The organism is Flavobacterium branchiicola (assembly GCF_018383905.1).
Classification (GTDB): Bacteria; Bacteroidota; Bacteroidia; order Flavobacteriales; family Flavobacteriaceae; genus Flavobacterium; species Flavobacterium branchiicola.
In genome coordinates this window covers 704,856-820,198 of the sequence record NZ_JAGYWA010000002.1, presented here as the reverse complement: position 1 = coordinate 820,198, position 115,343 = coordinate 704,856, and the positions used below count along the sequence as shown (strand labels likewise).

General features: G+C 33.2%; 98 protein-coding genes and 2 pseudogenes (1 of these 100 only partly in view). 51 read left to right on the top strand and 49 right to left on the bottom strand.

The window, feature by feature from the left end:
• Window positions 1-454, top strand: partial view of a hypothetical protein gene (locus KHA98_RS07000; protein ID WP_213256649.1) — the 3' portion only. Its footprint begins 53 nt before the window's first position; 454 of the gene's 507 nt are visible here — the last part of the coding sequence; the start codon falls outside the window, past its left edge; its stop codon occupies window positions 452-454.
• Between the two features lie 10 nt (window positions 455-464).
• On the opposite strand, the gene KHA98_RS06995 is transcribed toward KHA98_RS07000, so the two are convergent.
• A complete protein-coding gene (locus KHA98_RS06995) occupies window positions 465-1,889 on the bottom strand; it encodes an amino acid permease (protein ID WP_213256647.1) in 1,425 nt (474 codons plus the stop codon).
• A 509-nt stretch (window positions 1,890-2,398) separates the two neighbouring features.
• On the opposite strand from KHA98_RS06995, the gene tssD (KHA98_RS06990) reads away from it, so the two are divergent.
• From tssD (KHA98_RS06990) to KHA98_RS06965, 6 genes are all read left to right on the top strand, one after another.
• Entirely contained in the window at window positions 2,399-2,794 is a 396-nt protein-coding gene (tssD, locus tag KHA98_RS06990) for a type VI secretion system tube protein TssD (RefSeq protein ID WP_213256645.1), read from the top strand.
• 194 nt (window positions 2,795-2,988) lie between these two features.
• Window positions 2,989-4,830, top strand: a complete 1,842-nt coding sequence (locus KHA98_RS06985) for a type VI secretion system Vgr family protein (RefSeq protein WP_213256643.1) — start codon at window positions 2,989-2,991, stop codon at window positions 4,828-4,830.
• A gap of 1 nt (window position 4,831) precedes the next feature.
• A complete protein-coding gene (locus tag KHA98_RS06980; RefSeq protein ID WP_213256640.1) occupies window positions 4,832-6,148 on the top strand; it encodes an N-acetylmuramidase domain-containing protein in 1,317 nt (438 codons plus the stop codon).
• On the top strand, window positions 6,148-6,729 hold the full coding sequence (locus tag KHA98_RS06975) for a hypothetical protein (protein ID WP_213256638.1): 582 nt from the start codon (window positions 6,148-6,150) through the stop codon (window positions 6,727-6,729). The genes KHA98_RS06980 and KHA98_RS06975 overlap by 1 nt, the downstream gene beginning before the upstream one ends.
• A 396-nt stretch (window positions 6,730-7,125) precedes the next feature.
• Window positions 7,126-7,530, top strand: coding sequence for a helix-turn-helix domain-containing protein (locus KHA98_RS06970; RefSeq protein ID WP_213256636.1), 405 nt, complete (start codon window positions 7,126-7,128; stop codon window positions 7,528-7,530).
• Between the two features lie 709 nt (window positions 7,531-8,239).
• A complete protein-coding gene (locus KHA98_RS06965; protein WP_213256634.1) occupies window positions 8,240-9,145 on the top strand; it encodes a hypothetical protein in 906 nt (301 codons plus the stop codon).
• Between the two features lie 133 nt (window positions 9,146-9,278).
• Here the strand turns inward: KHA98_RS06965 and KHA98_RS06960 are convergent, their stop codons facing one another.
• The 4 genes from KHA98_RS06960 to KHA98_RS06945 form a co-directional block, all read right to left on the bottom strand.
• Window positions 9,279-9,710 carry a hypothetical protein gene (locus KHA98_RS06960; RefSeq protein ID WP_213256632.1) on the bottom strand — a complete coding sequence of 144 codons (432 nt, stop codon included), beginning with the start codon at window positions 9,708-9,710 and terminating at the stop codon, window positions 9,279-9,281.
• 56 nt (window positions 9,711-9,766) lie between these two features.
• Complete coding sequence (locus KHA98_RS06955) at window positions 9,767-10,036, bottom strand: hypothetical protein (protein WP_213256630.1); 270 nt, start codon at window positions 10,034-10,036, stop codon at window positions 9,767-9,769.
• 512 nt (window positions 10,037-10,548) lie between these two features.
• Window positions 10,549-12,039 (bottom strand): DUF1254 domain-containing protein, encoded by a 1,491-nt coding sequence (locus tag KHA98_RS06950; protein ID WP_213256628.1) that lies wholly within the window; start codon window positions 12,037-12,039, stop codon window positions 10,549-10,551.
• 358 nt (window positions 12,040-12,397) lie between these two features.
• Window positions 12,398-13,510 (bottom strand): Fe(II)-2OG oxygenase family protein, encoded by a 1,113-nt coding sequence (locus KHA98_RS06945; RefSeq protein WP_213256626.1) that lies wholly within the window; start codon window positions 13,508-13,510, stop codon window positions 12,398-12,400.
• A gap of 269 nt (window positions 13,511-13,779) precedes the next feature.
• On the opposite strand from KHA98_RS06945, the gene KHA98_RS06940 reads away from it, so the two are divergent.
• From KHA98_RS06940 to KHA98_RS06890, 11 genes are all read left to right on the top strand, one after another.
• Entirely contained in the window at window positions 13,780-14,415 is a 636-nt protein-coding gene (locus KHA98_RS06940) for a nitroreductase family protein (RefSeq protein ID WP_213256624.1), read from the top strand.
• A 23-nt stretch (window positions 14,416-14,438) separates the two neighbouring features.
• Window positions 14,439-15,956 carry a pyridoxal phosphate-dependent decarboxylase family protein gene (locus KHA98_RS06935; RefSeq protein WP_213256621.1) on the top strand — a complete coding sequence of 506 codons (1,518 nt, stop codon included), beginning with the start codon at window positions 14,439-14,441 and terminating at the stop codon, window positions 15,954-15,956.
• Window positions 15,937-18,393: a GNAT family N-acetyltransferase gene (locus tag KHA98_RS06930; RefSeq protein ID WP_213256619.1), complete on the top strand. Its 2,457-nt coding sequence runs from the start codon at window positions 15,937-15,939 to the stop codon at window positions 18,391-18,393. The genes KHA98_RS06935 and KHA98_RS06930 overlap by 20 nt, the downstream gene beginning before the upstream one ends.
• Window position 18,394: 1 nt before the next feature.
• Complete coding sequence (locus tag KHA98_RS06925) at window positions 18,395-19,717, top strand: lysine N(6)-hydroxylase/L-ornithine N(5)-oxygenase family protein (protein WP_213256618.1); 1,323 nt, start codon at window positions 18,395-18,397, stop codon at window positions 19,715-19,717.
• A gap of 12 nt (window positions 19,718-19,729) precedes the next feature.
• A complete protein-coding gene (locus KHA98_RS06920) occupies window positions 19,730-21,577 on the top strand; it encodes an IucA/IucC family protein (RefSeq protein WP_213256617.1) in 1,848 nt (615 codons plus the stop codon).
• On the top strand, window positions 21,574-22,980 hold the full coding sequence (locus tag KHA98_RS06915) for an MATE family efflux transporter (protein WP_213256616.1): 1,407 nt from the start codon (window positions 21,574-21,576) through the stop codon (window positions 22,978-22,980). The genes KHA98_RS06920 and KHA98_RS06915 overlap by 4 nt, the downstream gene beginning before the upstream one ends.
• A 35-nt stretch (window positions 22,981-23,015) precedes the next feature.
• Complete coding sequence (locus KHA98_RS06910) at window positions 23,016-23,258, top strand: acyl carrier protein (protein ID WP_213256615.1); 243 nt, start codon at window positions 23,016-23,018, stop codon at window positions 23,256-23,258.
• A 17-nt stretch (window positions 23,259-23,275) separates the two neighbouring features.
• Window positions 23,276-24,691 (top strand): AMP-binding protein, encoded by a 1,416-nt coding sequence (locus KHA98_RS06905; RefSeq protein ID WP_213256614.1) that lies wholly within the window; start codon window positions 23,276-23,278, stop codon window positions 24,689-24,691.
• A gap of 33 nt (window positions 24,692-24,724) precedes the next feature.
• Window positions 24,725-25,816, top strand: coding sequence for a heparan-alpha-glucosaminide N-acetyltransferase domain-containing protein (locus KHA98_RS06900; RefSeq protein WP_213256613.1), 1,092 nt, complete (start codon window positions 24,725-24,727; stop codon window positions 25,814-25,816).
• Window positions 25,817-25,924: 108 nt separating this feature from the next.
• A complete protein-coding gene (locus KHA98_RS06895) occupies window positions 25,925-28,294 on the top strand; it encodes a TonB-dependent receptor (protein WP_213256611.1) in 2,370 nt (789 codons plus the stop codon).
• A gap of 22 nt (window positions 28,295-28,316) precedes the next feature.
• Window positions 28,317-29,531, top strand: coding sequence for a hypothetical protein (locus KHA98_RS06890; protein WP_213256609.1), 1,215 nt, complete (start codon window positions 28,317-28,319; stop codon window positions 29,529-29,531).
• Window positions 29,532-29,706: 175 nt separating this feature from the next.
• Here the strand turns inward: KHA98_RS06890 and KHA98_RS06885 are convergent, their stop codons facing one another.
• The 38 genes and pseudogenes from KHA98_RS06885 to KHA98_RS06700 all read right to left on the bottom strand — a co-directional run bounded on the left by KHA98_RS06885 (window position 29,707) and on the right by KHA98_RS06700 (window position 73,573).
• Complete coding sequence (locus KHA98_RS06885) at window positions 29,707-30,057, bottom strand: immunity 51 family protein (protein ID WP_213256607.1); 351 nt, start codon at window positions 30,055-30,057, stop codon at window positions 29,707-29,709.
• 40 nt (window positions 30,058-30,097) lie between these two features.
• Window positions 30,098-30,832, bottom strand: coding sequence for a DUF1266 domain-containing protein (locus KHA98_RS06880; protein ID WP_213256605.1), 735 nt, complete (start codon window positions 30,830-30,832; stop codon window positions 30,098-30,100).
• Between the two features lie 544 nt (window positions 30,833-31,376).
• Entirely contained in the window at window positions 31,377-32,330 is a 954-nt protein-coding gene (locus KHA98_RS06875) for a hypothetical protein (protein ID WP_213256603.1), read from the bottom strand.
• A gap of 121 nt (window positions 32,331-32,451) precedes the next feature.
• The gene (locus KHA98_RS06870) at window positions 32,452-32,886 is read right to left on the bottom strand and encodes an SMI1/KNR4 family protein (RefSeq protein WP_213256601.1); all 435 of its coding nucleotides are present in this window, start codon (window positions 32,884-32,886) and stop codon (window positions 32,452-32,454) included.
• 262 nt (window positions 32,887-33,148) lie between these two features.
• Window positions 33,149-33,700 (bottom strand): imm11 family protein, encoded by a 552-nt coding sequence (locus tag KHA98_RS06865; RefSeq protein WP_213256599.1) that lies wholly within the window; start codon window positions 33,698-33,700, stop codon window positions 33,149-33,151.
• Between the two features lie 243 nt (window positions 33,701-33,943).
• Window positions 33,944-34,294, bottom strand: a pseudogene (locus KHA98_RS23070) (immunity 51 family protein).
• Window positions 34,295-34,298: 4 nt separating this feature from the next.
• A complete protein-coding gene (locus tag KHA98_RS06855) occupies window positions 34,299-34,640 on the bottom strand; it encodes a hypothetical protein (protein ID WP_213256597.1) in 342 nt (113 codons plus the stop codon).
• Between the two features lie 13 nt (window positions 34,641-34,653).
• On the bottom strand, window positions 34,654-35,451 hold the full coding sequence (locus KHA98_RS23045) for an RHS repeat domain-containing protein (RefSeq protein ID WP_317192569.1): 798 nt from the start codon (window positions 35,449-35,451) through the stop codon (window positions 34,654-34,656).
• Window positions 35,452-35,695: 244 nt separating this feature from the next.
• Window positions 35,696-36,286: a hypothetical protein gene (locus KHA98_RS06845; protein ID WP_213256595.1), complete on the bottom strand. Its 591-nt coding sequence runs from the start codon at window positions 36,284-36,286 to the stop codon at window positions 35,696-35,698.
• A 16-nt stretch (window positions 36,287-36,302) separates the two neighbouring features.
• Complete coding sequence (locus tag KHA98_RS06840) at window positions 36,303-40,481, bottom strand: DUF6531 domain-containing protein (protein ID WP_213256593.1); 4,179 nt, start codon at window positions 40,479-40,481, stop codon at window positions 36,303-36,305.
• Window positions 40,482-40,483: 2 nt separating this feature from the next.
• On the bottom strand, window positions 40,484-41,833 hold the full coding sequence (locus KHA98_RS06835; RefSeq protein WP_213256591.1) for a hypothetical protein: 1,350 nt from the start codon (window positions 41,831-41,833) through the stop codon (window positions 40,484-40,486).
• 8 nt (window positions 41,834-41,841) lie between these two features.
• Window positions 41,842-43,611, bottom strand: coding sequence for a type VI secretion system Vgr family protein (locus KHA98_RS06830; protein ID WP_213256588.1), 1,770 nt, complete (start codon window positions 43,609-43,611; stop codon window positions 41,842-41,844).
• A gap of 372 nt (window positions 43,612-43,983) precedes the next feature.
• Window positions 43,984-44,874 (bottom strand): esterase/lipase family protein, encoded by an 891-nt coding sequence (locus tag KHA98_RS06825; RefSeq protein WP_213256586.1) that lies wholly within the window; start codon window positions 44,872-44,874, stop codon window positions 43,984-43,986.
• A 422-nt stretch (window positions 44,875-45,296) separates the two neighbouring features.
• Window positions 45,297-45,965 carry a hypothetical protein gene (locus KHA98_RS06820; protein WP_213256584.1) on the bottom strand — a complete coding sequence of 223 codons (669 nt, stop codon included), beginning with the start codon at window positions 45,963-45,965 and terminating at the stop codon, window positions 45,297-45,299.
• A 69-nt stretch (window positions 45,966-46,034) separates the two neighbouring features.
• Entirely contained in the window at window positions 46,035-46,622 is a 588-nt protein-coding gene (locus tag KHA98_RS06815) for a hypothetical protein (protein ID WP_213256582.1), read from the bottom strand.
• A 147-nt stretch (window positions 46,623-46,769) separates the two neighbouring features.
• Entirely contained in the window at window positions 46,770-47,165 is a 396-nt protein-coding gene (gene tssD / locus KHA98_RS06810) for a type VI secretion system tube protein TssD (protein ID WP_213256580.1), read from the bottom strand.
• 451 nt (window positions 47,166-47,616) lie between these two features.
• The gene (locus KHA98_RS06805; RefSeq protein ID WP_213256578.1) at window positions 47,617-48,543 is read right to left on the bottom strand and encodes a hypothetical protein; all 927 of its coding nucleotides are present in this window, start codon (window positions 48,541-48,543) and stop codon (window positions 47,617-47,619) included.
• Between the two features lie 2 nt (window positions 48,544-48,545).
• Entirely contained in the window at window positions 48,546-49,943 is a 1,398-nt protein-coding gene (locus tag KHA98_RS06800) for a PAAR-like protein (RefSeq protein ID WP_213256576.1), read from the bottom strand.
• Window positions 49,943-50,680, bottom strand: coding sequence for a hypothetical protein (locus KHA98_RS06795; RefSeq protein WP_213256575.1), 738 nt, complete (start codon window positions 50,678-50,680; stop codon window positions 49,943-49,945). The genes KHA98_RS06800 and KHA98_RS06795 overlap by 1 nt, the downstream gene beginning before the upstream one ends.
• Window positions 50,681-50,683: 3 nt before the next feature.
• The gene (locus KHA98_RS06790; RefSeq protein ID WP_213256573.1) at window positions 50,684-52,762 is read right to left on the bottom strand and encodes a phospholipase effector Tle1 domain-containing protein; all 2,079 of its coding nucleotides are present in this window, start codon (window positions 52,760-52,762) and stop codon (window positions 50,684-50,686) included.
• 5 nt (window positions 52,763-52,767) lie between these two features.
• The gene (locus KHA98_RS06785; protein WP_213256571.1) at window positions 52,768-53,937 is read right to left on the bottom strand and encodes a DUF2931 family protein; all 1,170 of its coding nucleotides are present in this window, start codon (window positions 53,935-53,937) and stop codon (window positions 52,768-52,770) included.
• 109 nt (window positions 53,938-54,046) lie between these two features.
• Window positions 54,047-54,823: a hypothetical protein gene (locus tag KHA98_RS06780; RefSeq protein ID WP_213256569.1), complete on the bottom strand. Its 777-nt coding sequence runs from the start codon at window positions 54,821-54,823 to the stop codon at window positions 54,047-54,049.
• A 69-nt stretch (window positions 54,824-54,892) separates the two neighbouring features.
• Complete coding sequence (locus KHA98_RS06775) at window positions 54,893-55,303, bottom strand: hypothetical protein (RefSeq protein ID WP_213256567.1); 411 nt, start codon at window positions 55,301-55,303, stop codon at window positions 54,893-54,895.
• 17 nt (window positions 55,304-55,320) lie between these two features.
• Complete coding sequence (locus KHA98_RS06770; protein WP_213256565.1) at window positions 55,321-57,198, bottom strand: type VI secretion system Vgr family protein; 1,878 nt, start codon at window positions 57,196-57,198, stop codon at window positions 55,321-55,323.
• A gap of 225 nt (window positions 57,199-57,423) precedes the next feature.
• Window positions 57,424-57,819, bottom strand: a complete 396-nt coding sequence (gene tssD, locus KHA98_RS06765) for a type VI secretion system tube protein TssD (protein WP_068841293.1) — start codon at window positions 57,817-57,819, stop codon at window positions 57,424-57,426.
• Window positions 57,820-58,032: 213 nt separating this feature from the next.
• A complete protein-coding gene (locus KHA98_RS06760) occupies window positions 58,033-58,809 on the bottom strand; it encodes a DUF5457 domain-containing protein (RefSeq protein ID WP_213256563.1) in 777 nt (258 codons plus the stop codon).
• A 10-nt stretch (window positions 58,810-58,819) separates the two neighbouring features.
• Entirely contained in the window at window positions 58,820-61,144 is a 2,325-nt protein-coding gene (gene tssR / locus KHA98_RS06755) for a type VI secretion system protein TssR domain-containing protein (RefSeq protein WP_213256561.1), read from the bottom strand.
• On the bottom strand, window positions 61,145-62,083 hold the full coding sequence (locus KHA98_RS06750) for a PKD domain-containing protein (RefSeq protein ID WP_213256559.1): 939 nt from the start codon (window positions 62,081-62,083) through the stop codon (window positions 61,145-61,147).
• Window positions 62,073-62,543 (bottom strand): type VI secretion system TssO, encoded by a 471-nt coding sequence (gene tssO, locus KHA98_RS06745; protein WP_213256557.1) that lies wholly within the window; start codon window positions 62,541-62,543, stop codon window positions 62,073-62,075. The genes KHA98_RS06750 and tssO overlap by 11 nt, the downstream gene beginning before the upstream one ends.
• A gap of 13 nt (window positions 62,544-62,556) precedes the next feature.
• Window positions 62,557-63,045 carry a hypothetical protein gene (locus KHA98_RS06740; RefSeq protein WP_213256555.1) on the bottom strand — a complete coding sequence of 163 codons (489 nt, stop codon included), beginning with the start codon at window positions 63,043-63,045 and terminating at the stop codon, window positions 62,557-62,559.
• Between the two features lie 10 nt (window positions 63,046-63,055).
• A complete protein-coding gene (locus tag KHA98_RS06735; RefSeq protein WP_213256552.1) occupies window positions 63,056-64,192 on the bottom strand; it encodes a hypothetical protein in 1,137 nt (378 codons plus the stop codon).
• A gap of 66 nt (window positions 64,193-64,258) precedes the next feature.
• On the bottom strand, window positions 64,259-65,143 hold the full coding sequence (locus tag KHA98_RS06730; RefSeq protein WP_213256550.1) for a TssN family type VI secretion system protein: 885 nt from the start codon (window positions 65,141-65,143) through the stop codon (window positions 64,259-64,261).
• 37 nt (window positions 65,144-65,180) lie between these two features.
• Window positions 65,181-66,086 (bottom strand): hypothetical protein, encoded by a 906-nt coding sequence (locus KHA98_RS06725; protein WP_213256548.1) that lies wholly within the window; start codon window positions 66,084-66,086, stop codon window positions 65,181-65,183.
• A 233-nt stretch (window positions 66,087-66,319) separates the two neighbouring features.
• Complete coding sequence (locus tag KHA98_RS06720) at window positions 66,320-66,880, bottom strand: hypothetical protein (RefSeq protein ID WP_213256546.1); 561 nt, start codon at window positions 66,878-66,880, stop codon at window positions 66,320-66,322.
• The gene (locus KHA98_RS06715) at window positions 66,877-68,760 is read right to left on the bottom strand and encodes a PAAR-like protein (RefSeq protein WP_213256544.1); all 1,884 of its coding nucleotides are present in this window, start codon (window positions 68,758-68,760) and stop codon (window positions 66,877-66,879) included. The genes KHA98_RS06720 and KHA98_RS06715 overlap by 4 nt, the downstream gene beginning before the upstream one ends.
• A gap of 130 nt (window positions 68,761-68,890) precedes the next feature.
• A complete protein-coding gene (locus KHA98_RS06710) occupies window positions 68,891-71,323 on the bottom strand; it encodes an AAA family ATPase (RefSeq protein WP_213256542.1) in 2,433 nt (810 codons plus the stop codon).
• A 4-nt stretch (window positions 71,324-71,327) separates the two neighbouring features.
• A complete protein-coding gene (locus KHA98_RS06705; RefSeq protein WP_213256540.1) occupies window positions 71,328-73,085 on the bottom strand; it encodes a hypothetical protein in 1,758 nt (585 codons plus the stop codon).
• A gap of 8 nt (window positions 73,086-73,093) precedes the next feature.
• On the bottom strand, window positions 73,094-73,573 hold the full coding sequence (locus KHA98_RS06700) for a GPW/gp25 family protein (RefSeq protein ID WP_246522186.1): 480 nt from the start codon (window positions 73,571-73,573) through the stop codon (window positions 73,094-73,096).
• 100 nt (window positions 73,574-73,673) lie between these two features.
• Between KHA98_RS06700 and KHA98_RS06695 the strand changes: the two genes are divergently transcribed.
• From KHA98_RS06695 to KHA98_RS06685, 3 genes are all read left to right on the top strand, one after another.
• Window positions 73,674-74,132 carry a hypothetical protein gene (locus tag KHA98_RS06695; protein WP_317192568.1) on the top strand — a complete coding sequence of 153 codons (459 nt, stop codon included), beginning with the start codon at window positions 73,674-73,676 and terminating at the stop codon, window positions 74,130-74,132.
• 2 nt (window positions 74,133-74,134) lie between these two features.
• Window positions 74,135-75,499, top strand: coding sequence for a DUF5458 family protein (locus tag KHA98_RS06690; protein WP_213256538.1), 1,365 nt, complete (start codon window positions 74,135-74,137; stop codon window positions 75,497-75,499).
• Between the two features lie 197 nt (window positions 75,500-75,696).
• Window positions 75,697-77,316 (top strand): serine hydrolase domain-containing protein, encoded by a 1,620-nt coding sequence (locus KHA98_RS06685; RefSeq protein ID WP_213256536.1) that lies wholly within the window; start codon window positions 75,697-75,699, stop codon window positions 77,314-77,316.
• A gap of 31 nt (window positions 77,317-77,347) precedes the next feature.
• Here KHA98_RS06685 and KHA98_RS06680 read toward each other — a convergent pair whose 3' ends face one another.
• Window positions 77,348-78,304 carry a YheT family hydrolase gene (locus KHA98_RS06680; protein WP_213256534.1) on the bottom strand — a complete coding sequence of 319 codons (957 nt, stop codon included), beginning with the start codon at window positions 78,302-78,304 and terminating at the stop codon, window positions 77,348-77,350.
• 472 nt (window positions 78,305-78,776) lie between these two features.
• On the opposite strand from KHA98_RS06680, the gene KHA98_RS06675 reads away from it, so the two are divergent.
• The 15 genes from KHA98_RS06675 (at window position 78,777) to KHA98_RS06605 (ending at window position 93,313) form a co-directional block, all read left to right on the top strand.
• Entirely contained in the window at window positions 78,777-79,592 is an 816-nt protein-coding gene (locus tag KHA98_RS06675) for an alpha/beta fold hydrolase (RefSeq protein ID WP_213256532.1), read from the top strand.
• A 72-nt stretch (window positions 79,593-79,664) separates the two neighbouring features.
• Window positions 79,665-79,982, top strand: a complete 318-nt coding sequence (locus KHA98_RS06670) for a phosphoribosylpyrophosphate synthetase (RefSeq protein ID WP_213256529.1) — start codon at window positions 79,665-79,667, stop codon at window positions 79,980-79,982.
• Window positions 79,983-80,120: 138 nt separating this feature from the next.
• Window positions 80,121-80,753 carry a hydrolase gene (locus KHA98_RS06665; RefSeq protein WP_213256527.1) on the top strand — a complete coding sequence of 211 codons (633 nt, stop codon included), beginning with the start codon at window positions 80,121-80,123 and terminating at the stop codon, window positions 80,751-80,753.
• Between the two features lie 46 nt (window positions 80,754-80,799).
• Complete coding sequence (locus KHA98_RS06660) at window positions 80,800-82,185, top strand: alginate export family protein (protein ID WP_213256525.1); 1,386 nt, start codon at window positions 80,800-80,802, stop codon at window positions 82,183-82,185.
• Window positions 82,186-82,384: 199 nt separating this feature from the next.
• Window positions 82,385-83,119 (top strand): M17 family peptidase N-terminal domain-containing protein, encoded by a 735-nt coding sequence (locus tag KHA98_RS06655; RefSeq protein WP_213256523.1) that lies wholly within the window; start codon window positions 82,385-82,387, stop codon window positions 83,117-83,119.
• A 7-nt stretch (window positions 83,120-83,126) separates the two neighbouring features.
• Window positions 83,127-85,013: an amidohydrolase gene (locus KHA98_RS06650; protein ID WP_213256521.1), complete on the top strand. Its 1,887-nt coding sequence runs from the start codon at window positions 83,127-83,129 to the stop codon at window positions 85,011-85,013.
• Between the two features lie 11 nt (window positions 85,014-85,024).
• Window positions 85,025-85,459, top strand: a complete 435-nt coding sequence (locus tag KHA98_RS06645; RefSeq protein ID WP_213256519.1) for a DoxX family protein — start codon at window positions 85,025-85,027, stop codon at window positions 85,457-85,459.
• A gap of 192 nt (window positions 85,460-85,651) precedes the next feature.
• Complete coding sequence (locus KHA98_RS06640; RefSeq protein WP_213256516.1) at window positions 85,652-86,125, top strand: Dps family protein; 474 nt, start codon at window positions 85,652-85,654, stop codon at window positions 86,123-86,125.
• A 4-nt stretch (window positions 86,126-86,129) separates the two neighbouring features.
• Window positions 86,130-86,798 (top strand): YoaK family protein, encoded by a 669-nt coding sequence (locus tag KHA98_RS06635; RefSeq protein ID WP_246522184.1) that lies wholly within the window; start codon window positions 86,130-86,132, stop codon window positions 86,796-86,798.
• 52 nt (window positions 86,799-86,850) lie between these two features.
• Complete coding sequence (locus tag KHA98_RS06630) at window positions 86,851-89,121, top strand: histidine kinase dimerization/phosphoacceptor domain -containing protein (RefSeq protein WP_213256514.1); 2,271 nt, start codon at window positions 86,851-86,853, stop codon at window positions 89,119-89,121.
• A 16-nt stretch (window positions 89,122-89,137) separates the two neighbouring features.
• Window positions 89,138-90,499 carry a sigma-54-dependent transcriptional regulator gene (locus KHA98_RS06625; protein WP_213256512.1) on the top strand — a complete coding sequence of 454 codons (1,362 nt, stop codon included), beginning with the start codon at window positions 89,138-89,140 and terminating at the stop codon, window positions 90,497-90,499.
• A gap of 132 nt (window positions 90,500-90,631) precedes the next feature.
• Window positions 90,632-90,922 (top strand): GNAT family N-acetyltransferase, encoded by a 291-nt coding sequence (locus KHA98_RS06620; RefSeq protein ID WP_213256509.1) that lies wholly within the window; start codon window positions 90,632-90,634, stop codon window positions 90,920-90,922.
• 530 nt (window positions 90,923-91,452) lie between these two features.
• Window positions 91,453-92,073, top strand: a complete 621-nt coding sequence (locus KHA98_RS06615; protein WP_213256507.1) for an alpha/beta hydrolase — start codon at window positions 91,453-91,455, stop codon at window positions 92,071-92,073.
• Window positions 92,073-92,423, top strand: a complete 351-nt coding sequence (locus KHA98_RS06610; protein ID WP_213256505.1) for a cupin domain-containing protein — start codon at window positions 92,073-92,075, stop codon at window positions 92,421-92,423. The genes KHA98_RS06615 and KHA98_RS06610 overlap by 1 nt, the downstream gene beginning before the upstream one ends.
• A 272-nt stretch (window positions 92,424-92,695) precedes the next feature.
• A complete protein-coding gene (locus KHA98_RS06605) occupies window positions 92,696-93,313 on the top strand; it encodes a TMEM175 family protein (RefSeq protein WP_213256503.1) in 618 nt (205 codons plus the stop codon).
• Window positions 93,314-93,319: 6 nt separating this feature from the next.
• Here KHA98_RS06605 and KHA98_RS06600 read toward each other — a convergent pair whose 3' ends face one another.
• Window positions 93,320-94,894, bottom strand: a complete 1,575-nt coding sequence (locus tag KHA98_RS06600) for a sigma-54-dependent Fis family transcriptional regulator (RefSeq protein ID WP_213256501.1) — start codon at window positions 94,892-94,894, stop codon at window positions 93,320-93,322.
• Between the two features lie 318 nt (window positions 94,895-95,212).
• On the opposite strand from KHA98_RS06600, the gene KHA98_RS06595 reads away from it, so the two are divergent.
• From KHA98_RS06595 to KHA98_RS06570, 6 genes are all read left to right on the top strand, one after another.
• Window positions 95,213-96,151, top strand: a complete 939-nt coding sequence (locus KHA98_RS06595) for a ring-cleaving dioxygenase (RefSeq protein ID WP_213256499.1) — start codon at window positions 95,213-95,215, stop codon at window positions 96,149-96,151.
• A 406-nt stretch (window positions 96,152-96,557) separates the two neighbouring features.
• Window positions 96,558-98,969, top strand: a complete 2,412-nt coding sequence (locus tag KHA98_RS06590) for a sensor histidine kinase (RefSeq protein ID WP_213256497.1) — start codon at window positions 96,558-96,560, stop codon at window positions 98,967-98,969.
• A 362-nt stretch (window positions 98,970-99,331) separates the two neighbouring features.
• Window positions 99,332-100,213, top strand: coding sequence for a formate dehydrogenase accessory sulfurtransferase FdhD (gene fdhD, locus KHA98_RS06585; protein ID WP_213256495.1), 882 nt, complete (start codon window positions 99,332-99,334; stop codon window positions 100,211-100,213).
• 6 nt (window positions 100,214-100,219) lie between these two features.
• Entirely contained in the window at window positions 100,220-102,586 is a 2,367-nt protein-coding gene (locus KHA98_RS06580) for an FdhF/YdeP family oxidoreductase (protein WP_213256493.1), read from the top strand.
• A gap of 497 nt (window positions 102,587-103,083) precedes the next feature.
• Entirely contained in the window at window positions 103,084-103,470 is a 387-nt protein-coding gene (locus KHA98_RS06575; protein WP_213256491.1) for a secretion protein, read from the top strand.
• Between the two features lie 108 nt (window positions 103,471-103,578).
• Window positions 103,579-104,088, top strand: coding sequence for a hypothetical protein (locus KHA98_RS06570; protein ID WP_213256489.1), 510 nt, complete (start codon window positions 103,579-103,581; stop codon window positions 104,086-104,088).
• Between the two features lie 68 nt (window positions 104,089-104,156).
• Here the strand turns inward: KHA98_RS06570 and KHA98_RS06565 are convergent, their stop codons facing one another.
• Entirely contained in the window at window positions 104,157-105,179 is a 1,023-nt protein-coding gene (locus tag KHA98_RS06565) for an META domain-containing protein (protein WP_213256487.1), read from the bottom strand.
• Between the two features lie 226 nt (window positions 105,180-105,405).
• Here KHA98_RS06565 and KHA98_RS06560 point away from each other — a divergent pair, with 226 nt between their 5' ends.
• The 9 genes from KHA98_RS06560 to KHA98_RS06520 all read left to right on the top strand — a co-directional run bounded on the left by KHA98_RS06560 (window position 105,406) and on the right by KHA98_RS06520 (window position 112,219).
• Window positions 105,406-105,885: a hypothetical protein gene (locus KHA98_RS06560; protein WP_213256485.1), complete on the top strand. Its 480-nt coding sequence runs from the start codon at window positions 105,406-105,408 to the stop codon at window positions 105,883-105,885.
• Window positions 105,886-106,036: 151 nt separating this feature from the next.
• A complete protein-coding gene (locus KHA98_RS06555) occupies window positions 106,037-107,164 on the top strand; it encodes an NAD(P)/FAD-dependent oxidoreductase (protein ID WP_213256483.1) in 1,128 nt (375 codons plus the stop codon).
• Window positions 107,165-107,878, top strand: coding sequence for a methyltransferase domain-containing protein (locus KHA98_RS06550; protein WP_213256481.1), 714 nt, complete (start codon window positions 107,165-107,167; stop codon window positions 107,876-107,878).
• Window positions 107,875-108,927, top strand: coding sequence for a type III polyketide synthase (locus tag KHA98_RS06545; protein ID WP_213256479.1), 1,053 nt, complete (start codon window positions 107,875-107,877; stop codon window positions 108,925-108,927). The genes KHA98_RS06550 and KHA98_RS06545 overlap by 4 nt, the downstream gene beginning before the upstream one ends.
• Before the next feature lie 15 nt (window positions 108,928-108,942).
• Window positions 108,943-109,380, top strand: coding sequence for a 3-hydroxyacyl-ACP dehydratase FabZ family protein (locus KHA98_RS06540; RefSeq protein WP_213256477.1), 438 nt, complete (start codon window positions 108,943-108,945; stop codon window positions 109,378-109,380).
• Window positions 109,377-110,645: a beta-ketoacyl-[acyl-carrier-protein] synthase family protein gene (locus KHA98_RS06535; protein ID WP_213256475.1), complete on the top strand. Its 1,269-nt coding sequence runs from the start codon at window positions 109,377-109,379 to the stop codon at window positions 110,643-110,645. Before KHA98_RS06540 ends, KHA98_RS06535 begins: the two co-directional genes overlap by 4 nt.
• A gap of 1 nt (window position 110,646) precedes the next feature.
• Window positions 110,647-110,901, top strand: a complete 255-nt coding sequence (locus KHA98_RS06530) for an acyl carrier protein (RefSeq protein ID WP_213256473.1) — start codon at window positions 110,647-110,649, stop codon at window positions 110,899-110,901.
• Window positions 110,898-111,398: a 4'-phosphopantetheinyl transferase family protein gene (locus KHA98_RS06525; protein ID WP_213256471.1), complete on the top strand. Its 501-nt coding sequence runs from the start codon at window positions 110,898-110,900 to the stop codon at window positions 111,396-111,398. The genes KHA98_RS06530 and KHA98_RS06525 overlap by 4 nt, the downstream gene beginning before the upstream one ends.
• Before the next feature lie 23 nt (window positions 111,399-111,421).
• Entirely contained in the window at window positions 111,422-112,219 is a 798-nt protein-coding gene (locus KHA98_RS06520) for a polysaccharide deacetylase family protein (RefSeq protein ID WP_213256469.1), read from the top strand.
• A gap of 126 nt (window positions 112,220-112,345) precedes the next feature.
• On the opposite strand, the gene KHA98_RS06515 is transcribed toward KHA98_RS06520, so the two are convergent.
• The 3 genes and pseudogenes from KHA98_RS06515 to KHA98_RS06505 all read right to left on the bottom strand — a co-directional run.
• Entirely contained in the window at window positions 112,346-113,104 is a 759-nt protein-coding gene (locus KHA98_RS06515) for a hypothetical protein (protein WP_213256466.1), read from the bottom strand.
• A gap of 36 nt (window positions 113,105-113,140) precedes the next feature.
• Window positions 113,141-113,938, bottom strand: a complete 798-nt coding sequence (locus tag KHA98_RS06510; RefSeq protein WP_213256464.1) for a hypothetical protein — start codon at window positions 113,936-113,938, stop codon at window positions 113,141-113,143.
• 29 nt (window positions 113,939-113,967) lie between these two features.
• Window positions 113,968-115,343 (bottom strand): annotated as a pseudogene (locus tag KHA98_RS06505) (hypothetical protein); the annotation flags it as partial.

The window sequence follows — 115,343 nt, the reverse complement described above, 5'->3', positions numbered from 1 at the left end:
GGAAAATCAGGCAAAGAGATTCTATACTACTTTATTTTCATCTGAAACCATTGGTGAAAAATACGTTGCCAAAACACTTTCGATTCAGGCACTTTTTAAAGTTCAAAACGATTTTAATATTGAAGTTTTAATGGTTCATGAGAATGAAACGCCATCGTCTTTTCTTCAATTGAATTCTTCCCGAATTTTAAATGAAAAAATAGAAGCAAAAAAACCAATTTGTATCGAACATATTGTTTATTCTGATGTCGAAGAAATTCAAGTACTTTTTGATCGTGCCGAAGTAATTGCCAAACAAAGAAAACATGATTTTGTTTGGGTAAAACTTTTTGCTTCTGATTTTACTTTGAAACAAACGCTTCTTTCTATGAACTATAGTTTATTTGATTTTCAAGAAGATTCAAATGAAATTCTTCCTGAAAATCAACTTTTTCTAAAAAAAGAAATTATCTAACTAAATCTACCTATTCTTTCTTTTTAAAAATCTTATAAAACACAAAAAGAATCCCCAGCCAAAGCGGAATTAATTCTACAGATAATTTCATATCTGTGATCCACATGATAGATAAAATACCCAATAAAAATACAAAACAGATGTAATTGCTTACCGGATAAAATATAGAGGCAAACTTAGTTTTTGTGTTTTCTTTGTCTTTTGCACGTCTAAATTGAAGGTGTGTATACGAAATCATAACCCAGTTAATAACGAGGCAAGACACTACTAAAGACATTAAAATACTAAAAGCTTCTTCTGGCATTACTTTATTTATTATAATACAAATAGCGGCAAAGCATGAAGAAATTAAAATAGCGTTTACTGGTACAGAGTGTTTGTTTAGCTTTTTTAGAAATTGAGGCGCGCTGCCCTGATCTGCTAAACCAAATAACATACGTGAGTTACTGTAAACACTACTATTGTAAACTGATAAAGCGGCAGTTAATACAATTAAATTAAGGACATTGGCAATAAGACTTGTAAAGAATATTTTTTTACCAAAAAGCTCAAATTCCATTCCGTTTAAATTCTGAAAAACCATTACAAACGGACTACTGTCTGTTGTAATTTGCTGCCATGGTGACAAAGCAAATAAAATGACCAATGCGCCTACATAAAATATAAGGATTCTGTAAATAACCTGATTGGTTGCTTTTGGAATGTTTTTTTCCGGGTTTTCTGCTTCGGCTGCAGTAATTCCGATCAGTTCCAAACCTCCAAAAGAAAACATAATTAAAGCCATTGCAGATAATAGTCCCTGATAACTGCCATTGGTAGTTTTTTCGAAGAAGCCTCTCGGAAAAAAGCCTCCATCATTGTATAAATTATGAATTGTAGCATGCTCTCCTCCTGTTCCACTTACCAGTAAATAAGTACCAAAAAGTATCATGGCAATAATAGCGACCACTTTTATAATTGAAAACCAAAATTCGGTTTCTCCGTACACTTTTACAGAGGCAAAATTTAAAGCATTAATAACGAGAAAGAAAAACAAACTGGATGCCCAAAGCGGAATTTCTGGCCACCAAAACTGTACATAAACCCCAATGGCTGTAAGTTCGGCCATACTAACCAGAATATACAAAATCCAATAATTCCAACCCGATGCAAAACCGGCAAAAGAACCACAATATTTATAGGCAAAATAGCTAAAACTTCCTGATACAGGTTCTTCGACAACCATTTCACCAAGTTGTCTCATTATAAAAAAAGCGATAATTCCGGCAATAGCATATCCTAAAATCACAGATGGTCCTGCAAGTACGGCTGCCGGGCCAATGCCCAGGAAAAGACCTGTTCCTATAGATCCGCCTAAGGCAATTAACTGAATGTGACGGTTAGTTAGTCCACGTTTAAGCTGATTCTCTTCTACAGCATCATGATTATTTTTCACAAATTAGGTTTTAAAGGAGTTAAATGTTTTCAGAAATGTATAATCAGCGAAGATAACTTAAAAAAGGAATCCTATTCCCTACAACTCAAATTTTTTAAAACCTAATATAATAAAGATCCTTGATCAGGAAATATCACTTCTGCCGCAAGGGGCAAAAACTTTAATTCTTCATTTTAAATGTAGCGACTTATTAAACACGAAAAAATCCTGCAATTTGTCACGATATTTATAAATATCATATTCTTGTATATTTAGCGTTTTTTCTATTTTCAAAATAATTATTTTTTTTACGAAAAATAGTACATAAATAAATTGTAAGTTAAAATTTCAGTTGTATATTCGTACAAATATTGATTACGGAATCTTCCTCTCCTTCCTACAAGAAGTAATTTTAACGAAACAGGTATTCTACAATCATTATAGAATACCTCTTTTTTTTTGTTAATACTAGTCATACAAAATAGAGAGGATTCTGAAAAACATTTTTTAACAACTTAATTATTTTTATTATGGCATTTAAAGCAATTTTAGAATTTGAAGGAAACGAGTACCAAGTATTATTCTCAAAAGTAGATATGATAAGACATACTGATGGTAAAGGAGCTGTTTCATCTGAAATTAAAGGGGGTAGATTAAACTTAAAAGTAAAATCTACAGACAATACAACAGTTATTGAGCAAGCGGTAAACAGCCAGCACAAACCGGTAAGCGGAAAAGTAAAATTTTTTAAAGCAGATTCTGAGCAAGTAATGAAAGAACTTACTTTTGAAAATGCTTTTATCGTATTCTTCAGCGAGCAGTTAGACGCTTTGGCAGAAACTCCAATGACTACTGAGATCACTTTCTCTGCAGAAAAAATCACATTAGGCAATGCAACATTAAATAACAACTGGGCTAGAGTATAATCTTTCCCATCCTAATAAACCAAGAAGCGGTATTTTACTACTTCTTGGTTTTTTATTATACCATTTATTAAACGAACCATTGATTAGCAGTACCTCTATTTTCAAAACATGACATTTTTAGCTTAAAATCGATTTTGGTACAAGGACTTTAAAACTATAATCTATTTCAGTTAAAATTTATAACCAAACACATTATGATTATACCTAAAATTATATTTGGTATTGATAGAAAAGAAATATCCCACTTCACCTCTATCGAGCTACACCAAACCATTAATAACCATCATCATTTTAAAATCAGTGTTCCGCATTCTGTGATCGAAAACCCCAGAGCGTACACTATGCAGAGCGCCCAAAAATGGCTGGGCGGAGTTTTGCACATTGCTTTTGACAACAATAATAGTTTTTTAGGAATAGTAACCAATATTCAATATGCCCAGGAATTGGGACATGTGGGAAGCCAGATTATTATTTCGGGTTATTCTAAAACCATACTTCTTGAAGCGGGGCCAAAATTAAGTTCCTGGGAAGATACCAATTTGCAGGATATTATTAAAGAAGTCATCCAAACCGCAGCAGGTGAAAAATTACAAAATAACATTCAACCTGAGCTCACGAACAATTTAAATTATCAAACCCAATACCTTGAAACCGATTTTCAATTTATACAACGCTTAGCTAAACAATACAACGAATGGTTGTATTATGATGGAGAAAAACTTTTTTTTGGTAAACCAAATCCCACTACACAGTATACAAAACTGATTTATAACAAGGATCTTTATAACCTGAACATTTCTGTTCAGGTAATTCCTAACCAGTTTGCAGCTTTTAGTTATAATGAAGATATAAATAAATTGTACCAGGCCAAGACCAGAGACGAAATAGAAGGATTTCCTAAATTGGGTACAGATGCTATAGCAGCATCTCAAAAATTATATACTACATCATCATTAGAATATGGCAAAATTGCGACCGGCGACGATATGTATTTGCAAACTATTCTGCAAAGCAAACAGCAAAGCGCCGCAGCCGAATCTAATTTTATAACCGCAACCAGTCGAAACACAAGCTTACGAATTGGTATGAGTATTAGTATAGATGCCATGCAAGTAAAAGATAAATTAGCTGCATATATGAGCGGACAAGACATTAATAAAATAAACTACGAAACCAACGAAGTAGGAATCTATATTATTACCGAAATAACACATAAAGCCAGTAACATAGGCGAATACGAAAACACTTTTAAAGCCCTGCCTGCCAAAATACGCAAGTTGCCGGAACCTAATATCGCGTTTCCTTTAGCCCAAATGCAGCAAGCGGAAGTAGTCGCCAACGACGACCCAAGAGGACAAGGCAGAATACGTGTAAAAATGTTATGGCAAGCCAATAAACAGCAGCGTACACCATGGTTGCGTGTAATGACTCCAGATGCGGGAACCAGTGGCGAGGTTAATACCAACCGTGGAATGGTTTTTATTCCCGAAGTGGGCGATCAGGTTATGCTGGGGTTTCGTTACAACGACCCTAACCGACCATTTGTAATTGGGAGTTTATTTAATGGTAAAACAGGTGCTGGCGGACAAGTACAAAACAACATAAAAAGTATTTATACCCGAACAGGAAGCACCATTACTTTTGACGAAGGAGCTTCTAGTATTCTCGTAAAAGACCCATCTGGCAATACCTGGTTTATGGATGGAAATGGAAATATTGAAGTTACAGCCCCAAAAAACATTAATATGAATGCAGGAGAAAATATAACCATGTCTGCAGGGCAAAATATTGTGGCTACGGCACAAAAAAATGTAAATGTTGTTGCCGGAGAAAGCATTACCGAAATTGCAAATCATGATTATAATTTAACAGCGAGTAATATTATAGAGACTGCGCTACTGGGCAAGAAATCTCAAGCTAAAAAAATTACAGAAACCATGAAAATGGGTAATTACGTTGGCAATAAAGAAAATGTAAATGTAAGAAGTGGAACAGAAGTATATGTTGATAGTGGTAAACAGGTAAAAATGCAATAATATGAATGAAAGTGGAAATATAATACGTAACATATTTGGAGAATCTTATAAAGAAGCCGAATCTATCACAATAGATGCTTCTGAATCATTAACTTTTTCCTCTCCAAAAGAAGTGACTTTTCACGGAGAAAGAGGAGGAAAAATTTTTAGAGATTATGTAAACAAATACGATTTTGTCCCTTTTGCAGAACTACAAAAAAGCGATGACTTAAAAGTTGTTGCTACAAGTGAGTCAACTCTTGTCTATTCATTGACAGAAGACATCTACAAAGTAAAATCTGATCTTAAAATTGAATTTAACGCTGAAGCCCTCAAAAAAGAAAAAACAATATTAAAGTTTAAACTTCGCAAAGCAAATAAGGAAGCAAACGATCCAGACGGTTACTTAAAATACAAACTAACAGCCATAAACGGGCAGGAATTTGTTGTTAACCATAAAAAAGAAGTAGAACATGATTTAGGAATAAAAAACTATAATGACATTATTGAGATTACATTTAGTAAAAACTTAATGGAAACCGTACAGTTTATTGATTTTTATTTTAAAGACAACTCAAATGATTGGTTTGACATGAAAGGTGATCTACCGGACCAATGGGAACATTGTGGACGTGTGACTATTGGAAAGGAACCTATTTGTTATTGTTTAAATAAAGGGTTAGTCGATAGATCCTGTTTGGGTAAAGGAGCAAAGGTTTCTGATGAAGATTATAAAAAACTAGCTAACGAATTGGATACAGAAGAAGCAGCTATTTATGCAGTTTCAAAACGTGAATCATCAGGAAAGAGTTTTACAATACAAAATGGAAAGGAAATCTCCAAAATTTTATATGAGCGCCATTATATGTTCCGATTACTTTCATCAAAATATGGAGAGTCATTTGCAAAGGCAAAAATGGAGACAAATCCATATTTAGTAAATAGCACCTCAGGGAAATATGTATATGATTCTGAAGGAATAAAACAGCAAAATGAGGAAATTGCTTCTCACGAGAAATTTAATAAAGCAAGAAAAATCGATGAAGATATTGCTATACAATCTTGTTCTTGGGGAGCTTTTCAGGTAATGGGAGAATACTATAATCATGATTATGAAAGTCCCCAAGAATTTGAAAAAGCAATGAATATGTGTGAAAAACAACAACTTTCTTACTTTAAGACTTTTTTGCTAAAAGTTAAAACAAAGGCACATAAGGCTCTCAAAGATAAAAATTGGGAAAAATTCACCTATTGGTATAACGGTGCTAATTGGAAAACAAATAATGAAACATATCCTACCGATATGGAGAAATATTACAAAGAATATAAATCCAAATAATGAATTTAAAAAGTAAATTAAACTTAATACTGTTATTCTTGATAATATTGCATTTATATGCTTGCAATAAAAAAAACAATACAGTCAAAAATATTAGTATTCCACGTGAGAATACTATTAACAAAAAAAAGATTTTCTTACAAGATAGTACTCTGTACAACAGAAACCCTTATCTATTAAATTTTATCACATCCGATTACGATAGAAATGGAATTAAAGATACGGTATATCTATTAGCCAAAGACTCTATTGTTGAATTTTCTATTCTTTTAAATGGAAAAATTAAAATAAAAAATTTGAAACTTTTGATACCGATGTCTGATTATGATAGCGAAAGAATGCATAATTTTTTCTTATTTGGAAATGATAGTGACACAATATCGCTTAGACAAGAATATGGTGCAACTAGAGATGGTATGTCTTATATAATTTATTATGATAGACATAATAAAAAATTCATAGCACGATACATTATATATAATTTCCAAAATAATAAAAGTGATGAAATGATTGAAGATACAATTTTCAAAAATAAAAGCATTGAACAAGTAGATATGTATAAATATTTTAAGCTAGATTAATTGATTTAAAAAATCATTATGAATGAGAAAAAGAAATAAAATTATATTTCAGTTAATGTTTACTATTTTGATTTTATCATCATGCCAAAATAAACCCGATAGCGCGGATTTGCTATCCGTGCCTGTCACAACAAGACACAAAGCAAATCATCAAATACAAAGCCACATAAAAGCATGTAACATTTTTTAAATTTAAAGAAACCAAACCAATCTTTATGGTAACGGATTACAAATCCGGACTATCGGATTTGCCAGAAAGTAAAAGGATTAAACTTTAAATATAAAAAAGATTACGTTTGTTACATGTAAAAAAATACCCTAAACTGTATCTTATCAAATCAATGATGTTTTTTACGGATCATTAAATTTATTAAAATTTTTAAATACCTTTGAATTATGAGCACAGAAACTAGACCCAGAAATATTGGCCGAAATATCAGCCGAATAAGAGAGCTTCGCGGTATGAAACAAGGAGCACTTGCTGATGCTATTGGAACAAGCCAGCAGACAATTTCCAGCATTGAAACCAGCGAAACTGTTGATTTTGAAAAATTGGTACAAATTGCAAAAGCTCTTGGCGTGACGGTAGAAGCTATTGAAAATTTTACAGAAGAATCTGTTTTTAATTTCTTTAATAACTTTTATGATAATAGCGCTAATAATGGTCAAGGAAATGGAAACACTAACCATAATGCTTGTACTTTTAATCCTCTTGATAAAGTTGTTGAGCTTTACGAACGTTTGGTTCAGGCTGAAAAAGATAAAGTTGAATATTTAGAAAAATTAATGAAAGGGAAATAACATTCCCGCTCACAGAATTTCTTATAAAAAAATGCGCAAATTACTTTGCGCATTTTTTTTACCCAATTGCGCAGATTTGTAATCCGTTCATTAAATTTAATGATACTAGATTTGAAGGGTTTGATCTTTCGGATTATAGAAATTTGATTCCTAATTATTATCCGTATTCCGGAAAAAAATAATTATCAAGTTTTGATTATTGAACTTTATAATTTTCACATACAACTGTTGGAAATATTTATCTCAATATGTGTTTTAAAATTGAGAAGAATGGGAAGCTTATTGATAAAAAAATCATAGAACGACAAAGACAAACGAAATTAAATAGAAAGAGCAAAATTCTTAATTAAAAAGACCCGTTTGGTGAGATGACAGAAAAATTGTAATGGCAAGTGAGAGAAGGATTTTTTTTTGAAACTTTCAATATATTCTATTAAAGAATAAAATATTAAAAAAGAAAAAAAAAAGCAGTTGTCCTGATGGTCAGCTGCTTTTTTTATTTCTGAAGTTCTCGAATTATAAATAGAGAAAGGAACAAGAGGGATCTTAATATTAGGGAATATTCTTTATACGTTTTTCGAAGTTATCTCAATAATATGTGCGAAAATTAACACAAATATATTTGAAAATATAATTAATGACTGTATATTGTACACCTATTTTTAGTGCCATTAAAAATAGTAAAAAGCGGTAATCAACAACAGCAACTATGAAAAAGATTTTTATCGGGTTAATTATTTTTAACTGCAATTGGTTTTATGCTCAAGGAGTTTTGCCTTACACTGATTATTATAAAACAACTCAAGAAAAATACCCCAAAACAATGACTTTTGAAATAACACAGCAACTAAACGCAATGGTTAATGATAAGACAAGTAAAATTCAAACCTCTTTTGAAGTTGAATTTCTTGTATTAGAAAAAAAACCAAATTTTAATGTATATCAAGTTAGCAAGACTAAAGTAGTCAATCACCCAAGTCAAGAAAATACTTTTTTAGCCTTTTTAGAAAGTTTAGAAGAACTAACCTATCCTATTAAAATCCAGACAACATCTCAGGGAGAATTCGTCAAGATGGTAGAATACAAAGAATGGCTTGAAAAGTGGGAAGAAAATACAGCCTTATTAATGCAGGAATACGAGGGTGATGGAAATGCTAAAGATATTTTAGAAAAATTTAATCTGAATATCTACAACGAAAAAAACTTTACCCAAAACAAATTTAAAGAGCCCTTTTGGAACTTAATATTTTTTAATCCAAAGGTAGATCAGGATGATGTGCAGGCCAATCAGACAATAAACTGGAATATAAAAACTATTGGAAAATTAGAATGTACAGGAAAAACAAAATTTACAAAATCGGATCAAAATGAAACGTTGCTCTGCTTCGAATCACAGCAGATAGTAAATACCGACTGTATGGATATGATAAATTTTAAAACAAGCAATGAGACCAATCCAGATCCTTATGTGGCAGATGTAAAAATAATTACAGCTTTTGACGGATCCTTAGGGAAAATAAAGTGCAAAAGTTCAGTTTTTGAAATTCAGTCAGAAAATTTCCAATATAAAGAAGAAACAATTTTAAAAATAAAATCAGAACCAAAGTCCAAATAAAAATGGCAAAAGGAGAAATTATAGTTGAAGGAGCTAAATGCTTTCGCTCCAATTCTGTTGCTAATAATAGTAAAGCTACAGCAGTACGATTAGCAGTCAAACAATAAATTATTTCTTCTTATTTCTTCTAAAACTAATCTTCTATTCCTATAATTTTCATTTCTATATTTCGTATCACTTCATTGCATTGGGCGCAGGCAAGACCTTTCTTTTGTTCATACCATCTGCATTTAGATCTGATTCCGCAATATTGTAATTCTGATGATTCATCATTGCCAATAATATCTATCACATTATTTATAAGCCCACACTCATGTTCTGCTTTGTCCCATTGCTTACATCCGGATTTGGCACATGCACCAGAAAATCGAAATCGCTTTTCAGGTTCTCTTCCCTTCAAAGCTATACTCATAAAAGTTTCATCAACCTCTATTGGTTCTTTTAAGTAGTCAATAAGTCCATCGGCATTGACAATTCCGTATAGTTTTGCTCCCGGTTTACAGACGTAACTAGGACAAGTTAAATTTTGCTTTTCATCAGTCGAAAAAGTATTTATTGGTTCCATATCTTGTTTTTTTTAACTCTTATCAGAACTGAGATTCTGATAAGAGTAATTAATTATTAAAACCCATCTATTAGTCTTTTTCTGAAAATATCAAAAGATTCTATCCAAATACCCCAAAGTATAGGAACTCTGAACCCTTTAAATCGCGGATTTAATTCTAATTTTTTATTAACGATTAGATCGCCTCCATGATCGATTTGGGCTATTTCGCTCATCACAACACGTTTAATGCCTTTGTCAATGTTTTTGATTTGTTCTTCTGTAAGGCTTATACCATCAAGTGAGACAGTAAATAAAGCATCATTTTTTAATTCATTTGTTTTCATGTCTAAATAATTTAAGTTATTGATTAATAATTCATTTTAAATACCACCATCGTTATTTTGCTTTCTCATTTAAATCAAGCCATAAAATAGGCTTCATTAGAAAAAGAAAATACCGAATCATACAATATCCAAATAATGAATAAACTTCTTTATTTATAGAGTAAAAAGAAATGAAGGGTAATTAAATCACCCAGCCTGGTCGGGTAGCGATACTTAAATTCAATTAGGAAGCAGTCAGATAATTTAAATCTTAATTGAACTTAAAAAGATTTTATCAGTTATTTAGTATTGATGTTTATTCGCAAATGTAGTACTTTTGAGAAAATACGTACAGAGTACAAATACCTGTTTTACAACAACTTAAATACAAAACTAATTATACATCTGTATATGCTATTTATATGTAAACTCATATTCGCCCCAAAATAAAAAGAGATGCCAAATAAATTTTGACATCTCTTCTATAATTAATTCAGCCTAATTGCTTTTTGAAAATTATCTTTTAATACCAATTACATCACTTTAACAACAGCAGGCGGATTCCAGCTATCATTTAATACTGCTTCTTCTGGCCAATAACATCTTACGTACAAGGAAAAAACGTCTTTAGGTGATGGCAGCCAATTGCTGATTTTATCATCAGAAGGAGGTCTGTTTTGTACATAAATGGTAAGCGAGCCATCTGCATTTTTTTTCAGATTTTTATTTTTTGTTCCCAAAGAATATCGTCTAAGATCATTAGGCGCAAAAAAATGTTCGGAATTGTACAAAGTAAGCGACCAAAAACCTTTTACAGGAGGAACTTGTCCGCTGGCAAATGTTACCGTGTACTTATTTGATCCATTTAATCTTGTACCGGCTTCATCACGATCCTGATAAAAATATCGGGTTTCATTTGGTTTGTTTACAAAAATATTTGCTTTGGCACACGAAAGTCTGGTCAGATAATCGTAACCAAACTGCGCTCCATTTCGTTGTGTTGTCCAATTGTATTTAATAGGATATCCCACATTTACAAATTGAAACAAAGGGTCTAAATAATTCTTTTCAGCATCAATTGCAGCATTTATTGCAATTTGTTTTAGTTTCGGATTTTTATTTAAAGCATCTAAAAGTGAGTGAGCTTGCGCATACAGTGCCTCCTCTCCCGGCATTGGCGGTACTTCTTTTAAAATATCTGTTAACTGATCAAAAAATGTTTCAGGTTTAACCCATTTTGTTTCCACTTTGCCACCGGCAGGATCTGGGGGTGTCACTTTTGTTTTTTTCCAATCGGTAATTTTCATTTTCCCGTCAAAATCTTCCAAAGGATATAATCCAATTTGATTAACAAGTGGCTGAACTGCTTTTTTATCAGCCGGGTCATCAGTTTGGAATACACGAGGAATAACGATTCCGTATCTTGTAGTAGATCTAAAAACTTCCGTAATTCCATCAGGAACTTTTCCATTCCAATCTTTATGAGCAAGAAGATAAAATCCAGGTTTTGTTCCATACATTTTACCTAAACTCGCAAATCCGTCGGTTCTTTGGTTGCAAACCTGATAGACCCAAAAACGATCTCCAAAATCGGGAACCTGAACCACTACTGGCCCATTTGAAAGATCCAGTGGTGCTAAACCATACACCACATCCTGATTCGGGCAGGCAACAGCTCTTTCTTCTGGCTGAACGTAATCATTTAGCATACATAAATGGTTTGGCGGCGCTAAAGGAAGCACACCTCCACCATAAATTGGTCCAGGCAAAGCTCTAAATGTTTCTACACGATTGTGTATATTGGTCAGTGGCCAGCCCCATGCATAAAGACTTGTCGCTATATTTTTTACATAAGCGTCTGTCATTATAGTGTTTGGAACTGGAGCTGTCGGCAACTTTTGCTGTTCTGCCAAAGTTGCAACTGAAGTTGAATCTGCCGAATTAGAATTTAATGTGCCATCTTGTTTTTTACAAGCTGCCAGAAAAAACATTACACAAATAATAAAAAAAGCTTTTTTTTTCATAATTATAATTATTAATTTTTTAGGAAATTGCTATAGAATCCGTCAATAACATCGAATGATTATTTCTTACTTTCGTACTTAGCTGCACTAACAGAAATAAGATTTTATGATTAATAAGGACATTTTTTCTATCCTTACTAAATTATGGTAATATTTAACTGAAAAAATTTAAAACCTGTTTCAAATTATAATCTGAAACAAAGTTTTTACTTCTAGATACGAAAACAGGCAAGACCTTTCTTCTGTTTATACCTTCTTCATTTAGACGTGATTCCACAATATTGTAATTCATATTATTCCAAAATAAAAAGAGATGACAAACATAATTTGACATCTCTCTTTAATTCAGCCTTAATGATTAATCCTGATCGAAAACTTTTCCCAAATGTTCTTCCATCACAAAGTACGGATCATCGGTATGTGTCATTGATCGTATATGAATTAAACTCGTTTTACTCATCATTCTGAGCATTTGGCGTCTTTCGCACTTCACAATTTCACCATTTTCCTCCCTCTGCCCTGCTGTAAAAGCACTTCTTCCGTGGGCACATAAATGATTATTAACAAATATTACATCTCCGGAATCCGGGATATAATCACTATTAATCAACTCTTTGGCCTCGTTCCAGAATTCGGTTAAATTATAAAGCGCTTCCGGTGTTTGTCCTGCATTTTCGTTAAATATCTGCTCTGCGGCATCAAATCTAATAAAAGGGAGTTTTTTATTTCCGTATAAAACAGAAGCCAACGGACCTTCGTTAATTTCATCCTGATAATTGGCATCCTTAGGACACTGATAAATAGGATCGAAAAGTTTTTCCATTATTCTATTCACCTTTCCGTGTGATCTTACTGAATATAGTGTCGACGGAACTCTTTCTTCATTTCGTAGATAAAGAAAGCTTAAAAAATCAGCCTGATGTAACAAAAACGCATCTTCGGTATGAACATACAGATTTGTTTTTGATCCCGAACCTGTCTGTGTAACTGCCATATTTTCATCCGGAATTACAGCATGAAGAATCCCTCCGCCTTTTCGCTGTGCATAATATTGAACAGGTTTAGAAGGAACGGCACCATGAAGCAGTGAACAGATAAAGCCGTATTTATTGAGTTTGGAGTAATCAGCACTTTGCCAATTAGCCGGAGTTGGTCCTAAATGATCCTGATCTACCTCGAGAAGACCTCTAAAAATAATGGCTCCGTATTGATCTGCTGAAAAGTCTGTTCCAAAACGGCTTAAGATTCTGGCGATTCTTTCCGGAAGAAGCTGGAATGAATAAAGATGAAGCGCCTCTATATAGTCGGGATTTTCATAACTCTTAAATGCCTTCTCCAACAGAGCGCCAACATTAGATAAAATATTTCTTTCCTGAGGTGTAATCTCCACTATCAGTGGGCTTGTAGGAATTTGATAACCATAATTTTCTTTTACTGGTATTTCATCTTCAATTAATAACTGTGATCTCATTTTATTAGTTTATTTAATAGTTAAAAAAATCAGACAAGCAAAAACATAAACCCTTAAAAACAAACTATATACAAATAAAACATCCTTCAAATACATTTCAAAAATGTAAAGAATTTCGTGTATTTATTTTTCTGTTTTATTTTTTTTATAAAGATTAATTTCTACATTTGTCGCCACTGTTTTTATTCATTCTAAATAAAATCTACTTACAAATGTATTTGTTTTATCAATTAAAAAAAGAATTTTCTTAAATAATTTTTTAAAAAAATATGAATATTAGTACCAAACCCAATGAAACCAAGATGTCGCAATCTACAGACCGGCAAAATAAAATTTCAAAAATCATACGGACAAGACGAAGTGTTTATGCCGATGAATTTGTAAAGCAAAATATACCGGATGAATTATTAAATGAAATTTTAATAAACGCGACCTACGCCCCTACTCACAAAATGACGGAACCCTGGCGGTTTATTGTTTTGAAGAACCATTATTTAAACCAACTAGGCTCTTATCTGGCGGACTATTACAAAGACTTTTATTTTGAAAAGTTTGCTGCCGAAGAAGCTTTTGAAAAGTACAATGTGCTTAAAGAATATCCTCTTAATTCGGCCTGTGTTATTGGCGTTGTTATGGTTCGTAATACCAAAATTAACCTGCCGGAATGGGAAGAAGTTGCAGCCGTTTCATCTGCCGTTCAAAATATGGCACTCACCTGCACTGCCCATAATATCGGGAGTTACTGGAGTACATCTGCGGGCGCAATTGATTATGTAAAGCAATTTGATCTGGCCGAAAATGAACAATCTCTCGGTTTAATGTATGTCGGCTATTATCCTGAAGACCTTGAACCATCAAGAAAAAAAAGAACCCCGATTGCTAACAAAGTAACTTATTTCCAATAAACTCAATTCTAAAATTTATCATTATGCAAAACCTATTAGACAATGACCAGGATGTCTTAGTTAAAAGCTCCGTCGACAATTTTTATCAGGATATTTTCCATGAAAATTCAGAGGCGGAATATACAAACGCAATAGCACTAGTACAAAAACGTGTGTCTGGTTTTCTTGAAAACACCAAAATTCCATTTAGCGGTATTAAACCTGAGGAAATAAAAAATAAAGTAGAAGCTGTAAACTTAGATCAGCCGCTTAAAGATTATGAAAGCCTTTGGGATGAAATAGATGAGATTTATGTCAACCATGCAACTGCCTATCATTTACCGGAATATATTGCCCATTTGAACTGTCCTGTTGTGATTCCGGCTTTAGCTGCCGATGTGCTGATAAGCGCTATTAATTCGTCTCAGGATACGTATGATCAAAGCGCCGGAGGAACATTTATAGAAAGAAAATTGATTGCCTGGACGGGTGAACAAATTGGATATAACACCGATTGTGACGGTATTTTTACAGGCGGAGGCTCACAGAGTAACCTGATGGGGCTGCTTCTGGCAAGAGATTATTTTGCTTTAAAATATCTGAATTGGAATATCAAACTAAATGGCTGTCCTCCGGATTCTAGTAAGTTCCGAATTTTTGTTTCGGAGAAATCTCATTTCAGTAATCAAAAAAATGCTTCTATTCTCGGGCTTGGCGAGCAATCTATTGTTCAGGTTGTTACCGACAGCCGTTACCGAATGGATGCTGAAAAACTAAAACAAGCCATTATTGAAGAAAAGGAAAAAGGCAATATTCCGATTGCTATTGTGGCTACGGCAGGAACGACCGATTTCGGTAATATCGACCCATTATCAGAAATTGCAGTTCTTGCAAAAAAACATGAATTATGGATGCATGTGGATGCTGCTTATGGCTGTGGATTATTGCTGACAGATAAATACAAGCATCTGCTAAACGGCATCGAACAAGCTGATTCTGTTACAATTGATTATCATAAATCTTTCTTTCAGCCTATTTGCAGCAGTGCTTTTATGGTGAGAAACAAACAGCATCTTCATATTATAAAACATCACGCTGATTATTTAAATCCTAAAGAGCAGGATTATGATGAACTTCCGGCGCAAATTAATAAATCCCTTGTACAAAGTACACGTCGTTTTGATGCTTTAAAACTATGGTGTACACTGCGTTATATGGGCAGAACTAAATTGGGGCAATACACAGATACCATTATTGAAACTACCAAACAAACGGCTGAAATATTAGAAAACGACAACGATTTTGAACTCTTAACCGATTCTGATTTAAGTGTTTTGGTTTTTAGATATAAACTAGACGGCTGGCCTGGAGACACTTGCAAAATGAACTTACACATCAAAAAGAAAATGTTTTTTAATGGTGAAGTTTTAGTGGCAAGTACAAAAGTAAACGGCATTTTTTACCTGAAGTTCACCATTTTGAATCCACTAACGACTACAGCACACATCAATAATATCCTTTCAATTATAAAAAAACACGGAAATGAATACATCTTCTCGTAAAGAGATTGCTCAGGAAGCAGTCGATATAACATTTACAATTTTACTCAATTGCTGCGTGCGTGAGCTAGGCAACAGTAGTTTTTATGAAGGGGTTCCTAAATATGATCCTGTACTAAAATCGTATATGTCAAAGTACAATCATAAACTTCATCTAAAACTGGATTTTCAGGTTGATCAGGTTGAAGTCTATGCACCCATACGTTACAGATCTGAAACCTTCAGACATTTGTATGACTTTCCGATGATGGAACGTGATCTTACTACTGATACTATAAAAGAAATAGATGCTGACCGTCTTTTAGAATTAATTACAACTCATGTAAGACAGCAATATCCGCTGGCAGATTCTAAAAATGTAAAGAAAAGAATGCAGCTGAGTACTGAGAAAATAGCGCAGTTTTTAGAGCATTTTCAAACTTCAGGTCAGCAGTTTAATAAACCTGAAATGACTTTTATTGAAGCCGAACAATTATTTCCGGCAGGTCATTTACTGCATCCGCTTACCAAAGGACGCGAAGGATTTACGGAATCTGAAGTTTTAAAATATGCACCTGAAACTGGCGGTCAATTTCAGTTGTATTATTTTTTAGTGCACCCTGATTTGGTTACAGAAAAATCTGTAGATGCTATTTTACCTTCTGATTTTGCAAAAGCAACAGTATTAGAAGAAAGTAACGGAGATAAAAAAGTACACGATTTACTGGAGAAATATCCTAATTGGAAAGTGATTCCGGTTCATCCGTGGGAAGCTGCTCATTTTAGATCCCAAACCATATTTGATACGCTGGTAAAAGAAAACCTGCTGATCGATTTAGGCGAATTTGGAAAAGAATTTACAGCAACCTCATCGGTAAGAACGGTATACAATAAGGAAAATGATTATATGTATAAGTTTTCGCTTCATGTAAAAATTACAGGAGCAGAACGCATTAATCATTATCATGAACTTTACAGAGGTTATGAAGTATCGCGCTTAATGCAAACTGCCTGGGGAGAAAATGTTAGGAAAACGTATCCTGATATTGAATTGATCTGCGATCCGGGTTTTATATCGGTATCGTATAACGGAAGTGTATTGGACAGTTTTTCTACAAGTGTGCGTTACAATCCGTTTAAAATTGCTTCAGGCGAAAAGGAAAATAATGTCTGTTTATTGGCTTCTCTATGTCAGGACAGTATATTGGGAGAAGCTTCGAGAATGCAGAACATCATTCAAAAAGCTTCTGAACAAACGGGATTATCTCTGGAAAAAACCAGTGAACTTTGGTTTAAAAAATATATCGACATTATCGTTGATGGTGTAGTTAAAATGTTCAATGAGCAGGGAATGTTCTGCGAGTGGCATCAACAAAATACACTTGTTCAGTTGGATGCGGCGTTTATGCCAGAAAAACTATTTTTTCGTGATAATCAAAGTTTTTTATTTAGAAAATCTTTTGAAGAACAGCTAAATGAGATCGTTCCAGGTTTAGCTGAAAATGGAAAAATGTTTATCCCGGATGATCGTTTGTATAATTTATTGCTTCATTATTTCTGGGTGGGTAATATACTGGCAGTGGTAAATACTTTTGGCACGAGCCAGCTTGCAGATGAAAAAAATCTCCTAAACATTTTATATGACACTTTAGAAGATTTACAAAAAGAAGACGAAAGCGGTCTGATTACGTTTATTCTGGAAAGCAGACATTGGAAAGTTAAAGGCAACTTACTTACGGCACTTAATGATATTGACTGCGGTGGTAATCCTGCCGGTGTTACGCGTATCAACTTCCCAAATGTTTTACACAAACGCTTCTTTTCAGAGCAATTGATAAATCCAAAAGGAAAAGAATTGGTCTACAACCGTTATTTCCCAAAAGAAGATGTAACAATTAGTCTGCGTCCTGTTGATATAGAAAATGATCTTGAAATGCTGCATGAATGGTTTCATCGTGATCATGCCAAAGCGAATTGGAAAATGGACTGGCCTTTGCGCGAATTGGAAACGTATTACAGAACCCTGCTTCCGAGTGACGGTTTGTACAGCTACATAGGAATGGCAAACGGAGAACCGACTTTTAATATCGAAGTATACTGGCCAACCCGTGATGTATTGGGTGATTATTATGATGTTCTGCCTACTGATTATGGAACGCATCAATTTATTGCACCGACAGATCCGAAGCAGAAATTTGTCTCTCCATCAACACAATGTATGATCGATTATGTATTTGCTCAGTCTGAAGTGGGAAGAATGGTTGGTGAAGGTTCTGTTAATTCCAGAGCTTCGATGATGAACAAAGCTTTTCATGGCTTTAAAATCGATAAAGTCATCGAAATGCCGCATAAAACCTCTAATCTTAATTTCTGCTATCGCGAATGGTATTGGGAAAAATTCCCTCAGAATAAAGACATTAACATAAACGCAGAAGCAGAACATAATCTTATAAACCAATAATATGGAAGATCGTAAAGTATATTCATTAATAGGCATCGGTATTGGACCTTTTAATTTAGGTTTAGCCGCTTTGTTAGAACCGGTTGAAGACGTTTCGTCACTTTTCTTTGATCAAAAAGAGCAGTTTAACTGGCATCCGGGTTTGCTTTTTGACCATGTTACATTGCAGACTCCTTTTTTATGTGATTGTGTTTCAATGGCTGATCCTACAAGCAAGTTTAGTTTTTTAAATTTCCTTAAAAAGACAGATCGCTTGTATAAATTTTTTATCCGCGAAAATTTCTTTGTACTCCGCAAAGAGTACAATTTATACTGCCAATGGGTTATTAAACAGCTGCAAAACTGCCGTTTTTCATCCAGCGTAAGAGAAATTTATTATAAAGATGGTCTTTATGAATTACATGTATTTCATAAAGATGAAGATCAGACTAAAATTTACTATTGCGAAAAATTAGTATTAGGAACGGGTACTGTGCCTATACTTCCTGACTTTGTTGATTTAAAAGAAATGGAAAAAGTTTGTCATACGTCAAGCTATCTTTTTAGAAAAGAAGAAATATTAGAGCAGAATACTGTTACCGTAATTGGTTCCGGACAAAGTGCTGCCGAAGTATTCTTTGATCTGCTTCAAAACAGACCTAAAAACCTAAAACTGAATTGGTATTCGCGCCCCGATCGCTTTTTTGCGATGGAATATTCTAAACTTATTCTAGAGCATACATCGCCGGATTATATCGATTATTTTCATCAAATGCCATCTTCGACCCGAAAAGTCATGCTGGATCGTCAGAAATCACAATTTAAAGGAGTCAACTTTGATTTGCTGAATGAGATTTATGATCATCTATATGCACTCAGCGTAGATAACGAAGATGTTGGTGTAAAAATCAGACCGAACATTCAATTGGATGATATTACTTCTGGAATTCACAACAACTATGAACTACATCTGGAGCAAATCGAACAGCAGAAAAAGTTTACTGACCAAGCTGATTATGTGATCTTAGGAACCGGATATCATTATCAGGAACCTCAATTTCTTAAAGATATTCAGCACCGCATTAGCAGAACCTCAACAGGCAGTTACGATGTAAAAAGAAACTACAGCATCGATACTAACGGCAGTGAAATTTTTGTGCAAAACGCAGAAATTCATACACACAGCTACATTTCATCAGATTTAGGCATGGGCGCTTATCGTAATTCCTATATCATTAACGAAGTGGCGAAACGCGAAGTATACAAATTAGAAAAGAGAATTGCTTTTCAGGATTTTGACCTGTCGGGGATTGTTGCAGAAAAAGCGGAAGAAATTAGTATTTAACACACCTCTAAAATGAATATAGAAACAATACCACACTTAGAAGTTTTTACCGTTCAGGTCTGGGAAAAAGTAAACCTTAATTTGTTAGCTAAGAGTTTAGCCGAATTAATGCATGAAGATGTTGCCAAACCTACCATTACGGGCAGTAAAGATGGTCTTACACATTTTAAACTAACAACTGATCTTACGGAGGTATATTATACGTTTTCAGCTTCTCCTAGACTTTTAGAGTATTGGCATATCGAAAAGGAAAGTATCCAAAGATGGGAAAACGGTGTTGCCGCTTCCGCTAAAGATGTTCTTTGCTTTTTTATGGAATTACAAAAAACCTTTGGCATAGATTCTTTTACACTCGCAAAATATACTGAAGAACTTCTGAATACCTTATATGCCGATGCACATTTGTACACCCGCGAAAAGTTAAGTGCTGCTGAGTTAACAAAAGCTGATTATCAGACTATCGAGCATCAAATGGAAGGTCATCCGTGGGTTATTGCCAATAAAGGACGTGTTGGTTTCAACAACAGCGAGTATCACAATTACGCTCCCGAAGCCAACAAGAATACCGATTTATACTGGCTTGCTGCGCATAAAAAAAGAGCGGCATTTAATGCTTTGGAAACGATTCATTTTAATGATTTTTATGCCGAAGAATTAGGCGTTGAAGTTTATAAAAGATTTCAGGAAAAGCTTCGTGATTTGAATCTTGTGGTTGAAGATTACGTTTTTATTCCCGTGCATCCATGGCAGTTAAACAATAAAATCTTATTACAGTTTCATCAGGATCTTGCGAACCAATATTTAGTGATTTTGGGCAAAAGCGACGATGTATATTCGCCTCAACAAAGCATTAGAACTTTTTTCAATTTAAGTCATCCTTCCAAACATTATGTAAAAACGGCCATCTCTATTTTGAGTACAGGAAATATCCGCGGACTTTCCCCAAAACAAATGGACATTGCGCCAAGAGTGACAAAATGGGTAAAAGAAATGCTGGATAAAGATTCATATTTTGAGGAAAAAGAAGTGGTGCTTTTAGGCGAAGTTGCAACGGTTTCGTATCGTCATCCGCAATACAATGCAATAACCGACAGTCCGTATCATTATCGCGAAATGTTGGGTGCATTATGGAGAGAAAGCGCAGAGAAATATCGCAAACCTGAAGAAAACCTAATGACGATGGCCTCTTTATTATATATTGATGACAATGGCTGTCCTTTTCTGCAGGAATTGATAAACGTCTCTGGATTAAGCACTCAAAAGTGGCTTGAGCAATATTTAGAAGCCTATTTAAAACCTCTGCTTCACATCTATTATCAGCATTCTTTATGCGTAACTCCTCATGGCGAGAACATTATTTTGGTCATGAAAAACGGAATACCACAGCGTATTATCATAAAAGATTTTGTTGATGATATTGTTTTGACAGAAGAAGCCAAATCAAAATTACCGGATGATCTTAAAGACGGACTTATTCAATCTTCTAATAAAGAGAATACGCCTTTATTTATTTTGATTGGTGTTTTTGATGCCTTTTTTAGATATCTATCCGATATTCTGCATACGCACATGGATTATGATGAACATCTTTTTTGGAAAACCGTAATAGGATCGATTGAGGAATATCAACAAGCTAATCCGCATTTGACAGACCGTTTTGAAAAGTACAATCTTTTTGAGCCTGAGTTTAAACGATTTTATATCAACAGCTTAAAACTGCTTAATAATGGATATGCTGAACAAACTGGTTTTGCCGTACCGAAAAAAGGAAGTAAACTTCCTAATCCGCTCTATGTAATCAGACAATATGAAATGAACGAGTTTACAGAGATTAGCGAAACAATACAGCACCAATCATGAAAGTAGTTGTATTACGGCTTCAATCCTATACTGATTTGTTTATAACCGCGGTATTAGGCCGAGAGAAAAAATTCACTTCAGGCAGTATTAACAGAGCAATTGTATTGCTTGCCGTTCCTATGGTTTTAGAACTCGTAATGGAATCTGTTTTTGTTTGTGCCAGTTTGTTTTTTGTGAGTAAACTTGGTGCCGCGGCAGTTTCTATTGTGGGTTCTACAGAATCTGTTATCAGCTTTTCGTATTCGGTTTCAATTGGTTTAAGCATTGCTGCTTCGACTTTAATTGCACGGCGCGTTGGTGAGCAGAACTTTAAGGATGCAAGCATCACAGCCGGACAGGTAATAAACATAAGCGTAATCTGTGGTATACTAATAAGCATCATTTGTTTTATATGGAGTGATGAAATACTGGAACTTGTGGGGCTTTCTCCAGCCAGTATAAAACAAGGCAGTTTGTATGCCAAAGTCATGTTTGCCAGCTGCGGGTTTATTATTATCCGCATTGCGTTAAACGGTATTCTTCGTGGTGCCGGTTATGCCTCTATGGCGATGCGTACATTATGGCTATCTAATGCCTTAAATATAATCTTGTGTCCTCTTCTTATTTTTGGATGGGGACCAATACCTGCCTACGGATTATTAGGAGTTGGTACCGCTACAGCTGTTGCCCGTTTTATAGGAGTCTGCTATCAGGCTTTTCATTTGATTAAAGGAACAACCATTATTCAAATAGGAAAAGAACAACTGGCACTTCACCGTGAAACTTTTCAAAAAGTAATGAGACTTACTTTTGGAGGTATGTTACAGTATCTGATTCCCGCATCGAGCTGGCTGTTTATGATCAAAATTGTTTCTCATTTTGGAGGCAATGCCCTCGCAGGTTACATAATAGCACAACGCGTTGCATCGATAGTGACTACACCAGCTTGGGGAATAGGAAACGCTGCCGGAATTTTAACCGGACAAAATCTAGGTGCTCAACAGCCCGAAAGAGCCGAAAAATCAGTCTGGAGAGCAGGCATGATTAATATGTGCTTTTTGATTTCAGTTTCAATTGGATGGATTTTTATGGCCGATCCTGTTGTCAGAATCTTTTCTGATGTACCCGAAGTGATCGATAACAGCACAACTTACATTCACATTATTTCAATCGCCTATGTATTACTGGGCTACACAATGGTTATTTCCAGAGCACTTAATGCTGCCGGAAAAGTCATGATCGTAACCCTGCTTTATATTCTCATGTTTTATGTGATACAAATACCGCTTTCTTATGTCTTTGGAGTAGCCTTGGGTTTTGGTCCAAAAGGCATTTTTGCCGCGATATTACTTTCAGAGCTTGTATTGGCTTTTGGCTGTATCACAATATTCAGAACAGGAAAATGGAAGCTGGCTAAAGTTTAAAATAAATAATATAAACCAATTTAAATAAAATTATTATGAGTACAACACAAGAATTACATCAAGTATTTGCAACTGCATTCGAAATACCAGTAGAATCAATTACACCGGATTTAGAATATCAGGGTATTGTAGAATGGGATTCTATGAGCCATTTGCTTTTGGTTGAGGAACTAGAGCGTTTTTATGATGTTGCCATTCCTATGGAAGATATTCTGGAAATGGGAAACATCGATAAAATAAAGGCGATACTGAAGAAAAACGGTGTAGAAATCCAATAATTCCAAAAGAAAAAAGTATGGGACTTTATGATTTAATTCAAAAAAATAAAAAATTAAATTTTATAGATGCAAAAACCAAGGTTGTTAAAACGTTTAACGATATACATGAATCTTTAGCTATTGAAGATTTGCGCGCCGTCGTTTTTATTTATAATGACAATCAGCTGCCGGCAATTGAAACGTTTTTGAATTTTTATCAAAAAAAGTACACAGTGGCTTTGCTTAATGCAGGTTTACATCCTGATTTTAAACAAAACCTGGAAAACGAATACAAACCTGCCTATATCTTCGATCCGTCAAGAACTGAAGTTGAAGACTATGATTTAAAACAGGTGTCTAAAGATATTTCTGTATTTAAAAGAAGTAAAATTCAGCTCTACCCTATTCATGGTGATGTTAAGCTTTTAATGAGTACATCGGGAACCACCGGCTCACCTAAATTTGTTAAGATTTCAGATGATAATCTGGTTCAGAATGCTTTATCTATAATGGAGTACATGCCAATAACGGAACACGATGTTGTTCCGTTAAATGTACCTATTAATTTTGTGTATGGTTTTTCGATTTTTACAACAAACTGCATAAAAGCAAAAACCATTGTATGTACTGACAGAGATGTACTTCAAAAAGAATTCTGGTCAGATCTGACTGAATATGGTTTTTCGACACTAAGCGGCGTTCCTTATTTTTATGAGTTGCTGCATCGTTTTGGTTTCTTTAAAAAAGACACGCCTTCTGTACGTTATTTCACCCATACAGGAGGAATGCTGAATCAGGAACTGGCAAACGTCATTTCAAATTACACCCATAGTTACAACAAACAGTTTTTCGCACAATATGGGCAAACGGAAGCCAGCGGCAGAATGGCTTTTTTACCGCCAAACGATTTTCAGACCAAAGGAACCTCAATAGGATTTCCCGTGAAAAATGGAAGATTTGAAATTGATGAAACCACAGGAGAACTTATTTATTACGGTCCTAATGTTTCCGGAGGTTATGCCAATAACATTTTTGATTTACAGGATTACAATCATACTGATAAACTTTATACAGGAGATTTGGCAGAACAGGATGAATTGGGTTATTATCATATAAAAGGACGTATTAAACGTATTATGAAATTATTCGGAGTCCGTTTAAACCTTGATGAAGTCGAAGTTTTACTAAAAAATGAATTGGGCGGACAAACCTTTATCTGTATCAGTATTCAGGACAAATATCTCGGAGTCATTCATCAGGATAAATCTTTATTGCGCGAAACAATAACCAAGGTAATTAAGGAAAAACTGGGATTGCATGCCAGTTCAATAAAAAACTATTATTTCGACCACGTGCCTCTGACTGTTAATGGTAAAGTAGATTATCCAACCATAATTAGAAACATCAACGAAAACGAAAATTCGGTCGTAGCTGTAAAAACGGTTATAGCTTAATTTCAAATATTTAATAAATAGATTTTAAAAACTATGGAACAGCAAAGTAAAAGAATTGAAGCACTGGATCTGATAAAAGGAATGAGTGTTATTGGAATGATCATCATACATACACTGCTAACGTTTGCAGATGTAAAATCACAGTCGGAAAGCGCTATTGGCCTTTTTATTGTTTTTTTAGGCAGAGGAACTTCAATTTTTCTAATCTGCATGGGATTAACCTTTATGACTTCTCGTCATCAAAGTCTTAAAAGTTCACTAACACGTGGTTTGCTACTCTTAGTAGCTGCACTTTCAATGAATTTTTTAAAGTTCATTTTTCCGGTAATTTTTGGTTTTGCACCTCATAATTTCATACAAAGATATGGCTGGCACGGACCAATCGAGCAGCAGTATATGTATTTGATGTTATTGGGCGATATACTTCAGTTAGCAGGAATGTCTTTGCTGTTCATTGGTTTTATTAGAAAATATGTCACAAATAAATACGGAATTTTAGCCATCGGATTGTCAATAGCAGCAGTTTCCAGAGAAGTCAGCGGAATCAATCTGGATTTTCCGGTAGTTAATTATGTCTTAGATCTTCTTTTCAGCAATGATTATCCGGCATACGTTTATTTCCCTGTTTTTCCATGGATGTCATTTATTATCATTGGAATGTTTTTTGGCAAATGGTATCAGGAACTTAATTATAACAGACCGCAATTGTTTAAAAACATGCTGTATATCGGCTTTTTGTTTGTTGCTCTGGGCGCACCTTTAGTTTTTATTTACGGAGCTTATAATTACAATGGTTTTTACCACATGGGGCCGGGCGGTGTTGTTTATTTCGCAGGCTGGACATTAATTTTCCTATGGATCCTTTTTAAAATATCCATAAATATCAAAGAAAATAAATTTACAAAACTTCTAAAATATTGCAGTAAGAACCTAACGTCGATGTATATGACACAATGGATATTAATTTCTTGGGGTAAAGGCATTTTCGGTTTTAGAGAAAACGGAATAACAACTGTACTGGCACTTATAGCAATGTATATTATATTAACCTTTTCGGTTCAGATACTCATCGATTTCTTCAGAAAAAAGAGCAAAAAATCAAAAGTTATTGAAGCTCTAAATTAAATTTTAATATATTTTTTTTGCGATTAGGATATTATTAATAGATAATTTCATACTTTTGAGCTTTTATTTAGAACAAATAAAAATAATATATAATTCTAAGTATATTTCATGAAGCTGAAAATAATATTGCTCTTTATGTTCTCGTCGACATTTTTAATGGCACAAAACACAATCTCTGGTAAAGTAAATGATGAACAGGGAAATCCGCTGGCAGGAGTTAACATTCTGCTTTTAAACACAGAAATAAACGTCAAAACAAATTCTGGTGGATTTTATCAAATAGAAAATCTTGAAAATGGCCGTTATACACTTGAAGTTAGTTCAGAGGGTTATATTTCAAAGAAGCACACAATAGTTTTAAAAAACACTGCAACTACTTCGGTTACCATAACTTTAGAAAAAGTGGATAAAACATCGGATGATGCAGAGAAATTAAATGACGTAGTTGTAAAAGGTGTATCTGAAAAACGAAAAAAAGAGGAAACAGCGCAAGCCGTTTCTGTAATAGAAATGCGCGAAGCTAAATTTCAAACTGCCGATTTGGGTGAAGTACTTGCTCAAACGCAGGGTATAAATGTAAGACGTAGTGGCGGTTTGGGTTCCCGAACCAATTTTTCAATGAATGGACTGACAGGAAATCAAATTCGTTTTTTCTTAGAGGGAATTCCTTTAGAATATCACGGTTACACTTTTGGAGTTTCAACAGTTCCGGTTAATTTAATTGATCGTGTTGAGTTTTATAAAGGCGTGGTTCCTATAGAATTTGGAGCCGATGCACTTGGAGGTGCTGTCAACTTAATCACTCCGAAAATAAAACCGGGCTTCAGCGGATCATTTTCTGGTCAGGCAGGATCTTTTGGAACCTACAGAACATCACTTATACTTACGGATTATAATGAAAAGACCGGATTTTTTATAAAAGGAAGCGGATTTTACGACAGCTCTCAAAACAACTATAAAGTAGATGTTGATGTAGCAGATGATGCCGGCAAGATAAAAGAAGTAACAGTACCAAGATTTCATGATGCGTACCAAGGTTACGGAGCGCAGTTAATAACAGGATTTAAAGACAGAATTTGGGCTAAGGAATTAAGCATCGAAGGATTTTATACCGATTATACAAAAGAAATTCAGCATAATCAATTAATGGTTGGTGTTCCTTACGGAGAAGTTATGACGTATCGAAAATCAGCCGGAACTGTACTTACCTATCGCAATACCTTTGGTGAAAACTTTATGTTAGATGTTATTTCTGGATACAATTACCGCGAACGTCAATTTAGAGATGTATCTGATTATGTTTACAATTGGTATGGCGAACGTATTGAGGGTTCTGCAGGAAATGTTAGCGGAGAAATTTCAGAATCTACCGGACCAAGTGATACGTATACCTGGAATAATGATGTTTTTTCGCGTCTGAAAGCTTCATGGAAAATCAATGATCAATATGCTGTAAGTTTTACCTCAGCACCTACTTACTCCAAACAAACCGGAGACGACAGACTTATCACTGGTTATGATCCGGCCAGCGCCGTAAGAGAATTGTTTACATGGGTTAATGGTGCCGACTTTAAAATTAATGCACTCGATGAAAAATTAGAAGATGTATTTTTTGTTAAAAACTATTTGCAAAAAATCAGTTCAGAAGAGAAAATACCTTCTAACAATACAGTCGTAAAAGAAAGCAGAAGTGTGAACTATTTTGGTTTAGGAAATGGGTTTCGTTATAAATTTAATGAACAATTTTCGACAAGGTTAACCTATGAATATGCTACCCGTTTACCGCAAACTGACGAATTATTCGGAGATGGCCAATTTGTACAAGGTAATCTGAATTTAAAACCAGAACGCAGTCATAATGTTAATTTGGAGCTTTTTTTCAAGTCTAAAGCTAATTATGAAACGAGCAGTTGGCAGATTCAGTCGAATGTTTTCTTAAGAAAAATAGACAATCAAATTTTATTTGTTCCAAGTGTAGATCGCAATAACATGTATCAGAATGTATTTGCTGCCACTTCAAAAGGAGTTGAACTTTCCGGTAGCTGGACTTCAAAAAATGGTAATCTTTCCTTTACCGCAAACAGTACTTATCAGCACTTTTACAATGACTCAGACGAAGGAATATTTGCAGCCTATAAAGGAGACAGAGTACCAAATCAGCCTTATTTTTTTGCTAACGGAGGCGCTAATTATTCTTTCCACAACATAATTGGCAAGTCAGACAAATTATCCCTTTTTCTTGATGCCAGATATGTACATGAATTTTTTAGAAGTTGGGAAAGCGCTTCTGTAAATCCATTTGTTATTCCAAGTCAGCAAATTTTTGATTTCGGAACAACGTATCACAATAGCATAAATGGACTTAGATATGCCATAACAGGAGAAATACAAAACTTAAGTGACGAAAAAAACTATGACTTTTTTGGTGTACAAAAACCAGGAAGATCATTTAATATCAAATTAGTAACTCAATTTTAATTATAATTATATAACCAATAGTATGAAAACAAATCGATTTTTTATCAAACATGCGGCATTAGCAATAATGTGTTCGGTATTTGCATTAACATCATGTAGTTCTGATGATTCTAAAACAGATGAAGGTCAGGGGAAAAATCCAACAGTTATAGCTTCAGTACGTGTAAATACACCTGGAGGCCGAGTTTTTTATTTAGGAGCTTATGATAAATTTCCTTCCACTCTTGATTACAAAAGTATGACAGAGATTGGTCCGGGTGCAACAATATATTCTTATGGTGAACATCCTTATGTTTGGAATGGTACAGCTTCTACCCTAACTAAATACAATGTAAGCAATGAAATGAAAATTTCAAGTGCAGATGCTTTGAGTCTTGCCGGAACCGGAGTAAGTGGTACTTTTGGACCTCCTGCTTTTGTATCTGAAACTGAAGCCTATTTTTTCGCCTTAAACGATGGAAAAATCATCAAGTTCAACCCGACAACGATGACAATAACAGAAACGATAGCAGTAACTCCACTACCTTTAAGTAATGATGCTGCGGTTAAAACATCTACTTATATGAGTTATGTTACTTCTGCAAAAAAAATCATTTTACCGGTTGCTGCAACACCTACAGATTTTAATAAATTTCCGCAATATGCTCAAATTGCTGTTTTTGATATCGCTACAAAAGTAGTTTCTTATGTAAAAGACACCCGTATGTCAATGGGCTATGATACATTTGCAAAAGGAAATGATGGAACTTTATATTACAGACCTTCGCGTGCTACATCATTATCATTAGATTACAGTACGGTAACAGGCGCTCCACCAGCTGGCGGAATGTTAAAGGTAAATCCTAACGGAACATTTGATCCTAACTTTTTTGTAGACTTAAAAACTCCTCTAAATGCACATTCAGTAAATGTGGTTGCTTATGTTCACGGAGATAAAGCTCTTGCTCAATATTTAGACAACACATTTACTCCACCTGCAAAACCTGCTGATTGGTACAATGCACCAACAAAATTTGCGCTTGTAGATTTAAAAACATTAAAAGTGGAACCTTTTACTTCTTTTGAAAAATACGGAACTGTTTATAGTGTTGGTACAATTGATGGTGTAGAATATTATGGTAATATTACTGCTCCTGATGGTAAATTCAGTCTTTTGAAGCAAAAAGGAGCTGCTGATTTTGAAGCCGTTTCTGAAGCGCTTGGTGGTAGTTTAATATTTGTTGGAAAATTAAGATAGTAACTATAGCGATCTTATCTTTTAGAATTTAATAACTTCTAAATAGTAAGATTCGAATTTAGACCAATATCCCTTAAAAAAGAAGAATCTGCCCGTTTGGACAGATTCTTCTTTTTTATAAATGTACTGCTTAAAAAATCAAGTTAGACTTTTTAATTATTTACCTCTAAAAATACTAATCTAGTTCTGCTCTTGAAAACAAATCAAGAATAAGCGTTTGGTTTTCACAGGCTTCTTTAAATGCAATGATGAAAGATTTTAATGCATCGCTATCTGATGAGTAGGCACAAAACATACTTCCTTCCGGGTCAAATTTAACTATATTGATAAGTTCAGGCTTTTGTTCTTCTAAAAATATTTGTGCCAAAGATCCCCAATCGTACCCATTTCCTTCAAAACCTTCTTCTTCTCTTGTTTCGAAAACTTCAGTTTTGTAATCTCCTACGTTTAAGCATACCGAAACACTATTATCGTGTTCAACCCAAAAAAATGGGGCAATTGATTCTTCAAAATTGTTACTATCCATATTATTTAAATTTTATCTAATTCCGATTTATTGCCCTCTATTATGCTATATATTTATATTTCTCATAAATATCTACATCCTCAATTTTTCTTAATGACGGTCCTTTTCCAGACAGTATTTGTTTACTCTCTATTATTATTTCATCAAGGTCAAATCCCTGTATAGTTCTGCCTAATAAAAATGAAATTGTATAATCTTGCCAGTTCTCCCCTTTTTCAGTTGCGATGTCCGAGGCTTTTTTCATAATTTCCCACGTTTCACTTTCTGTTAAATAGCCCACCCAATAACACCATTTTGCCAATGAAACAGCTCTGCAAACATCCCAGGCATAAGCTGATTTTACCTGAGCAATGCTATTAAAATCTAATCCTAAGCCTTTGGAAATATCTTTTTGTATTTTTGCTAATTCGTTTGTTGATTCCACAAAAACAGGATCAAATTCAGTACTTCTTTGCAATAACAATAAATCATTCAATGTTTCTTTTGCTTCTGTCGCATTTGTAATTTCCCATTGTTGTCTCAATCCGCCTACATATTGATTTAGATTATTTTCTGGTTTGATTCCAAGTATCTTTTCACCTCTGTAATAAAATAAAATCCCTCCAAAAGAAAGCAGTCTTTTTTGTTCATGTGTTAATGGTTTATCGGAATGATTATTATTGAAATTCTCTAGTTGAAGATTATTTCGTTTTTTCATCATTGTTTTTAAGAAAATCATGTAAGCAATAAATAAAACCGCAATTCCGATAATAATAAAGTAAGTGTTCGTCGTCATAAAAATTTATATTAAATCTGATTATTTAAAAATCTTAGAATTTTATTAGCTATAGTACTATTTAAAGAAATGAGAATAAGTTTCATTTCCATTTCAAACTTACCTATTATTTTCTATAAAAACAGACAAAAACCCAACTATTTAACACTAAAATTCCTTAAGTTCCCTTTTTATAATTTCATCTCTTGGATTTCTTCTATGGTTTCTAATTTTTGAATGTAAGTAAAATAAAACCCGCTATTTTAGCGGGTTTTGCGAATTTTACGATTCTCCATAGTCCGAAGCTTCCACCAACTCTGGAAATAATATATTTATTACATTACTTTTTTAAACATCTTCTTCTTCCTCTTCCAAACTATTAATAAATTGATTGAAAGTAGGGCAAATATTCCTAATCGCATCTGGATTTTCCATTGGATTACCTAAATCCATATACACAAGAAATATGTTTTCAGTTTCAATATTGATACAAAACCTAAGGCAGAAGTCTCAGTATTGAATAAAAATCCTCCATTACAAACATAATATTATCATGTTTGTAATATTAATACAATAAGTCAATATTTAAAAGAGGCGATGTTTCGCCATAATCTCTCCCTTCTCTATAAATCAAAAAGGAACTAATAATTTTTTCATGATCCTTATCTTCAAGATAAAAAGGTTCAATACAAGCATAATTACCTTTTCCATATAATGTAATAATTGGCCATTTTTTATTCAGGCATTTTGGCCATTTACGTAATTCATGTCCCGGGATTATGCTTAACTCTGTTATAGTTTCATCCAAATGATAAACGCCTTTACGATTGAATGATTTCCCTAATAACTCTTTTGTTATATCTAAGTTTTCGGTACTATATATTGGATAAACAAACGGATTTATTCCCCAAACAATTATAATGACACCATTTAAAAATAGTTTATCAATTATTTCTGAATTTGCAAACTCATCTATTAAATCTACTTCAACATCACCATAATCTTCAAAAACAATTTTTCTCATCCTCTCAATATCTACAAGAATAAATCCTAAATGGCTATATCCATCTAGAAATTTATTAATTTTCAATGTTGGAGTTATTCTATTTTCAGTTGATTGAAAACTTATTATAATTGTCAACATTTGAATTGGAATAGGTAAAGCTTCCAAAACATTATAATTATTTACTGCTTTATCTAAAAAAAAACTTGCTGTAAAACTTGTTTCATTTCCAAAAAAATTCAAGTTTATATCTTCTGATAGCAAATTGTCAAAACTCCGAATTAAAACCTTTGAATTTTTATTTAATCTTACATTTTGAAAGTTAACATCAAATAATTTCTCTCCAAATATTGATTCAGGAAAATTACCATCTGATTCTTCTATCTTGAAAATATATTTTATATTATACTGACTCGATAAATTTGTATCGGAATCTAATTTATAAATCTCATTATCAACAATTATTGATAAATTATCAATAAGACTTTTACCTCCTCTTTTTGTAATAATTTGCATTTTATAACTTTATTTACTTTGAACTTTAGAACTTTTAAAAGTTCTAAAGTTATTATCCTCAAACATCTTTTAAAAGTAGTTAAATTACTACTTTATATATAGTTAAAATAAAAAAACAGATTTAATTAATTAAATTTTCTTCTATAAGTTCTTCAAAAGACTTGTTTAATACTTCAGTTTCATCATCATCATGGTAATATATCCAAACTTTATTATCAGGAGAAATAAATACAGGGTCTCCATTTCCACTTATGGAAATGACATAACTTGATTGTATTAATTCACATCTGTTATCAACCAAATAATTATTTCTAAAATTCTTAGTTAAATCTATAACTGTTTCTTCTGATAACAGTTCACAGTTATTAAAACCATAAACTGGAAAACCTGTATAACTACCTCCAAAAAGACTTAAAAATTGCACATAGTCTTTATCAAAATTTACATTAAGCTCTTTCTCTGCATTTTTAATCATTTCTTCATTAACAGATTTACCTGCAAACAAATCATTATCAGAAAGTATTAAATTAATTTTATCTATTAATTCTTGTTTCATGTTATTTACATTTTATACCTCTTTTATTAAGTTTCCCTCCCAAACATAGTGTTATTTTCCCTAGATGGTTTTTATTACTTAATTTGATATACTTAAGTATAACAAAAGCATTTTAAAGCTTACTTAATAAAAAAGAAGAGAAAACAAAATAGAACTCTTTTTCGATCAGTTATATATCTATTTCATTAAAACACTCATCTTAAATATTCCTTTATTTCCTCCTTTCGAAAATAAAAATCTCATTATTGATACATTACTAATTTTATAAAGCTACTCCAACTTTTTCAAACCTTAGTCCTTTAATATCATTATCATTTATAAACCTAATAAAATCGTTTGTACAAAAATAAGATGATGTTAGTTTATCATCTCTGAAAAGCATACTACCACCGATGTTGTTTTTTTTAAACAAAATATTATTTTCTCTTACCATTGACATAATCTCACTATTAGATTTATTGTCTTTATTTATACAATCAATCTTTGTCAATAAATTGATAAAATAGAATTTTTCAGGTAGTTCAGTATCTACATCTAATACTTCTATTGCTGAATTTAATTTATTTGTGAGGATACTTACATTTTTTTCATTTATCAATAACACACCTGTATAATAACAACTAGCATCAAAATCTATCCTTCTTTTATCTTGTTTTTTCTTAGGATCGATGAATATTATAAAATCTAATTTATGATAATTACTTGCTAATAACTGTCCTTTAAATTCTAATGCTTGATGTGAATTATTATTGTCTTCATTATAAACGAGAAATTTATACTCGTCATAGTTTTGAGAAATTCTGTATATGTCCATTTTTTTTACCAAATTTTATTATTAAATAAGAGATCATCTGAAATACTTTGTAATTCATCTAAAACACCTTGTTTTCCTCCCAATGCATCAGCATCAATAATCCTTTGATTTACATTCTCGCAATATTTTTCTTAATTCTTTTGTACATGATAGACCAAATATTACCCTTAAATATTTCAAAATAAAAAAAGACCACTCGAAAAGCAATTTCAAGCAGTCTTTTAATCATTTATCTTTAAAATACTAGTCTAATTCTGCTCTTGAAAACAAATCAAATATCAACTCTTTGTTTTCACAGGCTTCTTTAAATGAAACAATAAAAATTTGTAATGCCTCTGTATCTGCTGAATAGGCACAAAACATACTTCCCTCTGGATCAAATTTAACTATATCGATTAACTCAGGCTTTTTTTCCTGTAAAAATACTTGTGCTAAAGATACCTAGTCATATTCATTTCCTTCAAAACCATCATTCTCTCTTGTTTCAAAAATTTCAGTTTTATAATCTCCTACATTTAAGCATACCGAAACACTTTTATTGTGTTCAACCCAAAAAAATGGATAAATTATTGTTTCAAAATTACTAGGATTCATCGATTTAGATTTTGTCTAATTCCGAAAATAAAGTGTCCGCAGATTCTTTTATTCCGTCCCTAAAACTTGCTGGTATCTTTTTTCCACATCTGTCAAACCAATTATAGAATGTTTCTTTTATTTGATTTCTATTCAATTTTGCTACTCTTCTATTTGCCATTTCAGGATACTTTTTACTCAAATAAACAAAAATATCAATATGGACTAATAAAGGTTGGCTACCCTCCTCGGATGTTCTAAGCCATTCCTCTATTTCTTGAATTTGCTCTATTGCTGTATTAAAATAAAGTGCTGGCTCCAAATCAGCCATTTGATTTCCTTCTGGTGCTGTACTATAAACTTTCATTTATTCTATATTATTAATTACATTTAAATTTTAATCCTTCTATTTTTCTTAGAGAATCTAATTTAGGAATGTCTCCTGTGTATTTTCTTCCTGGAACATCGATATCTCTTCCTCTATTTTTATTAAGTAATCCAGATTTACTTAATTTATCTTCAATAGAATCTGTTGCTTTGTATTTCCCACGTCTATCTTCTAATCGCTCTCTAATCAATGTTGTTTCCATTGTTCTTGCTTGATCATGATCAAGATTCTCCTCTAAAACCTCCATCGATGCAAAATCTTGAGGAGCTGTTGTTTTTGTCCCATTAATATGTTCTTGTCCCCTCACTAATGCATCTCTTTCTGTTATCACATAATAAATAACTTCTCCTTTCTCATTAAGTAATTGATATACCAATTCAGATAAACCGAAAATATCTACCCAACTATTAGTGTTATGAACATAAGCATAAAATGCATTCCCTCCAAATACACCAATTGGATCTTGTGAAATATACCCTCCACTATCAACGTTGTAATACCTAAATCTATTATAATAAAGCCCAGTTTCTATATCTTCATATTGACCTAACTGTCTAAAAGGTATAAAATTTCTATCTCCTTTTAAATCCCTTAAGCCACCATAAATATCATAATCAGTTTCCCAAATTAAGTTCCCTTTACCATCATAACTTTGTATAGGACGACCAATATAATCATTAATAATAGAGAACTTTTCATCGCCAACAATTTTGGCACTTGGTACAAAACTTCCACTTTCGTAAACCCAAGTAATTAAGTTTTCAATTGGTTCTGGTTTATCATAAACCAAATCGTCTTCAACAGCAATTAATCGAGGTCTTTCTTTAAGGTTGTACTTCCATTCGTGTAAAAGAACATTTCCATCCCAAACATAACGATTTATTTGTCTGAAAGCGTCATAAAAGTAGCTTAATTATTACATTTTTTAAATAAAATCAAAAATTGTTTTTTTATTTAAATTATCTTGAAACTTTATTAAACTAAAAAAGCAGAGAAGAATGTCTCTGCTTTTTTTTCATTTTGTAAACTCTTATTTAATATTTAGATATATTAAATAAATATTTTTCATCTTCTCTAGGGTCCTTATAATCACTAAATTCTTCTATTTTTTTAAATTCAAAAAAGTAACCAAAATTTACTTCTGGATATTCAAGTATATTTTTTCTCTTGTAACCAATTATATCAACTAAATATTTGCCACTTTCTAAATTAAATTTAAAAGAATCATATAAAACTTCACCATCTAATGTTTGATAAGAATTATAATTTTTAGCATTTTCTAAATAATCATTAACTTCAAATGTTAATAGATTCCCTAATGAACCAACCCAAAAAGAATTATCATCTCCAATTTCTAAATTAAAACCACTAATATTAAAAACTTGTTCAAAGGAATTGTCAAATTTTTCATCTCCAAATTTAATTATATATTCTATCGAAGGTATTGGAAGAATTGGTAACCAAACACCCTCTCTCAATGATTTCAAATATAATTCATGATTCTTTTGAAAGAATTCTAATATTTTCTTAGTTTTTATTTTATTTTCTTTTAAAAAATCTCGTAATTTATTTACTGACAATAAATAAATGCCATAATTTGATACATCTAATTTTTTCTCTATCATTTTATTAAATATTATATTATTTGCAAGGTATTTTGTTTGCTTTAAACAACTCTTTTATTTTCGCTAATGCTTCAGCAGGTGTTAAATTTTTAAACAATTTTTCTTTTGTACCAGGAATCTTTAAAAACCCTTTAGTATCAATATCTTTATACGCTTTTGCCCCCTTATCAAAGAAATCATCAGCTGTTCCTGTAAATTTTGAACCATGATAAGGTACTCCTTCACTTATTAAATTTGTATGCATTTCACCATGCAAAGTTGAGGTATTTGCACTATCGTTAGGGTACCAAGCTATAGAATCAGTTTGAGCTAAATCAGTAATACCTAATTTATTTGCTACTGATCTCGGCATAAGATGATGTCCCATCCCTGTATCTAACAAATCTGAATACCATCCAAATTTATCAACGCGACTATTTGAGTCCATTACAAACGCATATAAAGCATTTCCTCCCAAAAGTCCAATTGGATCCTGACTTAAATAAAGCCCCATTTGAGGATTATAATACCTAAACCTATTATAACAAAGTCCCGACTCTAGATCTTCATACTGCCCAAGTTGTCTAAAAGGTATAAAACTTCTATCACCTTTTAAATCTTTTAAACCTCCATAAATATCATAGTCGGTTTCCCAAATTAAGTTGCCATTTTGTGAATAAGCTTGTATAGGACGACCAATATAATCATTGACAATGGAAAACTTTTCTTCGCCAACAATTTTGGCACTTGGTACAAAACTTCCTTCTTCATATACCCAAGTAATTAAGTTTTCAACTGGCTCGGGTTTATCATAAACCAAATCGTCTTCAACAGCAATTAATTGAGGTCTTTCTTTAAGGCTGTATTTCCATTCGTGTATAAGAACATTTCCATCCCAAACATAACGATTTATTTCGTTGTTTGCAATTTTTGCAGTACGTCTACCTAAAGCATCATATTCAAAACTTACTGTTTTTCCGTCTGGGTTTGTAACACTTTCAAGCATACCATTGGCGAGCCAGTTGTAGGTTGTATCGCCTTGTTGCCACTGCTCATGTTCGTGTTGTAATCTTGTCTCTTCTTCTTTATTGCCAATAAGTCTTTCAAATATATTGGTTGGTTTTTCAAATACAAGCGGTTTGGTAATATCCCGGGAGCTTTTGTGTATTAAATTCCCTAGTTTATCGTATTTGTAATAGTATTTTTCGTCCTGCAAAAGCTTTCCGCCTTTGCCGTATTTACGATCGCTGCGGTCGTAGGTTTTGTATAAATTACCTACGGCATCGGGGGTTTTATAAAGTTCTTCGTTGTGGTTATAACTTTTGGCAAGATTGCCAAAATCATCATAATCAAAAAAGGTCATGCTCGAGGTCATTTGGTTGACCTTACTGCGCAATTGCTGGTTGGTATCCCAATTGTAAAATCGTGATCCGGTACGTTTGCCATTGGCAAATACCTCCTGCTCTTTTTGTTTACCGCTGCTGTTGTAACTGGTTTTTATATGCAGCCCACCGGTAGCAAAACGTTCTATTTCACGCCCGGACTCGTCACGTTTTAAGGTGGCCTCCCAACTCTGGTGTTGCTCTTTTAGTTCGTTGCTCTGGGCTTCTATACGCTCTAGTTGCCCTTTTGCATTATAATGGGTGTTTATATCAGCTCCAAGACTTGTGGTTATATTGGTGCGCTGCCCTAATTTATTATAGTTTGAGATAACGGTTATACCATTTTCATTGGTATCGAGCTGTTGTTTTTGGGTTTCTTTTACAATGCGCCCCATAACATCGCGCTCTAGAAGTATACATACGTTTTGGTTGGTAGCTTCTACAAGTAATCCATTTTTATTGTAGGTATAAGTTTCCCAGGTGCCGTCATGATAATCGGCTCTGGTAATGCGTCCTAGTGCATCCTGCTCGTATTCGGTAAATTTTCCTCCTCCGTGGTCAATTCGGGTTACTTCTCCAGCCAGGTTTCGGTTGTATCTTTTTGTTATACCATCAAAAGCAGTTTCTTTTATAATATAGCCCGCTTTGTTGCGGGTAAAATAATAGGCTTCGTGGTCTTCGTTTTGAATCCCTGTAAGCTGCTCCATCTTGTCGTAATCAAAACGAACTTTTACGCCGTTTTGTTCACGCGTGGCAAGGCTTCCCAGCGGGGTATAGGTAAATTTTATATTGTTTTTATTGTCTTTTAAGGCAACTACATCATCATAACTATCATAGGCAAATTCTACAATATTGCTGTCTTTTTCAGTAATTTTCTGTACTCTGTCCAGCGCGTCATAGCTGAAATAGTCTGCCATTTGCATTGGGGTATAGATTGCCCATACACGCCCGCGATGATCATACTCCCAGGATTTTAGTTTTTGGTCGTTCTCACGCCATTCTATCAGGTTGTACTGCTCGTCGTAAACCAGTTCTAATTCATTATTGTTTTTGGCAACACTTGACAAAAGTCCGTTTTCATAATAATTAAAATGAGTGCTGGTTTTATCCGGGGCAATTATGGTTTTAAGCTGGTGCGGCTTTTGGTCTTTGTACAAATAAATGGTTTTGTTTCCCTCAGGATCAATGGCAATCGATGGGCGATTTTCGTCATCATAAAGCATCATTTCTTCTGTTCCGTCAGGATATGTGGTGCTTATTTTATTACCCTTATCATCATAATTGAATCCCAGAATACGCCCTTCCTGATCGATCTCGCGATACAGCTCCATAAACTCGGTATAGTCGTAAAATACGCTATTGCCCATTGGATCTTTTACCTGTGTTACGAGTTGGTTGGGTTCGTAATAATAGGTAGTTACTGCTCCATTGGCATCGGTCACCAGATTATACCCTTCAGAAGTATGGTATTCAATCCAGCCTTCCTGCCAGCCACCATCGCCCCAGGTATGTACACAACGGTTTTCTGAATCGTATTCCCAATAAAAAGCCTGACCGTTACGATCCGTTTTTTTCACCATAAGGTGATTTTGGTATTCGATAACCGTTGGTTTTCCCAAAGCATCTACAATGGCAATCATGTTTTGATTTTCATCGTATTCATACCTAATCAGTCGTTCGTTTTGCTCTGGACCAACAAGCTCTAAACTGTGTATAAGTCCATCTTGGGTATTTACTTTTATGGTTCTGCCTGAAGCATCTGTAATACTGTTTAAGAAATATCCGTTAAATTTAAAAACGATGTTTATTCCATCGTGATTGGCTATTTTTGTAAGCTGGTATTTTTTACCGTCAAAAAGGGTAAAATCATAAAAAAGTTTACTTTTATGATCGTAGGCCTGATAACCGTCTGCGGTTCTTTTCAGGGTTGTTTTTTCTTCACGCAGGTAAAACTCTTCTTCCGGCATTAAGGCAGGAAACCCTACCAGTCTTCCATCATCCATACGAAGTCCTAAAGCTTCTTCTTCTGGGTATAATTCTACCGCTCTGTCGTATACGCAGTGTACACCATGACCAAGCCAGCCGACGTAATCAGAATCGGAATACCAATTTCGTTCCCAATTTAGAGGTAATGGACTTGTAATGTCAAAATCGCAACCTTCGTAAATTACGGCTCCATTGATCAGATTTATAGGTTCAAACCCAAATTTACACAGGATTTTTTTAAGTCCAGCCGGACATTTACCACTAAGGTTAAATTTTTTAACAAGTCCTCTTAATTTTTTTAAGAGTGTACTAAATCCTATACTAGCCGCCAGGCCTGTAAGCATTCCTCCCCAATCGGGCGGATAAGGCCCTCCAACCATTACGGGTTTTCCGGTAGGAATAGGCAAGGAAAATGATGTCGGGGCAAAAAGGGTTGGGGCAAACGGTAACATTTTCTTGCCTATTTTGGTTTTACCTAAAGACATCGATAACGGAATCCCGATATCGTTACAAGTCATAAGCATATGCCCTTTGGGACTCATTCTGGTACTATCTGAAAAAACAGTTTGAGAGGCGAAAAAGTTCATACTTTCGTGACCAATAATTGGCATCATCAGCCAGGGTGGTGTAAAAAGCGGAATATGTTGTAAAGGAATAATAACACCTCCTGTATCTGAATTTCCGCGTTTAAAACCATTAACATGTACAGTAGTACCCAAAAACGGAATATAATCGGCAGGATCAATAACAATACCTATATAAGGATGGAATGGATTAAAAGGCGGCAAAGTCGTGAAATGGATGTCTATACCCACGACAATAGTCAAATGATTATCGGTTAATAACATAATTAATAGGTATTGCTTAATTGATATTCCTTCTGTATTTGTTTTGCAATCTGTTTTGGATTGTCTTTCCAGTTTTTTCCAAAAATGCTTACCATTCTATTGGCAATAGCTTCTTTTTCTGCATAGGCTATTTTTGGATCGTTCTCCAGATAGCTATTGGCAATAAAAGTGAAATTGATTATTTTCAGGATTTCATCTGTTAAGGCATATCCATACTCAAAAGCATCATTCAGAATTATTGTATACTGACCATCGCGCCTTTTTGCTGCCAGTAACAAAGCATAATTATACCCGTTTATGACCTGCATTTCCTGCCCTACTTCTTTTGCAATTGTGACTTGCTTTAAAAAATACTGAATGGCCAGATCCGAATTTCCGGTAATACTGTAATGTGAACCTTTATAAGACAATAATTGTAACAGAATCCCTGCTATATCCTCTTTCTCTTTATAAAAAGGGGTGGTTATTTTTATTCCTTTATCCAGTAATTCATGAATAAGGTCTTTTTCGTCTTTAAACTGAAATAAAAAACTGGCATAAATAAGATAAGATGAAGCCCAAAAACTGGTTTCGCCTGTGCTTTTGCTTATATCGATAAGCTCATTGCCCAATTTTTTTACTTTTTCCTGTTTTTTATCTTTTGCTGCTTCACCAATCTCAAACAGGCATTTTCTATAGCGTACCTGTGGATCGTTGGGATTTCCTTGTGTTGCAATTTCTTTGTAGGCTTTGTTTATTTCCTGATCCGGAATTTCTATTACAGTTCCTTTTTCTTTAACGGAATTAATTAGTTTACTGTACAGTTTTCTTTCTTTATAATCCAGAAATAAGAATCCTATATCTTCCGGCAATAAGACTGCAAGCTCTTTTATACTTTCTAGTAACATTTCCGGATCGTTGGCTTTTTTTATCAAAAAACTAACGATTAACAGGTTATCCCTTTTTGCCTCAAATTTTTTGAAACTTGTAAGCATTTTAATATACAAATCTTTAAGATTTTCAATGCTTAATTTGTCAATTTCCGGCAATACTTGTTTAAAAAACTCAAAATCATCCCATTTCCAACCGGGATTTTTTTTCAGGTCTTCTTCAAAAGTCAGTATCCATTGTTCTATGATGGTGATGTAAAAATCTTTTTTATCATAAAAATCAATCACAAAAGCAACAAACGAATCTTCTGATTTACCATAAACAGAAGATTCTAAGCGAATAAAAGCATCCAGCAAAGGAAAATCTTCTGTTGAACAAACCATACTGAAAATTTGTGCTTTCGGTTTGGCTGTTCTGGTTTTATTCCAAATTTTTTGAATATTTTCGACCTTTACAGCAATAGGATTATGAGCATTATTCATTTTTGCTTTTAATTTAAATTTACAACTCCACCTTTTACATTTGTCATTGTTTTACCGTCAATGTCAACAATTGTTCCTTCTGCCAGAATGGTATTTTTTCCTTTTATATTGATACTTGGTGCTTCATCTGTAATCTGAGTATCACTTTTTTGCGTAATTTCATCAGTTCCTACAACAAGAACTTTTTTACTGTCAACGTTTACTTCATTTATTCCGCTGATATTTACTTTTTCTTCAGCAATAAGATTTATTTCTTTAGACTGTACATCAATCTTATTTGGCGCATAAATTGTCATTGTTCCGTCACCGTTCAACATTATCATATTTCCACTTGGGTCTGTAGCCGTAAAGGTGTTTTTTTCTTCATCCAAAACAAGTGAAGTTCCTCCTCTTGTGGCAAAACTTCTTTTGTTGTTATCTGTTCCACCGCCGCCGCCGCTTTTTCCATGGAAAACACTTCCTAAAATAAACGGTCTGTTAGGATCTCCGTAACGAAAGTGTACCATAACATGATCCCCGACATCGGGAATAAATACCATTCCGCGGTTGGTTCCAACTTTAGCACTACTACCTGCGTCAGGAGTCATAACACGCAACCAGGCTGTTTTCATTTGAGTACCTTGCTGCCAAAGCATTTGTACTCTAATTCGTCCTTTGTTTTTTGGGTCTGTATTGCTCTCTACAACTGCTTGTTGTGTCTGAGCAATTGGATACGCAACATCCGGTTCCGGTAAGCTTAGTACTTTTGAAGGTATTGCTCTGAAATTATTTTCATACTCTCCCAAATGATTGGCATAATGACTAATTTCTGTGATGAAATAAGAGCCAACTTCTTGTGTCATCATGTTCGTATTTTCCAGAACACTCGATTGTATGTTCACAATACTTCCTATTCTTAATTTTGAATTTTTTGTAGTGGCCGTTACATAATTGGTATCAGCCGCAGCGCTTTCCTGTTTCTTTTTCAGGAAGGATTCCAATACTAGATCATCACCAGTACTCACAATACCATGTGTATATGCCGGAGTTGTAAATACTTCCTTTGAAGCACTAAAGGCTTCATTACCTAATTTTGGTAAACCTCCAACGGTATCCTTAGATTTTGCTGTGTAGCGTTTATCGGCACTTTCATTGTAGGTAAAAGCACTAAATTTGTTCGGAACTGCTTGTACGGCAATTTTTAATTTCGAAATATCACTATCATAAGTTAAAGATATTGGAGCATCTAAACTTTTAGGTTTTCCAAAAATTAATTTTTCTCCATCATAATACAACCACTCATTGTATTGTTTGGCCAAGCGTTGAATGAATTGAAAATCAGTTTCCAGATATTGATTCTGATAATCCATCTTACTGGTATATTCAGGGCTTATATCATTTTGCAATTGCTCTCCTGCTCCATTTTTTACAACCTCTTTTATAATATCTTTTAAGCCCGATTCTTCCCAGGAATGTAACTTTTCACCCGATTCTAACAATATCGTTTTAGAATACCCCGATACAATAATTTGATTCCCGGAATGCCCCATTTCCTGATCAAAAGTGATGTTAGTAATAACACCCAAAAAGTTGTTTTTATCATTGAGTACAATATGCACCACTTTACCTAACCAACCCTGGGCATTTTCAAGGGTATACGCCAAAGGGCTTTCAACTGCTGTATGGGGCACGTAGATCTGAAACTGATGGTGTGTATTGATTTTTTGCATCAGTTTGATATAGGTAAAATGACTGATTTTTTTCGAATCGATTCCAAAAATTATTGTAGGTGGTGTCATAGTTTATTTTTAAAATTTAATTTTTCTAACTTTGTCTTTACTCTCTTTCTGATATGGTTTTATAAGCTTTTAAAGCAACCTATTAGCCTTCAGGCCCTCTTAAAACAGTTAATTTTAATATTAAAATCAGTGTAGTGAACACTATAATAAAAGTTCCAAATACCTTATAGTAATTAGTTTTACCTGAAACCGGACTCTTAAGAAAAAAAATAATTATCGCGATCAATAGAACTAAACTATTGAAGATCAAATAATATAAATCTCCTAAGCCGTTTCCAAAGCTTAAATAACCATTTAGGCAACCTGCTAACAGTATTACAGAAAAGATTAAATAAAAATAAAACAGAACGTTATATGTATTTCTCATGCTTACTATTTTATAGGAGTGAGTTTTATTTTCTTTAATTGAATGACTTTATCGATAGCCTCCGGGTGTTCGACATCAAATGAGTGAGCTTCCATAGGTCTAGTCACTATATCTTCCGTTTCTTTCCCCCAACGATCTCTTCTTATCATTTTCTTTTTATAATATTGATCGACATCGACTTCTACATTTTTGGTTTTATCTGAATTAGTAAAATAATCATCACCTGCCAAACCTCCCGAAACACCATCAATATCATTCCATAAGGCAATGTGATCATTTATACCTTTATGATTTTTAGGATTTTCGACATCTAAATTTCCATTATAAGCGGGTGTCGCAATAGTGATAACATTTACTTTTTGTCCTGTTATTCTGTAAATAATATCAGCGGCCTGTATGGCTACGTTTCCACCATGACTATGTCCTACAAGAGTTATTTCCTCATCATCTTCATGTCTGGCGACCACATATTTAGCTAAATTTTGTGCAGCAACCCCCCTATCCTTTTTATTGTTAGTCAAAGGGGCATTCCAATTAAAATCACTATCGTATGAAGTTTCGTTTGCCAGCTTTAGTATACTGCCAATTATTTTTAAATTCCATCTTTTCGAATTAGAACTGGTTCCGTGTATAAAAAAAACTTTTCCTTTATTTTGCTTGATCTCAAAAGGTGAAACAGTGGATGTTTTTGAATAAGGAAAGTAGTTTAAACTTTCTTTTTCTTGTGGATCCATTACAAAAAAGTCATCAGATTTAAATCCTGATTCTCTCTTATTAATCTTTTTTGCCAATACATCGGTATTTTCCCAATCATTTGCATTAAACCCTTCAACATCTAAAAATGCTGCTTTTTTTTGTTCGGGTATGTATGATTCAAATTTTAATGATCTAAACATAAATAGGCAAATTAATTATGGTATAATTTGATACTCGTAAAATGATATATCGTTTTACTATCTACTGCAAAAATTATTTTCGGTGGTGTCATAAATATCTTTTTAATATTATAAATACTGCGTTATTATTTTCTAAAGATGACTTTCTTATTACACATCATCATTGAATATGGGTTCTTTTTTTTAATTATATCATATAATAATTTGTTTCACACCTAGTATTAAATACATTATTTTATCATCATTAACTTATCCAGATGCTATATTTATTTTCAATTATATATTTCCCATTCTTTTTGGAAGATAAAATTGCTTTAGAATTTGCATAATATTTTTGTTTTCTTCACTAAGCTTTTAATTACATTTTAGCATCACTCACTAGTTATTTTGCATATTAAATCTGCAGACAAGCTACTAACTTATTAACATTTACTGATTTTTAATGGGCGCATTTCAGGCTCATTTTGCAAATTATCTTTGAAAAACCATTTGTCATCTTTCTTTTCTAAATATTTTTTTATTTCAAATAATGGCACTTTGGCTGATGGAGAATCAAAAATTCTTTCATCAATATTGAATTGTTTCAATTCTGCCCATTTTCCTTTACATAAAGAATAAATTTTGCAACTATTCAAATTACTAAAATCAAGATTATCTACTACAACAGCAACTTCATCTTTACCATCCAAATTATTATCTCCTATATTTAATAAACAATAAAGCCCCAATGCTTCTCCCAAGTGTAATGTGTCTCTATTAGAGTTGTTAAAGGAAATATATAAATCTGAATCTTGCCTGGAAAACCATTTTATAACTTCTTCCCAATCATTTTTTATAGGGTCTGGAGCAATTTCAATTTCTTCTTTTTTTAGTTTTGAAAAGTTATGTTCGAAAATGGTATCTTTTTTACCATCACCATCAAAATCGCCAATACAAAATGTTTTTTTGAGTTTATAAAAGGATTTTTTTTCGATAGTATCTCTTAAAACATCAATACTATAATCAGATTTTGCTTTTAAATTATTTAATTTATTATCTATTTTTGAACAACCTATGCATAATACCCACATTAAAGTTTGAAATAATCTCATAAAATAATTTGAAAAATTATCAAAAGCGTCCACTTTATCTAAAAGATGTTAATTAAATTACCAAACAGCTTATAATTTTATTACGATATAAAAAATAGCACTGCCAAGCAACCAAGGTCCAAAAAAAAGCAAATTGGAAAACATTAACTCCTTCTTGGTTACAATGTATTCATGGTTAGTGTTTTCATGCGACCATTTACGCCATTTTTGAGCAAAAAGGATTGTGGGTTTTATATGTAATTGTGCAAAGTCTTTAAAAAATAAATTCGTCAATAAACGAAAGCAAATAATATAAAATAACGAAAAGCCAGCTGTTAAACAATTATAAAAATTACTATCAGTTATCACCTTCAATATAATATTTAAAACAAAAATAAAAAGACCTATAATCCCATACAGCGAAAATAAATTCTGGTTTAAAATTTTTTGTGAATCGCTATAAAACCAAGACCACGAACCAAGACCGATAAAAAATGAAAACAATGTAAAATCAAAAGAACTTTTATAATAGGTAAGTAACGCCAGAAGATATATCGCAATAATAATGGCAAAAATTATTAAATATGGCACTAGCTCAGCTATATCCTCTTTTCTTTTCTTCAAAATAGTTTGCTTACAAGTTTCATGTTCTTCAACACTGTATTTTTTGTATTCCATTTTTTCAGAATTTGAAGAAGCTAATTTTAAACATAAATAATTAAGTGTTAGCTATCATTCTTTTGAAGATTAATGTCCAAACTGATTTTATATCTCTATTAAAACAAGAAGCGGTAAGATTACCGCCTCCTGGTTTAATGAAAAAAATTAGATTTTAGCCCAATTGTTATCTAATGTTGCATTACCTAATGTAATTTTTTCTGCTGAGAAAGTGATCTCAGTAGTCATTGGAGTTTCTGCTAGAGCATCTAATTGCTCGCTGAAGAATACGATGAAAGCATTTTCAAAAGAAAGTTCTTTCATTACTTGCTCAGAGTCAGCTTTGAAAAATTTTACTTTTCCGCTTACTGGTTTGTGCTGGCTGTTTACTGCCTGCTCAATAACAGTTGTATTATCTGTAGATTTTACTCTTAGGTTTAATCTACCTCCTTTAATTTCAGATGAAACAGCTCCTTTACCGTCAGTATGTCTTAACATATCAACTTTTGAAAATAATACTTGGTACTCGTTTCCTTCGAATTCTAAAATTGCTTTAAATGCCATAATAAAAATAATTAAGTTGTTAAAAAATGTTTTTTTTAGAATCCTCTCTATTTTGTATGACTAGTATTAACAAAAAAAAGAGGTATTCTACATGATTTTAGAATACCTCTTTTTGCACTAACGTACTTTTTTAATTGCTTCTTGTAGGAAGATGAGGGTGATTCGCAATCAATAATTTGTACGAATATACAAATATAAATTAAACAAACAACTCAATTCGTAATCTTTTTCATAAAAATAACGCGCAAAAAACAAAAACCATTAATTCAAAAATGTAAGAATCAGCATTTACTGGGGCTAACGAAAATTTGTGTTAAATTTTGGCATCAAAGTATTAGGCTAAAAAAAATATATTCACTTGTTATTTTTTATTTTTTCATGAATTTATCCAGTTCTCCGGATTCATAGAAATTACAACAGTTACAAAAAAATAATATTTTTATCTCCTGATTTAAAATTCAAGATCTTTTCTTTCTATTTTTAATAATTTAATAATCTCTTCAAGATTATTAGGCTTCTGACTAATATCCAGAATTTTTAGTTTTGATTGATACTTTACAAAATGAGATGTTTTTACTATTGAGTTTTGAGTGTAATTACCAGATATTGAATCAAATAAAGTTTTTTTATTTTTATAGAGTTCTGCACTAGAACTGCTACGCTCATTTTTTTCATCTTCAATAGAATATATGGTGTATGTTTTATTCTCTTTTACCAATACTTTATTAAATCTATTATTACTTGAAATACTTTGTAATTCTCCATTCTTTTTATACTCATAAATCATTTTATACTCGAAAAATTGATTATCAGTTTGGTAATTTCTGTTTTTGACTTTTGCTGATATAATTCTAAACAAATTATTCTCTTTTTGGTTTCTCCAATTTTTATTCAATGGTTCAAGTGATTGAGAATAATCTCCGTATCCATCTTTTAAAAAGAAAGCCAAATCCAAAATTGAATTTTCAATCAGTATTTTTTGCTTTAGAAATTTATAATACTCATCGTTAACATTATATATATCGTTTTCAACTTTAACATTATTATTATTGTCGAAAATAACTTTTATATTTTGATCAGATTCTGAACAAGTAAAAACGACAGAATCAATATTTTTGTTTTTTACCCAATAAGAAAACAACTGTGGTTTTTCTGTCAAGTCTGAATTTAACTGATAAACAGTTGTAGTATCATTATTTTTAGAAAAAATACCAATGAAATTCCTAATATCTTTCTCCTCATTACCATTTAATCCTTTCTCGATGTTGATTTCTTTTGCAAAAGCTAATGTATAGTTTGAATTAATTTTTTCAGAATTTGAAATACAAAAAGATAAAGTAAGACCACTTAGAATTACTAAAATAAATATTTTTTTCATAATCATTTTTTTGCGGCAATTTCACTTGTTAGTCTTGTTTTCGTCTTTTTCCAAAAGATACTTTTCCCAGCACTTATAGTACCTGAAATTCCATAAGTTTCATTAACACCTGTTTCATAATAAAAGTTTCCAGATTTCCAATAATCTTGATTTTTAAAATCGCTTGCCGGTATTTCATACTTAATTTTAGAAGGAACATCTACCTCTTCGAATATTGGTTTACCATCTTTTCCTAGTAACGGTTTTTTATCAGTACCTAATACTTTTCTCTTTTCCTTTTTTGTAATATGTTCATGTGTACCTTCATCATTTTTTTTATCATGATTACCCTTATCTCCATATTTTGTAGACGAACCATTTGCTGCTAAAAATGCGTCGTATACATCTTTTGGAATTTCAATAAACTTATATTCATCAAATTTATTTTGCCCAAGTTTATTATACGGATTTCTTTCCGAATTACCCCATGCAAGAAAATCTGTACCATCCCAAAATTCTGCCCCTTTAGTTAAATCATCTTCTCCATTTAATATATAAAAAAGTGACTGTCTAGTCAATTTAGATTTTTCATCATTTTTTGTTTCTTTCAATTCTTTTTTATCTCCTACAGATGAGTAAGCTGTTGCCAATAGTTGTTTCCATTTTATTTTTAATTTTTTAGAACGATTAAAACTAGTGTAAGCAATACACTTTAATTCTTTCAAATCATTCTCACCAGCTTCCATTTTTACAACGTAGGCTATATAGCAAAAATTTGAGTGCGTTATATTTTCATCATTTTCTTTCAATAATTTTATATCATTGTAAGTTGTAATATCTTTTCCATCTTTATCTTTTTGTGTAGACTTACCTGTACAAGTATAAACGTCTGTATTGTTTCCTAAATTTTCAGCTTCGTTAACCTTTCCTTCAAAAGTACCATCTGTGTTGTAGAAATAACCGTTCACATTTACAATTTCCGCATTTGGCACAGGCGCTCCCGTAGTATCAAGATTTGTAATTTCATTTCGTTGCCCACAATCAGTGATTTTAATATCAACGCCTCCGTATTCACATTTTATGGTACTTCTTAAGAGTATGGCAAGTTCGTCCTGAAAATATACTGTACCGGGATTTTTCCAGTCAGCAAGTTTTATTACCGAAGCGCATGGACTAGAACTTTGAGGGCTCTTTTTGCAATTTCCTTTAAAAATCAGACTTTTTTTGTCTTTCTCAACTACTGTAGCGGTTCGTTTATCTTGTGTACTTGGAGTATCGTAATTTACCTTTAAATCACCTGCAGGCACTGTACACATATCGCATTTAAGTTTGGCTCCATCAATAACAAGTTTTAAACCATCCTCAGCTGCTTCTTTTTCTTCGCGTGCTTTTCGTTTTAAAGTATTATCTGGTTTTGCCATTAAATGATTGTTTTATTAATGTTGTACAAAATGGTCGATTTTTCTTTTTCTACTTCTAATGTTGCCAATTCTATTTGGTTGTTTCGATATTCGATACTTCCCTCATATTTTATGGCATCATTATTCTCGGCGGGTATTCCTGTTATAAGATAGGTATCGAATTTTTCATCTTTTGGGTAAAAACACTCTGTCATCAAAGTGTTGCCGCAATCTATTGTTCTTTTTTTTCGCTCAACAGGATAAGATTTTTTGTATAAGCTTGAAAAATATAACCCAAACATTCTATAATCAGAAAAAAAGGAAATTAATTTTTGCTCCTCTTTTATTATATTACTTATATCCTGCATATATGATTCTGCAGCAGAGCCTACATTATCTATGGAAAGCGTGGTACGAATAACTTCCCAACGTTTACCCAATATCTCAAAGTTTACTATTTTGATTATTTTACCAAAATCGTTTATTTCAAGTTCTACTTCATCAAAAACAGCTGCCGCTCTTTTTAGAAAAATAATATTCTCTACAGATAGATTACTTGTTGTTTCAATATTATTTAGAAATATCTGAAACAACATGTCATTCCCGTTTTGCTTATATCTTGTAATGCTAATCTGTCTTATAAAACGTATTTTTTTTATCTTTTTGGGATTTGAAAAATCTGTTGTTACGGTTTCAAATACAAATTCATTTATTTTATCAAGCTCAGGTAAATTAATCTCGTAATCTAAATAATTCATGCTTTAATGTATTTTTCTTTTTCTGCCTTCATTAGGCTGCATACCAAACCAATCTCTTGTTGAAGACCAATGCAAGTACTCGTTTCTTAATTTCCTCAACATGGTCTGAGAATTGTAGCCTACAACAGTAACTCCGGGTAAATCTATAGTTCTCATTTCGGGCTCTTCTGCAACAGCTACTTCTTTATCAATTTCTTGTGGTATTTTAAGCGTACCAAAATCTAAATTAGGTTTATATTGATCTACTCTTAAGTTGTCGGTTACTTTTTTTAATCCTTCGTATTCGTAAGTATGATCTTTTAGTTTTCGTTCTATATTATCTAATTCAGTTTGTAATTTCTGTTTTTCTATTTTTTCAAGCCTTTTCTTTTCAATTTCTTCATCACAGATAAAATCCCATTCTTTTACCTTATTAGTTTCATCCATCGCATAAGGCGTCAGGTAGCTTTCTACATCTGTTAAAAAATCATCCAATGGGAATTTTTCACTTGTTTTTTCTTTAAAATTCTTATCCATTTCAGTACTTCTGGCATACTCTTCCATAAAATGAAGTGGGATATAACTGTACTCTTTTTTTACCCCTTCATACTGATCATCTGTTCCCTCTATTTTTTTACCGCGTATTCCTGTAAGTTTACTATAAGGAGGAAAACTCCACTGAATATTGATTTCGATTTGTTCTTCGTGATACCAATATTGTCTTATCAAATCTCCTCGCAGAGCGTCTAATCCCATTCGATCATAAGAAATAGTTTCGGGAAGAACAGAAACGTAGTTACGATCTTTCATCTGGGTTCCTATTTCATCTATAACCTCTTTCTCGGTCATATAAGCTCCTCCAATATCACAATGCACTCCTGGAAAATTTTTCTCTATATATTTACCCGGTATTTGCTTGATTCTTGTGAGTGCAAAATTTTGGCGATGTTCATCTTTGGCAGTAAAATGAACTACTTTTTGGCAGTATAAATTATTAAGATGCAGTTCTGCAATATCATCATTAAAATGTGTAGACCAGGCTTCTTTAATTAGTTTTCCTCCCTCATCTTTCAGATTCCCATAATCATCATAATGATCCCGAACATTGTTTTGCTCAAAGTAAGACGAAACCGTATCATAAACACCTACAAATCTTACTATTATTTCTACATCTTTTAAATCATCAAATTCAAGTCTGGTTTTTTTTAGCAGACTATATCCCAAATGTCCCATTTTAGGCAATTGATCCTGAATTAAATAACTGTTGTCGATTTCGTAATTATCAGCATCTACAAAGGCAGTACGCATCTTCTGAATACGTACTCTTCCTGTTTCTGAATATGGAGATTCCTGATATTCTACTCCGCAAGGAATTTCTTTTTGCACGGCTTTTTTATATGCTTCATCCAGATTTACTTCATAAACCAGATTTCTCGCAGTAGCTGCACCACGACTAAAACCAAAAACATCGAGTGTGATTTGGGTTAGAACAGTGTTCTCATTCCCTTTTTCCATCTTTTTAGCTATTTTATCTGCAATTTGTTCACAAGCATTACGAACTCTGGCACGTATACCTGTCTGCCCAGATCCAAAAGCAAAACCATCCTGACTGTCACGTGTTAAATAATCTGTTCCCATACCTGGTACATAAATCGCATATTCTTTTTGTTCACAGCATTGCCACATACGTGCTACATTTGTATAGTCATTACTGTAACTATTATCTGTTCCCATTCTGTCCAGACCAAACTCATTTAGAGGCACTCTGTACGATGCTACAAGATATTTATCTCTTTCAGGAATAGCTTTAAACTCAACTTGTTCTGCTGGTGTTTTGTCTTTCTTTGAGAGAAGTTCTTCTATTCGACCTTTGTTCTTTATTTTTTTATATGCTTTAGAATCTTCCGATTCCAATTCAGAATTCCCTTTAGAGTAATCAACCTTACCGTTTTTATCAACACCACGACTATGTTTATTACGCATATCAGTATTGTCCTTATTATTAAGGGTACCGTCTATAAATATTCCAAAAGTAAGATGCAGTTCATCTTTTTTTATATCGTCTTTACTTGCTCCTGTATTGTATACAAATGTTTTCCCCATAACAACTATTCTTTTTTATACTTTTTTGTTAATGAACGTGATTCAAAAACTTCAAGTTTATTGTTTTTTAATGGCTTAGTAGTAATTCCGTTTTTAAGTGTTATGCCCAAGTATTCGCTACCTGGATTTATTCTAACCTCTAAGTCTATTTTTGCTTCTGGATTTTTTTTGTTTAGCTCCTTAAAAGCCTCAAAAATTTCTTTCTCATCAAAGTAAATATTCCCTGCATAACCTTGTCCTGTTTTATCCAGCCATCCAATATATAATCCTCTGGGTATAGCTCTTTCCTTATAAAGATTATCTGTAATTTCATTATCTAATAATGTTTCAGCCTCACCATTAAACATATCAAATGATAAAATATCATTCAATTCTCCTTCTCTTACAAACTCAAAAGTGGGTCTCCAATTATATTTTATACGGTAACTATCCCAAAGTCCAAATGGAATAGGTTTATTTTTATTGGCTTCCTGAACCTCCGGGGCTATAATTTTAGGATTTTTTAAAGTTCGTACTCTGTCTTCAGGGTCAAACAACAAGCGTTCATGACTATCAAGCGATGCTATTTCTTTAGAGCTAATTACTGCTTTATTACCCTGATAACGACCAATTTCTACTTGTCTGCCTCCATTTTGCAGCCATACCACAACTATACCTCCGGGGGCAAAGCCAACAGTAATTGTGTCATAAGTTATCATTACTTTACCTCTTTTTCTAACACTACTCTGAAAGCCTTCATTAAATAGTTTTACCATTTTTTGATAATCTAGCTCAGTATTTATATGATACATCACATCTTCTACATAAGAATACCATGTACAGTTTAGTCTTTGAGGAATAGGCTTTTCGCCCTGACTCATACCTGATGAATTTTCGCCCCAATTTCCTATACCTGTGGTTGTACCAAAACCAAATATACTGGTGGTACTGTTTGGCTCTTCATTTACTCCATTTGATACTAATGGCCCTTCAAGCCAGCCTCTATAAACCTGTATTGGATATCCTTCGGGGCAGCTTAAGCCCTCTTGCCATTTAAAATTTGTTTCCATACCAGTAAGAGTATCTTGCTTGCTAAGTTTATTAATTGGTTTATTGGTTTCTTTTTTTTCCTGACAAGAACTTATTAAAGTATTTGTTACCAGAAAGAGTAGTAAATAAAGGGCTGTTTTTTTCATGCTTTTTAAATTTTGCGTATGAACCTTGATGTTTGTAACGTACTCAAATATCAACTAACAATCAACATTTTAAATCACCTATTTTACAATGAGTTAAAATGTGCATTTTCTATTTATTCATCGCATTTTTAGCGTAATAATTTTGAAATATCTTTTTAAAATCAGTTAGACTCTGAATTTCCGATTTTATTATTTTCTCCTTGCTATAAATCTCATATTTCCCAGTTAAATCATCTTTCTTTTTCCAAATAATTCCAGATTCTATCTTTCCTCCTTCATTGGTTTTTAAATATGCTGTAATGGGTGGCATGTGTTTTTCTGCATAGCTTCCCATATAAACTTTATAAAGAGCATCTCCATTTGAGAAAAAATCAGCTATAGAACTGAAAACAGAATCTATAGTTGTTAAATCTGATATATAATGCATGCTATTAAAAAGCTTGATCATACTATCATCAAAATTCTCATCAAGATTTTCATAGCTAAATTTATTAATAGAACTTTCTATTTTATTATTCACTAATAAACTGTAAATAGTATTATTTATTGGCAAATTATTTAATTCAAAATCTATCGCTTCGGAATATGCTACAATTTTGTTCTTATATGATAGCTCCCGAATTTGCATTTTATTCTTAAAATAAATTTTAATTACGGCATCTGATTTCTCACCATTTCTAATGGTAATTGTATCGCTTTTTTTAACAAAAGTTGATACCTTCCCAGAATTAACAGTATACATTTCGACAGTAAAACTTTCAAGATTTCCACTGATATATTTTTTTGATAGAGTGCCACTCTCTATTTCTACCTTTTGTATATTTTCTTCTTGTCCAAAGGAGAAGGAACTGATAAATAATAAAAGAAAAAGCAATATATGTTTCATTTTGTACAAAAAATTATGTTTCATTTCTCTTAATGTTCTGAATGGTATTATCTCAAATTGATTTTTAGCTTAATTTTGTTTACCTATCAAAAAGCATACTCCAAATGTAACTGCAATTAGTGCTGTAAAAGCAAAGACTGTATTATCAAGAAAAATTTCTAAAACATCATTCTTAAAATCAATCAAATTATAGCCTCCTTGTTTATCTGCACTCAGCGTTAGCATTGCAAAAGCAATAGTTATATACTCCAAAATTATTGTAAGTGCTATGTATACTATAATATTTTTAAATATTTTTGTTGAAGAAACAATAATATTTAAAATAGGTGACCAGGCGAAAGCAATACCAAATACTATAGGAGTTATTAATAAAAGAAATAAGCCACCATAACCCATATTATTTGGCATAAAAAAAAACAATCCTATTATATAAGCTAGCATTGTACAAAATGCTGTGAACAAAATATGTATGAATTTCATTTCTATTTTTAGATTATTTACCCCTTATTCACTTTTGCATCAACAGCACCTAATACTTTTGAAATTCCTGAACTTTTAATCAGAATATCTCCGCCTATGGCCTTGTGGGTTGTTGTAGCGGTAACTTTGTTTAAATCACCATTGATCTTTACCGTTTTATCTCCCGATACTTTTTGCTCATACATATGCGTAATCAGTTTATGCAGTTCTGTTGTATCTATAGTATTGTTTTTTCCAATTTTCAGGTCGTTGTTTCCGTCAATAGTTGTTTTTTTGTTACCTCCTACGGCTACAGTCATGTTTTTACCAACTGTAATATCAAGATTATCTCCAACGTTTATGGTCATATTCTTAGGTGCATTTACGGTAATATTTCCCTCACCATCCAAATAAATACTATTATCTGATGGGTCTTTAATTAAGATACTTTTCTGCGTATCATCAAAAGTGATGGTGCTACCGCAGCGCGTAAAAAAGCTTTTAATATGATTGTCCAGTTTTCCGCCTTCTCCTGTTTTTCCGTTAAAAATACTTCCTATCACATATGGTCTGTTAGGATCATTATAACGAAAACTAACCATTACATGATCTCCAACCTCCGGAATCGTAACCCAGCCACGGTTCTTACTTACCACATCGCTGGTTCCGGCATTAGGAGTTAATACATACAACCAAGGCGTACGGGATTGCTGCTTTTTTTGCCAAAGTAATTCTACACGAACCCTTCCATTTCCGCTAGGATCATCATTTGCTAACACCACAGCTCTTTGTTCTTGAGCTGCCGGCATGCTCACTTCTGGTTCTGGCAGTTTCTTTATTTTAGATGGCAGTGCTTTAAAGCTATTTTCGTACTCCCCTATTTCAGTGGCTTTATGTGTGATTTCAGTAATAATATAAGATCCAATTTCATTTGAATCATAATGTACTTTTGAACTATCCAGTCCTTTTTTAAAGACATCAGATTTATCTAAAATCTGTTGTGCTTCAATATTTATAATAGAGCCTATTCGCAGTTTTGGATTACTACTTGTTGCTAAGATATAATTACCATCTGCAGCTGCGCTTTCTTGTTTCTTTTTTAAAATAGTTTCAAAATATACATCATCTCCAGTACTAAACTGACCAAATTCATACGAAGATGTATTGTATAATTTTCTTGAAGCTTCAAAGGCATCTTTACCTAATTTCGGTAATCCTTCTACTATATTGTCTCCTGTCTTAGCCTGATAGAGCTGATCGCTATTTTCATTATAAGTAAAACCACTGTATTGGTTTGGTTTTGCCGCTACAGAGATACTTAAATTAAATAAATCCTTGTTATAGATTAATTTAATAGGATTGTTTTGTTGTTTTGGTTTTCCTATAAATAATTTTTCTCCATCATAAAACAACCATTCATTATATTGTTTCGCTAATCGTTGGATATATCTAAAATCAGATTCCAGATATTGGGTTTGATATTCTATTTTTGAGGTAAATTCGGGATCAATTTCATATTGTAGTTGTTCTCCGGCTGCAGTCTGTATAACATCATGCACCATATCTTTTAAATTAAGATCTTCCCAGGAATTGAGCTTCTGACCTGCCTCTAATAAAATAGTTTTAGAATAACCTGAAATAACAATTTGACTACCTACATGTCCTAATTCTTGTTGGTAACGCACATTTGTTATAATTCCTAAGAAATTATTATGAGCATCTAGTCTAATGTGAAGCACTTTGCCAAGAGATTCCTGTGCGCTTTCCATTGTATAGGCTCTGGGTCTTTCTATTGCAGAATGTGGAATACTGATTGTAAACTCGTGATGAGTATTGATGGTTTGCTTTAAATCAATTTTAGTAAAATGAGAAACTTCTTTGCCGTCTATACCAAAGATTATTTTAGGAATCACCATAATATATTATACTTTTAAGTTTAATTTTTTTTTAAATTTTAACTTAAACAGATTATAGTCTAAAGTTCTCTTCTTAAAGTTCTTTACGCTGAATTCGATTTTAAGCTAAAAAAATATCATGTTCTAAAACAGAAATGATACTATTCAATGTTTTTTTGAAGAAATTCTAAAATAAAAAACAAGAAGTGGAAAATTTCCACTTCTTGTTTTGTCAATAAGGAAAAATTAGATTTTTGCCCAATTGTTGTCTAGTGTTGCATTACCCAATGTAATTTTTTCTGCAGAGAAAGTGATCTCAGTAGTCATTGGAGTTTCTGCTAAAGCGTCTAACTGCTCGCTGAAGAATACGATGAAAGCATTTTCAAAAGAAAGCTCTTTCATTACTTGCTCAGAATCAGCTTTGAAAAATTTTACTTTTCCGCTTACTGGTTTGTGCTGACTGTTTACTGCTTGCTCAATAACAGTTGTATTGTCAGTAGATTTTACTCTTAGGTTTAATCTACCTCCTTTAATTTCAGATGAAACGGCTCCTTTACCATCAGTGTGTCTTAACATTTCCACTTTTGAAAATAATACCTGATACTCGTTTCCTTCGAATTCTAAAATTGACTTAAATGCCATAATAAAAAATAATTAAGTTGTTAAAAAATGTTTTTTAGAATCCTCTTGATGTTGTCTGACTAGTATAGACAAAAAAAAGAGGTATTCCATAATGATTTTAGAATACCTCTTTTTTGTACTAAAGTACTTTTTTGATTTGCTTCTTGTATGAAGAGGAAGAGGACCCGCAATCAGTTATGTACGAATATACAAATAAAAACTAAACAAACTAATTTAATTAATAATATTTTTCGCAAAAATTAAAAAAATAAATCCTAAAAGCACAATTGTGATATGTAAGATAATTGTGTTTACTTGTGGCTGCAACGAGTTTATCTGTGTTTTAATATCTAAAGTCGCATTTGTATGAATATCATTTATTTTGTTTACTTGTTTTTGTAAAGAATCAATTGTTTTGTTTAAATACAAAATATTCTGATGCTGATTAGAAAACAGACGCTTTACTTCTTTATCTGACAAGGCTGCTTTTTTCTTAATAACTCCGGTTTTAGGTTCTTTCAGCGTTAACTCACTTACATCCTCAATTTTACCATTATTGACTTCAAAGCTGTTATTTAGTTTGTTTACTAAAAAAAAGATAAAAACAATATAAGAAAGTAAAAATGTTGGCAAGATATACTGAACAATTATCTCTATTGGTTTTGGTTTTGCCGCACTGTGAATATTGTTGATTGTGCTGTAATTAGTAAAAAAAATAGGCTCTTGTTTTTTCTCTTTATGCAATCTTTCGTTTTTAAATTTTTCTTCTAAATCTATAAGCTCAAAGCGGTCCAGGGAATAAAGCCCCAGATTTTCCGTCAATTTTTTATGATGCACCATCCAGTTGAGCACTTCTTCTATTTGATACTCCGTAATACCCGGGTCTTTAAGTCTCCACAAAATTTCTTTTTTTGTGAGTTCACATGGTTTTCCTTTGCTTTCAAAATAAAATAACTCTAAAATTATTTCATGCAAAGGTTTTGCTATTTCAATTGTATTCATAATCTCCATAATCGCTATTTTATAATAGAAGTTTCTTTGATATGTAATAATATTTCGTCTGAGATTCGTCATCAAAAACCTCAAAAGTATTATTGCGCTGCATTTTTTCCAGAACCTCAACCTTAGTATTTAAGGTTGTAAAAATGGTTCTGAACTCCTCAATTTTTTTCTTGTATTTTTTGATGTCCTTAATTCTTATTTGGTGCAACTCAGGGCTATTTACAAATACTCTAGTCTTGTAATAAAGCAAATCTGCCAAAGAACTTCTGTTTTTTATAGGTTCTGTTTGCTTGATTTTACTGGCAAACATTTTACATCTGTCTTTAAAATTGAAAATCTCAATTTTATCAATATTTGCGTTGGTATATTCTTTACTGACTAACTCTCTGTAGTTTTCAATAAGTTGTTTGATTTCACCGTCAGTAAGCAGAATATGTACCTTATTTTCTAAAGTACTATTAAGCGTATCTTTTGCGTTTATTACAAATGTTTCGCTTTTATAGTTTTTAGGTATTTCGGTACTTACGCTATCTTTTCGTGGATAATTTTGAATAAGGTTATTAATCGTATGACTTGGCTGGCTTCTTAAAAAGCTAAATTCATTTTTGTATTGTGTCAGCGATTTTAATAATACATTATTAGTTTTTATAGTTTTACTAATAACAGTGTCTATCGCTTTATTAATACTTTCCGGTGTTAGCTCATTGTTTAATTTAGGAAAAACGATACCTCCGTTAAAGTTACTTTTTAAAGGTGCATTGTAGATATAGTCATTGTCTGTATCGCCATTATATGTAAACTCATCATTTTTTGCGATCAGCTTCGGATCGACATAAAAGTTCTGAATATTTCTTTTATTAGCATTACTAGCCTCGCTCAAATACATTTTACTTTGTAGAATAAAATCCTGATTTTCAGAATCATTTTCGTTTCTAAAAATAATGTATAGTAATTTAGCATTGTTTTTTGCCAGATTGCTAAAACTATCCGGTAAGACATTATTTATGGATCCTTCTAAACCTGTCAGAATAAAAAAGTTATTCTCAAAATTAGTTTCTGAGCTCAGAAACTGACTAATATTTGTATTGTTGTTTGGTACAATATTTTCCTTTAAAATTTCATCAGGCGTTTTGATACTTTTCTCAATTAAATCGAACCACTTCGAAAAAGATTGTGATTTTATCAGGTAATAACTTTTGGATTTCCCTTTTGCAATAAACGAATAGGTAAAATTATAATTAGCATACAATTCACTATTGATCGTTAGTTTTAGATTTTGCAATGCCGAAAGCGTCTTTTTTAAATATTGCTTCGTCGCATTGTTGTTTTCAAAAACATAATAAAAATTAATGTTTTTGCTTTCTAAAGCGATTTGTTCAATAGTTTTGATCGAAATATCATCACCTTTTAAATTTGTGATTTTATTTTTGTCGTGATTCCAAACATTTATAGGCAACGATATCTTACTGGCGCTTTCGAATTTGATTGGGTCACTTGTCTGATTTTCATTCACAAAGAAAGTATTCTTGTACAATTCATTTGCACGAAAATTAATTTTACCCGAAGAAAATCGTAATGTGTCTGTAGGATTCAATCTAACAACCAAATTATCTTCTATAGGATTCAAATATTGCAACGGAACCCAACCATATTTAAAATTGGTGGTATCCTTTGGCATAACATCATCAAAATTTGATACAAACGCAGAATTGGTTGTCTTGTTTATTTTATAGACATAGACAAAATCATTTAACTTAATATTCTTTTTCGATACAGATTCTAAATTGGGATCATTCTTTAATAAAAGTCCACTTTTCTTCACATTTTTACTGCTAGAGAACAGGTTATCCAGAGTATTTGAAGCAACAAAATATTTTACATATTTTAAGTTGACCTGATTTTGCATCGCTCTGCTGTATTCCAGAACATTCTCTTTTTTTATCCAGCCCAGATACTGCACTTCTTTTGTATTTGAAAAGTGATTCTTCTTGCTGCGTAAAATAGAAAGTGGTCCTTTAGGCTTACCAATCAATTTTTTATCGGCAACCACCACTTCATAATAATTTTTATCCTCATCGATCACATACATCGGAGCTAAAATATTTGCTTTATTCTTTACTCTTGCTCCATAAGGTTCTTCGTAAATATTATTGTCATTTCTATCTGAAAAAACCAATTTAAGCTCTGATTTTTCGCTTTCTTTTTGTTCTTCGTTATCATAAGTGTTTACTGTATTTTCTGTTTTTCTAATAACACTTGTGCTATTTTTAACCTGAGAAAATACACCATTTGTAATCAATAAGCACATCAAAGAGGTATATCGAAGTAAAATGCTAATTTTCATCTATTTACTTAGTTTTTTAGTTTTTTGGGTAATATTCATTTGCTTAAAGCATCGAATGGTATCTAATTTTACTTCCTGAATTATAGTAGAATTTCCATCTAAATAATGAAGCCCCTGACAATAGCTTAAAAAATCATTATATTTTTCTTCGTTTACCACTACTACCACATCAGATAAATCATTACAGATATATTTATTTTTTAAATAATTAACCTGCTCTTTATACATTCTGGTGTCCCTCGCTCCCAGATTGGCAATAATTTGTAATCGCTTTTTTATATCATTCAATACAATACCTGCAGAATCTACAACTTCTGGTTCTTTGAATGGTTCATACAATTGTAGAATTTCAATTTCTCTTGTTATAGGATATTTTGTTTTATCTGTTTCCAGTTTTACGGTATAAATACCAGGCTTAGTAAAAACATAAATTGCCTGTTTCTCGTAAGAATCGATCGTTCCGGTTTCACCAAATTCCCAATACCAATTATTTGAACTTGGAGAATATCCTGTAAAAACAATTTCTTCTCCAACATAACCAAACTCAGAGCAGAATATCTTCGGAATTGAATCTTTTGCTGTCAACGCCCTGCCATTAACGATATTAATTTGTTTTGAAAAATCGAATTTGTTATCAATTTTAAGAGTTACTAAATATTTCCCTGCTCTTTCATAAGTATACTCTACGTTTCCTTTACTAACAAGTGAATCGCCATTACCAAAGTACCAAACCGCTTTTTTATCTGATATTAAAGTACTGTCGTTTATCTTAAAAGATAACTTCTCGTTTAATTCATACTGATGATTATCATTATCATCTAATATCGAAAAATCAAGATTGCTTAATCTTTTATTATAAGGAAATAATAATGCCACTATCACTAAAATTACTGCAATGCAGAACAAAAGGATGGCTACTGTTTTATTTTTAATGTTCATTTTTAAAATTTGCTTTACATTCGTTAAGACTTGTTTGTACAAGAGTATCGTTTTTTCTCACGGTACTTTCTTCAAGGTTTATCTCTAAAAAAACATTTAACAAGTTTCCGCCAATCAGGCAAAAATTATATGACGAATGAAATTCGTTATCCTTATACAATTGTTTATATTCTGAAATCCTTCTTTTTACCTCATCTATACGCTGTACTTGATTGATGTCATACTTTATCGTATCAATAGTCATGAAAACCTGCTTGGATTTATTGGCATAATCTACTTTAGTCTTCTGCATCTTTTCATAATCATTGATTCTGTTAAGCATATCTGTATTATTAAAATTGGGCGTTTTTAATAAAAACTTGGTAACACCAATAAATATAACACAAGCACAAATGATAAATAATAGATTGAACTTTACTTTCTTCCAATATGTTTCATCAAACTCTATTGCTTTCTTCATAATTATGGTATTATTATTTTTTGTTTTCCAGATCGTGTTTATCAATACATTTTTTAAGCTGCGTTTTATTGATGTCGTAATTTGTCTCGGCTTCTTTTAAAACATCAATTTTAGTCTGTATACCTTGCAGCTCAACCAAAAACTCTTCGTACAAGCCAAAAGAATTAGTCAGATTTGTTTTTGATTTTTGAATTTCATTATTAATGGCAAATCTTTTCTCATTAATCAAAGACTGCAGGTTTTTACGCTCGTTTAAGGTTCTGTCTTTAAATCTTAAATCATTGATTTCTATTAAAATTTCGTCCAGTAACAAGTTCATTTCGCCTTGTTTTACAGCAATATCATTATAGTATTTATGTTTTTGTTCCAGCTCGGCAACACCTCTGTTTGCTGTTATCAGTGTGATATAAAGACAGCCGAAAATAAAAGCGAATGTTGTAAAAAACATGATAAAAAACTTGCGCTTTTTGGCTGTTATTTTAACGTGATTAAGTGGTTTCATAGTTGTAGGTTTAATCTAATATTGACCAGGTACTGCTTTTTGGTGCAGACACTTTTGTTTCTTCACTAATTACAATGTTTTCTTTTCTAATTCCGATGTATTCTAGTTCGCTTAACTTTTGCCATAAGCGTTTTAAAATCCCCAGAAACTGATTTAATTTATCTAGTGTTTCCAAAATATCGTTATGGTCATAAACCGTACTTTTTGCTTCAAACAATACATTAAGTAGTTCTGATGGTTTTACATCAATCCACTCATAGTAATATTGTAAAAGCATTTCTTTCTCTTTATCATCCATTAGAGTTAATGTTGAGATAAGATGATTAGCCAATACAATTATTCTGTCAAACATATGCACGGGAGATTCCTCCGGAGCAATACTCTTAAGATAAAAGCAATGTTCTGCATAGTAATCAATTATTTTAGTACATAAACTAAATGTGTTTGATACCAATTTGTTATTACTGGAACTCTGTACATTTTTCTTATGAATTTTTATTGAAAAATCGTTTAACTGATATAATTCGGTATTAACTTTTGAAATGAATTGATTTAAGACTTCATTATTTTTAGTTTTTACAACCGGCGCGATATATTTTCCGTCATCAGCGAATGTCCCGTTTTGGAAGGCAATTTTTTTAACGATCAAAAAGTAGCCCAATAAAAAATTATCATTTACTTCATTTTTCTTGACAATATGCAATTTGATCTCCGGAAGCGCATGTGGATGATGCAACGGAATTATCTCCGGATCCGGAATACCAACCGGAATTAAACTATATGGATCTATAGAAACAATAACATAATAATACTCTATAGAATTTCGGTCTAAGTCGTTGGCATTAATACTTGCTTCTGGAAGTTTTGTACCATAACTTTCCTGATTAAAAGAAATTAAATATCCGTTTCTGGCAATTACTTCACATTTCTTTAGATAGGCAACTAATTGTCCTCCTTCAATTTTAATATCAATATCTATAGATTTACTGCCTGCTGGCTGGATTGCTCCATAATTAAAATTGTTTAGCTGAACTTTATTGTAATCGCTGACAATTGTAACATAGTTGAAATAATTATTGATAAAATGGTCTTTAGTTAGTTTTACACCATCTGTCCAGTTAATTGGTAAATGTATGTTTGATTTCATAATTGCTTAGTTGTTATATTCTGATATTTAGTACGTTTTATATTTTTAGTTTATAAGGATTATCCCCTATTGTTCCTCTGTTTCGCTATGCTTTTTCAAAGTGACTCTTTTGGCAAAAATGGTCTGTTTGTTCGTAAGCTGACTTTCGGCAATCGTTTGATTAGGGCTCAAATTCCTGATAAATAAAGGAAAACTGAAGTATTTAGCCGTGTAAAAAGTCCATCCTTTATCTTCATGTTCTGCACTCGATTCGATGGCATCATTAGGGAATCTGTAATTCTGGTCTTCGATAAACTTATCAAACCAATTCCCAAGATTAACATCCTGAGCAATTTTTACATCAAATTTTGAGAAGACCTCTGAATTATTCTTTTTCTTGATATGTATAGAAACCTGCATTAAACGGAACTTATCAATATTGTCCCAATACTCAATGTCTTTACGTTCTTTTCCAACTCTCCAATACTCATAAAATGGCTCTGGAATCTGTAAATATTTTTTCTTTAATTCCAGAAAAAACATTGGAGCATATAACCATAGTATATTAAGCATACTAATGTGTGCGTAACTAGATATAGCAATAAGATTAAACACCAGATAGTAAATCCAGGAAGACAGAATTGTTATAATTAAAAAAAGGAAAATTTTTGCAGGAGCACTATTTTGTATTTCGATCTTTTGAAATAAGGGCGAATCCATAAAAAACACCAATATTACTCCAAGTACTAAATAGTATATGACCGAAAACAATAAGCCAAACCAAATAAATTCATTGTTAAAAAAAGCAAACAAACAAGGTAAAGCTGCGATAAGCGAAAAGCATAAAACAAATATTATGGCAGCCTTTGTTTTAATTTTTATACTCGAAAACTGACTCATGATGAGTGTTACAATAAGTATCAGTAACGGTGCTAAAAGGTATTTTAAAAAAAATGGTAGTATTGTATTCATAGTTGAATGTTATCTCTTTTTATTATGGTTTAAAAAATTATAAAATGGTGTTTATGCCTAAATAGTTTTCGTTTAGTTTTATCCCTAATTGATAGTTATTAAAAAAGACGATATCAACTTTTCTATTACTAATAAGAAAGTATTCCAACACTTTTCTTGTTAGCTTCATCTTGTGTTCTAAAATGGAATAATCAATATTTCCTTCAAAATAAAAACTTGCCTCTACATCGTCTATCTCGCTTTCTACCGCTCCGCAAAGTCCAAGGTCAAATCCTAAAACACCCTGACTTAATTTCAAAAAAGGAGATGTTGTAAATACATGTTTTTTGTATTTAAGTTTTACTACATTGCCTAATAACATTTCCAGAACTTTTTCCAGTTCCAGAAGATTCTCTTTTAGCTTTTCGGCATCACACAAATAAATAAACAGATTCTTTTTTTGCGTTTGAGATAAATTAAAATCAATACCAATTAATTCATCTACAATATTTAAGAACAAATCAATCTTATCCTGAAACAAGTGCAGACTTCTAATTGCATAATTAGCATTTGCAGAAAAAATCTCATTATCAAAAGGCATAAAGAAATCTAAAGCGCTATTCTCTGTTTCCTTATTCTCTCTTACGGCCTCTACAATCTCTTTGTTTGACATTGTAGAATTACTAACAGACAAAGGATGAAAAAGCAATTCGGGTAGATTATGGTAAATGCTGTTTTTTGCTAAATGCAAAACAAGCGCTTCCTTGGTAAACCTTGAATCTTCCTGATACAACATCGACGAGAGATCAATAGCATCTCTGGAATTGTTTCTCTTCGAAAGACCTTTGTGTCTCACAAATACTTCTGTGTCATCTTTTAGAATATTCTGCAATTCATAAAAAAGAATTTCACCTCTTAAATTAAAATTAAGCTGCTGCTTTAAAACTGAAATATCTTGTTCCATAACTTATTTTTTCCACCAATACTTTACGAATCCTTTCGTGTGGCTTTATTATTTAAATATTAACCTTCTTAAAAGATTAAAACTTTATTACTTTCTACATTTTGCACTCTCTTCTTTCTTTTCAACTACATACAAGCAGATACATAATTCATATAAAATAAATAGTCTTTATCATTTTATTTTAACTTTTGGTAATTCATCTACAAAAACACAAACTTTAATAGTAACTAAAACTATTTTATTCTTATATCCCATTCATTTTCTTTACATTCTTTATCAATATTTTTTACGTATTTAGATTTTTCAATACTGTTAAAAAACTCTTCTTTATTATATTCTTTTATAATTTCACCTATAGAATCAGTGATTTTTACATTAAAATTTTTAGGGAATTTTGTAATCGAGTCATTATATAAGGTTGATATTTCGCGATATTTATTTTCCCCACTTCTCAAATTTTTAATGGTGTCTATTTTGTTGTAATACGGATTATATTTTATACTTTTTTTTTCTTCATCCGAATATTTGAAATTGACGATAATATTAATGGATTGCTTAGTTTCATTAAAAAAATATATCGTTTTAGGAGAATTCTTTAAAGGAATTACTTCCTCTCTATTTGGACCGCCTTTTTTCCATGAAATTATAAATGAAAATAAACCAACAAAGAATAGCAATATAAATATGACTAATAGATATACTAATTTGACAATCATTTTACTTTTACTCTTTAACACTCTATATACTAATAATAAGGAAATTACTAATGCTAAAAAAAAGATCACTTCATTCATAATAATATTTTAATTTTTGTTAACCAAATTAATGCCAAAACATCATTTTGCGAGGCTATTGTTCTTGACAAATCAGGAAGAGCGTTTAACTTTGGGTTGGTTGTATAAATAATATTATAATACTTCATTAAATCAATTTCAGCAGGAGCTTTTGGATAATACTCACCCTTAGAATCTGGCATAAAATCAATTGGCTTTATTACTGGAATATATGGAGCTAGAGGAATTTTCTCTGCAATTTTCCTTACACTTGATTTCTCTCTTTCGGGTATTTTTGTTTCTTGGTTAAGATACGAGCTCCCTTTATGTTGCCATGAAAAAGTTGCGTCAGAATATGCATATAAAATTTCATGTCCAATTTCATGCGCAGCTGTTTCTTTAAAATCTGAAATTGCATCATACTGATTTTTTCCATAGGGATATTCTTTATCAATCTCAGTTTGAAAAATCCATCCATCAAGTCCTACATAATCTGTAGAAAATCTTTTAATATATCCTGCATTATATGATATTTGCTGAACCATTCCTGTATCTGGAATTGCATTAACTATCAAAGAAGCTGGGTTTCCAGATCGTCCCCAAGGTCCGTTCGTATGGTATACCAAAGGTATATCATCCATAGATTTACTTCTATCTGTTTCATTATTTGTATTTACAAAAACTTCATACGCAACGCCGTTCAACATAACATTTTTTCCTCTATTTGTGTTTCTACTCCAATAATGATTTAAACCTTCTAAAACATATTTTTTTAATTCATCAAACGTTTTAGTTTTTACCTTTATAGGAGAATTTCCATACGCAGAAATAACTTTTGCAGGAACTTTATCCCAATCACAAATTGTCCTTGCAGGCATTCTATATATATCACTTGCGTTTATAGTTTGACAATTTAATCCCTCATCACCACCATCAGTTAGATTTACTCTTAATGTCACATCTATACGTTTTGCATTTCGGTCAATTTTTACATCTGTCCATTGTACTTGGCTGTATTTACTTCCAAATTCAATTTCTTTAGTTTTCATTTTACCATCTTTAACTGCAGTAATTTTCGCCTCTAGTTTTTTGCCGTTAAAGCGGGTACTATCATATATTTCTTTGTTATCAAAGCCATCCCATAAAATGGTATATTCTCCTGCTGGCCACATAGCAGTGGAGCTAACGATTTGAGGTTTTTTAGTCTCTGAATCTGCTTTCGTCTTTTTCCCAGTTATCACTACTTCACTTAATTCCTGAGTAGAAGAATAACAAGTATAAATTTTACCATCTTCATTTTTTATATCCAATTGCCATTGATTGATCCCAGCACCTCCTACTTTGAGTTTAAATTTTATAAATTGATTTTCTTCGTTATTTTTAAAATCTTTTATTCCAAAAGGCACAATAGTTTTTCCTTTTTTGTCAAGTTCAAAATCAATATCAAAATCTGGAGGTATATAACTTGGCACAGGCGCACCTGTAGTATCCAGATTTGTAATTTCGTTGCGTTGTCCGCAATCTGTGATTTTAATATCAACGCCTCCGTATTCACATTTTATCGTGCTTCTTAAAAGTATGGCAAGTTGATCCTGAAAATATACTGTACCAGGATTCTTCCAATCCGCAAGTTTCATTACTGAGGCACATGGGCTGGAACTTTGGGGACTTTTTTTGCAATTCCCCTTAAAAATCAGACTTTTTTTGTCTTTTTCTACCACAGTAGCGGTTCGTTTATCCTGTGTACTTGGAGTATCATAATTTACCTTTAGATCGCCTGCCGGTACGGTACACAAATCGCATTTGATTTTAGCACCGTCAATAACTAATTTCAAACCGTCCTCAGCCTGCTCCCTTGCTTCGCGCTCTTTTCGTTTTTGAGTATTATCGGGTTTTGCCATTACTATTTTGTTTTATTAATGCTAAAAATGCTTTCCTTTTTGTTTACTATTGATTTTCTTAGATATCATTTTTATAATTCTGTTTTATTAAGTGAGTAACTACATAAAGGAATATCTACAACTTTCTTTCTTACTTCTTTTCCCAAATAAACTCATCCTCTTTTATATCCAAAACAATAGCTTCATTTTCAAGAATGGCTTCTGATATAATTAATTTTGAAATTGTTTTCTTTAGATACGTTCTTACGATACCGGCAATAGGTCTTGCTCCATATTTTTTGGAGAATCCTTTATTTGTCAAATATTCTAAAGCACCATCAGACAGATCAAATGATATATTTTTAATACTTATTAACTGCTCTTGTAAGCGGTGTAAGTGTAATTTAAAAATAGCCTTGGCAATTTCTATGTTTATAGGGGCAAACGGAACAACCTCTGTCAAACGTCCTAAAAACTCAGGTCTGAAATGCTGACTCATAATTTCAATTAACTGATTAGAAGTTGGCAAATGACCTCCCTCTATTTGCTCCTGAATCCATTGACTACCAATGTTTGAAGTAAAAATGATAATTGCATTAGAGAAATCACCTTCGCGTCCTAATTTATCGTGGATTTTTCCTTCGTCCATGATTTGCAAAAACACATCGTAAACAGAACTATGCGCTTTTTCAATCTCGTCAAAAAGAACAACTGAATATGGTTTCTGTCTAATTTTATTCACTAGCATACCTCCCTCTTCGTACCCAACATATCCCGGAGGAGCACCATATAATAAAGCAGCCGAATGCTCTTCTTTAAATTCTGACATGTCAAATCGAATCATAGCATTTTCATCATCAAAGAGTAATTCTGCCAGTGATTTTGTTAATTCTGTCTTTCCTGTTCCTGTTGGTCCTAAGAAAAAGAACGATCCGATTGGTTGTTTAGGATTGCTCAAACCACTTCTGGATTCAATAATAGCTTCAGATAATGTTTTTATAGCATGCGCTTGTCCTTTTACTCTTTCCTGTAATTTGTCTTCTATCGTTAAAAGCTTCTCTTTTTCACCCGCGCTTATTTTTCCCAATGGTATTCCCGTCGCATTAGAAACCACGGCCAGAATCTCAGATTTTGTAACAACAGTAATTTTTTCTTTGGCAATAGATTCAATATCAGAGGCTAATTTCTCGATCTCGTCAAAAGTAACTGCTTCATTTTTTTGCCTTTTAGCATTTTCAGAAACATCAATTTTACTCGTTACCACACAACTTATGCGATTGTATATTTCCTTCTCCAGCAAGCTCATTTTTGATTCGTCAGCCGGATCAGATTCTTTTATCTGCTCTTTTATTTTTACAATTTCAACTAATGAATTTGCATTGGAAACAATTACCGATGAAGCTGTTCTGTCTAATAAATCAATAGCACCGTAAGGCAATTTTTTTTCTTTATAAAATCGTTTAGATAAATGAATAGCTTCCTCTATAACCTCTTCATTAATGCTAATTTTATAATGCTTCTCTAATTTATTTTTATAAATATTCAGACATTCAATCAATAAAGAATAGTCTAACTCTTCAATAAAAATGTTTTCAAATTTTCCGTTTATCGTAGTTCCCTCAATAGATTTTCTATAAGAATCAGCGTCTATTGAAGCAATAATATTAATACTGCCCTGAGTCAATTGCGTGTTAATGATATTGATTACAGCATTTGATTTTGAGCTTGATGAGTTTAACAATACCTGTATGTCATCAATAAAAAGAATACTTTTTCCGTTTTTGGATAATTTTTCGAAAATTTCAATAAGCTTTTTCGAAATCTCATTTTCGCTGCTGCAGTTTGCAACTAGTTTAGCTACATTTAGGGATAAAACAAGTGTTTCTTCAAAGAAATTAGGATCTGTTTCGTGCAAATTATAAATAAGATTCATTATAATACTCGTTTTTCCGATTCCCGATTCCCCAATTAGTAAAATACCATGATTTTCATATCTTTCAATATTTTCAAGTATCAATCTAACCTCTCTGTTTCTGCCAATGATACTGCTTCCTTCTTCAATACTATCTTTTTTATATAAATTGTCGCAATAGTTAATGTCTATTGTTTCCTCCTGATCAGCATTGTCAGCCAGAGTAAAACTCTTTTGATTGTTTCTTAGTCCAAAGTGTTTTAGCAATTCTTTATCACTTAAATTTAAACCGTCAATTTGTTTGTCACTATAAACCAGTCCCGGTTTAATAATGGCAATAAAAACGCAAAAAGCATCGATAGAATCGACTCCTAATCTAATTTTATTAAAATTCGATTCATTAAAAACATGATCAACTTCGGTATCATTTGTAATACTGTTGTCATTATTCTGAGCAGAAGTATATACTTCTTTTCTAACATCAAACCATTCTTTTATATACTCTATATCTTTAGATAGTGATTTTAATACCTCAACTAATCCGGTAGGTTCAAATAATAATGCGTAAGCTAAATGAGCCACTCCATATGTACTGTGACCGTCCTGAATAGCTAATGATTTGGCAGATTTAATTGCAGATAATAAGCTTGGACTATAATCTAATTCATTCATAAGTTTAGTTAATTGTAATTTGAAATGGGATGTTCATAACCGATTGTTTTTCTAAAGTTTCCTTTAAAAACATCTCTATTTTTTTCTTGTTATCGATCTGCAAAGCATACTTATCCTGCAAAACAACTGCTATATCAATGGTTCTGTATACTCCTTGTTTTCTGTTGCTGCTTATACCTACACCATCTGTAATGGAAACTTCTTTGGTAATATTTCTTAAATGATAGTGTACGGCCGATTTTATGTCTTGTTTGGTTACCAGACGCTCTTTTGACAAAAACCCATATCGAAGATTGATTAGTTTTTCGACTTTATTATTTCTGTAAATCCCTCCAACCGAACTGGTCTGGAAAATAGTAGCATCCTGAGCCAATTCAGAAAGTGAAGTTTGTTTTAAAATAGTACCTTTCTTTAAATTATTGGCAACCTGTCCGTTAGAAGTCCAATAGGAATAATACAGAATTTTAGATTTATCTGTTTCATGAATCAGAGCATATACTTCCTCTTCATTAACCTGACTGTAACTGCTGTTAATTTTGCTTTCAATAGAATTAAGTTCTTCGTTAATTCGGGTCATTGTTGCATCTATATAATCAGCATTTATGTTAGAAAAAGAGCTAACATCTTCTCTTAAAGCTCTGGCTAATTTTTTAAGGAAAAACTTAGCATTACGGGAATCATAATTTTCTAATCCGCCATAAAAAATAGTAAATGTATTCGCAGACAAAGAATTAGCCTGCTTAATTCCATTCGTGAATTCAATATTCTTTTCATTAAATATTTTCATCACATCAAGAAAATGCGTGTTTTTCTCTGCTTTCATTGGGAACAGACGTCCTTCAATCTGAGCATTATGTACTCTGTTGTTTAACTTTCTGTTGACTAATGGAAATGTGTTTATTTTTATTTGAATTTTATCTAATTCAGCTTTGGTAAAAATTTCAGGAAATATAAACTCCAGCCAAATCAGTTCAGTGTCTTTTTTACTTGATTTTAGCTCTTCTTTTTCCATTCCGAATTTATCCAATATCGATTCGTATCTAAGCTTCTCTAAGTTTAGCTTTACTTTATAGATCGAATTTTTATAGAATGATTTTATACTCTCAGTATAATGTTTATTGTCCTGAACTTCATCAAAAGTCTCATTTTCAACTTCAAGACTATTTCCCGCAGCATCTTTAACTGTAATAAACTGCAAAAAATTATCTAATGAGGAATTTTCAGTTATAAACGTAAACTTCAACGAATTAAGTTTTTCCAGATTTTCTTTTGAGACATTTAAACCCACCCAAATACGATGATCTAAAACCTTATATCGTTCCGGTAAATGCTTGACATGTTTTGAAGAATCGATCAAAAATGAATCGTACATCTGAAAACTGATCTCTCCTTCTACAATACTTTCATTAGTAAAAGGCGTAAAATAAATATCATGATCAACATTAGATGTCATACCCGGTTTGACCACAAACTCGGTATCATTATTTAATAAAACAATCCCTTTAGTCGCTTCTGTACTTGCCAGAGTGTGGGCCGGCATTGGTAAATTCCATTGACTCGGTACAATTTCCTGGGCAATTCGTTCAATAATTTTATTATCAGACTCTACTCCTTCCTGATACAAATAATATAGTTCATGAACAAAAACATCCAATAACATCATTACCAGAGGATCTGCCAAATTGGTATCTTCAATTCCCCAAATTTCTAAACATTTTTTTTGTATCCTATTCTTAATCTCGATAAACTTAACGTCTTTCATATTCTAATTTATTGGGAAATTGGGCTTATATTCAACTTTGTGTGAAAATTAAATGGAATTAAACTTTCTATAATGGAACCTTTCACAACTATATTGGCTTTTCTTCTAATACTTGAACCTAATTCTTTATCATTAATCTCATCTAAAGAGATCGAAACTTCGCTTAGAATTAATCTTTTTTCGAATTCATTAATTGAATCATATAATGATTTTCTGACCAAATCTTCCCAATCTCTTTTCTTGATATGTTGATTAAATTCCAAATCCCAAATAATCGTGCCATAGCTTGGTGTCTCTGGAATCTCTCCAAAAGATGTCGTAATTATCATCATAATATTATAAGCGATCGATTCGTCAATCTTACAAAAATGCTCCTGTGAACCTCGTAGCAAAGATTTGAAATTAACGGGATATTTCAGATATTTCATCTTTCCAAAAAAATTAAATTCATTTTGAGTAAAAATTACCGCTTTGGGAATTTTCACCATAGTACGACAAAAATCCAAATAAAATACTTACAAATCAATAGTAATTTAAACTTTTTTTTTATTAGTTTTACCAAAATTTAACTAAAAATCTTATAAAAATATGAGTATGTTCAATTATGGTATTGGTGGCAATGAAGTAAAAGTGGATGCCAATGAGTCGATTTTAGAAATTCCTTCAAACAGAACTTTACTAATTCAAAAACTTACAAATGAGCAACCGGTAGGACCAGAAGCTGTGTATGATTTACAAACAGTAGAAGCGGTGTTCGAAAAGTACAAACCAAGTGTAGATTTTGAATTTACTACCGAAGATGGTTCAGATTTAAATGAATCTATGGTATTTCAAAACTTAGGAGATTTTGGAGCTAAATCAATTAAAGAGAATAGTCCTTTTTTGAATAAATTAAACACAGAAAAAGAACAAGCTTATAAAATTGTTCGCCAACTTTCCAGCAACAGAGGATTAATTAAAGCTATTCAGGATCCTGCTGTTAAAGAGGCTATTATAGAATTGCTTGAAAACGCTAAGAACGAAATTAACCACAACAACAAACAATAAATATGGCAACTCAAACTAAGGAACAAAAAAGTCATGGTTCTTCATCAGAACAATTGGTACAAGAACAAGGCAGCAAAATAAACTTATTAAATGAATATGGTGGTTTTGCCTTTTTAGAAAATGTAATCGACGGATTATCAAACTTAAACCCTACTAGAAAAGCAAGAAAAAATATTTTTCTTAATGATGCTCAATGGGAAAATGAAAGAACAACTCTAAACAACAGACTTGAACTTTGGCTGGATTTATTAAAAGACAACAGCTCTGTTGAGTCAATGATTGAAGTTGCAAATGCGAAAGCTACATCTGCAGATGCTACATTAAACAAAAACTTAAAATACGCTTTGAATGTTTCAAGAGAATTAGAAACTTCTTATCGTAGTGTTGCTTTATTCTACAAAAATGCAGAAAGCGACAAAATTAAAAACGTTACTATCGTAAATGCTGATATATCTCAATTAAAAGATTTAGATAATACTTTGTTTATTGATTATGTTTCAAACGAATTAAAACAAAATTTTGACAGGCTAGATTTGAGAAAAAACTACTCTATTCTTTCCGTTCCGGGATATTTAGGTTCTAATGCAGTCTTAGACAAATGGTCTAAAATCGCACACGAAAACAAAACTGTATTATTAACTGATTTTCAAGATCTTGAAACTCCAGATGATGTTATTGATATTTTCTTTAATGCAAATCATACAGGTGGTGATGTATTTAAATCAAACACAATCATGACTTGTAACTATTTACTTGGAAGAAGTAAATATGATGAAGTTGGAGAAGAAGACAATTTATATGTACCACCATCCACGTCTTTAGCCGGTAAAATCTACAAAACTTTAATGTCTCAGGTTGTTGCTGGTAAAAAATTCGGAGGTTTAAACGAAGTTGAAAGCGTTCGTTTTGATTTGAAAAAGAGCGAAATTTCAGAGCTTGAAAAAATGGGTCTTGTACCAATGGTAAATGAGTATAGCAAAATTATGGCTTTCTCTGCTAAAACATTGTTTAACGGAGACAACCTAGGTTTACAAACGTATTCTGTAGTAAGAGTATTTGATCACATTACAAAAGTACTTTTCGACTTCTTAAACAGAAGAGCATTCGAAAACTGGACAACTAGAACAGAAGCTGATTTAAGAAGCCAAATCATTAAGTTTTTAGATGGTATTAAAGGGCCAACTAACCTTATTGAGAAATTTACAGTAATGAAAATCGAGCAAGATAAAACTCAAAAAGACAGAATTTTGCTTGACATCCATATCACACCTTACTTCCCTGCTAAAAGTTTCGTTATTCAATTAGACGGACACAAAGGAGATGGTCCGGAAGAAGCAGTTTGGCATAGTGACTACAAACAAGTTTAATATATACTTTATATATCATCTTATTTTAACCCCAAAAAGTTTAAGAACTTTTTGGGGTTTCTTTATATTAAAAATATCCAACTCTCACTTTTAATCCTGAAATTAATATCTTTATGCCTTTATAAATCTCGGCTTAAGTGACTGTGATTCTAAATTGCAGCAAACTAAGATAAAAATACAAGCAAAAAAGCGCTCCTATGAAAAATAGAATGTTACTTTGTTTACTCCTACTTACATCTATTGATTGCACTTCACAGACATTAAACGATACTATTGCTCGCATTAATAAAGCAATGGAGATTTATTTACCAGAAAATCCGGGTTCACAATTATCCATAAAAAAGAATGGTAAAATCATTTTCTCGGAAGCTTATGGAATGGCAGATTTAGAACATACTGTTCCGCTAACATTGACATCTAAAATTGAAGCCGGTTCTGTATCTAAACAATTTACTGCAGCTGCAATTTTGCTTTTGGAGCAACAAGGAAAACTTTCTTTAAAGGATGATGTTAGAAAATACATTAAAGAACTTCCTGATTATGGAGATATTATCACGCTGGAACAAATGATGCATCACACTAGTGGCATAAAAGATTGGGGATCTGTTACTAGCCTTACCGGCTGGGGAAGAACCACAAAAACTTTTACAAATGATGATGCATTAGCAATAATCTTATCCCAAAAGACTTTAAATAATAAACCAGGCGCCGAATTTATCTATAGTAATTCAAATTATAACCTCTTTGCCATTATTGTAGAAAGAGTTACCGGTCTGAGTCTGGCAGAATTTACTAAACAAAATATTTTTATTCCGGCAGGAATGACAAATACTGAATGGAGAGACAACCACAATCGAATTGTAAAAGAAAGAGCAATAGCCTACGATCTTAAAAAAGGTGAATATCAAACCAATATGCCAAATGAAGATGCATATGGTAACGGAGGTTTAATAACAACCACGGAAGATTTATTAAAATGGAATGAATTTTATCAATCGGGTAAATTTGGAACTCCTTCTCTATTTTCTAAACAATGTAAAACGGAAAAATTCAATAATGGCAAAATGAATAATTATGCGGCAGGTTTATTTATCTTAAAACATAATGGCTATCAGCAAATTGCTCATGATGGCGCTACAGCAAGCTACAGGGCTTATTTAGAAACATTTCCGGAATTGAATTTTTCATTTGCCTTCTTAAGCAATACCTCACAGTTTGATAACAGTAAAGACTATTTGGACGATATTCTGAGAAATATTTTTATTTCAGAAAAAGAAAAACCTAAAACGGAAGAAAAACCTAAAGCAATAAAAGTGGATCATTCAATTTTAGAAACTTATGCTGGCTGGTATAAAAATGACAGAACTGGTGCGGGGTCTGAAATGGTAATAAAAGATGGGAAACTTTTTTTCAATAAGCTTCCATATGAAGCAGAATCCGAAAATAGATTTAAAAACGATTACAGAGTGATTGAAATAAACAATAAAAAAGGTCTTCTAAATTATATCACAGACAACGATACCATTAGTTATTCAAAAGTTCAAATTGCAGACCAACCAGACTTAGATTCTTTTGTTGGAAAATATTCTTCAACCGAAACCAATTCTACACTAGCGATCTTTCAAAAAGAAGGAAAACTTTTCATTCAGTTAAAACCAAAGAGCGAGTATCAATTGGTTCCAACTTACCAAAATGCCTTTAATATTGCGGATTTCGGAGGGACGCTGTACTTTATAAAAGACAAAAAAAATAAAATTAACGGAATGAAAGTAAGTTTATCCAGAGCGAGAAATATAGAATTCGTTAAATTACCTTAAGTTTTTATTCAACATCAAATCCATCAAATTCTTAACAAGATTCAAAAAATTCATAAGCTCTTTTTTCTGCATACGAATACGTTGAATTACGTAACGGAAAAGCACAATGTCCACCATATTTTGGTGTTTCCAGATAAACATATTCGCTTTCCTGGGCAATTTTCCTTGGATAACATCTTTCGCCTAAGAAAGGATCGTCAAGCGAATTGATAATTAAAACCGGAGTCGTAATGTTTTTAAGGGAAAATTCCGGAGAAACTTGCTGATAATAATCATCGCGACTGGCAAAACCATGTAGCGGCGCAGTAAAATACTGATCAACCTCATCAAAAGTCGAAATTTTATCGATCTGATCGCGGTTTATAAAATCAGGAAACTGTGTTGCTTTGTATTTCAGCTTTCTTTTTATATCAATGGTGAAATTCTTTAAATACACCCGGTTAAATCCTTGTTTGAGCACTTCTGCACTTGTCGCAATGTGCGTTGGCACCGAAACTGAAACGGCGGCTTTTATACGCTTATCTATTTTTGTCCAGCCCAAATAATTCAAAAGCTGAACACCACCCATTGAATAACCAATCAGATAAACCTCTTTGAATCCCTTTTGCAAAACAAACTGCACCACCTCATCAAGATCATCAACTGCACCGTGATGATAAAGTCTTGGCAATCGGTTCATTTCTCCGCCACAAGTACGGTTATTCCATGCAAAAACCGAAAAACCACGTTGCTGGAAATAATCCGCACAACTATTATTATAAGTCCTGCGCGAATCTCCTTCTAAGCCATGACATAAAATCACTGCCCTTTTAGGATCGTCTATAACGAAATCAATATTGATAAAGTCTCCGTCGTTTAATTCCTGTTTTTCTCTCGTATATCCAGGAACTTCAAACTTTTTAAACAAAGCAGCATAAATAGTAGAAATATGCCTGTTACGATAAATAATAGACGGATCATTATATTCTGATTGTTCAATAATTGGCATGATTAAAAAGTTTTTGTGGTGCTTTATACAAAGCTAAGAAATGAATCAATAGGTAATCTAATACTGTCTTTTTTTATTTCACTTTTTTAAAATTCTCATCAATTAAGAGACTGGCTTCATAAAATAACGAAATATCGTAAATTAAAAAACACTTCAAAATCACGAATCCCTTTAAAATAAAGGCTTTAAATATAAAGGCACATTAATTGGCTATTGTTTGGCATCCATATCATAATTTTAAAAAGATACTAAACATGAAAAACAAACGAAATATCGCCATTTAACAGAAATCCAGCGGTTAAAAGCAAGTATTTTTTACTTCTTAATCTAGGTTAACAGATGTACAATTCATTATTTAATAAATTTGCAATACAAACATCTTAATACCACATATACAGCACGTTATTTGTTAAAATTCAAAACTTAATAACAAAATTGATTCCAAAATATATTAATCTTAAAATCAAAAATCATGAGCACATTTACAGTAAAAGACGGAACACAGATTTATTACAAAGATTGGGGAACGGGACAACCAATTGTTTTTCACCACGGATGGCCTTTATCAAGCGATGATTGGGACGCACAAATGATGTTTTTCCTTAAAAAAGGATACAGAGTTATTGCACATGACCGCCGCGGACATGGTCGTTCCAGCCAAACTTCTGAAGGAAACAACATGGAAACGTACGCATCTGATATCGCTGAATTGACTGAGGCATTAGATTTAAAAGATGCTATTCACGTTGGTCACTCAACAGGTGGTGGTGAAGTAATACGTTATGCAGCAAAATACGGAAAAGGACGTGTTGCAAAAGCAGTTATTATTAGCGCTGTACCTCCAATAATGGTACAAAGCGAATCAAATCCTGAAGGCGTGCCATTGTCGGTTTTTGACGAAATCAGACAAGGAACAGGTTTTACCAGATCGCAATACTTTTACGACTTCCCTATTCCATTCTACGGATGGAACCGCGAAGGACAAACTGTTCAGGAAGGCATCAAACAAAACTGGTGGCGTCAGGGAATGATGGGCTCAGTTTTGGCACATTATGAAGGAATTAAAGCGTTCTCTGAAACAGATTTCACAGAAGATCTTAAAAGTTTAGATATTCCGGTTTTGGTATTACACGGAGAAGACGATCAAATCGTTCCTTATCACCAGGCACCTAAATCGGCAAAATTATTAAAAAACGGAAAACTAATTTCGTATCCAGGTTTCCCTCACGGTATGCCAACTACAGAAGCAGAAACAATCAATAACGATATTCTGGCTTTTATAAAATAAGTAAAGTGCTCAAATAGTAATAATAACTGCCTGTAAAAGTTCATTTTACAGGTAGTTTAATCCTCCAAAATTATGAATACAGCACAACAACCTTATTTTGACACCGTTACCGAAGCTTTGCAATGGCTGAATACTCAAGGTTTTACAGAAAACTTTAATCTTGATTCCAATTGTATTCGTTACAACAATAATAAACAAAGTATGTCACCGGAAGAATTCAAAATTGAATATTTATTCCGTTTTGAAGGCGATACAGATCCCGGAGACGAAGACATTGTATACGGGATTATATCTGAAATATACAATCTGAAAGGTGTTTTAACCAGCGCTTTTGGAATTTATGCTGATTCTATTTCTACGGAAATGATCAAGAAACTTTCTACACATTAAATAACATCCCTTAATAATTTTACGATATATCGTAAGATAAAAATTTGGCCCTAAAAACTAAAAACCTATTTGTCAACAAATTAAAGGTTTGGCATTTTATTGGCCTGACTAATTATAAATCTTAAAAAATAAATATCTATGAAACCATCAGTTAACTTATTATCACCAGACAATCACGCCTTAGTATTAATTGACTTTGAAGGACAAATGGCTTTTGCTACAAGCAATATTCCTGTAAGCGAATTACGTACTAATGTGGCAATTGTTGCAGGTGCATCAAAAATCTTTAATGTAGCAACAGTTGTAACTACAGTTGCCGAAGAAAGCTTTTCCGGACCTGTTTTTCCTGAAGTTGAAGAATTTTATCCAATTGCAACTTCTGGGTACATTGACAGAACTACAATGAATACCTGGGAAGACGAGAACGCTTACAAAGCTATTGTAGCAAAAAACAAAAAGAAACTTGTACTTGCCGGACTTTGGACAGGTGTATGTATTGTTGGTCCTGCTTTGTCTGCTATCGAAGAAGGTTATGAAGTCTATGTTATTACAGACGCTTGTGGCGACGTAAGCAAAGAAGCTCACGAACGTTCGGTTCAGAGAATGATTCAGGCAGGCGCAATTCCAATTACTTCTATTCAATATTTGTTAGAACTTCAAAGAGACTGGGCACGTGAGGCTACTTACGGTCCTGTAACTACGTTGATGAAAAAATATGGCGGTTCTTACGGCATAGGTATTCATTATGCACATAACATGTTGAAACACTAAGCCAACAACTCATTTATTTTTTATAAATCTCTTACACTTCATTACGTTGGAATCATCAAAATCCATATCGAAATACGCCAGGTTACTTATTCTCTTTCTGTTAATTGGAAATGCGGCATTAGCTCAAAATTTTAAACTTTTGCGTTATGACGAAAATTACGAATTCCTAAAAGATTCCTCCCGAAACTTTTATCAGAATTTAAAATTTGTTCCTTTAAATCAAGAGAAGAATTTTTATCTGTCTTTTGGAGGCGAAGCCAGATATGAATATGTTGATTTCAACAATGAAGACTGGGGAAGATTCAATATTGGTCACAACAATTTCCTGTTACAGCGCTACGATCTTCACGCCGATATTCATTTGGGAAAAACCTTTAGAATATTTGCTCAGTTAAGAAGTGCCCTCGAAGATGGCCGTGAAAACGGAGCACGAGGCATAGACGAAGATCAGCTCAATGTGCAGAACTTGTTTCTGGATGTGAATGTCTGGCAGCAAAAAGACAAAAAAATAACCGTTCGCGCCGGAAGACAAGAATTAGATTATGGTTCCGGAAGATTAATATCTGTAAGGGAAGGTCCAAATGCGAGATTGTACTTTACCGGAGGGAAATTAATGTACTCTTCTGCAAGATTATCTATTGATGCTTTTGCAATGATGGCAGACACGATTTATACCGGAGTTTTTGATAATAAAATGTCTAAACAACTGAACCTTTGGGGAGCCTATTCTAAAATAATAATTCCCAAAGCAGGAAATGTTGACCTTTATTATTTAGGTTTCCGAAGAGATTTATCTGTTTTTGAAGAAGGAATCGCACCGGAAAGAAGACACACAATTGGAAGCAGATTTTGGAAATACGGCGGAGGCTTTATTTATAATCTGGAAGCCGCTTACCAATTCGGAACTTTTGGCTCAGGAAACATCAATGCCTGGACAGGATCAATTGATATTGGATATATGTTTGAAAACACAAAATTCAAACCCACGATAAATCTTCGAAACGATTACATCTCAGGAGATAAAAATCAAGGCAACGGAAATCTTCAAACGTTCAATCCGCTGTATCCAAAAGGAGGTTATTTTGGATTTAGTCCGCAGGTTGGTCCGGTAAACCTTATCGACATTCATCCTTATGCCACAATGGATTTGCTTCCCACACTTAAGATGCAGGTCGATGTGGTTTTTAACTGGCGATATTCAACTCAGGACGGTGTTTACAGACCCAGCGGTATATTAAACCTCCGCGGAAGCGATTCTAACGAAAGATACATCGGAACAGCTTATTTAGCCAACTTTACCTATAGCGTAAACAAATATATTTCGGTTGTCAGCGGTATTCAATACTTTAAAACCGGAGCTTTTATCAATGACGTTATTCCGAATTCTAAAGACGGGGTTTTCTTTAACGCCCGCCTTGGATTTAAATTTTAAAAACAAAAATATACTGACGCTAAATTAGAACACTGATAACGCGGATTTGCTTTCGCAAAGACGCTGATAAAAACGGATTTATCAAATAAAATATTAAAAAAATCTGTGTAAATCCGCGTTTTTGCGATAGCAAATCCGTTATATCCGCGTCAAAATTTATACGCTTAAAAAAATAAAAAGCAACACTAAACCCTAAACAATGAAAACAAACACTTCAAAATACAGCTTTAGATATTCCTGTCTAATTATTCTAATTATAACATTTGCAGGCGCACTTAGTAACAATGCTTTTGCACAAACCGCTTCAATTGGTTCTACGGTAACTTGGGGGAAAGTAGACGGCGTTGCGGTAAACGGATTGGTACAAGGCCCTTCTGCAGCAGAAGCAGATTTACAAGTTGCCTGCGTTTTTGAGTACACAGAAGGCGATATTTTCAACCCTCCTGCCCTTCCTGCAAACTTAAACGGAATGGTACATTTAGATGATGCTTTAAAAGGCATTATTACCGAATTACGCAAAAGCGGAAAGTTTACAGGACATTCGCTTGAAACTTTATTAATTACACCTCCAAAAGGTACTCTGGCATCCAAACAATTATTATTAATCGGATTAGGCGACCGTAATAAGTTTACGCCAGATTTAATGATCAGCGTAGGAAGCACTGCTATGCGCGAAGCTTTACGTTTGGGTGTTTCCAGCTATTCTTTTGCAAGTGATATCAAAGATGCCGGAATTGATTCTCCAACCGCTTTGGTTGCCACAAATGTAGTTTTAGGTTCATTTGAAGCCTATAGAACGCAATCCTACTTAAAAGAAAAAAAGTTAGCCGATTATAAACCGTTAACAAAAGTTATTCTGCTTGCAGGACCTGCATTCTACAACACTGCAGGAGAAGGAATTAAAGAAGCGATTGTAAAGCTTAACTCTAAATAATTGAATTATGAAAGCAGATCTAATTTTATTCAACGGAAAAATTCATAGTTTCAATGCCGAAACGCCAAACGTTACAGCTGTAGCCATAAAAGACGGAAAATTTATCGCTGTTGGAAATGACAGCGACATCATGACTTTTGCCTCTGAAGAAACCAAAATAATTGACCTTCAGAATAAAAGAGTCGTTCCCGGAATAAACGATTCACACATTCACCTTATTCGCGGTGGATTAAATTATAATCTGGAATTACGCTGGGATGGTGTTCCCTCTTTGGCAGATGCACTTCGAATGCTGAAAGAACAAGTTGATCGCACTCCAAATCCGCAATGGGTTCGTGTGGTTGGCGGTTGGTCTGAGTTTCAATTTGCTGAGCGCAGAATGCCAACTTTAGAAGAAATCAATGCCATTGCACCAGATACTCCCGTTTTTATCCTGCATTTGTACGATAGAGCAATCATGAACAGAGCCGCATTGAGAGCCGTTGGTTACAATAAAAACACACCAGCTCCTCCGGGCGGGCAAATCGAACGCGATTCAAATGGTGAGCCTACCGGACTTATTATTGCAACACCAAATGCGATGATTTTGTATTCGACTTTGGCAAAAGGACCAACACTTTCTTATGAGCATCAAATCAATTCAACGCGTCACTTCATGAAAGAATTGAATCGTTTTGGAATAACAAGTGTTATTGATGCCGGAGGCGGATTTCAGAATTTCCCGGATGATTATAAAGTTGTGAATGAATTAAACGAAAAGAAACAACTGACTGTCAGGATTGCTTATAATTTATTCACGCAAAAACCAAAACACGAATTTGAAGATTTCAACGATTGGATTGACAGCGTAAAATTATATCAGGGAGACGATATGTACCGCCACAATGGAGCTGGTGAAATGCTGGTTTTCTCTGCTGCCGATTTTGAAGATTTTCTTCAGCCAAGACCAGATCTTCCGGAAAATATGGAGGCAGAACTGGAAAAAGTAGTTCGCCTTTTGGTAGAAAACCGCTGGCCTTTCCGACTTCATGCAACATACAACGAAAGCATTACACGCTTTTTAAATGTCTTTGAAAAGATAAATCAAGATGTTCCTTTCAACGGACTTCCGTGGATTTTTGATCATGCTGAAACAATTGACGAAAGAAACATCGAACGTGTGAAAGCCTTAGGCGGAGGAATTGCAGTTCAAAGCAGAATGGCTTATCAGGGTGAATATTTTACCGATCGTTACGGAGCAAAAGCAGCCGAAAACACCCCGCCAATCAAAAAAATGATTGAAATGGAAGTTCCTGTTGGTGCAGGTTCAGATGCTACACGTGTCAGTAGTTACAATCCGTGGGTTTCTATGTATTGGATGACGGTTGGAAAAACAGTTGGAGGCTTACAATTATACAATGAAACGAGATTGAATAGACAAACGGCTTTAGAATTATACACGAGAGGAAGTGCCTGGTTTTCTCAGGAACAAACAAAAAAAGGAGATATTAAAGTTGGAATGTTTGCCGATTTAACGGTTTTAGACCGCGATTATTTTACAATTGATGACGAAGACATTAAAAAAATCGAAGCCGATTTAACGATTGTCGACGGAAAGATAGTTTATGCCAATGGCGATTTTTCATCATTCTCGCCTCCACACATTCCAATATTACCAGACTGGTCACCAACGAATATTTACAACGGTTATCTGGTAAGAAGCAGTTTGCAAAGTGCCATTGAAAAAAACACAAAAGCAGATGCAAAACCAAAACTGACCTCACAGATTCACAGTTGCAGCGGAAGTTGTGATGTTCATTTACACAATCACGATGCAGCGAGAATGAGCAATGTTCCTGTCAACAATTATAATGCATTCTGGGGCGCTTTGGGCTGCTCTTGTTTTGCCTTCTAAATTTTAAAGAAATGATTGAAATTATAAAACAAATCCTTTATTCTGATTTAGGAACTTCATTCAACAACGGAGCTCTTTTAGTTTTTAGAGTTTTACTTGCCGTAGAATTATTCAGAGTACATGGAATGAAGAAATTCAGAGTTGAAAACGGACAAAAAGAACACGTTCCGAATCCGTTGCATTTACCTGAAAAACTAAATGGATTAGTCGCTACTTTTTCGGATACGATAATTCCGTTTTTCATCATCTTCGGACTCGGAACCCGACTTGTCGTACTTCCAACTATTGGCGTTACAGCTATTGGTTACTTTGTAGTGCACAAAAATGATTCACTCGAAGTACGTGACGTACCCTATATGTACACTATGTCCCTATTATTGCTTCTCGCACTTGGTGCCGGAACTTATTCACTAGATAATTATTTACTAGCATTATTAAACAATTAATTTAAACACAAAGCCAACTTTGTCAAAGTTTAAAACTTTGACAAAGTTCTCACACAAAGCTATTAACACTATGCGTTAGAAACTAGTTTCTTTCTTTATTCTTTTTCAAAATCAAAGAAAAACCTATGTTTCTATGTGTTTAAATTAATTCCACAATCAACATAAAATAGTATTCATTAAACCTAACTTAAAATGAAAGCAAACATCGGAATCAAACAGGAAAACATCACAAAAGTTGTAGATGTATTAAGCAAAATTCTTGCAGACGAATTCGTCCTTTATACCAAAACAAAAAGAGCACACTGGAACGTTGAAGGTCCGGATTTCTACAACAAACACATTTTCTTTGAACAACAATATGATGCTATCGACGAAATTGTAGATACCGTAGCAGAAAGAATCAGATCTTTAGGTCATTATGCACCTGCAACTTTAAAAGATTTTCTGGCTCTTACACATCTTTCAGAAGAATTAAAAGAGAAAAACGACAGCATTGGTTTTATGAAAGAATTGCTTTTAGATCATGAAAGTATCATTATTTACCTGCGTGAAAATATTAACAATACAGCTGCCGAATTGCAGGATGCCGGAACAAGTGATTTTATTACAGGCCTTGTTGAAACTCATGAAAAAATGGCGTGGATGCTTCGTGCTCACCTGAAATAATACTATGATGGAAATAAAAACAAACATCTGGTACGTAACCCTGCTGCTCACAATTGTGGCAGGGTATTGCGATACCGTAACTTTTGTCGCTGCCGATTCGATATTTTCAGCACACGTTACGGGTAACTTTATTGTCTTTGCTTATCAGATTATCAAAGGCTCAGACATACACGCGTGGATCAAACTACTCACCTTTCCTATTTTTATTATAGCCGTAATTACCGGAGGACGTATAGCTCTAAAAGCAACTAATCGTTATACCATCTTATTTTGGGAAGGTTTGATATTACTTTTAAGTGGTATTGCATCGTACGTTTTTGGCTATTTAGAAAATTATGCAGAATGGACAATGTACACCGTTGCCATGACAACCGTTTTTGCAATGGGACTTCAGAATGCTTTTGGAAAGCTTTACGCCAAAGAAACGCACGGACCAACAACGATGATGACAGGAAATGTAACACAAGCTTCACTAGATTTAGGAAACTTATTAAAAAACGGACTTAAAGACGCCGAAGTCCTATTAAGTTTTAAGAAACAATTAGTTACTATAATCGGGTTTCTTGTAGGATGTTTTTTGGGAGCCATTGCAGGAAAGTTTTTCGGATTAGGGACTTTAGTTATACCCGGAGCAGCAATGATTATTTGTTACTTATACCATCGAAAAAGCTAGAGGATAATGCATTTTGGATTGCAGATTTCTGATAATATAGTACCTTTAAAAAATGAATTTCATCCCTTTTATTTCTATCAAAAACCACTTGCACATCTTATTTGCCGTAACTTTTTTTATACAGGTAAATAATGCTGTTCTTGCGCAATCCAAAGAAGATCCCGGCCTGTTAAAAAGTAAAATTGCCAAAGCTGAAAGCGACAGCCAAAAAGTCGAATTACTTTTAGCTTTAAGCAATTACTATCTGACTAAACCCGGCGAATTTAAAGCCGATTTAGAAAGTGCTGATAATTTAAATTTTGAAGCAAAAAAATTAAGTACCACTTTAAATTATAAACCCGGAATTGGAGAAGCAATTCTTCAGGATGCAAGGATTTTAAGAGAAAAAGGAGAAACAGAAAAAGCATTAAAAAAAGCTAAAGAAGCTCTCGCTTATTCTAAAAAGAACAATTTACAAGTGCTTAAAGCAGATGTTTACAGGGAGCTCTGCGCTTACAAAGGTTACGAAAAAGAGGATACAGAAGAAAAGATTAAATATCTTGAAGTAGCAATTCCGATATACAAAAAAAATAAAGTACTCAAAAAAGAAGCCGATGCCTTAAAAGATCTGGCCGATTATTACGGAAGTATCGAAGAGAACCAAAAAGCATTGGACCTATTAGAAAATGCACTTTCAATATACAAAAAGATCGGTTTTAAGGAACTTCAGGGCGTTTACACCTTAATGTCTGATAATTACGGAATATTGCAAAACACCCAATTATCATTGCAATATGCACTTATGGCAGAAAAAACAGCCGAAGAACTTCATGATACCAGTTATCAGCTTTGTACCATTTACAATCACCTTGGTCTGGCGTATTATGACCTTCTAAAATATGATCTTGCCTTTTCTAATTTTGAAAAAGCATTAAATATTGCGCTTGATAATAAAAATGAAAGCGATATCAACATCATCACCTATAATCTGGCATCATTATACTGCCAGAAAAAAAACTATCGTGAAGCATTACGCACACTAAACCGAACAGCAAAAGACTATCCGCCAAAAGAGGAGATTACCAAAATAAGACAAAGGTTTATATATGTAGTTTGTTATTCTATGCTTAAACAGCTTAGTCAGGCAAAACCTTATTACGAACAATTACTAAAAGATTATCAGGAATCTGAAACTGGTCTTCCATATAAACTAACCGGAATAATAATCTATTTACAACAATCCGGTCAGGTAGAAAAGACCTATGCTTATATTGAAAAATTTAAAACGTTTGCAAAAAAAACAGATAAACTTATTCTGTTTTCACAAATCGAACTTTTAGCTTTTCAATCTGATCATGCAAGCAAAAAATATGAGTCTGCAATAAAACATTTACAACAACATCAGGTTCTTAGAGATTCGCTTTTTAATGTCGAAAAACTGAAACATTCTGCCGCATTACAACTTCAGTTTGAAACAGAGAAAAAAGACAAAAACATCAAACTGCTTACACAGCAAGGAAAATTACAGGAAATAAAAATTTACAACGACCGTATTATTCGCTACGTTTTTATTGGAAGTGTAATCGTTCTGATTCTTTTTCTGGCGCTTTTATACAACAGTTTTAGATTAAAAAAGAAAAAGAATGCCGAATTAGAAATTCAGCGTCAGCAAATAAATGAACAGAACGAACTGAACAAAAAAATGCTGATTGAAAAAGAATGGCTTCTGAAAGAAATTCATCATCGTGTAAAAAATAATCTCCAGATTGTCATTAGTTTATTAAACACACAATCTGCTTATCTCGATAACGAAGATGCTTTAATGGCCATACAAAACAGCCAACACAGAATGCATGCAATGTCATTGATTCATCAAAAATTATATCAGTCTGATAATCTTGCTAATATCGATATGTCATGGTATATTTATGAATTGATAAATTACATGAAAGAATGTTTTGATACCGACCGAAATATCAATTTTGTTTTAAACGTAGAAAAAACATATCTCGATGTTGCTCAGGCCGTTCCTCTGGGATTAATTATTAATGAAGCCATCAACAATGCCATTAAATATGCTTTTCCTGATGGCCGAAAAGGAGAAGTTACAATCGTTCTTAAAAACAATAAAGAAAACAACTACGAACTTTGCATTGCAGACAACGGCGTTGGACTTCCAGAAGATTTTGAAGATACCGAAAGAGATTCACTAGGTATGAATTTAATGATGGGATTAAGTGACCAGATTGATGGCACTTTTGAAATGAAAAATCAAAACGGATTAAAAATTACGATTACATTCACCAGAAATACTGAATTTGAGGTAACTGCCGAAAATTCGTAAATAATATAAAAGCACAATGAAGGAGAAAATTCTAATTGTTGAAGATGAATTTATAGTGGCAAATGATTTAAAAATCATGCTGCACAAAGCAGGCTATCAGGTTGTTGGTATTGCTTCTTCTGTGGTTCAGGCGCGAAAACTAATTGAAGACAAAAAACCGGAATGGGTCTTGCTCGATATTATGCTAAAAGGCGACTTAACCGGAATTGATCTTGCCTGGGAATTGCGCGAAATGCAATTACCGTTTTTATATATTTCTGCCAATACCAACCAAAGCACACTGGAAGCCGTAAAAGCAACGCAGCCTTATGGATTTATGGTGAAGCCTTTTCGTGAAAGAGATCTCATCGTAATGCTTGACATTGCCAAATATAGATTTAATGAAGAAAAAGGAAGTTTAGGAGAAGCTAAAATCAATAGACAAACTCAGGAAATTGAAGGAATCGTAGGTAATAGTCTGCTTTTAAAAGAAGTTCTTGAAAAAATAAAAATCGTTGCACCAGCCGAAACTTCTGTATTGATTTTGGGCGAAAGCGGTACAGGAAAAGAAAGAGTCGCGCATTCTATACACGATCTTTCGGCAAATAAAGCCAATCCGATTGTGATTGTAAATTGCGCTGCTTTGCCACAATCTCTAATAGAATCTGAACTTTTCGGACATGAAAAAGGCGCTTTTACAGGAGCAAATACATTACGAATCGGAAAGTTTGAACAAGCCAATAATGGTACTATTTTTCTGGATGAGATTGGAGAATTACCTTTAGATTCACAGGTAAAATTATTGAGGGTTTTACAGGAAAAAGAAATTCAGAGACTTGGAGGCAATAAAACAATAAAAATCAATGTTCGTATTGTAGCAGCTACCAACAGATCGCTGGAAAAAGAAGTTGCCGAAGGACGTTTCAGACTTGATTTATATTACCGCTTAAATGTATTTCCGATACAATTGCCAACCTTAAAAGAACGCAAAGAAGATATTGAAGCATTAGCCCTTTATTTTCTTAAAAAATATGCCTCAGCTTCACGAAGAAACGTAAACAGTATTAGTCCTGAAGCTTTAGCACAATTAAAAAGTTACGATTGGCCGGGAAACATTCGCGAACTCGAACATCTGATTGAAAGAAATATATTGCTAGCCAAAACAGCTGAAATTGAAAAATTTGATCTTCCGTCGAATACCGCGACACCATTTGAAGTCGCCTCTTCAGGAAAAATGAAGTCGATGGAAGAAATGGAAAAAGAACATATTATGAATGCACTGCAACACTGCGACGGAAAAGTTTCTGGCCCCGGAGGTGCTGCAGAATTACTAAAAATGTCGCCACAAACTTTGTATTCAAAAATGAAAAAACTAAATATAAAACAAGAATATAATTAATCACTTTGTGTATTTAACCGCAAAGGTCACAAAGAAATAACGCAAAGTTCGCAATGCATTGATAAAACTTTGCGAACCTTGAGAAAACATAGCGCTCTTTGCGGTTAAACTTCACGATAGAACAGCTAAAATATGGAAACAATAAAACTAGAATTAGACGAAAAAAAACACGGCGCCTTTAATCTTTATGTTGATGATAAAAAAATAGGCGAAATGACCGTAAGCATTAAACCCGGATTATTAACGGTTTACCACACCGGAGTTGAACCGGAAGGTGAAGGAAAAGGATATGCAAAGAAATTATTAGAAGAAATGGTCGCTTATGTTCGTGCCAACGATTTAAAGGTTTTACCGCTTTGTCCTTACGTTCATGCACAATTCAAAAGACATCCGGATGAATACGAAGATATTTGGAAGAAGTAAAAACACTCCAATTTGTCATCTCGAGGAACGAGATATCTCCACAAGTAACTCCGCAACGAGAGTCCAATCTTTGGCGAGCTACTTACGAAGATTTCTCCTTCGTCGAAATGACGAGATTGTGTAACTTTAGCTAATCGCAGAGGTTTGTCATCTCGACGAAGGAGAGATCACACACGAAACTCCACACAGCATATCGCCAATCTTTGGCGATCAGCTAGTGCGATTTACTTCGTCTGTCGCTACCGCTCTAGTCTCCTCCGTTCGAAATGACAAAATTGTGTAACTTTAGCTAATCGCCAAGTTTTGTCATCTCGACGAAGGAGAGATCACACACGAAACTCCACACAGCATATCGCCAATCTGTGGCGATCAGCTAGTGTGATCTCTCCTCCGTCGAGATGACAAGATTGTGTAACTTTCTTTACGCTTTACGTAATCGAATTAATGATAAAATAGATTTAAAAAAATTAAATCTGCAGAAAAACTGAACACTAAAAAACTGAACACTTAACTCATAACTTCCTAAATTTATGAATACAGAAATTTTAACAGACGGCCTACCTTTAAACGAAGCCAAAAAAGCCTTAATCATGCTTCATGGTCGTGGTGCGGGTGCGCATGATATTCTCTCCATTGCCAAACATCTTAGAGTGGATGATTTTGCATTGGTTGCACCTGAGGCAGAAAACAGAACCTGGTATCCGTATTCGTTTTTAGCTCCTCTTGATCAAAACGAACCTTCGTTTTCAAAATCATTAGATGCAATTCATCAGGTTGTGGTGGCGATTCAGCAAAACGGAATCGAAAAAGAGAATATTTATTTCTTAGGATTCTCTCAGGGCGCATGTCTTGCTTTGGAGTTTACCACTCGAAATGCAGCAAGATATGGCGGAATTGTAGCGTTTACCGGTGGATTAATTGGCGATCAGGTGTATGAAAACCATTATTCAGGAAACTTTGAAAATACTCCGGTTTTTATCGGAACAAGTGATCCTGATTTCCACGTTCCTGTAGAAAGAGTAAATGATACTGAAGCTCTTATGGAAAAAATGGGCGCAGATGTAACTAAAAAAATCTATCCTAATATGGGACATACCATCAGTCAGGACGAGATCAATTGTGCAAATGCATTGATTTTCAATAAAAGATAATGATTACCATAACGCGAGTTTACAGCGATATTAATGGAGAAAGTCATTTTGAAGACTTTCAAGTTCCGTTGAAAAACAATGGCAACATCGGATTTTTATCTGATGATGAACCTGTCAAATCTGTTGTTTTTAGAGAAGTCAGCCCTTCTTATGATTATGATTTTCATAATGCACCGGACCGTCAGTATATTGTTTTACTCGAAGGCGGCGTAGAAATCGAAACTTCATTGGGAGAAAAAAGAACATTTAATACCGGTTCGATTCTTTTGGTTGAAGATACCACAGGAAAAGGACACAAAACAAAAAATATTGAACCTCAACTTCGAAAATCAATATTTATAAAAATCTAGTTTGTCTAAATGGAACGCGGATTTGACAGATTTGCTATCGCAAAAACGCGGATTTTCACGGATTTTTATTTAATGAAATCCGTATTAATCCGTTTCATCCGTGTCCCAATAGAGCGCTTTTAATTTACTACTGTGAGAACTTTGTCAAAGTTTAAAACTTTGACAAAGTTGACAATGCAAATATTATTAATATAAAATCCGTATAAATCCGCGTCTTCGTGATAACGAATCCGTTTAATCCGTGTCCTAATAAACAGCTTTTAAATTATAAAATGGAAAAAGAAACTATAAGAATTGAAGGATTCAGCGATGCTGTATTTGCCATAGCAATTACGCTTTTGGTTTTAGAACTTCATGCGCCCGATGTTACTGTTGTAAAAAACGGGACAGAATTATTAGCATTTTTAAAAAGCGAATGGACAGCTTACTTGGCTTTTACGCTTTCTTTTTTCAGCATTTTTATCATGTGGGTCAATCATCATAAGATTTTCAAACAGATTTACAGCCGAAATACTGCCATCATGTTTGCTAACGGACTGATTCTTTTTCTGGTTACGGCGGTTTCTTATCCAACAACTTTGTTGGCTCGTTTTTTTGAAAGTGAAGCCTCAAATATTGCAGTTGCAATTTATACCGGAATATTTGTACTCATAAATATTTCGTATAATTTACTTTGGCTTGTAGCAAGCAAAAACAAAAATCTTTTGCGCCCGGAAATTACAGATTTGGCAATCAGGAAAATCAGAAATAACTATTTATACGGATTACCTACTTATTTAATTGCATTCGGAATTTCATTTCAATATCCAACAATTGCTTTAATAATCAATATGCTTTTATTAATTTATTGGGCAGTTTCCTCAGGAAAAATAAACATGAATCAGGAATAAATCAATCTAAAGAAAGTTCTTTTTAATGCCCAGTTTCTGCATTCTAGAAGCTAAAGTTGTCGGCGGCACACCTAATAAAACAGCCGCACCTTGTGGTCCGGAAATTCTTCCCTCGCATTTTTTTACAACTTTCAGAATATGCTCCTTCTCTACTTCTTGCAACGTTTTGGTATAAAATTCTGTTTCGGAATCAGTAGATTCTGCGATAAAAATTTCAGGAAAAGTCATTTCTTTGATCGTGTCGTCTTTGGCAAACAAAATACTTCTTTCGATCATATTTTCTAATTCACGCACATTTCCCGGCCATGAATTTGCCATCATACTATTAAGTACTTTTTTAGAAAAACCTTTTATCTTCTTCCCTATTCTTTCCGAGTGTTTTTCTAAGAAAAAATGTCCCAGAATTTCAATATCACCTTTACGGTCCCGCAACGCTGGTAACGGAATTGGATAAACATTTAAGCGATAATATAAATCACTTCTAAAACGTTCTTTGGCAACTTCTTTTTCAAGTGATTTATTTGTGGCTGCAATTACTCTTGCATTTACTTTAATACTTTTATTTCCGCCAACTCTTTCTATTTCTTTTTCCTGTAAAACGCGCAGCAATTTTCCTTGCAATTCCAGCGGAAGTTCTCCTATTTCATCCAAAAACAAAGTGCCATTTTCAGCTTGTTCAAATTTTCCGATTCTTTGTTCTGTTGCTCCTGTAAAAGCACCTTTTTCATGTCCGAATAATTCACTTTCGATCAAATTCTCGGGAATCGAAGCACAATTAACCTTAATCATTTTATTCTTAGCTACCAACGACAAATCGTGAATGGCACTCGCTACCAGTTCTTTTCCTGTTCCTGTTTCTCCAAAAATCAAAACAGTAGACTGAGAAGCTGCCACTTTCGAAATCAATTCAAAAACATCTTGCATCGCATCGCTTTTTCCTATAATTCCATGAAAACCATTATTATTTACAGAAACTGATTCTTCTTCACTTTGTAAACCTCTACTTTTTAGCCATTTCAATTCAGCAAGATTATTTTCATATTCCTGAGTCATTTTAATATTTCTAATGGTTATAGAAAGCTGCATTGCAATTCCCTTTAAAACCCGATTGGATTCTCTGCTAAAAGTCTTGGCATTTTTAAAGAAAAGAAAAAGCACATTTCGGTTTCCTTTTAAATACGGAAGACAAATTCCGATTCCGTTTTTGAAACCTCTTTTTTGAATGTTCTGAATATAATCCGGATTCTTTATATCATCAGCCAAATCAAAAATAACGGCATCCGCAGAATCCATACAACGATTAAAAAAACCATCATTTAAAACATAGTTTTTTAAGTCCGTATTTTTATTCGAAAATGGAAAGAAAATTTGATATTCCGTTTCCTCTTCATTAGAAGACGCTAAAATAAAATCATCAAACAGGAAATTATCTTTTAATACACCATTTACAACCGCATTAAATTCTTCGTTATTTAAAACCTGAGAAAGCGCTGTAGAGATCGATAAAACCAACATTTGTTCTTGTTCTCTTTCCTGCAATCGTTTCATCATGATTGCAGTTTTATCTGTTGGTTTTTCCATAAACGGTAATTGGTGTGGTATTTAAATGTGGTAACCCTGTAAATTTAAGAAATAGCCTTAATTAAATTACTATTGATTTTCTAAATATGCAATACTCAATTCATAAAATTACGATATATCGTGTAATTAGAAATAATATTTCCATTTAAAAACCCTGATAAATAAGCCCTTAATTTAAATGGAATATTATTTGGTTTTATAATGGCACGAGGAAAACAAACAGGTTTTTATTTCTTAATCTAGGTTAATCGATAAACAGCCACAACGGACGTAAATTTGTAAAAGAAAAATCAAACAACAATTTAAATAAAAAATACCATGGAAAATAAAATTTTAGGCTTACACCACATTACTGCAATTGCAGGTGATGCTAAACGCAACTTTAACTTTTACTCTAACATATTAGGATTACGATTCATTAAAAAAACCGTGAATTTTGATGATCCCGGAACGTACCATTTTTACTTTGGTGACGAAGTAGGAAGCGCAGGAACTATTCTAACTTTTTTCCCTTGGGGAGAAGGAATTCAACAAGGAAGAAAAGGTTCAGGAATGGCAACTGAAATTGGCTATTCTGTTCCAAAAGGAAGTCTTGATTTCTGGCAAAAACGTTTTGAGCAATATAATGTTATCTATAACAAACCTGCTGAAAAATTCGGCGAAAAATATTTGACTTTCTTAGATCCGGACGGACTAAAATTAGAGTTAATCGAATCTAAAACAGAAGATAACAGAAAAGCCTGGGAAACCGACGAAGTAAAAGCGGATGTGGCTACAAAAGGTTTTCATAACATTACGTTGACTTTAAACGATATTAAACCAACCGCTGCGGTTTTAACTGAAATATTTGGTTATAAATTAATCGATCAGGATGTAAACCGTTACCGTTATGCAACAGATGCTGTAGAAAATGCTGCGATTGTTGACTTAGTTGAATTGACTGATGAAAAACGTGGTTTAAATGCCAACGGAACAGTTCACCACGTGGCTTTCCGTGTAAAAAATGACGAAATCTTAATGCACTTCCGTGAAAAAATCGAAGCGTACGGATTGTCTATTACACCACAAATTGACAGACAGTATTTCCACTCTTTGTATTTCAGAGAACCAGGTGGAGTTTTATTTGAAATCGCTACCGATAATCCAGGATTTACAGTAGACGAAAGCTTAGAAGAATTAGGTCAAAACTTAAAACTTCCTGCTCAATACGAATCTCAGAGAGCAGCTATTGAAGCACATTTGGTTAAAATTAATTAATTGACCCCGTTGGGTGTAATTATATTAAAAATGCTCCTTTGAATAAAATAGTACGCGGATAAAACGGATTTACTTCGTAAAAACGCGGACAAAAACAGATTTTGGGTAAAGATTTAAAAAAATCCGTTTTTGTCCGCGTTTTCGTGATAACGAATCTGCCTAATCCGCGTCAAAATTTATAATATCTTAATTACACCCAACGGGTTAATTGAATTACTAAACCGGGGTTATCCCAAACACAACACTACTTTAAAAAGCTGTCCCAATTGCGGACAGCTTTTTTTTAGCTTTAGCCCAATATTCATTTTACCACGTAATTCACATTAAAAGTTAAATTTTTAAGGTATAAAGTGTTTTATAAACACTTATAATCTATTAGCTTTACTACGCCAAACAAACCCTAAACATGAAAAAAGTACTATTATTAGTTCTACTTTACTTTTTTACTCTTCCCTTATTCAGTCAAAACCAAGCAGATAAACTAAAGCTGCAAAAAAACAGATTACTACTTTACAATGTTGGTATTTATCTTCACAGCGTTAATCAGGGATCAATAGATATAGACAGTGCCATGACTTTGGCGGCAAAAGCACAAAAACTTCCTTATACTTTAGTTAATGATGAAGGTTACAATGATGGGGCCTACTTTCCCGGAAATGATTTAATCAGCAACAACAATATTCAGAGAGCCATACTTTTATTACCAAAATTAAAAACTGTCGATCAAATAAAACTCAATTTACAACTGGGTAATTTTTACCTTTTTAAACCAGGCACGAAAGACGCTGATATTAAGAATGCGCTTTGGTATATTATTAAAGCTCAAAAGCTATCCGAAAAATTAAAAACTCCAAAGTGGATTTTTCAAACCCGACTTCTGCTTGCCAAATATTATTATCAGGCACAAAAACCACAGTTAAGCGCAACCATTTTTACTGAGCTCGTAAACTGGGCCAAAACAACAAAAGAAGATCATATTATAGCTGAAGCCATAGAGAATCAAGGCACTTTTATGCCCAATGATAAAAAAGAAAAGGCCGTTATTTTGTCTCAAGCCATGCATCTTTATAAAAAATTAGGCTATAAGGAAAAAGAAATCGAAACTTTGATGAAAATAATTCCGGTACATTTTTGGACCGGCAACATGAAATTGGCCAAAGAGGAACTTTTAACGAGCCTAAGACTTCAGAAAAAAATTGGTTTTCTATACACACAATATACCGAAACTGCTATTTCGTACATTGAGTTACTTCATAACAATTTAAAAAATTCACTTTATTATGGTTTAGAAAGTGTAAATTCTATGGAAAAAACAAAGGATTACGCTTTCGCAGACAGCTTTTATATTCGATTAGGAAATGTTTACAATCAAACCGGATATTTTGAAGATGCACTTAAATTCTATCAAAAAGGAATTGCATATAATCAAAGAGAGCTTAATACAGGAACCTGGTATAAAAGTTTTTTTGGTGCTGTAAGATCGATCATGAATAGAAATAAATATTCTGAAGCTTTGCATTATCTGGAAACAAACTCAAAAAAATACCCTCCTAAAAATAACTTAGACTATATGATTCTTTATCAGTTAAAGGCTTGTTGTTATGATCAATTAGGACGATTAAAAGAAACGGAAACCAGTTATGAAAAAATGGACTATTTTGCCAGAAAACTAAATACTCCCGAAAGTGTCAAAGATATCGCAAGCTGTTATTCTCTTGCAGCATTATTCTACACTAAAATTAATAAACCTGAAAAAGCAAGAGCCATAACAGATAGAATACTTGCTATTACAAACAAACATACAGAGGGTTTTACCAGACATCTTTTAGAGCTTTCCCTTTTTAAAATAGATTCGCTTAACGGTAATTATCTTTCTGCAATTAAACATTTTGAAACCTATACCAAAATTCAGGATTCTATGGATAATGTCATTAAGAATGGGGAATTTGAAAATTTAAAATTCAAGTTTGAAACGGCCAATAAAGAACAGAACATCAAATCTTTAAAACAAAAAACAAAGCAACAGGAAAACAAACTAAATACCTCAAGACTTTTAAACATAATTTCGGTCAGCAGTTTATTTTTATTGTTAATTATCATTGTGTTATTGTTCAACAGAGCAAAAATAAAACAGCGCAATACAAGAAGACTGGAACTAAAAGAGAAAGAAATTAATCTTAAAAATATCAAGCTTGAACGTTTAGTTGAGGAAAAAGAATGGCTTTTAAAAGAAATTCATCATCGGGTAAAAAATAATCTCCAGACTGTAATTAGTTTACTTAATTCACAATCTGCTTATCTTAAAGATGATCTGGCTATTTCTACGATTAAGAATAGTCAAAATCGTATTTATTCCATGTCCTTAATTCACCAGAAATTATATCGGGAAAATGCTTTATCAACCGTTAATATGCCCAATTATTGCCTTGAATTAATCGACTACCTGAAAGAATCTTTTAGTATTGAAGAACAAATTCATTTTGAACTAAAAATCGATCCGGTTGAATTGGATATTTCGCAAGCCATCGCGCTTGGGCTAATCATGAACGAAGTGGTGACCAATTCTATAAAATATGCTTTTACGGATAAAACAAACTGCATTATCGATATTTCATTAATTGAAACTTCAGAAAACAATTACGAACTGATTATTGCTGATAACGGAAGCGGTATCGCCAATATATCAAAACTTAAAAATAGCAATTCGTTCGGGATGACCTTGATTCAGGGATTAAGCAATACTCTTGAAGGACATTTATCAATAGAAAATAAAAATGGTATTACATTAAAACTGAACTTCACTAAAGTACTGGCGTAATATATTGGTAAAAGTATTTCTGTAAACATATTAAATTGTGCTTGAAGAAAATGTGTTTTTTATTTACAACTTAATAGTAATGCATTAAATAAAAGACCACTTTTTCAAGCAATTTTTTATTAATTTTAACCCGTTGGGTGTAATTATATTTAAAATGCTCCTTTGAATAAAATAGCACGCGGATAAAACGGATTTACTTCGTAAAAACGCGGACAAAAACGGATTTTTTTTTAAATTCTTTATACAAATCCGTTTTTGTCCGCGTTTTCGTGATAACGAATCTGTCTAATCCGCGTCAAAATTTATAATATTTTAATTTCATCCAACAGGTTAATTTTACTTACCAATTTTAATTCGCTTTTATGGAAATAAATAATTCGGAATTAGTTTCCATTAAAGAAGTACCAATCAGAAAAATTACTGGTTGTACAAGTTTATCGCTTTTTGACACGCTTTCTATTGAAGAACCTTTGGAAATCAAAATTCAATACGGGTCAAAAGAGCAAAGAATTCAAAAAAATATTTCTGTCACCATGCGAACTCCCGGTAATGATCCGGAACTTGCAATAGGATTTCTATTTACAGAAGGGATAATTTCATCTTATGATGTTGTAAAAAACGTATCTCACTTAGCAATAGAATGTACATTAAAAAAGAAAAACAGTATTCTGGTCGAACTTATAGAAGACTTTGTTCCGCATTTAATGCAGGCAGATCGTAATTTCTATACCACTTCCAGTTGTGGCGTCTGCGGAAAAGGTTCTATAGAAGCCATAAAAACAGTGAGTCTGTTTAAATCTCTTGCCAGACAAAACTTAAATATTTCATCAGATATATTATATCAGTTACCTCAAAAATTAAAAAGTGCTCAAAGCAATTTTGATGCAACAGGCGGTATTCACGCAGCTGGTCTTTTTTCTGTTGAGGGAGATCTTAAACTTTTGCAGGAAGATGTTGGAAGGCACAACGCCCTGGATAAATTAATTGGTGAAGCATTACGCACACACTTATTGCCATTAAATCATCATATTTTACTTCTAAGCGGAAGAGCGAGTTTTGAGTTAATTCAGAAAGCTGCTATGGCAGGAATAGCTGTTGTGGTAGCCATTGGTGCTCCATCTACCCTTGCGCTGGAATTAGCCATAGAACTCAACATTACCCTTTTGGGATTTCTAAAAGAAGACCGATTTAATATCTATCATTCCTGCGATGAAGTATCGATACTAACCACTCATCAAAACTAAAAAGCGATGAAAGAGGACCAAAACAAAAATAATATCGGGCAAGAAAATAATATTCCCGATGCCGAAAATCCATACCAACTTTTAGACTTAAAAGTAACAAAAGTAAAAAACTGGGCTGCGGGTGTTCCCGGAGTTGTAGCCGCTTTTAGTGATCTTATCGAAGAGAAAACAATTGTACGCGGAACAAAGGCCTTGTTTAAAATGAATCAGAAAGATGGTTTTGACTGCCCGAGCTGTGCATGGCCCGATCCTGACGATGAACGATCTGTACTTGGCGAATATTGTGAAAATGGGGTTAAAGCTTTAGCCGAAGAAGCAACTACGAAAAAAGTAACTACTGATTTTTTTAAAGAAAATTCCGTTTATGAACTTTCAAAATTAGATGATTATCAGATTGGAAAATTTGGAAGATTGACCAGCCCAATGTATCTGCCTAAAAACGGTACACATTATGAACCCATTAGTTGGGATAATGCTTTCCTGAAAATAGCACAACATCTTAATGCTTTGGATTCTCCGGATGAGGCAGCATTTTATACCTCCGGAAGAACCAGTAATGAAGCTTCTTTTCTTTATCAGCTTTTTGCAAAAGAATACGGAACCAACAATATGCCAGATTGCTCCAATATGTGTCATGAAACATCAGGATCGGCACTAAGAACTACAATTGGAATTGGAAAAGGTACCGTAACACTCGATGATTTTTATGATACCGATGTAATCGTAATTATTGGTCAAAACCCGGGAACTAATGCTCCAAGAATGTTGAGCGCTTTATCAAAAGGTAAAAAAAACGGAGCCAAAATTATTGCCATCAATCCCTTGCCCGAAGCGGGTTTAATGGGATTTAGAAATCCGCAGGAAATTAGTGGTGTTCTTCGCAGCGGCATTAAATTGGCAGATCTTTATCTGCCTGTAAAAATAAATGGTGATATGGCTTTGCTTAAAGCTATTGAAATCCTGCTAATTGAATTTGAAAAGAAGAATCCGGGTAAAGTCTTTGATTATGATTTTATAAAAGAAAAAACTACTGGTTACGATGCTTTTCTTCAGCAATTTGACCAATATAATCTTGATGATCTTGCACAGCTTTCTGGAGTTTCTAAAGAAGCACTTTATGAAGCTGCCGAAATTATCGCCTTCAAAAAACGAATTATCGTTTGTTGGGGAATGGGACTTACACAACAGCCCAATGGTGTTGAAATGATCAGGGAAATACTGAATATATTGCTGCTGAAAGGAAGTATTGGCAAACCAGGCGCCGGCGTATGCCCTGTTCGCGGTCATAGTAATGTTCAGGGAAACAGAACTATGCTTATTGATGAAAAACCTACCGATGAACAACTCGATCGTTTGCAGGCTTATTTTGGCTTTAATCCTCCGCGTAAGCGTGGTTATGACGTTGTTAGGGCAATAAAAGCAATGCACGACGAAAAGGTAAAATTATTATTCTCAATGGGAGGTAATTTCTTATCGGCAACACCAGATACCAATTATACGGCTAATGCCTTAAGAAAACTTAATCTAACGGTTTCTGTTTCGACCAAATTAAACCGAACGCATCTTATTCACGGACAGGAATCTCTCATATTACCAACATTATCCCGAAGTGATATTGACGTGATAAATGGCGAAACACAGTTTATTACCACCGAAAACTCTATGGGTGTTGTACAATCTTCAAAAGGTATACTTACGCCAGTATCTGATGATCTTATTAATGAAATGCAAATTGTCTGTAAAATGGCTGTGGCAACTTTAGGAAGTAAATCGGTTATTGACTGGGAGCGCTATCACAACAGCTACGATGATGTGCGTGATGCTATTGAAAATTGCATTCCCGGTTTTGAAAATTATAACATAAGAGCGCGCGAAAAAGGAGGTTTTTATCTGCCAAATGCCGCAAGAGAAGGAAAGTTTATCACTAAAGCTTTTGGTGATCGCGTCCCTTTTACCTTAACGGTAATACCGGATAACAAACTGGATTCTGATGAATATATGATGGCGACCACCCGAACACATGACCAGTTTAATACCACAATTTATGGTCTTGATGATCGCTATCGCGGTGTAAAAAACGAACGCAGGGTAATCTTTATGAATCCAAAAGACATTGAACTTGCGGGTTTTAAAGCGGGTGACAAAGTTGATTTATTCAATTATGATGATACTATTGAAAGAATTGCTCCCTTATTTGTCATTGTTTCTTATGAAATTCCGGAAAAAAATACTGTGACGTACTTTCCTGAAACCAACGTTTTGGTTTCTGTAAATAATGTGGTTAAAGACAGTAATATGCCGGCTTCAAAATATGTGAAAATCAAGATCAAAAAACACGATCCTAAAATTTACGAAAGAATCAATAAATTATAATGAAAAGTATCTCTTATTAGAATCTCCTTTTAAAGAGACAAAACTTCACATAATCGGTTAAAATTTCTTGCTTTGGTTTTCTGCTCTGTTTTTATGTAGGAAACCAAAGCATTGTATATTCTCGAATAGTACATCTTAATTTCTCTGCTTAATCTTAACATAGTTTTTAAGCGTTACCGCAAATTCATTGCTTTAAATTGATAAAAGAAAACGAATAGTTTCACTTATTAATCTACTTTTTGCTTGATTTTTTGCTTCACTCAATAATTTTCCGATCAATTCCCCAACCCTCCACTAAAGCACTGATAATCAATTATTTTTTTATTAACCCCAAAGAAATATAACAAAAACAGGTTTTTATGCATATTTTTTAACAAAAACAGTAAATAATCTACAATTCAGCATTTTACGTATTAAAAAAAAGTCTTTTCTTACATATAATTTAATTTCTTTCGTAATTTTGCACCTCCAAAAACTGAATACCAAACAATTAACAAATGACAAATTTTACTAAAGCAGGTCTTGTTATTACCTTGCTATTAACAACAATTTTTACCCAAGCCAGCCACCGAAAAGGAGATTACATCCTGAACATTGCAACCGGAAATGGCAAAATAGTTAGCTTTACTCTTGAGACTACCGAAAAATCTTCCTTCTCTATTTTCGATGAAAAACACAATTTAGTTTACAGCGGAGAATCAGCAACAAACAATTTAGAAGTTTCTAAAACAATAAGTTTAGAAAATTACGCAGCAGGAACTTATTTCCTGGAAGTTACTCAAAATGGTAAGATTGAAAAACACGAAATTAAAGTTACATCACAGAAATCTAAAACTACAAAATTAGATCAGAGTGTAAATCAAAATCCTGCATTACGTCGATAATTCACCTTTTTTGTCCCAACAAAAAAAATAAAAAACAGCTCTGCTATAAGCTGTTTTTTATTCATTTCTATGTAAAAAATTTCATATCAATACACTAAAGCCAAGTATATGATAATAGAAGATTGGCAGGATTTAGTCGCCGTCTACGAAAAAGAAAATGATTGGAAAGCGTTATTTCGTTACTTAAATATTATTGAAAACAAACTTAATGAGGCAGATCGATTAAACCTCTGTGTCAGAATAATGTTCTTAACTGTATATTCACTTTTAAAGAAAAGTCATTCTCAGGAAGAAGAAATCTATGGCAAGAATAAATTAAGTGTACTCTTTAATACCTATTTTGCAGAATTTAAAGACGATTATGATTTTTTATTCTGCATGGCAGTCATAACAGAGCTTAATCCCTCTGCATTTAATGTTGATTTTATTGATTCTGATCAATTTTTAGATGATTCCATAACAATGTCAAATGGTATAAAATTGTATTTAAACTGGTTTCTTGTCACTAAAAAAAGTATTTATCTCGATCGTGATTATTTAAATTCTGAGTTTATAAAATCATGGGAAAAAGAAAAAGGAAAACTGGGAGAATATGTCGTAGAATTCCTGAAAAAATAATGCACTTTTTTATAAAACAACAAAGCCTGACGGATTCGTCAGGCTTTGTTGTTTTATATAGTATAAGGTTACTTTGTAACTCCAAACATCATTACTAATCTATCACCAAGATAAAAATTCAGGGTTTGGTCTGCCACATCAAAACGCAAATCTTTATTGTCTAAATAAGATAATATTTTTTGCTCCGTTTTATTTGCTTCGTCGCCAATACATGCCATTAAAGTAGATCTCATACCATTGAAAGTAATTTGATCGCCAGTGGTTGAATAGCTTCCTGAGAAATTATTACAACCGGAGTTTCCACTCACTACTTTTTCAGCAACATTAAATTTAATAGACGCTTTACCATAATCCTGCCCTACGTTTTCAAGCATAATTAATTTCCAGTTATTTTTTCCAATAAAACTCCAAAGGTCGTTTTGAGTTGGAATAGAAAACTCCATAATTACTTTATTTTTTAAAGTTTTAAATTGTACTTTATTATTTTTCTTTACAATTTTAAACGTTTTTTCTTTTATTGCTTTGCTAAACTCAGCTTCCAATTTCATACTCTCGTCATTACAAGCCATTAAAGTTCCAAAAGGAGTACCGGTTTTAATCTGATTTTTTGCAGCAAGTTTCGTGTACTTTACATTAAAGTTATTACAACCATTTTTACCACTTATTGAGCCAGTTTCATTGTTTATTGTTATAAAAGCACCTCCATTAGTTATCTTTTTCCCGTTTAACTGAGTTAAGATCATTTTGGTGTTATAAATTCCTTGTTCTTTTGTTACTGGTGTTTTTGAAATAATACTTTTCAGTTTGTATTCATATGCAGAAACATCGGCAGGAAGAGTACCTTGTCTTTTTGTTTTAACAACCATAATTTCATACTTGTTTCCTGCTTCAAAATTAAAGCCTTCAATGTGGTCGTAAAAAAGCTGCCAATCTTTATCCTTGCCATACTTTACTTGCAGACATTCCATGGGAGCGACTCCCTGGCAAGGCACTTTACTTTCTTTCACAAACATTTTTAAATTTTCCTGACCGTACGTCAATGTTGATATTAACACCACCACAAAAACATACATACTTTTAAATCTTTTCATTCTTTTAATTTTTAGAATACCCTCTTGTATTCTGATTATTCAATGTTTTGTTTGCTTGCATTAATTGTGCCATTTCAAAAATGAAACTGTTTTTAACTTTTATTTATAGCACATAAAATTATAAGAAAGATACGATTTAAATTTTGTAAATTCCCTATTATATTGTGTAACAAAAACTTCCGGTAAATGATTTACATTTGAATCAATTTTAAAAAAATATACTGTCATGAAAAGCATTTATATATTTTTAGTAGTTATTTTCTTTATTTCCTGTCAGCAAAAAGAAACTAAAAATGTTCCTGTTTCTGTTGCAGATTCAATTACCGTGAATAAAAACACGGGGAACCTGAAAGAAAATAAAGAAGAAAACAGACAAAAAGACGACACCATTTTTATGAATTATAAAGATGATAAAGGTGTTTTTATAGCCGAAGGAATAATAGATTCTATTCATTCAAAAATATATCTCAAATTTAAAAATGAAGATTTAGGCCAATTAAACGCTACCATTATTCCAGCAACAGGCAAAGGAAACATCCGCTTTAATCAGATTATTTTTCCTGATAATACTGCAGACGGACCTTTTGGAACAGATTTAAAGATCCAACTTACACAGAAAGGAAATTATATTTTAGTAATTGGCCCTTCACTAATGGCGGACAGTCCGTATTGGGGAAAATTTAATGTGCAGCTTGATGTTAAATAAGTAAATCAATAATTAACGCTTCAAATTTTAAAACAAGAATTTCTCACCACCAAAAACAAAATGTATTTCTTTATATAATTTCCAACATTTTAATGAAATATTAATGAAATTATGTAAAAGATATTTAAGATTTTATGACTAAATTGGTAGTATGAGAACAGATCCGGATATCATTATTATTGGAGGAGGTCTTGCCGGTCTGGCCAGTGCTTTGCATTTATCCAAAAATGGATTGAAAGTCACTCTAATTGAAAAAACAGCTTATCCCAAACACAAAGTCTGTGGTGAATACATCTCAAACGAAATTTTGCCTTATCTGCAATGGCTTGGTGCAGATGTTTTAAAACTCCATCCTTCCATTATAACCAATTTTGAATTTACGGCACAAAATGGCAAAACGGCCCGAACAGAACTTCCGTTAGGTGGTTTTGGAATCAGTCGTTATGCTTTGGATAATTTTCTTTTTGAAACCGCGGTACAAAATGGCTGTACAGTTATTACCGAATTAGTTACTCAGGTTATTTTTGAAAACGAAATCTTTACTATTACAACAACAGAACGTACTTTATCTGCAAAAATAGTTTTGGGTGCTTTCGGAAAAAGATCCAACATCGATCAATCTTTATCGCGTAGTTTTATTTCGAAGAAATCGCCGTGGTTAGCTGTTAAAGGACATTATACCGGAGATTTTGATGCTAAACTTGTTGCTTTATATAATTTCAGAGGTGGATATTGTGGCGTTTCAACTGTAGAAAAAGGCATTTTAAACATTTGTTATTTGGCAGATTATGAAACTTTTAAAAAGTATAAAAATATAGACGAGTATCAAAAATCGGTTCTTTATAAAAATAAAAAGCTAAAGTCAATTTTTGAAAACAGCACTCCTCTATTTGAAAAACCACTTACGATTAGCCAGATATCATTTGATAAAAAACTTCCTGTAGAAAATCATATTCTCATGATTGGCGATACTGCTGGTTTAATACATCCAATGTGTGGTAATGGAATGGCGATGGCAATACATAGTGCAAAGATTGCAGCAGAACTTGTACTCGATTTTTATAATGGTAAAATTACATCACGAAGCTTATTAGAAGAAAAATACAGCACAGCATGGAAAAAGCATTTCAGCAAAAGATTACTTTTTGGCAGACTTCTTTCTAAAGCTTTTACCTATAAAACTTTTTCAAATGTAATGACTTCCGTAACTGCTTTAATGCCCTTTTTTCTATCATCAATAATCAGGCAGACTCATGGAAGCCCTGTAACAACCAACTAAATGAGTTTAAGCACCAAATACAGAACAGAAGAAACCGAAATAATGGATGATTTCTCGCTTGAAGGAGCGGAATTAATCGACGCATTAAATCAAATCGCCCGAATTAATCAGCTATTAGGAGGAAATAAACTGATCGTACACGGATTAAAACAACTCTTAATAGAAACAAATTCCAACGAGCCCATTATAATCGCTGATATTGGCTGTGGTAATGGAGATATGTTGCGAATGCTTGCTCAATATGGTAAAAAACGAGGACTGAATTTTAAACTCATTGGAATAGATGCCAATGCTTTTACCATCAACTATGCCAAATCATTATCTAAAGAATATCCGAATGTAGAATATTACTGTATGGATATTTTTAGTACTGATTTCAAGGATCTAAAATATGACATTGCTTTATGTACGCTTACGTTACATCATTTTAGCAATAAACAAATAGAAGATATTTTGGTTTTATTACATCACAATGCAGCAACTGGAGTTATCGTAAATGATTTACATCGCAGTAAACTAGCTTATCGTCTATTTGAAATGATCTGTGTTATTTTTAACCTCAACAATATGTCTCGAGAAGATGGATTAGTTTCTATTCTAAGAGGCTTCAAAAAAAAGGAATTGGAAAGTTTCTCCAAAAAACTGAATTTACAAAACTATACCATAAACTGGAAATGGGCTTTTCGTTACCAGTGGATAATTAAAAAAATATGAGTGTAAAGATTATAACAGCCGTAAAACAGCTTCCGAAATATTCCCGAACTACCCAGGACATTCTTCCTTTTGTTGATGTATGGCTTGATGGTCAGGAGGATCGCTTTATCAAAAAAGTAAAAAAAATATTTGAAGGTGCTGCCGTAGATAAACGATATTCTATAATGGAACCTTCAGAAGTTTTTACTGCTACTTCATTTGAAGAAAAAAATGATATTTACAGCAGAGAAATGATTGTTCTTGGCGCTCAGGTTCTCGAAAAAGCACTTGAAAAGACAGGTTGGGATCCGCAGAGTCTGGATTATATTATAACGGTAAGTTGTACCGGTATTATGATTCCGTCTCTGGATGCTTTTCTTATCAACAAAATGAAACTGCGTCAGGATATTGTACGTCTTCCGGTGACTGAAATGGGATGTGCGGCTGGTATTTCCGGAATTATATATGCCAAAAATTTTCTAAAATCAAATCCCGGCAAACGTGCTGCCGTTATAGCTGTAGAATCGCCAACGGCAACATTTCAGCTTAATGATTTTTCAATGCCCAATATTGTCAGTGCCGCTATTTTTGGCGATGGAGCCGCGTGTTGTCTTTTATCTTCTCACGAACAAGATAATGGCCCGGAAATTCTGGACGAACAAATGTATCATTTTTATGATGCTGAACATATGATGGGTTTTAAACTCACCAATAAAGGTTTGCAAATGGTGCTTGATATTGAAGTTCCTGATACTATTTCTTCGCATTTTGGTGCTATTATACATCCGTTTTTAAAACAAAATAATCTTGAAATTAAAGATATAGATCACATGATATTTCATCCCGGCGGAAAAAAAATTGTCACAACGGTTGAATCTCTTTTCTCCGGTCTTGAAAAAAATATCGACGATACAAAAGAAGTGCTGAGACAATACGGAAATATGTCGAGTGCCACCGTTATATACGTTCTGGAGCGCATCATGGATCGCAATCCTAAAAAAGGAGAAAAAGGTTTAATGCTAAGTTTTGGTCCCGGATTTTCGGCACAACGTGTTTTATTGCAATGGTAATTATTTATAAAAATCATGAAATTAACTGATATTATAGCGCAACTCCCCTACAGCGAACCTTTTCTGTTTGTAGATGAACTTTTACATGCAGATGAAAACGGGATTACAGGAACTTATACTTTTAAGAAAGAACTTGACTTTTATAAGGGGCATTTTAAAAATAATCCTGTTACGCCGGGCGTTATACTTACTGAGACTATGGCTCAGATTGGTTTGGTGTGTCTGGGAATATTTTTATTGGATAATGATCTCAAAAAAGATACTGTAGTTGCCTTTACTTCTGCCGATATGGAGTTTTTAAAACCTGTATATCCGGATGAAAAAGTATCGGTAAGTTCAGAGAAAATATACTTTCGTTTTGGCAAACTTAAATGTAAGGCCGTGATGAAAAATGAAGCGGGACAAGAAGTTTGCAGAGGAATACTTGCCGGAATGATAACGCATAAATTATGAAAAAAAGAATCGTAATAACAGGTCTGGGAATCGCTGCGCCAAATGGTGTTGGAATTCCTGCATTTACTGATGCCATCAAAAATGGAATTTCAGGTATACGTCACGATCCACAATTAGAAGAATTGCAATTCTCTTGTCAGATTGCGGGTCAGCCACAGATTTCAGAGGAATTAAAATCTCGTTATTTTACCGAACTTGAACTTCGCGGATTTAACAGCACGGGTATTTTATATGGCGTAATTGCAGGTATGGAAGCCTGGGAAAATGCAGGACTGTCTGCCAATGAAAGTCCGGATTGGGAAAGCGGGGTTATTTTTGGAGCCGGAACATCGGGCATTGATAAATTTCGCGAAAGCATTTATAAAATTGATGAAATGCAAACCCGAAAACTTGGAAGTACTGTTGTTGCCCAAACCATGAACAGCGGCGTAAGCGCTTATCTGGGAGGAAAACTCGGACTCGGAAATCAGGTTACGACAAATTCATCTGCCTGTACTACCGGTACAGAAGCAATCCTTATGGCTTACGATCGTATACAATCCGGACAGGCAAAACGCGTTCTGGCAGGAAGTACATCTGATAGTGGACCTTATATTTGGGCAGGGTTTGATGCGCTGCGCGTATGTTCTTCTAAATTTAACGAAAAGCCGGAAGAAGGTTCAAGACCAATGAGTGCAACTGCTGCTGGTTTTGTACCTGGCAGTGGCGCCGGAGCTTTGGTTATTGAAGAATTGGAAAGTGCATTAGAAAGAGGTGCTACAATTTATGCAGAAATACTAGGTGGAAACGTTAATTCCGGAGGACAACGTGACGGAGGAAGTATGACCGCTCCAAACAGTACGGCTGTTCAAAAATGCATTAGAAGTGCGATTGAAAATGCCGGAATCTCCCCTTTAGAAATTGATGCCATCAATGGCCATCTTACCGCAACGACAAAAGACAGTCTGGAAATTGAAAACTGGACGAAAGCTTTGGAACGTAATGGTACAAATTTCCCCTATATTAATTCCTTAAAAAGCTTAACCGGACACTGTTTAAGTGCTTCTGGAAGTGTAGAAAGTGTTGCTTCTGTGCTAGAGATCTATGAAGGCTTTTTGTTTGGAAATATAAATTGCCTGGATCTGCATCCTGAAATTTCGGCATTGATTGATCCTTCAAAAGTACTTTTAGAAACAATTTATACTAATCCGAAAATAATAGCCAAAGCAAGTTTCGGTTTTGGCGATGTAAATGCATGCATAATCTTTAAAAAATTTGAAAATTAATATGGACAGAAAAGAACTTACCGAAAAATTGAAAGTTATTATTAAGCCTTATGCTGCAAATACAGAAGCATACGACAATCTAACTGAAGAAACTGATTTTATTAAAGATCTCAATATCAATTCTGCCAATCTGGTTGATATTGTACTTGATCTTGAGGAAAACTTTGATATTGTAATTGATAATACTGATATGGAGCGTATGCTGGATGTTAAAACTGCACTTGAAATCATTGAAACAAAACTTGCCGAAAAATGATTGGTAATGATGTTATAGATCTCGCACAATCCCGCATCGAAAGCAGATGGCAAAGAAAAGGTTTTCTTGAAAAAATTTTTACGCCAGATGAACAACAGCTTGTCAAAATTCATCAAGATCAGGAGATTATGGTCTGGCTGTTGTGGAGCATGAAGGAAGCGGCGTATAAAATCTATAACAGGCAAACCAAAATTAGGGAATACAGTCCACAAAAACTGTCCTGTACTATAAACTCAGTGCATGAAAATGAGGCATCGGGACAAGTTATATGTAATGAAAACATTTACTATACCAAAACTGTAATTAGTTCTGAAAGTATTCATACTATCGCAGTATGTTTATTTAAAGATATTAATAGTATAATTGAGGTGAAAGAGGAAGGTATTGTAAAAGACAAATACGGAATTCCTTACTTAAAAACCTCATCTTCAAATACTTTAAAAAACATTTCGATTAGCCGACACGGGCGTTTTGAAAAATTAGTAATCATTAATTAAATTAATAAAACATTCCTTTTTAAATGAAGTATTTATCAGTGAAAAAAATTGCGGCAATAATCATTGTTTTGGCCGTCACCATTATTTTAGCCTTTAAAATTTATCCTGAAGAAAAAAAAGCTGCGGCAAAGCCAATTAAAAAATCGTATCCCCCAGGTGTTCTGTTTACTTTTGATGACGATTATATAGACGATTGGTACAATGCCGAAAAACTATTACGCCCTATAGGCTGGAAAGCAACATTTTTTGTTTGTTGGTACGGAAGTCTGACCAAAGAGCAAAAATCAAAACTGCATTATTTACAAAATCAAGGACATGATATTGCAGGTCATGGTTTTAATCATCTTAATGCTTTAAAATATTCAAAGGAATTTGGAATAGAAAAATATATTAATGATGATATTTTACCTCTAAAAGCTGCCATGAAAAAAGATGGTTTTGATATACATTCTTTTGCTTATCCCGACGGAGCACGTGATGCCGAACTGGATAATGAACTGCTTAAACATTTTGATATTATTAGAGGAACAACTTATGAAGAGATTGTACCGGAATCGCAATATTGTTATTATGAAGGCAACAGAGTGGTTTACGGACTCGGAATAGATGATGACTACAAACAATTTAATATTCCGTATTATAAAAGCCTGATGGATTATGCTAAAGCTCACGACAAAATAGTGATTTTTTACGGGCACAAAACAGTTTCTAATGCTGATGAAAAATTAGAAACTCCCCTATCTGCATTAGAAGATCTTTGTAAATATGCCAAAAACAAAGGGCTTAAATTTTATACTATTGATGATCTTGCTAAGCTCTAATTTCTTTTAAAAATAAAACAATAAAAAATCCCGTAGAAACTCTTCTACGGGATTATTATTTTTTGATTCTATTGATATAAACTATTGTTTTAAATGCGACTTCATTAATACAAAAGTCCGACTCATTTATCTTATTTTTTTACCGTTATAAACATACATATTAAAAGTTCCTGAAACAGATTTTCGGACTGTAATCACTCCGGCAGAATACTGAAATATTAAATCTGCTCCTGAAATATAATTAAAAGTTAAGGTGTTTGTACCAAGACCTGAGAGACTTGCACCTGTAGTAGCCCCATTTCCGGAGAAACTCCAGTCACCCACCTTAAATCCATTTTTTACACTAAAGGATATTGATCCGTAAAGTATTGAAGTATTACTATTTCCAAACGCATAATTGGTATGAAATTCAAAGAGTACTATTGTGCTGGAAGATACTCCCGTAAAAATTGTTCTGGAAGCACCAGAAGCAAAATAAAAATCACTGTTTAAAGCATAACTGTTTTCAAACAGAACCGGCGTATATTGCTTCATCATAATACCGTCTTCATCAATCATAACAGGAACCAAAGTATTATTATCTACATTGTTTGCTGAATTAGAGCCTCCAATATTTATTACTTTTATCGGAGGAACAGTTGTAGTACCTCTTAGTTCAACTCTGGCTGTTGGTGCAGTTGTACCCACACCTACATTACCCTCTGCTGAGGCGATAACATCATTAGCTTGCTGCGCAGCAGAAGGGACTCCGGCAGCAGGATTATCTTTTGCTCCGTCTATATGTAATACCCCTTGCGGGTTTTTAGTATTAATTCCGGTACCTGTCTGTGCATAAGACGACAAACTAACTGTCATCAATATCAATAGCATGATTTTTTGTTTCATAATTCTAAGTGTTTAATTCAACAGCAACAAATTCGTTTACCTTATCTTTCTTCCATTAAAAACGTAAACTACCAAATTAGCTCCAGTTCCTGCTTTTCTTGCAGAAATAACTCCTGTACTACTAGTAGGAGTACCGGTTAATGTAAATACTAAATCTGAACCTGTATCAGAATCAAAAGTAAGTGTGTTTGTCCCTGCTCCTGTTACAGTAACCCCAGATGTAGTCGCATCGCCTGTAAAGTTCCAGTCACTATTCACCTGAAATCCATTTTTAACCGTGTAGGTTATTTTACCATATACAGCTGAAGTATCATTGTCACCAAGAGCAAAATTGGTCATAAATTCAAAAACAATAATTGTACCTGTGTGTATGGTATTAAAAATGGTTGCACCTGCAGCAAATTCCCCATCTACAGAATAACCTCCTGATTGTTGAATTGGAGAAAACTGCCCTATCATAACTCCTGCATTATCAATAACAACAGGAATCAAGGCTCTTTTGTTTCCAACGGTTGCTGTGTTGGAAACCTGCATGTTTACTGCTTTTATTGGCGGAATTGCTGCTGTACCTACTACTTCTAATTTTGCCGCAGGTGCAATTGTTCCCACTCCCAAATTTCCCTGAGCCGTTACTGCAACATCATTGGCCTGCTGGGCTGCTGTTGGAGCTCCGCTTAGCGGATTGTCTTTTGCTCCGTCTACATGTAATATAGTGTGAGGATTCAGTGTATTGATTCCTGTTTGTGCATAAGATGACAGAGAAATTAAAATCAGTCCTAATATAATGGTATATCTTTTCATATTTTCTAAGTATATCGTTACTAATAGATTCATAAATAATCTAATTGTAATCCTTTATTTATTTACTTTAACTCTAATAAATTCTGGCTATCAGAAACATCCATTTTGTCCATCATTCTTTCTAATCTTTCCAAACGATCGCTCATGTTTTTTGAAGTTTCCTTCAATTCATTTATCTCTTTATCTTTAGCGATAATCGTGTTGTTTTGCTCAATAATGTGTAAATAAATCTCTTCGGTTTTCTCCAATAACTGAATTGAAAGCTCTGTTAAATTAAATGAATAACCTGCTTTAGTTTTAGTCAGTTTATTTATTGGCGTAATACCCGGAAGGTGTTTGTTAGTTTTGATGAAATCTTCAACTTCACTTAACCCTTTAAATTTATAATCTGCCTTGATATCTGAATATCCTTTAAAATAATCTTCGAAAACGTAATCGGCATAAAAGTTATTTACTGTTGTTATAACTCCGTTTACTCTTAATTTTTCATTTGCTGCTCCTGAAGGAGAAGTAAATCCAATTCCAACCCATCCGTTTGTATACATATCCTCTGTATTAGAGATTGCTCCTTTTCCAGATGTTACACCAAACCAAGGTTCTTTAGACAATTCTGCAATATCAACAATCTGTGTTGCACCTGTATTGTCTTTATAACTAAACTCTTTTTTTGTAGCATTGTAGGTTACATTACCTTCTACATTGTTAATAAATGTGTTTAGAATTGATGTTACATCCGGATCGTTAACAATGTTTTCAAAGTGCGTTATAACCTCTCCAACAACATCAATTGTGTAAACACCACTTTCTGCATTATAGGTATAAGTACCGTCAGCATTTTTTACGATATCCGTTTTTGTCTCCGCGGCTTTTACAAGATTAGTAATATCTACAACTTGTTGAATTCCCGCTGCATCTGTATATTTAAATTGTTTTGCAGTTGCATCATAAATAACATTTCCTTCTGCTTTTGAAATAAAGGTGTTCAGGATTGTTTGAACGCTTGAATTATCTACAATAGTCTGGAAGTTATTTGCAACATCCCCTAAAACATCGATTGTAAATACGGCATTACCTTCGGCATTATAAGTATAAGTACCGTCGTTATTGTTTACTAAAGTTGTTTTTGTTTCTCCATTTTTTACTAAATCGCTGATGTCTACAACCTGTTTGTTTCCGCTTGCATCTACATACGTAAATTGATTGTTTACTGTATCATAAGTAACATTTCCTTCTGCTTTTGAAATAAAGGTATTCAGGATTGTCTGAACACTTGAATTATCTACAATAGTCTGGAAGTTATTTGCAACATCTCCTAAAACATCGATTGTAAATACTGCATTACCTTCGGCATTATAAGTATATGTACCGTCGCTGTTGCTTACTAAAGTTGTTTTTGTTTCACCATTTTTTACTAAATCGCTGATGTCTACAACCTGTT

Bases quoted from the DNA above. Each gene is read 5' to 3' on its own strand.
- KHA98_RS06905 (WP_213256614.1), top strand. From the start codon at position 23,276: ATGGGACTTTATGATTTAATTCAAAAAAATAAAAAATTAAATTTTATA.
- KHA98_RS06800 (WP_213256576.1), bottom strand. From the start codon at position 49,943: ATGGCAAAACCAGATAATACTTTAAAACGAAAAGCACGCGAAGAAAAA.
- tssD (WP_068841293.1), bottom strand. From the start codon at position 57,819: ATGGCATTTAAGTCAATTTTAGAATTCGAAGGAAACGAGTATCAGGTA.
- tssD (WP_213256645.1), top strand. From the start codon at position 2,399: ATGGCATTTAAAGCAATTTTAGAATTTGAAGGAAACGAGTACCAAGTA.
- KHA98_RS06550 (WP_213256481.1), top strand. From the start codon at position 107,165: ATGAGTTTAAGCACCAAATACAGAACAGAAGAAACCGAAATAATGGAT.
- KHA98_RS06760 (WP_213256563.1), bottom strand. From the start codon at position 58,809: ATGGAGATTATGAATACAATTGAAATAGCAAAACCTTTGCATGAAATA.
- KHA98_RS06790 (WP_213256573.1), bottom strand. From the start codon at position 52,762: ATGGGGAAAACATTTGTATACAATACAGGAGCAAGTAAAGACGATATA.
- KHA98_RS06795 (WP_213256575.1), bottom strand. From the start codon at position 50,680: ATGAATTATTTAGATTACGAGATTAATTTACCTGAGCTTGATAAAATA.
- KHA98_RS06785 (WP_213256571.1), bottom strand. From the start codon at position 53,937: ATGAAAAAAACAGCCCTTTATTTACTACTCTTTCTGGTAACAAATACT.
- KHA98_RS06645 (WP_213256519.1), top strand. From the start codon at position 85,025: ATGATTGAAATTATAAAACAAATCCTTTATTCTGATTTAGGAACTTCA.
- KHA98_RS06725 (WP_213256548.1), bottom strand. From the start codon at position 66,086: ATGGAACAAGATATTTCAGTTTTAAAGCAGCAGCTTAATTTTAATTTA.
- KHA98_RS06640 (WP_213256516.1), top strand. From the start codon at position 85,652: ATGAAAGCAAACATCGGAATCAAACAGGAAAACATCACAAAAGTTGTA.
- tssD (WP_213256580.1), bottom strand. From the start codon at position 47,165: ATGGCATTTAAAGCAATTTTAGAATTCGAAGGAAACGAGTACCAAGTA.
- fdhD (WP_213256495.1), top strand. From the start codon at position 99,332: ATGGAAATAAATAATTCGGAATTAGTTTCCATTAAAGAAGTACCAATC.
- KHA98_RS06735 (WP_213256552.1), bottom strand. From the start codon at position 64,192: ATGAAATCAAACATACATTTACCAATTAACTGGACAGATGGTGTAAAA.
- KHA98_RS06710 (WP_213256542.1), bottom strand. From the start codon at position 71,323: ATGAATGAATTAGATTATAGTCCAAGCTTATTATCTGCAATTAAATCT.
- KHA98_RS06565 (WP_213256487.1), bottom strand. From the start codon at position 105,179: ATGAAAAGATTTAAAAGTATGTATGTTTTTGTGGTGGTGTTAATATCA.
- KHA98_RS06515 (WP_213256466.1), bottom strand. From the start codon at position 113,104: ATGAAACAAAAAATCATGCTATTGATATTGATGACAGTTAGTTTGTCG.
- KHA98_RS06965 (WP_213256634.1), top strand. From the start codon at position 8,240: ATGAAAAAGATTTTTATCGGGTTAATTATTTTTAACTGCAATTGGTTT.
- KHA98_RS06805 (WP_213256578.1), bottom strand. From the start codon at position 48,543: ATGAAAAAAATATTTATTTTAGTAATTCTAAGTGGTCTTACTTTATCT.
- KHA98_RS06530 (WP_213256473.1), top strand. From the start codon at position 110,647: ATGGACAGAAAAGAACTTACCGAAAAATTGAAAGTTATTATTAAGCCT.
- KHA98_RS06960 (WP_213256632.1), bottom strand. From the start codon at position 9,710: ATGGAACCAATAAATACTTTTTCGACTGATGAAAAGCAAAATTTAACT.
- KHA98_RS06545 (WP_213256479.1), top strand. From the start codon at position 107,875: ATGAGTGTAAAGATTATAACAGCCGTAAAACAGCTTCCGAAATATTCC.
- KHA98_RS06930 (WP_213256619.1), top strand. From the start codon at position 15,937: ATGAATACATCTTCTCGTAAAGAGATTGCTCAGGAAGCAGTCGATATA.
- KHA98_RS06915 (WP_213256616.1), top strand. From the start codon at position 21,574: ATGAAAGTAGTTGTATTACGGCTTCAATCCTATACTGATTTGTTTATA.
- KHA98_RS06815 (WP_213256582.1), bottom strand. From the start codon at position 46,622: ATGGAATACAAAAAATACAGTGTTGAAGAACATGAAACTTGTAAGCAA.
- KHA98_RS06945 (WP_213256626.1), bottom strand. From the start codon at position 13,510: ATGAGATCACAGTTATTAATTGAAGATGAAATACCAGTAAAAGAAAAT.
- KHA98_RS06985 (WP_213256643.1), top strand. From the start codon at position 2,989: ATGATTATACCTAAAATTATATTTGGTATTGATAGAAAAGAAATATCC.
- KHA98_RS06770 (WP_213256565.1), bottom strand. From the start codon at position 57,198: ATGGTGATTCCTAAAATAATCTTTGGTATAGACGGCAAAGAAGTTTCT.
- KHA98_RS06935 (WP_213256621.1), top strand. From the start codon at position 14,439: ATGCAAAACCTATTAGACAATGACCAGGATGTCTTAGTTAAAAGCTCC.
- KHA98_RS06635 (WP_246522184.1), top strand. From the start codon at position 86,130: ATGATGGAAATAAAAACAAACATCTGGTACGTAACCCTGCTGCTCACA.
- KHA98_RS06675 (WP_213256532.1), top strand. From the start codon at position 78,777: ATGAGCACATTTACAGTAAAAGACGGAACACAGATTTATTACAAAGAT.
- KHA98_RS06865 (WP_213256599.1), bottom strand. From the start codon at position 33,700: ATGGACATATACAGAATTTCTCAAAACTATGACGAGTATAAATTTCTC.
- KHA98_RS06780 (WP_213256569.1), bottom strand. From the start codon at position 54,823: ATGAAACATATATTGCTTTTTCTTTTATTATTTATCAGTTCCTTCTCC.
- KHA98_RS06535 (WP_213256475.1), top strand. From the start codon at position 109,377: ATGAAAAAAAGAATCGTAATAACAGGTCTGGGAATCGCTGCGCCAAAT.
- KHA98_RS06870 (WP_213256601.1), bottom strand. From the start codon at position 32,886: ATGAAACAAGAATTAATAGATAAAATTAATTTAATACTTTCTGATAAT.
- KHA98_RS06615 (WP_213256507.1), top strand. From the start codon at position 91,453: ATGAATACAGAAATTTTAACAGACGGCCTACCTTTAAACGAAGCCAAA.
- KHA98_RS06715 (WP_213256544.1), bottom strand. From the start codon at position 68,760: ATGGCAAAACCCGATAATACTCAAAAACGAAAAGAGCGCGAAGCAAGG.
- KHA98_RS06975 (WP_213256638.1), top strand. From the start codon at position 6,148: ATGAATTTAAAAAGTAAATTAAACTTAATACTGTTATTCTTGATAATA.
- KHA98_RS06690 (WP_213256538.1), top strand. From the start codon at position 74,135: ATGGCAACTCAAACTAAGGAACAAAAAAGTCATGGTTCTTCATCAGAA.
- KHA98_RS06610 (WP_213256505.1), top strand. From the start codon at position 92,073: ATGATTACCATAACGCGAGTTTACAGCGATATTAATGGAGAAAGTCAT.
- KHA98_RS06520 (WP_213256469.1), top strand. From the start codon at position 111,422: ATGAAGTATTTATCAGTGAAAAAAATTGCGGCAATAATCATTGTTTTG.
- KHA98_RS06665 (WP_213256527.1), top strand. From the start codon at position 80,121: ATGAAACCATCAGTTAACTTATTATCACCAGACAATCACGCCTTAGTA.
- KHA98_RS06700 (WP_246522186.1), bottom strand. From the start codon at position 73,573: ATGGTGAAAATTCCCAAAGCGGTAATTTTTACTCAAAATGAATTTAAT.
- KHA98_RS06555 (WP_213256483.1), top strand. From the start codon at position 106,037: ATGAGAACAGATCCGGATATCATTATTATTGGAGGAGGTCTTGCCGGT.
- KHA98_RS06955 (WP_213256630.1), bottom strand. From the start codon at position 10,036: ATGAAAACAAATGAATTAAAAAATGATGCTTTATTTACTGTCTCACTT.
- KHA98_RS06705 (WP_213256540.1), bottom strand. From the start codon at position 73,085: ATGAAAGACGTTAAGTTTATCGAGATTAAGAATAGGATACAAAAAAAA.
- KHA98_RS06670 (WP_213256529.1), top strand. From the start codon at position 79,665: ATGAATACAGCACAACAACCTTATTTTGACACCGTTACCGAAGCTTTG.
- KHA98_RS06695 (WP_317192568.1), top strand. From the start codon at position 73,674: ATGAGTATGTTCAATTATGGTATTGGTGGCAATGAAGTAAAAGTGGAT.
- KHA98_RS06620 (WP_213256509.1), top strand. From the start codon at position 90,632: ATGGAAACAATAAAACTAGAATTAGACGAAAAAAAACACGGCGCCTTT.
- KHA98_RS06950 (WP_213256628.1), bottom strand. From the start codon at position 12,039: ATGAAAAAAAAAGCTTTTTTTATTATTTGTGTAATGTTTTTTCTGGCA.
- KHA98_RS06825 (WP_213256586.1), bottom strand. From the start codon at position 44,874: ATGTTTAGATCATTAAAATTTGAATCATACATACCCGAACAAAAAAAA.
- KHA98_RS06730 (WP_213256550.1), bottom strand. From the start codon at position 65,143: ATGAATACAATACTACCATTTTTTTTAAAATACCTTTTAGCACCGTTA.
- KHA98_RS06595 (WP_213256499.1), top strand. From the start codon at position 95,213: ATGGAAAATAAAATTTTAGGCTTACACCACATTACTGCAATTGCAGGT.
- KHA98_RS06720 (WP_213256546.1), bottom strand. From the start codon at position 66,880: ATGAATGAAGTGATCTTTTTTTTAGCATTAGTAATTTCCTTATTATTA.
- KHA98_RS06900 (WP_213256613.1), top strand. From the start codon at position 24,725: ATGGAACAGCAAAGTAAAAGAATTGAAGCACTGGATCTGATAAAAGGA.
- KHA98_RS06605 (WP_213256503.1), top strand. From the start codon at position 92,696: ATGGAAAAAGAAACTATAAGAATTGAAGGATTCAGCGATGCTGTATTT.
- KHA98_RS06885 (WP_213256607.1), bottom strand. From the start codon at position 30,057: ATGGATAGTAACAATTTTGAAGAATCAATTGCCCCATTTTTTTGGGTT.
- KHA98_RS06845 (WP_213256595.1), bottom strand. From the start codon at position 36,286: ATGATAGAGAAAAAATTAGATGTATCAAATTATGGCATTTATTTATTG.
- KHA98_RS06510 (WP_213256464.1), bottom strand. From the start codon at position 113,938: ATGAATCTATTAGTAACGATATACTTAGAAAATATGAAAAGATATACC.
- KHA98_RS06895 (WP_213256611.1), top strand. From the start codon at position 25,925: ATGAAGCTGAAAATAATATTGCTCTTTATGTTCTCGTCGACATTTTTA.
- KHA98_RS06625 (WP_213256512.1), top strand. From the start codon at position 89,138: ATGAAGGAGAAAATTCTAATTGTTGAAGATGAATTTATAGTGGCAAAT.
- tssR (WP_213256561.1), bottom strand. From the start codon at position 61,144: ATGAAAATTAGCATTTTACTTCGATATACCTCTTTGATGTGCTTATTG.
- KHA98_RS06630 (WP_213256514.1), top strand. From the start codon at position 86,851: ATGAATTTCATCCCTTTTATTTCTATCAAAAACCACTTGCACATCTTA.
- KHA98_RS06980 (WP_213256640.1), top strand. From the start codon at position 4,832: ATGAATGAAAGTGGAAATATAATACGTAACATATTTGGAGAATCTTAT.
- KHA98_RS06525 (WP_213256471.1), top strand. From the start codon at position 110,898: ATGATTGGTAATGATGTTATAGATCTCGCACAATCCCGCATCGAAAGC.
- KHA98_RS06875 (WP_213256603.1), bottom strand. From the start codon at position 32,330: ATGCAAATTATTACAAAAAGAGGAGGTAAAAGTCTTATTGATAATTTA.
- KHA98_RS06685 (WP_213256536.1), top strand. From the start codon at position 75,697: ATGAAAAATAGAATGTTACTTTGTTTACTCCTACTTACATCTATTGAT.
- KHA98_RS06855 (WP_213256597.1), bottom strand. From the start codon at position 34,640: ATGAAAGTTTATAGTACAGCACCAGAAGGAAATCAAATGGCTGATTTG.
- KHA98_RS06835 (WP_213256591.1), bottom strand. From the start codon at position 41,833: ATGAATAATGCTCATAATCCTATTGCTGTAAAGGTCGAAAATATTCAA.
- KHA98_RS06580 (WP_213256493.1), top strand. From the start codon at position 100,220: ATGAAAGAGGACCAAAACAAAAATAATATCGGGCAAGAAAATAATATT.
- tssO (WP_213256557.1), bottom strand. From the start codon at position 62,543: ATGAAGAAAGCAATAGAGTTTGATGAAACATATTGGAAGAAAGTAAAG.
- KHA98_RS06940 (WP_213256624.1), top strand. From the start codon at position 13,780: ATGAATATTAGTACCAAACCCAATGAAACCAAGATGTCGCAATCTACA.
- KHA98_RS06820 (WP_213256584.1), bottom strand. From the start codon at position 45,965: ATGAGATTATTTCAAACTTTAATGTGGGTATTATGCATAGGTTGTTCA.
- KHA98_RS06740 (WP_213256555.1), bottom strand. From the start codon at position 63,045: ATGAAACCACTTAATCACGTTAAAATAACAGCCAAAAAGCGCAAGTTT.
- KHA98_RS06560 (WP_213256485.1), top strand. From the start codon at position 105,406: ATGAAAAGCATTTATATATTTTTAGTAGTTATTTTCTTTATTTCCTGT.
- KHA98_RS06575 (WP_213256491.1), top strand. From the start codon at position 103,084: ATGACAAATTTTACTAAAGCAGGTCTTGTTATTACCTTGCTATTAACA.
- KHA98_RS06775 (WP_213256567.1), bottom strand. From the start codon at position 55,303: ATGAAATTCATACATATTTTGTTCACAGCATTTTGTACAATGCTAGCT.
- KHA98_RS06880 (WP_213256605.1), bottom strand. From the start codon at position 30,832: ATGACGACGAACACTTACTTTATTATTATCGGAATTGCGGTTTTATTT.
- KHA98_RS06590 (WP_213256497.1), top strand. From the start codon at position 96,558: ATGAAAAAAGTACTATTATTAGTTCTACTTTACTTTTTTACTCTTCCC.
- KHA98_RS06650 (WP_213256521.1), top strand. From the start codon at position 83,127: ATGAAAGCAGATCTAATTTTATTCAACGGAAAAATTCATAGTTTCAAT.
- KHA98_RS06840 (WP_213256593.1), bottom strand. From the start codon at position 40,481: ATGTTATTAACCGATAATCATTTGACTATTGTCGTGGGTATAGACATC.
- KHA98_RS06680 (WP_213256534.1), bottom strand. From the start codon at position 78,304: ATGCCAATTATTGAACAATCAGAATATAATGATCCGTCTATTATTTAT.
- KHA98_RS06830 (WP_213256588.1), bottom strand. From the start codon at position 43,611: ATGACACCACCTACAATAATTTTTGGAATCGATTCGAAAAAAATCAGT.
- KHA98_RS06910 (WP_213256615.1), top strand. From the start codon at position 23,016: ATGAGTACAACACAAGAATTACATCAAGTATTTGCAACTGCATTCGAA.
- KHA98_RS06920 (WP_213256617.1), top strand. From the start codon at position 19,730: ATGAATATAGAAACAATACCACACTTAGAAGTTTTTACCGTTCAGGTC.
- KHA98_RS06890 (WP_213256609.1), top strand. From the start codon at position 28,317: ATGAAAACAAATCGATTTTTTATCAAACATGCGGCATTAGCAATAATG.
- KHA98_RS06600 (WP_213256501.1), bottom strand. From the start codon at position 94,894: ATGGAAAAACCAACAGATAAAACTGCAATCATGATGAAACGATTGCAG.
- KHA98_RS06570 (WP_213256489.1), top strand. From the start codon at position 103,579: ATGATAATAGAAGATTGGCAGGATTTAGTCGCCGTCTACGAAAAAGAA.
- KHA98_RS06925 (WP_213256618.1), top strand. From the start codon at position 18,395: ATGGAAGATCGTAAAGTATATTCATTAATAGGCATCGGTATTGGACCT.
- KHA98_RS06540 (WP_213256477.1), top strand. From the start codon at position 108,943: ATGAAATTAACTGATATTATAGCGCAACTCCCCTACAGCGAACCTTTT.
- KHA98_RS06750 (WP_213256559.1), bottom strand. From the start codon at position 62,083: ATGAACATTAAAAATAAAACAGTAGCCATCCTTTTGTTCTGCATTGCA.
- KHA98_RS06655 (WP_213256523.1), top strand. From the start codon at position 82,385: ATGAAAACAAACACTTCAAAATACAGCTTTAGATATTCCTGTCTAATT.
- KHA98_RS06970 (WP_213256636.1), top strand. From the start codon at position 7,126: ATGAGCACAGAAACTAGACCCAGAAATATTGGCCGAAATATCAGCCGA.